General features: G+C 65.3%; 107 protein-coding genes, 4 tRNA genes and 4 pseudogenes (2 of these 115 only partly in view). 43 read left to right on the top strand and 72 right to left on the bottom strand.

Features of this window, described 5'->3' with window-relative positions:
• The 6 genes and pseudogenes from ACQP1G_RS05205 to mftA all read right to left on the bottom strand — a co-directional run.
• On the bottom strand, positions 1–3,165 hold the beginning of the coding sequence (locus ACQP1G_RS05205; protein ID WP_433198875.1) for a non-ribosomal peptide synthase/polyketide synthase. 14,661 nt of this gene lie to the left of the window's left edge; only the first 3,165 of its 17,826 coding nucleotides appear in the window; the start codon lies at positions 3,163–3,165; its stop codon lies off the left edge, out of view.
• Positions 3,166–3,647: 482 nt separating this feature from the next.
• Positions 3,648–5,024, bottom strand: coding sequence for a GAF domain-containing protein (locus ACQP1G_RS05200; RefSeq protein WP_433198873.1), 1,377 nt, complete (start codon positions 5,022–5,024; stop codon positions 3,648–3,650).
• Between the two features lie 128 nt (positions 5,025–5,152).
• Positions 5,153–6,595 carry a mycofactocin dehydrogenase MftG gene (gene mftG, locus ACQP1G_RS05195; protein ID WP_433198871.1) on the bottom strand — a complete coding sequence of 481 codons (1,443 nt, stop codon included), beginning with the start codon at positions 6,593–6,595 and terminating at the stop codon, positions 5,153–5,155.
• A gap of 42 nt (positions 6,596–6,637) precedes the next feature.
• Positions 6,638–8,038 carry a mycofactocin biosynthesis glycosyltransferase MftF gene (gene mftF, locus ACQP1G_RS05190; protein ID WP_433198869.1) on the bottom strand — a complete coding sequence of 467 codons (1,401 nt, stop codon included), beginning with the start codon at positions 8,036–8,038 and terminating at the stop codon, positions 6,638–6,640.
• A 303-nt stretch (positions 8,039–8,341) separates the two neighbouring features.
• Positions 8,342–8,485: pseudogene (locus tag ACQP1G_RS05185) on the bottom strand (mycofactocin radical SAM maturase); the annotation flags it as partial.
• Positions 8,486–8,527: 42 nt separating this feature from the next.
• Positions 8,528–8,617, bottom strand: coding sequence for a mycofactocin precursor MftA (gene mftA, locus ACQP1G_RS05180; protein ID WP_433208173.1), 90 nt, complete (start codon positions 8,615–8,617; stop codon positions 8,528–8,530).
• 397 nt (positions 8,618–9,014) lie between these two features.
• Here mftA and mftR2 point away from each other — a divergent pair, with 397 nt between their 5' ends.
• A complete protein-coding gene (mftR2, locus tag ACQP1G_RS05175) occupies positions 9,015–9,653 on the top strand; it encodes a mycofactocin system transcriptional regulator MftR2 (RefSeq protein ID WP_433198867.1) in 639 nt (212 codons plus the stop codon).
• 129 nt (positions 9,654–9,782) lie between these two features.
• Positions 9,783–10,838, top strand: coding sequence for a 2Fe-2S iron-sulfur cluster-binding protein (locus ACQP1G_RS05170; RefSeq protein ID WP_433198865.1), 1,056 nt, complete (start codon positions 9,783–9,785; stop codon positions 10,836–10,838).
• Positions 10,839–10,852: 14 nt separating this feature from the next.
• Here the strand turns inward: ACQP1G_RS05170 and ACQP1G_RS05165 are convergent, their stop codons facing one another.
• The 3 genes from ACQP1G_RS05165 to ACQP1G_RS05155 all read right to left on the bottom strand — a co-directional run bounded on the left by ACQP1G_RS05165 (position 10,853) and on the right by ACQP1G_RS05155 (position 13,646).
• A complete protein-coding gene (locus ACQP1G_RS05165) occupies positions 10,853–11,593 on the bottom strand; it encodes a DNA alkylation repair protein (RefSeq protein ID WP_433198863.1) in 741 nt (246 codons plus the stop codon).
• A gap of 9 nt (positions 11,594–11,602) precedes the next feature.
• Positions 11,603–12,364, bottom strand: a complete 762-nt coding sequence (locus tag ACQP1G_RS05160) for a glutamate racemase (protein ID WP_433198861.1) — start codon at positions 12,362–12,364, stop codon at positions 11,603–11,605.
• Positions 12,365–12,443: 79 nt separating this feature from the next.
• Positions 12,444–13,646 (bottom strand): NAD(P)/FAD-dependent oxidoreductase, encoded by a 1,203-nt coding sequence (locus tag ACQP1G_RS05155; protein WP_433198859.1) that lies wholly within the window; start codon positions 13,644–13,646, stop codon positions 12,444–12,446.
• A gap of 313 nt (positions 13,647–13,959) precedes the next feature.
• Between ACQP1G_RS05155 and ACQP1G_RS05150 the strand changes: the two genes are divergently transcribed.
• The 3 genes from ACQP1G_RS05150 to ACQP1G_RS05140 all read left to right on the top strand — a co-directional run bounded on the left by ACQP1G_RS05150 (position 13,960) and on the right by ACQP1G_RS05140 (position 16,265).
• Positions 13,960–14,316 carry an SPW repeat domain-containing protein gene (locus ACQP1G_RS05150; protein ID WP_433198857.1) on the top strand — a complete coding sequence of 119 codons (357 nt, stop codon included), beginning with the start codon at positions 13,960–13,962 and terminating at the stop codon, positions 14,314–14,316.
• Positions 14,317–14,321: 5 nt separating this feature from the next.
• Positions 14,322–14,945 (top strand): TetR/AcrR family transcriptional regulator, encoded by a 624-nt coding sequence (locus ACQP1G_RS05145; protein WP_433198855.1) that lies wholly within the window; start codon positions 14,322–14,324, stop codon positions 14,943–14,945.
• A 126-nt stretch (positions 14,946–15,071) separates the two neighbouring features.
• Entirely contained in the window at positions 15,072–16,265 is a 1,194-nt protein-coding gene (locus tag ACQP1G_RS05140; protein WP_433208170.1) for a lipase family protein, read from the top strand.
• Here the strand turns inward: ACQP1G_RS05140 and ACQP1G_RS05135 are convergent.
• The 10 genes and pseudogenes from ACQP1G_RS05135 to hppD form a co-directional block, all read right to left on the bottom strand.
• On the bottom strand, positions 16,262–17,071 hold the full coding sequence (locus ACQP1G_RS05135; protein ID WP_433198853.1) for an alpha/beta fold hydrolase: 810 nt from the start codon (positions 17,069–17,071) through the stop codon (positions 16,262–16,264). The two genes, ACQP1G_RS05140 and ACQP1G_RS05135, sit on opposite strands and share 4 nt — an antisense overlap.
• A gap of 171 nt (positions 17,072–17,242) precedes the next feature.
• Positions 17,243–17,368, bottom strand: a pseudogene (locus ACQP1G_RS05130) (hypothetical protein); the annotation flags it as partial.
• Positions 17,349–17,492 (bottom strand): annotated as a pseudogene (locus ACQP1G_RS05125) (elongation factor Tu); the annotation flags it as partial. The pseudogenes ACQP1G_RS05130 and ACQP1G_RS05125, both read right to left, overlap by 20 nt.
• Before the next feature lie 70 nt (positions 17,493–17,562).
• Entirely contained in the window at positions 17,563–18,753 is a 1,191-nt protein-coding gene (gene tuf / locus ACQP1G_RS05120) for an elongation factor Tu (RefSeq protein WP_433198851.1), read from the bottom strand.
• A gap of 151 nt (positions 18,754–18,904) precedes the next feature.
• Positions 18,905–21,007 (bottom strand): elongation factor G, encoded by a 2,103-nt coding sequence (gene fusA, locus ACQP1G_RS05115; RefSeq protein ID WP_433198849.1) that lies wholly within the window; start codon positions 21,005–21,007, stop codon positions 18,905–18,907.
• A 139-nt stretch (positions 21,008–21,146) separates the two neighbouring features.
• Entirely contained in the window at positions 21,147–21,617 is a 471-nt protein-coding gene (gene rpsG, locus ACQP1G_RS05110) for a 30S ribosomal protein S7 (RefSeq protein ID WP_040739280.1), read from the bottom strand.
• A 1-nt stretch (position 21,618) separates the two neighbouring features.
• On the bottom strand, positions 21,619–21,993 hold the full coding sequence (gene rpsL / locus ACQP1G_RS05105) for a 30S ribosomal protein S12 (protein WP_019049359.1): 375 nt from the start codon (positions 21,991–21,993) through the stop codon (positions 21,619–21,621).
• Positions 21,994–22,287: 294 nt separating this feature from the next.
• Positions 22,288–22,845 carry a DUF3558 domain-containing protein gene (locus ACQP1G_RS05100; protein WP_433198848.1) on the bottom strand — a complete coding sequence of 186 codons (558 nt, stop codon included), beginning with the start codon at positions 22,843–22,845 and terminating at the stop codon, positions 22,288–22,290.
• Positions 22,846–22,856: 11 nt separating this feature from the next.
• Positions 22,857–23,384: a DUF3558 domain-containing protein gene (locus tag ACQP1G_RS05095; protein WP_433198846.1), complete on the bottom strand. Its 528-nt coding sequence runs from the start codon at positions 23,382–23,384 to the stop codon at positions 22,857–22,859.
• A 341-nt stretch (positions 23,385–23,725) separates the two neighbouring features.
• The gene (gene hppD / locus ACQP1G_RS05090) at positions 23,726–24,934 is read right to left on the bottom strand and encodes a 4-hydroxyphenylpyruvate dioxygenase (RefSeq protein WP_433198844.1); all 1,209 of its coding nucleotides are present in this window, start codon (positions 24,932–24,934) and stop codon (positions 23,726–23,728) included.
• Between the two features lie 159 nt (positions 24,935–25,093).
• Between hppD and ACQP1G_RS05085 the strand changes: the two genes are divergently transcribed.
• Complete coding sequence (locus tag ACQP1G_RS05085) at positions 25,094–25,618, top strand: Lrp/AsnC family transcriptional regulator (protein ID WP_433198842.1); 525 nt, start codon at positions 25,094–25,096, stop codon at positions 25,616–25,618.
• A gap of 45 nt (positions 25,619–25,663) precedes the next feature.
• Positions 25,664–26,830, top strand: a complete 1,167-nt coding sequence (locus ACQP1G_RS05080) for a low temperature requirement protein A (RefSeq protein WP_433198840.1) — start codon at positions 25,664–25,666, stop codon at positions 26,828–26,830.
• Positions 26,831–26,911: 81 nt separating this feature from the next.
• Here the strand turns inward: ACQP1G_RS05080 and ACQP1G_RS05075 are convergent, their stop codons facing one another.
• Both ACQP1G_RS05075 and ACQP1G_RS05070 read right to left on the bottom strand, forming a co-directional pair.
• A complete protein-coding gene (locus ACQP1G_RS05075; RefSeq protein ID WP_433208167.1) occupies positions 26,912–28,021 on the bottom strand; it encodes a winged helix DNA-binding domain-containing protein in 1,110 nt (369 codons plus the stop codon).
• Between the two features lie 155 nt (positions 28,022–28,176).
• A complete protein-coding gene (locus ACQP1G_RS05070) occupies positions 28,177–29,151 on the bottom strand; it encodes an NADPH:quinone oxidoreductase family protein (RefSeq protein WP_433198838.1) in 975 nt (324 codons plus the stop codon).
• 147 nt (positions 29,152–29,298) lie between these two features.
• On the opposite strand from ACQP1G_RS05070, the gene ACQP1G_RS05065 reads away from it, so the two are divergent.
• Positions 29,299–29,622: a type VII secretion target gene (locus tag ACQP1G_RS05065; protein ID WP_433198836.1), complete on the top strand. Its 324-nt coding sequence runs from the start codon at positions 29,299–29,301 to the stop codon at positions 29,620–29,622.
• On the top strand, positions 29,619–30,761 hold the full coding sequence (locus ACQP1G_RS05060) for a transglycosylase SLT domain-containing protein (RefSeq protein WP_433198834.1): 1,143 nt from the start codon (positions 29,619–29,621) through the stop codon (positions 30,759–30,761). The genes ACQP1G_RS05065 and ACQP1G_RS05060 overlap by 4 nt, the downstream gene beginning before the upstream one ends.
• A 17-nt stretch (positions 30,762–30,778) precedes the next feature.
• Here ACQP1G_RS05060 and ACQP1G_RS05055 read toward each other — a convergent pair whose 3' ends face one another.
• The 4 genes from ACQP1G_RS05055 to ACQP1G_RS05040 form a co-directional block, all read right to left on the bottom strand.
• Entirely contained in the window at positions 30,779–31,993 is a 1,215-nt protein-coding gene (locus ACQP1G_RS05055; protein WP_433198832.1) for a DUF7373 family lipoprotein, read from the bottom strand.
• A complete protein-coding gene (locus tag ACQP1G_RS05050; RefSeq protein ID WP_433198830.1) occupies positions 31,990–33,942 on the bottom strand; it encodes a serine/threonine-protein kinase in 1,953 nt (650 codons plus the stop codon). Before ACQP1G_RS05050 ends, ACQP1G_RS05055 begins: the two co-directional genes overlap by 4 nt.
• Positions 33,942–35,768, bottom strand: coding sequence for a serine/threonine-protein kinase (locus tag ACQP1G_RS05045; protein ID WP_433198828.1), 1,827 nt, complete (start codon positions 35,766–35,768; stop codon positions 33,942–33,944). The genes ACQP1G_RS05050 and ACQP1G_RS05045 overlap by 1 nt, the downstream gene beginning before the upstream one ends.
• 102 nt (positions 35,769–35,870) lie before the next feature.
• Positions 35,871–36,116, bottom strand: a complete 246-nt coding sequence (locus ACQP1G_RS05040) for a hypothetical protein (protein ID WP_433198826.1) — start codon at positions 36,114–36,116, stop codon at positions 35,871–35,873.
• A 137-nt stretch (positions 36,117–36,253) separates the two neighbouring features.
• On the opposite strand from ACQP1G_RS05040, the gene ACQP1G_RS05035 reads away from it, so the two are divergent.
• Positions 36,254–37,021, top strand: coding sequence for an acyl-[acyl-carrier-protein] thioesterase (locus ACQP1G_RS05035; RefSeq protein WP_433198824.1), 768 nt, complete (start codon positions 36,254–36,256; stop codon positions 37,019–37,021).
• 43 nt (positions 37,022–37,064) lie between these two features.
• Here ACQP1G_RS05035 and ACQP1G_RS05030 read toward each other — a convergent pair whose 3' ends face one another.
• A complete protein-coding gene (locus ACQP1G_RS05030) occupies positions 37,065–38,735 on the bottom strand; it encodes an FAD-dependent oxidoreductase (protein WP_433198822.1) in 1,671 nt (556 codons plus the stop codon).
• 181 nt (positions 38,736–38,916) lie between these two features.
• On the opposite strand from ACQP1G_RS05030, the gene ACQP1G_RS05025 reads away from it, so the two are divergent.
• Positions 38,917–39,408: a SixA phosphatase family protein gene (locus ACQP1G_RS05025; protein ID WP_433198820.1), complete on the top strand. Its 492-nt coding sequence runs from the start codon at positions 38,917–38,919 to the stop codon at positions 39,406–39,408.
• A 17-nt stretch (positions 39,409–39,425) separates the two neighbouring features.
• Here the strand turns inward: ACQP1G_RS05025 and ACQP1G_RS05020 are convergent, their stop codons facing one another.
• Positions 39,426–39,629 carry a hypothetical protein gene (locus tag ACQP1G_RS05020; RefSeq protein WP_433198818.1) on the bottom strand — a complete coding sequence of 68 codons (204 nt, stop codon included), beginning with the start codon at positions 39,627–39,629 and terminating at the stop codon, positions 39,426–39,428.
• A gap of 59 nt (positions 39,630–39,688) precedes the next feature.
• On the opposite strand from ACQP1G_RS05020, the gene ACQP1G_RS05015 reads away from it, so the two are divergent.
• The gene (locus tag ACQP1G_RS05015) at positions 39,689–40,057 is read left to right on the top strand and encodes a glyoxalase superfamily protein (protein ID WP_433198816.1); all 369 of its coding nucleotides are present in this window, start codon (positions 39,689–39,691) and stop codon (positions 40,055–40,057) included.
• A 55-nt stretch (positions 40,058–40,112) separates the two neighbouring features.
• Here ACQP1G_RS05015 and ACQP1G_RS05010 read toward each other — a convergent pair whose 3' ends face one another.
• On the bottom strand, positions 40,113–40,688 hold the full coding sequence (locus tag ACQP1G_RS05010; RefSeq protein ID WP_433198814.1) for a Uma2 family endonuclease: 576 nt from the start codon (positions 40,686–40,688) through the stop codon (positions 40,113–40,115).
• 159 nt (positions 40,689–40,847) lie between these two features.
• Here ACQP1G_RS05010 and ACQP1G_RS05005 point away from each other — a divergent pair, with 159 nt between their 5' ends.
• From ACQP1G_RS05005 to ACQP1G_RS04980, 6 genes and pseudogenes are all read left to right on the top strand, one after another.
• Positions 40,848–41,318 (top strand): MerR family transcriptional regulator, encoded by a 471-nt coding sequence (locus ACQP1G_RS05005; RefSeq protein WP_433198812.1) that lies wholly within the window; start codon positions 40,848–40,850, stop codon positions 41,316–41,318.
• Positions 41,319–41,403: 85 nt separating this feature from the next.
• Positions 41,404–41,697: a putative quinol monooxygenase gene (locus tag ACQP1G_RS05000; protein WP_433198810.1), complete on the top strand. Its 294-nt coding sequence runs from the start codon at positions 41,404–41,406 to the stop codon at positions 41,695–41,697.
• Positions 41,698–41,768: 71 nt separating this feature from the next.
• Positions 41,769–42,233, top strand: a pseudogene (locus ACQP1G_RS04995) (carboxymuconolactone decarboxylase family protein); the annotation flags it as partial.
• A gap of 12 nt (positions 42,234–42,245) precedes the next feature.
• On the top strand, positions 42,246–42,557 hold the full coding sequence (locus tag ACQP1G_RS04990; RefSeq protein WP_433208164.1) for a GNAT family N-acetyltransferase: 312 nt from the start codon (positions 42,246–42,248) through the stop codon (positions 42,555–42,557).
• A complete protein-coding gene (locus ACQP1G_RS04985) occupies positions 42,554–43,543 on the top strand; it encodes a pirin family protein (RefSeq protein WP_433198808.1) in 990 nt (329 codons plus the stop codon). The genes ACQP1G_RS04990 and ACQP1G_RS04985 overlap by 4 nt, the downstream gene beginning before the upstream one ends.
• Positions 43,544–43,676: 133 nt before the next feature.
• Positions 43,677–44,321 (top strand): hypothetical protein, encoded by a 645-nt coding sequence (locus ACQP1G_RS04980; RefSeq protein WP_433198806.1) that lies wholly within the window; start codon positions 43,677–43,679, stop codon positions 44,319–44,321.
• A 36-nt stretch (positions 44,322–44,357) separates the two neighbouring features.
• Here the strand turns inward: ACQP1G_RS04980 and ACQP1G_RS04975 are convergent, their stop codons facing one another.
• On the bottom strand, positions 44,358–45,218 hold the full coding sequence (locus tag ACQP1G_RS04975) for a helix-turn-helix transcriptional regulator (protein WP_433198804.1): 861 nt from the start codon (positions 45,216–45,218) through the stop codon (positions 44,358–44,360).
• A gap of 101 nt (positions 45,219–45,319) precedes the next feature.
• On the opposite strand from ACQP1G_RS04975, the gene ACQP1G_RS04970 reads away from it, so the two are divergent.
• Positions 45,320–46,333, top strand: coding sequence for an aldo/keto reductase (locus ACQP1G_RS04970; RefSeq protein ID WP_433198802.1), 1,014 nt, complete (start codon positions 45,320–45,322; stop codon positions 46,331–46,333).
• Between the two features lie 52 nt (positions 46,334–46,385).
• On the opposite strand, the gene ACQP1G_RS04965 is transcribed toward ACQP1G_RS04970, so the two are convergent.
• The 4 genes from ACQP1G_RS04965 to ACQP1G_RS04950 form a co-directional block, all read right to left on the bottom strand.
• Entirely contained in the window at positions 46,386–46,841 is a 456-nt protein-coding gene (locus ACQP1G_RS04965; protein ID WP_433198800.1) for a PaaI family thioesterase, read from the bottom strand.
• A 111-nt stretch (positions 46,842–46,952) separates the two neighbouring features.
• Positions 46,953–47,339 carry a CD225/dispanin family protein gene (locus ACQP1G_RS04960; RefSeq protein WP_433198798.1) on the bottom strand — a complete coding sequence of 129 codons (387 nt, stop codon included), beginning with the start codon at positions 47,337–47,339 and terminating at the stop codon, positions 46,953–46,955.
• A 103-nt stretch (positions 47,340–47,442) separates the two neighbouring features.
• A complete protein-coding gene (locus ACQP1G_RS04955) occupies positions 47,443–48,495 on the bottom strand; it encodes a glycerophosphodiester phosphodiesterase family protein (protein ID WP_433198796.1) in 1,053 nt (350 codons plus the stop codon).
• A 74-nt stretch (positions 48,496–48,569) separates the two neighbouring features.
• A complete protein-coding gene (locus ACQP1G_RS04950) occupies positions 48,570–49,004 on the bottom strand; it encodes a MerR family transcriptional regulator (RefSeq protein ID WP_433198794.1) in 435 nt (144 codons plus the stop codon).
• 63 nt (positions 49,005–49,067) lie between these two features.
• On the opposite strand from ACQP1G_RS04950, the gene ACQP1G_RS04945 reads away from it, so the two are divergent.
• The 3 genes from ACQP1G_RS04945 (at position 49,068) to ACQP1G_RS04935 (ending at position 52,512) form a co-directional block, all read left to right on the top strand.
• Entirely contained in the window at positions 49,068–50,012 is a 945-nt protein-coding gene (locus ACQP1G_RS04945; RefSeq protein ID WP_433198792.1) for an NAD(P)/FAD-dependent oxidoreductase, read from the top strand.
• Between the two features lie 3 nt (positions 50,013–50,015).
• The gene (locus ACQP1G_RS04940) at positions 50,016–51,485 is read left to right on the top strand and encodes an MDR family MFS transporter (RefSeq protein ID WP_433198790.1); all 1,470 of its coding nucleotides are present in this window, start codon (positions 50,016–50,018) and stop codon (positions 51,483–51,485) included.
• A gap of 310 nt (positions 51,486–51,795) precedes the next feature.
• Positions 51,796–52,512, top strand: coding sequence for a hypothetical protein (locus ACQP1G_RS04935; RefSeq protein ID WP_433198788.1), 717 nt, complete (start codon positions 51,796–51,798; stop codon positions 52,510–52,512).
• Positions 52,513–52,549: 37 nt separating this feature from the next.
• Here ACQP1G_RS04935 and ACQP1G_RS04930 read toward each other — a convergent pair whose 3' ends face one another.
• From ACQP1G_RS04930 to rplJ, 17 genes are all read right to left on the bottom strand, one after another.
• Positions 52,550–52,834, bottom strand: a complete 285-nt coding sequence (locus ACQP1G_RS04930; RefSeq protein ID WP_433198786.1) for a hypothetical protein — start codon at positions 52,832–52,834, stop codon at positions 52,550–52,552.
• A complete protein-coding gene (locus ACQP1G_RS04925) occupies positions 52,821–53,090 on the bottom strand; it encodes a hypothetical protein (protein ID WP_433198784.1) in 270 nt (89 codons plus the stop codon). Before ACQP1G_RS04925 ends, ACQP1G_RS04930 begins: the two co-directional genes overlap by 14 nt.
• Positions 53,091–53,207: 117 nt before the next feature.
• Positions 53,208–57,161, bottom strand: coding sequence for a DNA-directed RNA polymerase subunit beta' (locus ACQP1G_RS04920; RefSeq protein ID WP_433198782.1), 3,954 nt, complete (start codon positions 57,159–57,161; stop codon positions 53,208–53,210).
• A 137-nt stretch (positions 57,162–57,298) separates the two neighbouring features.
• A complete protein-coding gene (locus tag ACQP1G_RS04915; protein ID WP_433198780.1) occupies positions 57,299–60,805 on the bottom strand; it encodes a DNA-directed RNA polymerase subunit beta in 3,507 nt (1,168 codons plus the stop codon).
• A 381-nt stretch (positions 60,806–61,186) separates the two neighbouring features.
• Positions 61,187–61,894 carry a hypothetical protein gene (locus ACQP1G_RS04910; RefSeq protein WP_433198778.1) on the bottom strand — a complete coding sequence of 236 codons (708 nt, stop codon included), beginning with the start codon at positions 61,892–61,894 and terminating at the stop codon, positions 61,187–61,189.
• An 11-nt stretch (positions 61,895–61,905) separates the two neighbouring features.
• A complete protein-coding gene (locus ACQP1G_RS04905; protein WP_433198776.1) occupies positions 61,906–62,616 on the bottom strand; it encodes a hypothetical protein in 711 nt (236 codons plus the stop codon).
• 50 nt (positions 62,617–62,666) lie between these two features.
• On the bottom strand, positions 62,667–63,908 hold the full coding sequence (locus tag ACQP1G_RS04900; RefSeq protein ID WP_433198774.1) for an MCE family protein: 1,242 nt from the start codon (positions 63,906–63,908) through the stop codon (positions 62,667–62,669).
• Positions 63,905–65,149, bottom strand: coding sequence for an MCE family protein (locus ACQP1G_RS04895; protein ID WP_433198772.1), 1,245 nt, complete (start codon positions 65,147–65,149; stop codon positions 63,905–63,907). The genes ACQP1G_RS04900 and ACQP1G_RS04895 overlap by 4 nt, the downstream gene beginning before the upstream one ends.
• Complete coding sequence (locus ACQP1G_RS04890) at positions 65,146–66,417, bottom strand: MCE family protein (protein ID WP_433198770.1); 1,272 nt, start codon at positions 66,415–66,417, stop codon at positions 65,146–65,148. The genes ACQP1G_RS04895 and ACQP1G_RS04890 overlap by 4 nt, the downstream gene beginning before the upstream one ends.
• 1 nt (position 66,418) lies before the next feature.
• Complete coding sequence (locus ACQP1G_RS04885) at positions 66,419–67,429, bottom strand: MCE family protein (protein ID WP_433198768.1); 1,011 nt, start codon at positions 67,427–67,429, stop codon at positions 66,419–66,421.
• Positions 67,429–68,496, bottom strand: a complete 1,068-nt coding sequence (locus ACQP1G_RS04880) for an MCE family protein (RefSeq protein ID WP_433208161.1) — start codon at positions 68,494–68,496, stop codon at positions 67,429–67,431. Before ACQP1G_RS04880 ends, ACQP1G_RS04885 begins: the two co-directional genes overlap by 1 nt.
• Positions 68,497–68,504: 8 nt before the next feature.
• The gene (locus ACQP1G_RS04875) at positions 68,505–69,857 is read right to left on the bottom strand and encodes an MCE family protein (RefSeq protein ID WP_433198766.1); all 1,353 of its coding nucleotides are present in this window, start codon (positions 69,855–69,857) and stop codon (positions 68,505–68,507) included.
• Between the two features lie 43 nt (positions 69,858–69,900).
• Positions 69,901–70,701, bottom strand: a complete 801-nt coding sequence (locus ACQP1G_RS04870; protein WP_433208158.1) for an MlaE family ABC transporter permease — start codon at positions 70,699–70,701, stop codon at positions 69,901–69,903.
• A 69-nt stretch (positions 70,702–70,770) separates the two neighbouring features.
• Complete coding sequence (locus ACQP1G_RS04865; protein ID WP_433208155.1) at positions 70,771–71,532, bottom strand: MlaE family ABC transporter permease; 762 nt, start codon at positions 71,530–71,532, stop codon at positions 70,771–70,773.
• 44 nt (positions 71,533–71,576) lie between these two features.
• Positions 71,577–72,653, bottom strand: coding sequence for an ABC transporter ATP-binding protein (locus ACQP1G_RS04860; protein ID WP_433198764.1), 1,077 nt, complete (start codon positions 72,651–72,653; stop codon positions 71,577–71,579).
• 262 nt (positions 72,654–72,915) lie between these two features.
• The gene (rplL, locus tag ACQP1G_RS04855) at positions 72,916–73,293 is read right to left on the bottom strand and encodes a 50S ribosomal protein L7/L12 (RefSeq protein ID WP_433198762.1); all 378 of its coding nucleotides are present in this window, start codon (positions 73,291–73,293) and stop codon (positions 72,916–72,918) included.
• Between the two features lie 67 nt (positions 73,294–73,360).
• Positions 73,361–73,900: a 50S ribosomal protein L10 gene (gene rplJ, locus ACQP1G_RS04850; protein WP_433198760.1), complete on the bottom strand. Its 540-nt coding sequence runs from the start codon at positions 73,898–73,900 to the stop codon at positions 73,361–73,363.
• A 428-nt stretch (positions 73,901–74,328) separates the two neighbouring features.
• Between rplJ and ACQP1G_RS04845 the strand changes: the two genes are divergently transcribed.
• On the top strand, positions 74,329–75,942 hold the full coding sequence (locus ACQP1G_RS04845; protein WP_433198758.1) for an MFS transporter: 1,614 nt from the start codon (positions 74,329–74,331) through the stop codon (positions 75,940–75,942).
• Positions 75,943–76,011: 69 nt separating this feature from the next.
• On the opposite strand, the gene ACQP1G_RS04840 is transcribed toward ACQP1G_RS04845, so the two are convergent.
• The 11 genes from ACQP1G_RS04840 to ACQP1G_RS04790 form a co-directional block, all read right to left on the bottom strand.
• The gene (locus tag ACQP1G_RS04840) at positions 76,012–76,545 is read right to left on the bottom strand and encodes an NADPH-dependent FMN reductase (RefSeq protein WP_433198756.1); all 534 of its coding nucleotides are present in this window, start codon (positions 76,543–76,545) and stop codon (positions 76,012–76,014) included.
• Between the two features lie 213 nt (positions 76,546–76,758).
• Positions 76,759–77,472, bottom strand: coding sequence for a 50S ribosomal protein L1 (gene rplA / locus ACQP1G_RS04835; RefSeq protein ID WP_433198754.1), 714 nt, complete (start codon positions 77,470–77,472; stop codon positions 76,759–76,761).
• A gap of 94 nt (positions 77,473–77,566) precedes the next feature.
• On the bottom strand, positions 77,567–78,001 hold the full coding sequence (gene rplK, locus ACQP1G_RS04830) for a 50S ribosomal protein L11 (protein ID WP_433198752.1): 435 nt from the start codon (positions 77,999–78,001) through the stop codon (positions 77,567–77,569).
• Between the two features lie 111 nt (positions 78,002–78,112).
• Entirely contained in the window at positions 78,113–78,892 is a 780-nt protein-coding gene (gene nusG, locus ACQP1G_RS04825; RefSeq protein ID WP_433208152.1) for a transcription termination/antitermination protein NusG, read from the bottom strand.
• Positions 78,893–78,997: 105 nt separating this feature from the next.
• A complete protein-coding gene (gene secE, locus ACQP1G_RS04820) occupies positions 78,998–79,393 on the bottom strand; it encodes a preprotein translocase subunit SecE (RefSeq protein WP_433198750.1) in 396 nt (131 codons plus the stop codon).
• A gap of 29 nt (positions 79,394–79,422) precedes the next feature.
• Positions 79,423–79,495, bottom strand: a tRNA-Trp gene (locus ACQP1G_RS04815).
• 234 nt (positions 79,496–79,729) lie between these two features.
• Positions 79,730–80,788: a fused (3R)-hydroxyacyl-ACP dehydratase subunits HadA/HadB gene (locus ACQP1G_RS04810; RefSeq protein ID WP_433208149.1), complete on the bottom strand. Its 1,059-nt coding sequence runs from the start codon at positions 80,786–80,788 to the stop codon at positions 79,730–79,732.
• A gap of 264 nt (positions 80,789–81,052) precedes the next feature.
• Positions 81,053–81,223, bottom strand: coding sequence for a 50S ribosomal protein L33 (rpmG, locus tag ACQP1G_RS04805; RefSeq protein ID WP_011211653.1), 171 nt, complete (start codon positions 81,221–81,223; stop codon positions 81,053–81,055).
• Positions 81,224–81,266: 43 nt separating this feature from the next.
• Positions 81,267–81,342, bottom strand: a tRNA-Met gene (locus tag ACQP1G_RS04800).
• Between the two features lie 91 nt (positions 81,343–81,433).
• Positions 81,434–81,506 (bottom strand) — tRNA-Thr (locus ACQP1G_RS04795).
• A gap of 133 nt (positions 81,507–81,639) precedes the next feature.
• The gene (locus ACQP1G_RS04790; RefSeq protein WP_433198748.1) at positions 81,640–82,131 is read right to left on the bottom strand and encodes a YajQ family cyclic di-GMP-binding protein; all 492 of its coding nucleotides are present in this window, start codon (positions 82,129–82,131) and stop codon (positions 81,640–81,642) included.
• A 204-nt stretch (positions 82,132–82,335) separates the two neighbouring features.
• Between ACQP1G_RS04790 and ACQP1G_RS04785 the strand changes: the two genes are divergently transcribed.
• Positions 82,336–82,418, top strand: a tRNA-Tyr gene (locus tag ACQP1G_RS04785).
• Positions 82,419–82,498: 80 nt separating this feature from the next.
• Here ACQP1G_RS04785 and ACQP1G_RS04780 read toward each other — a convergent pair.
• Positions 82,499–83,497 (bottom strand): nitroreductase/quinone reductase family protein, encoded by a 999-nt coding sequence (locus tag ACQP1G_RS04780; protein WP_433198746.1) that lies wholly within the window; start codon positions 83,495–83,497, stop codon positions 82,499–82,501.
• A 125-nt stretch (positions 83,498–83,622) separates the two neighbouring features.
• Here ACQP1G_RS04780 and ACQP1G_RS04775 point away from each other — a divergent pair, with 125 nt between their 5' ends.
• Positions 83,623–84,087, top strand: a complete 465-nt coding sequence (locus tag ACQP1G_RS04775) for a MarR family winged helix-turn-helix transcriptional regulator (protein ID WP_433198744.1) — start codon at positions 83,623–83,625, stop codon at positions 84,085–84,087.
• Positions 84,088–84,113: 26 nt separating this feature from the next.
• On the opposite strand, the gene htpX is transcribed toward ACQP1G_RS04775, so the two are convergent.
• Both htpX and ACQP1G_RS04765 read right to left on the bottom strand, forming a co-directional pair.
• Positions 84,114–84,995 carry a zinc metalloprotease HtpX gene (gene htpX / locus ACQP1G_RS04770; protein ID WP_433198742.1) on the bottom strand — a complete coding sequence of 294 codons (882 nt, stop codon included), beginning with the start codon at positions 84,993–84,995 and terminating at the stop codon, positions 84,114–84,116.
• A gap of 122 nt (positions 84,996–85,117) precedes the next feature.
• Positions 85,118–86,140, bottom strand: a complete 1,023-nt coding sequence (locus ACQP1G_RS04765; protein WP_433198740.1) for a polyprenyl synthetase family protein — start codon at positions 86,138–86,140, stop codon at positions 85,118–85,120.
• 194 nt (positions 86,141–86,334) lie between these two features.
• Between ACQP1G_RS04765 and ACQP1G_RS04760 the strand changes: the two genes are divergently transcribed.
• The 3 genes from ACQP1G_RS04760 (at position 86,335) to ACQP1G_RS04750 (ending at position 88,538) form a co-directional block, all read left to right on the top strand.
• Positions 86,335–87,615, top strand: a complete 1,281-nt coding sequence (locus ACQP1G_RS04760; RefSeq protein WP_433198738.1) for a geranylgeranyl reductase family protein — start codon at positions 86,335–86,337, stop codon at positions 87,613–87,615.
• Between the two features lies 1 nt (position 87,616).
• The gene (locus ACQP1G_RS04755; RefSeq protein WP_433198736.1) at positions 87,617–88,030 is read left to right on the top strand and encodes a helix-turn-helix transcriptional regulator; all 414 of its coding nucleotides are present in this window, start codon (positions 87,617–87,619) and stop codon (positions 88,028–88,030) included.
• Between the two features lie 73 nt (positions 88,031–88,103).
• On the top strand, positions 88,104–88,538 hold the full coding sequence (locus ACQP1G_RS04750) for a VOC family protein (RefSeq protein ID WP_433198734.1): 435 nt from the start codon (positions 88,104–88,106) through the stop codon (positions 88,536–88,538).
• A gap of 54 nt (positions 88,539–88,592) precedes the next feature.
• Here the strand turns inward: ACQP1G_RS04750 and ACQP1G_RS04745 are convergent, their stop codons facing one another.
• A complete protein-coding gene (locus ACQP1G_RS04745) occupies positions 88,593–89,099 on the bottom strand; it encodes a DUF2505 domain-containing protein (RefSeq protein ID WP_433198732.1) in 507 nt (168 codons plus the stop codon).
• Positions 89,100–89,139: 40 nt separating this feature from the next.
• On the opposite strand from ACQP1G_RS04745, the gene ACQP1G_RS04740 reads away from it, so the two are divergent.
• From ACQP1G_RS04740 to ACQP1G_RS04725, 4 genes are all read left to right on the top strand, one after another.
• Positions 89,140–89,622, top strand: a complete 483-nt coding sequence (locus tag ACQP1G_RS04740; protein WP_433198730.1) for a DUF3592 domain-containing protein — start codon at positions 89,140–89,142, stop codon at positions 89,620–89,622.
• 92 nt (positions 89,623–89,714) lie between these two features.
• Positions 89,715–90,857, top strand: a complete 1,143-nt coding sequence (locus tag ACQP1G_RS04735) for a glycosyltransferase family 4 protein (RefSeq protein WP_433208146.1) — start codon at positions 89,715–89,717, stop codon at positions 90,855–90,857.
• Between the two features lie 178 nt (positions 90,858–91,035).
• Positions 91,036–91,749 carry a demethylmenaquinone methyltransferase gene (locus ACQP1G_RS04730; protein ID WP_433198728.1) on the top strand — a complete coding sequence of 238 codons (714 nt, stop codon included), beginning with the start codon at positions 91,036–91,038 and terminating at the stop codon, positions 91,747–91,749.
• Positions 91,750–91,882: 133 nt separating this feature from the next.
• Positions 91,883–96,136, top strand: coding sequence for a molybdopterin-dependent oxidoreductase (locus ACQP1G_RS04725; protein ID WP_433198726.1), 4,254 nt, complete (start codon positions 91,883–91,885; stop codon positions 96,134–96,136).
• A gap of 4 nt (positions 96,137–96,140) precedes the next feature.
• Here the strand turns inward: ACQP1G_RS04725 and ACQP1G_RS04720 are convergent, their stop codons facing one another.
• Entirely contained in the window at positions 96,141–97,175 is a 1,035-nt protein-coding gene (locus ACQP1G_RS04720; RefSeq protein WP_433198724.1) for an aldo/keto reductase, read from the bottom strand.
• 82 nt (positions 97,176–97,257) lie between these two features.
• Here ACQP1G_RS04720 and ACQP1G_RS04715 point away from each other — a divergent pair, with 82 nt between their 5' ends.
• Positions 97,258–97,893 (top strand): TetR/AcrR family transcriptional regulator C-terminal ligand-binding domain-containing protein, encoded by a 636-nt coding sequence (locus ACQP1G_RS04715; RefSeq protein ID WP_433198722.1) that lies wholly within the window; start codon positions 97,258–97,260, stop codon positions 97,891–97,893.
• A gap of 100 nt (positions 97,894–97,993) precedes the next feature.
• On the opposite strand, the gene ACQP1G_RS04710 is transcribed toward ACQP1G_RS04715, so the two are convergent.
• Positions 97,994–98,485 (bottom strand): MarR family winged helix-turn-helix transcriptional regulator, encoded by a 492-nt coding sequence (locus tag ACQP1G_RS04710; RefSeq protein ID WP_433198720.1) that lies wholly within the window; start codon positions 98,483–98,485, stop codon positions 97,994–97,996.
• Positions 98,486–98,547: 62 nt separating this feature from the next.
• Here ACQP1G_RS04710 and ACQP1G_RS04705 point away from each other — a divergent pair, with 62 nt between their 5' ends.
• Positions 98,548–99,048: an SgcJ/EcaC family oxidoreductase gene (locus tag ACQP1G_RS04705; RefSeq protein ID WP_433198718.1), complete on the top strand. Its 501-nt coding sequence runs from the start codon at positions 98,548–98,550 to the stop codon at positions 99,046–99,048.
• Here the strand turns inward: ACQP1G_RS04705 and ACQP1G_RS04700 are convergent, their stop codons facing one another.
• Positions 99,049–99,747: a TIGR03086 family metal-binding protein gene (locus ACQP1G_RS04700; protein ID WP_433198716.1), complete on the bottom strand. Its 699-nt coding sequence runs from the start codon at positions 99,745–99,747 to the stop codon at positions 99,049–99,051.
• Between the two features lie 73 nt (positions 99,748–99,820).
• Here ACQP1G_RS04700 and ACQP1G_RS04695 point away from each other — a divergent pair, with 73 nt between their 5' ends.
• Positions 99,821–100,057 carry a hypothetical protein gene (locus ACQP1G_RS04695; RefSeq protein WP_433198714.1) on the top strand — a complete coding sequence of 79 codons (237 nt, stop codon included), beginning with the start codon at positions 99,821–99,823 and terminating at the stop codon, positions 100,055–100,057.
• A 161-nt stretch (positions 100,058–100,218) separates the two neighbouring features.
• A complete protein-coding gene (locus ACQP1G_RS04690) occupies positions 100,219–100,452 on the top strand; it encodes a hypothetical protein (RefSeq protein WP_433198712.1) in 234 nt (77 codons plus the stop codon).
• Positions 100,453–100,593: 141 nt separating this feature from the next.
• On the opposite strand, the gene menD is transcribed toward ACQP1G_RS04690, so the two are convergent.
• The 3 genes from menD to ACQP1G_RS04675 all read right to left on the bottom strand — a co-directional run bounded on the left by menD (position 100,594) and on the right by ACQP1G_RS04675 (position 103,920).
• Complete coding sequence (menD, locus tag ACQP1G_RS04685) at positions 100,594–102,231, bottom strand: 2-succinyl-5-enolpyruvyl-6-hydroxy-3-cyclohexene-1-carboxylic-acid synthase (RefSeq protein ID WP_433198710.1); 1,638 nt, start codon at positions 102,229–102,231, stop codon at positions 100,594–100,596.
• A 415-nt stretch (positions 102,232–102,646) separates the two neighbouring features.
• Entirely contained in the window at positions 102,647–103,090 is a 444-nt protein-coding gene (locus tag ACQP1G_RS04680; RefSeq protein WP_433198708.1) for a DUF6918 family protein, read from the bottom strand.
• 86 nt (positions 103,091–103,176) lie between these two features.
• On the bottom strand, positions 103,177–103,920 hold the full coding sequence (locus ACQP1G_RS04675) for a PaaI family thioesterase (protein WP_433198706.1): 744 nt from the start codon (positions 103,918–103,920) through the stop codon (positions 103,177–103,179).
• Between the two features lie 125 nt (positions 103,921–104,045).
• Between ACQP1G_RS04675 and ACQP1G_RS04670 the strand changes: the two genes are divergently transcribed.
• From ACQP1G_RS04670 to ACQP1G_RS04650, 5 genes are all read left to right on the top strand, one after another.
• Positions 104,046–104,939, top strand: a complete 894-nt coding sequence (locus ACQP1G_RS04670; RefSeq protein ID WP_433198704.1) for a 1,4-dihydroxy-2-naphthoyl-CoA synthase — start codon at positions 104,046–104,048, stop codon at positions 104,937–104,939.
• Position 104,940: 1 nt separating this feature from the next.
• Positions 104,941–105,333: a VOC family protein gene (locus tag ACQP1G_RS04665; RefSeq protein ID WP_433198702.1), complete on the top strand. Its 393-nt coding sequence runs from the start codon at positions 104,941–104,943 to the stop codon at positions 105,331–105,333.
• Positions 105,334–105,746: 413 nt separating this feature from the next.
• Complete coding sequence (menE, locus tag ACQP1G_RS04660) at positions 105,747–106,907, top strand: o-succinylbenzoate--CoA ligase (protein WP_433198700.1); 1,161 nt, start codon at positions 105,747–105,749, stop codon at positions 106,905–106,907.
• Between the two features lie 431 nt (positions 106,908–107,338).
• Entirely contained in the window at positions 107,339–108,328 is a 990-nt protein-coding gene (locus tag ACQP1G_RS04655; RefSeq protein WP_433198698.1) for an ATP-binding cassette domain-containing protein, read from the top strand.
• Complete coding sequence (locus tag ACQP1G_RS04650; RefSeq protein WP_433198696.1) at positions 108,325–109,161, top strand: ABC transporter permease; 837 nt, start codon at positions 108,325–108,327, stop codon at positions 109,159–109,161. Before ACQP1G_RS04655 ends, ACQP1G_RS04650 begins: the two co-directional genes overlap by 4 nt.
• A 48-nt stretch (positions 109,162–109,209) precedes the next feature.
• Here the strand turns inward: ACQP1G_RS04650 and ACQP1G_RS04645 are convergent, their stop codons facing one another.
• Positions 109,210–112,809 carry an AfsR/SARP family transcriptional regulator gene (locus ACQP1G_RS04645; protein ID WP_433198694.1) on the bottom strand — a complete coding sequence of 1,200 codons (3,600 nt, stop codon included), beginning with the start codon at positions 112,807–112,809 and terminating at the stop codon, positions 109,210–109,212.
• Between the two features lie 44 nt (positions 112,810–112,853).
• Here ACQP1G_RS04645 and ACQP1G_RS04640 point away from each other — a divergent pair, with 44 nt between their 5' ends.
• The gene (locus ACQP1G_RS04640) at positions 112,854–113,312 is read left to right on the top strand and encodes an SRPBCC family protein (protein ID WP_433198692.1); all 459 of its coding nucleotides are present in this window, start codon (positions 112,854–112,856) and stop codon (positions 113,310–113,312) included.
• Positions 113,313–113,357: 45 nt separating this feature from the next.
• Positions 113,358–113,787, top strand: partial view of a 1,4-dihydroxy-2-naphthoate polyprenyltransferase gene (locus ACQP1G_RS04635; protein ID WP_355179543.1) — the 5' portion only. 443 nt of this gene lie beyond the right edge of the window; only the first 430 of its 873 coding nucleotides appear in the window; it begins with the start codon at positions 113,358–113,360; its stop codon lies beyond the right edge, outside the window.

The following is a 113,787-nucleotide window of genomic DNA, read 5'->3' as shown; positions in this document are numbered from 1 at the left end:
CGCCCGCTCGATGAGTTCGGCGAGTGCGGACACCGTTGTGGCGGTGAACAATTCGCGAACCCCGAGCCGACATCCCAGATCGGCGCCCAAACGGGCCGCGACCTGGGTGGCCACCAAACTATTACCGCCGAGAGCGAAGAAGTCGTCGTCCCGCCCGACCCGATCGTGACCCAATACCTCGCCGAAGACCCGTGCGACCACAGCCTGCACCGGCGTCGCCGCCGCGGCGTATTCGGTCGAGTTCCGCTCGGGCGCGGGCAGCGCGGCACGATCCAATTTGCCCGAAGCATTGACCGGCAGCGCTTCCAGCATCACGAATGCCGCGGGCACCATGTACCCGGGCAGCGCCTGGACCGCCGCGGCCCGCAGCTGAGCGAAAGATACCGTGCCGGGCTCGGATTCCACGACATAGGCGACCAACTGCTCGCCGACCCCGACGTCATCGCGCACCACGACCACCGCGCGCACCACCGAATCGACGGCACCGAGCACGGCTTCGATCTCACCGAGCTCGATCCGCAACCCGCGCAGCTTGACCTGGAAATCGGTGCGACCCAGGTACTCCAGTTCGCCATGGGTGGTCCACCGGACCAGATCACCGGTGCGGTACATCCGTTCGGCCGGACCGAACGGGTCGGCGACGAAGCGGTCGGCGGTGAGCCCGGGTCGACCGACGTAACCCCGGGCGAGCTGTACCCCCGACAGATACAGCTCGCCCGAAGCCCCGACCGGTACCGGCTTCAGCCGCGAATCGAGCACATAGAGCCGGGTGTTGAAGACCGGTGCGCCGATCGGCACCGAGAGGGTATCGGTGTCGGTCACTTCATGGAAGGTGACATCGACCGCCGCCTCCGTTGGACCGTATAAATTGTGCAGCCGCGCACCGGTCAGCACCCGCAGCCGCTGGGCGAGCGCGGCGGGCAGCGCCTCACCGGAGGCGAAGACCATGCGCAACGAAGTGCGGTTGGTGAACTCCTGGTGAGCCAGGAACGCTTCCAACATCGATGGTACGAAGTGTGCTGTCGTCACGCCGTATTCGGCGATCACCGCGCGCAGATACCCCGGATCGCGATGACCATCGTGTTCGGCGAGTACCAGCCGCGCCCCGACCTGCAACGGCCAGAAGAACTCCCACACCGATACGTCGAAGGTGGCTGGCGTCTTCTGGAGTACGACATCCTCGGCCGAGAGCCGATACATCTGCTGCATCCACACCAGCCGATTCACGATCGCCTCATGGGTGACGGCGACGCCCTTCGGCAGTCCGGTCGACCCCGAGGTGAAGATCACGTAGGCGGGCTGCCCCGGTCGCAGCGCGCTGCCGCGCTCCCGATCCCAGATCGGAGCATCGGCATATCCCGCGAGATCCAGCCCGTCGAGGCCGATCACCGGGATCCCGGAGAGTTCGGCTGTCGCAGCGGCTTCGGCGGTCAGCACGCACGCGGGTCGGGCGGTAGCCAGAATGTGCGCGGTGCGCTCGGCCGGATGATCCGGATCGAGGGGTACATAGGCCGCCCCCGCCGCGAGAATTGCATATATCGCGACGACGAGCTCCGGCGAGCGGCGGATGTTAACCGCGATCAGCGTTTCGGGTCCGGCGCCGAGCTCGATCAGATGCCGTGCCAGCCGGTTGCTGCGGGCCGCGAGTTCCCGATATGTCAGATCCGGCGCAGCGGCGAATCGCACCGCGATGGCCTCGGGTGTCCGTCCGGCCTGCGCCTCGAACATCGACACCAGCGTCGGCGCACCGGCGAGCGCCGCGTGCACGTCGAAGGCGGTCGCATTCCAAAACCTGGTGCTGACCTCGAGTTCCAGTTCGGTCGCCACCGCAACCGCCGCCAGCGGCGTATCGACCTCGGCGGCCACCAACCGCTCCAGATACCGCAGGAACCGCGCGTGATGGCGCGCGATGTCATCGGCGGCATAGAGATTCGGATTCGCCTCGAAGTCCACGTGCACGCTGTCGCGCTCGCCGTAATAGACATTCAGGCTGAGATCCTCCACCGGCCCGGTAGAGAGCACCTGATACCGGCCGACCGTAGCGCCGAGGGTCAGCTCGCTGCCGAACAGCATGATGTTGGCCAGCGGACCGAATAGTGCGCGGCGCGCGGGCCGCCCGTCGTGCTCGGCATCGCGCCGGATGTCCTCGTGCCGATACCGCTGGTGGCGCAGTGCGCCCGCCAGCTCGACCCGGGTCGCGCGCAATAGCTCCCCCCAGGTGCCATCGACCGCGAGCCGCAGCGGCACGATATTCGACAGCATCCCCGCCGAGCGCCGCATCACTGCCGTGGTGCGCGCCGTCACCGGCAGGCTCAGCACCGCCTCGTCCCGATCGGTGAGCCGCCCGAGATATCCGGCGAAGGCCGCGAGCAGCACTCCGGCCAGCGTCGAATCCTGGCTTGCTGCAACGGTATTCATCCGGTTGACCAGCGCATCCGGCAGGACTCGACCGGCGATCAGATTGGTCGCCGAACGCGGTGCGGTGCGCCCGTCCAGGCTGGTCGCGCCGTCGAGCCCGGCCACCCGCTCGGCCCAGTGCGCCCGGTCGGTCTCGAAACGAGTGCTGTCGCGGTAGGCGAGTTCGCCCTCGACCAGCGCGGTCAGCGCACCCGGCCGCACCGTCGGCGGCTCGGTACCCAGCACTCGCGCGGTGTACAGTTCGGCCACTCGCTGGGTATTGGTCAGCGCGCCGAACCCGTCGAGCACGATGTGATGCACCCGCAGATACCAGAACGACCGACAATCGGCGACCCGCAGCACGGCACCCGCGAACAGCGGATCGGTCAGCATATCGACCGGCGCGCTCGCGTCGGCCCGCATCCATTCGTATGCCGCCGCCACCGGATCGGCATGGTCGCGCAGGTCGAGCACCTGGGTTTCAACGGAATTCGCCGGATCCACCCACTGGGTCGGCACACCGCCGGATTCGCCGAGGCGCACCAGCACTGATTCGTATTCGCGTGCCGCCTCGATCGTCACCTCTCGCAGAAGCGCGGTATCCAAGGCTTGCGGCACATCCACGTACTGGGCCACGTTGATCGGCACATCGGGATCGAGCAACTGTGCGTACCAGACCCCCAACTGCGCCGGAGCGAGCGGAAACGGTCGCAACGCGGCGTGCGCCGACCCTTCCGGTCGCGCCCCACCCAACTCCGTATCGTGCACCAGAGCCTCCTCGTTCGGCGAAAGAACAGCTGGCCGAACGCTTTTGGGCATGACGAATAAGCCACTGCGACAACGCGGTTCAGCGTTGACGCATGGCTTGGACGCCACCACAAGATGATTCGGCGAATGCGCGGGGTACGACGGCACCCACGCGAGATCGGAACAGATTGCGTGAAACGAGATCGGTGACCGATCGGTCACCGCCGCGGTGACCGATGGTCACCGCTTGCGCCTAGCTCTTGATCGCTCCTCCAACGTTGCTGCCGCGGTGCGGGCGCCGCGGCTTATGTCGGTTACATCACACGGATGTGATCCGTGCATTGCGAACACTAGGCGCTTCCCTAATAAAAAGGAACTTTTTGCACTAAAAAATTTGGTCGATCGTCCAGCGTGCTCAGCCGGGCCGACGCGACAAGGCAAAGCCGTGTCCGCGACCACATTTCGATCGCGTATGTGAGCTACGGCACTTTCGGATGTGCAGACTATGAGCCCGAACGTTGCATCCGCGTTGCATCGGCGCCGAGGCGTCGATCGAGCACCCGAATCTTGGCCTCGATCTGCGCATATAACGGCGAATCACGATCTACGGTCGCCCGGTAGGCGGCCCAGGACGCGGCATCGTCACGTCCCTCGGCGCACGCGGTCCACCGGCGCAGCACCGCGGCATCTGCGGAACTGAGCACCGCGGTACGCAGCCGGACCCGAAGTTCATCGCGAATATCAATAATTCCGGGAGCGGTCGAACGCGGCAGCACCGGACCGGCGTAGAGCCGTAATGCGGCATCGACATCACCGGAATCGAGTGCGGCCCGCAGCGCTTCGATATCGGTTGCGACATGCACCCGCAACCGATATGGGCGCGAACCGAATACGTTCGGACCGACCACCGCACGCAGCCGCGACATGGCGGCGCGAATGGTGCCGTTATCCAGATCCGTATCATCGAGCAGCAGCGCGAGATGGTCGGCGCCGAGCCCCTCGGGATGTTCGGCCAGCAGCAGCAGGATCTCAGCGTGGCGCTGCGACACCGGAACTCGGTCACCCGCGGCGGTCAGCAGCGGCTGCCCGAGCCCGAGCACATCCAGACCGAGCCGGACCACGGCGATTTCGCCCGTCGTGCTGTCGTAGGCAACGACGCGGCCCGCCGACCCGTGCTGCCCAGCACGCATGGCGCTCAGCAGCAGATCCATTTCGGCCGCAGTCGATGTCGCCTTCACCAGCGCCAGAATCTCCGGCTTGGCCACACGCACGCCCCCGGCGATCATCAGCACGCCGACCAGCCTGCCGTCGGGATCGTGTACCGGCGCTGCGGCACCGGTGATCTGGTGCATCCGATGCAGAAAGTGTTCGGGCCCATGGATCCACGCGGCCCGGCCGGTGCGCACCACGAGGCCGACGGCATTGGTTCCGATGCGACGTTCGCTCAGATCATCGCCGGCACGCAAACCGATTTCGGCGGCCGCGTCGACCTGATCGGGATTGCCGTGCACCCACAGCACCCGACCGAACTGATCGGCCACCGTGACGATCAAACCCGTTCTGGCAGTGTCCTGTACGAGCAGTTTGTCGATCAGCGGCATCAATGTAGCAATCGGGTGCGCGTCGCGGTAGCGCTGCAGATCGGCCCCGCGCAGGCCGCGCCCGTCCAGCACGTCCATCGGATCGATACCGCCGCGCACACTGCGCAGCCAGGATTCGAGCACGACGGGACGCAGCAGACCGGCAAGCTGCGACAGCTGCTCGCCACCCGCGCTAAGATATCCGTGTGCTTGTGCGGCATAGGCTTCCAGAGCGCCGAGTTGAGTGCCGGGTTCGACGCCGTGCCGTGGGGGCCGCCCACCTGCAAGATTGCTGACCATTTGCCTTTCTTTCCGCCCCAAACTGTACCGGCGCGCATTACCAGGCAAGGGCGGTTGCCTTCGTTTGTCCGCCAGGTCACATACCGATTAGACCTCGTACAAATGTGACCTACCCATCTTTCATATCCTTAGGTGAGGTATTCGCTGACGCGTTCGGCGAGCATTACCGCCGTCGCCTGCGGTCCGCGGGTCAGCGGCACCGGAACAACGGAAAGATCCACCACCGACAAGCCGGTCGTGCCGTGCACTCGGCACAGTTCGTCGACCACCGCGCGTTCATCGCCCACCGCGCCCATTCGGCAGGTCCCCGACAGATGTTGCGAGGTAGCCAGATTCGCCCGCAGCCGAACATCCGCGGGTTCCGGTACCGATTCCAGCGCGCGCGCCATCGGGATTTGGCGCAATAGCTCGAGCGCCGCGGTTACCGCCTCCCGTAATCGAATCCGATCGGCCGCCGCCGATAAGTAGCGGTAATCGATGAGCGGTGCGACGGCGGGATCGGCGGAACGCAACCGGAGCACCCCTTCTGATCGCGGACGCATGAGCGCCACGCCCAAACGATGGGTATACGGGGTAAACGATACGGCGTACGGACGGATTTCGACATCGTCGAGTTCCAGCACATATTCCAGCGGCACACCGTCGCCGGTCGTCAGCGGCGGATCACAGCGATACTCGATACCGATCTCGGGATGATCACTGAACCACGCGCCGACGGGCGCGGGCTGTAGCACCGGAATATCCAGCGCCCGCAACTGTTGCGGATCGCCGATACCGGAACGCAGCAACAGCGCGGCGGATTCGATCGCGCCCGCACACAGCACGATGCGATCGGCCGCGAGCGTACCCGCCCTGCCGTCGTGCACGAAGTCGACGCCGACGGCGCGGGTGCCGTGAAAACGGATCCGGGTCACCAGCATTGCGCCGGTAACAGTGAGGTTCGGTCGCGCGAGCGCGGGTGAGAGATACGCCGATCCGGTGTCGACCCGCCTGCCGTGCTCGATATTGCACGGTACCGGTCCGCAGCCCTGCGCCGGACCATCGCCGGGCAGCGCGTTCAGATCGGGTACCGATGGAAGGCCCAGTGCCGCACAGGCCGAGGCGAATTCGCGACTCAGCGGGGTCGGCTCGGCGGTGCGGTGCACCGGTATCGGCCCGGCCGTTCCGTGTCCCGGCCGGTCGCCGTAGTCGTGGTCGCGCTCGAGTCGACGATAGGCGGGCAGGACCGCGTCGAAGGACCAGCGTGCCGATCCGTCGAGTTCCTTGCTCCACGCCGTGAAATCGGCCGCCGTCGCGCGCACGAAGTAGCCGCCGTTGATCGCACCCGATCCACCGATCACCTTGCCGCGCACGATATTTCCGACAGTATCGGTGGCCAGGTCAACGGGATAGCGCCACACGAAAGGCGATGCTGGGCCGATCGGCATCCGCGTCGCGTCGAGCAGTTCCGCCGCGTCGATCGACACCGGACCGGCCTCGACCAGATGCACACTATGGTCCGGGTCCTCGCTCAGCCTGGCCGCCACGACGCAACCAGCCGTGCCACCACCGATGATCAACGTGTCGACCATCTACATCAGCTCATCGGGGGGTACAGCCATCACACGTTCGATTCAGCTCCGGGGCGTACTCGGCTTGAGCGACTCCAGGCTTTGTGCGCGGAATGCGCCCAGCCACAAGCCGGTTCCGTACGCGATATCGTCCATCCGCTTGTAGGCCAGGTAGCGGAACGGATCGAGCCCGCCAGCGTCGCGGTGGGTGAACCAGTCGGCCAAACCGTCCGCGACCGCCATGGTGACCGCGATGCGCCGGATCCGTCTGGACAGCAGCATCGCCACCATGGTGACCGGCCAATAGTGTCGGCACATCGCCGAGGCCAGTCGCCAGATACCTGCGAAGTAGCCGCGCGCGAGATAGATCGCCGCGACTCGCGTCGGGTTGTCCAACTCGGTGAAGACCCGGCGTAGTCGGGCCAGTGCGGTCACCATGGTGATGAGTCCGCCGAGCATTCCCCACTTCGTCATCGTCGCGAACAGCATGGTCGCGACCGCTGTCCAGAACGGCATCGACAGCGGCGTCACCATGCCCGGGTGCCGCTCGCCGAGCGGCGCGGCCCCCGTGCCATAGCAGAGCTTGCGACCGAACCAGGCGCGGAACGAGATTCGATGATCGTGCGCCACATGCGCCGCCGGCTCATACCGCAGCCGCCAACCCGCCTGCTCCAGCCGCCAGCACAGGTCGACATCCTCGGCCACCTGCATCGACTCGTCGAATCCGCATTCGGCCAGCAGCGCCCTGCGGCGGACGAGCAGCGCGGCGCTCGGCACATACGACACCAGCCCGCGCGACTGCACGGCCGATTCGCGCCGACCGAGATCGAGCGAGGAGCGGGTGTGTTCATAGCGGGCGAGCGCGTTCGACTCCGGATCGAGCGCGACGATCCGTGGCGCGACCAGCGCGACCTCCGGATCGCTGAAGTGCCCGAGCATCACCTCGAGCCAGCCGCTGCGCGGGACCACGTCGGAGTCGAGGAAGGCGACGAAGTCGGTTGTCGCGGCCCGCAATCCGGCATTCCGCGCGGCGGCCGGACCCTGTCTGCGGTCGTGGCGCAGCACCGTCACCCGGCAGCGGGTGCCGCGGTTGCGCGGGATCTGGACCGGCTGATCCGAGGCGTCGTCGACGACGATCACATTGTGCCCGCGCAGTGCCGCGAGTAGTCGGGCGAGGCCGTCGGCGTTGTTGTGCAGTGGCACGATCACGGTCACATCGTCGAGCGACGGCAGCAACCGGGGACGCGGATTACCGACGCCGGAGTCGAGCAGCCGTCTGGCAACAACGGCAGACTTCGGGCCGGTGACCTCGAGGTACCCGTCGCCGATCATCTCGGCGGCCTCCGGGGCAAGTCGCAGCAACCGGGCGGGCGAACCCCCGATCAGGATGCGTCCCCCGGAGTATGCGCGTACCCGTGGATCGATCCGCACCCCGAATCCGTCGGGTAGGCGATCATGGCGCATTCCTGGCATGCTAGGCGGAGATTCACGCATTGGCATCATCCGTCCGGAAAAAAGGACGGAATTCCGTACGAATCCGCCCGCGCGGCGGGGGATCTCCCGACACGCGTTTACGGCGGGTCGCGGGCGACTCGCCGAAGACAGCTGGCAACGAGAGGGCAATCATTAAATTGCCACTCGATAGCCATCGTCGATTGATCGCACAGCACATGACTGGCTACCGCACCGACATCATGTCAGCGGACTCTCGGAGCGGGCGCGCCCGCTCCGAAGACGAACGCTCGCCGGCGGGGCGAGTCAGCGACAGCTGGCGGCCAGGCGTGCGGCGACCTCGGGTGTGATGCGAACTCCGTTGGCGGAGAACTTCACTCCGATATGATGTGCGACGAGCTCCCAAAAGTCCGGGCGCGCAGCGGGTTCGCCGCCGCCGATATTCGCAGAGAACATCTGCGGCTGCGGGTGCGGACGCCGGGAGCATGGTCGCGCCGCCGGTCAGTAGACGCCGCACATACCGTCGATGGAGACCTCGTCGATGAGGGTCTCCTCGATCAGTGGCGTCTCATCGCTCGACCGGGACTCCACCGTCGCGATCCGTCCGGTGTCGGCGCCAGCGGTGCGTCCGATGGATCCATGCTCCGGCATGCCTACCTCCGAGATGCGACCGGTTGCCGCGGCTACGAATGCAGCCGTGCTCACACGATAACGTCATGAGCTGACAAAATGGAACACGTTTCAGTACGTGAATTGACATCGGCGCCGAATCGGGTCGCCGTAGCATCACGCGTCGCCGCAGGTCCGCCTCCACACACGCCGACCGAGCCGTGACCGCGCGCTCTAGACTGCGGGTGGCAAGCAGCTGAACAGGACGTGACGGGCGGCATCGCCCGCAGTGGTAGAGGTGGCATGGGAGTCGGACGAATGCAGATGAGCGGGGGCGGCAATACCCCGCGGTGCGAGCTCGAGGCCCGGAGGCGGCGGCTTGCGTAATCAGGTAGGGCCCGGGAACGCCGCAAACAGGACACTGTCGGAATCCGAGATCGTCGAGGCCGCCTTGCGCGTGGTCCGCGAGGACGGCGTGGAGAAGTTGTCGATGCGTCGACTCTCCCGCGAACTCGGAGTTTCGCCGATGGCGCCGTACTACTACGTCGCCGATAAACGCGAACTACTCGACCTCGTCGCCAGCGCGGCACTGACCGGAGTTCGCAAGCCGCCGGCCCATTCCGGGCCATGGCAGCACCGGCTGCGCGATCTGATCGACCAGATCGACGACAAGCTGCGCAAACATCCCGGACTCGGCGATGTGCTGATCGAGCAGATGCTCGGCAAGCAGCTCGATCTGATCGCCGCGGTGATGGAGATCCTGTTCGAGGCGGGTTTCAACGATCGCAATGTGCTCGCCGCGTACGCGACGATCCACACCTACCTGTTCGGCCGCAGACGGGTGAATCCGCGCGACCGGTCGCCGCTGTCGGAGGTCGCACTGCCGGAGTCGGTGGAGCGCGCTACCAAATACATGGCGGACCTGCGCGGGAAGTATGCCTACGACTTCGGCATGGAGGTACTGATCGACGGTCTGGAGGCCCAGCTTGTCCGTCAGCGGGATCTCGACGTACGATGAAACTGAAACACGTTCTAGTTTTGGTTGGGTTCGAGAGGACGACAGTGTGAGCGAGCGCAGCAGCGAGCGAACCATCGACACAGCACCTTCGGTGGTCGTGACGGAGCCGAGCGCTAGCGAGGCGGAATCATGACCACCGTCGAAGTTCCACACGGTTCACGTTCGGTCGTGCTGCGGGTATCCGCGGTCATCACCGAAACGGCCGACACCTGTTCGCTGGTCTTCGACGTGCCCGACGAACTGCGCGAGCGTTTCAGTTATCAGCCGGGACAGTTCCTCACCCTGCGCATCCCGAGCGACCTCACCGGCTCGGTGGCGCGCTGCTATTCACTGGCCAGCTCGCCGTACACCGACGACCTGCCCAAGGTAACCGTCAAGCGCACCGTGGGCGGCTACGGGTCCAATTGGGTCTGCGATAACGTCAAGGCGGGCGACCAGATCGAAGTACTGCCGCCCTCGGGTGTTTTCACGCCGAAGAACCTCGACGACGATCTGCTGCTGTTCGGCGCGGGCAGCGGCATCACGCCGGTGATGTCCATCCTGAAATCCGCGCTGGCGCGCGGGAACGGCCGAATTGTGCTGGTGTACGCCAATCGTGATCACGAGTCGGTGATCTTCGCCGGCGAGCTGCGTGAACTGGCCGAGAAGCATGCGCAGCGGCTCATCGTGATCCACTGGCTGGAGCATCTGCAGGGGCTGCCGACCGCCGACGGTTTGGCCACACTGGTCGCACCGTATACGAGCTACCACGCCTTCATGTGCGGGCCGAAGCCGTTCATGGACCGGGTGCACGACGCACTGGCCCGACTCGACGTACCGCGTTCGCGCACCAACGCCGAGACGTTCAATTCCCTTGCGGGAGACCCGTTCGCGGATCAGGCGCCGGTCGAGGTGACCGATGCGGAGGCTGCCGACGCGGCCACCGTCGAGGTCGAACTCGACGGCGAGGTGCACGAACTGAAGTGGCCGCGCAAACAGACCCTGGTCGACATCATGCTCTCGAAGGGTCTCGATGTGCCGTATTCCTGCCAGGAGGGCGAATGCGGTTCCTGCGCGTGCACGGTGCTCGAGGGCAAGGTCGAGATGGACAATGCCGAGATCCTCGATCCCGAGGATATCGAGAACGGTTATATCCTCGGCTGCCAGGCGCATCCGGTCACCGACCACCTGCGCATCCAATTCTGATCCGGCGCAACCGGTTACCGCTCGCGGTAATGTACGCGCAGGGCGGGATCGATGCGCTCGGTCGCGTAGCTCAGTGCGGTGCGGCCCATATCGGCGGCGTGCTTGTCGAGGAAGCCGGTCAATAGTCGCTCGTCGACACGCTTGCCGACCTCGCGCAGCATCCAGCCCAGCGCCTTCTGGATCAGGTCGCGGCGGTCGTCGAGAAGTAGTTCGCAGAGTTCGAGGGTGGTCGAGGCGTCACCCGCCTTGATGAATGCGAAGCTCGACAGCAGCGCCACCCTGCGCTCCCAGAGGGAATCCGCGCGCGCGAGTTCGAAGAGCAGGTCGCGTGGACGATCGAGCAGCCAAGGGCCGATGACGTTTTCGGCGGAGACGTCGACCAGATCCCAGTTGTTCACTCGACCCCGGCGCACCGCGGCGAGATAGAGCTCGACCATCGTCGCCTGCCCGTCGATATCGAGCGTGCGCGGTGTGCTCGCCCTGCCGAATCTGGCATTGAGGATGATCAGCGCCGCCAGCCGGTCCTCGTGCACGGCACTGTCCAGCAGCGCGTCGATCTCGTCGAGCGGAAGTGCCGCAAAGCGTTTCGCGATCGATCGCGTGACGGGCACCCGGACGCCGATGAAGACATCACCCTCGCCGTACTCACCGGGCCCGGTCTTGAAGAACCGCTGCAGATGGCTGGCATCGGCGGGGTCGGCGACCTCGGTCAGCGCCGCGTGCACCGCGGCGGCAGTAGGTAGGGCTTCGGCCATCGGTGAACCCTATCCCGGTGCTCCCAGGATCCGCCCCGATTCGAAAGCCGCGGCGCTGACCGGCAATTCCCCCGGCCTACCGCTGTTGTGCACCACCACCACACCATTGCCGGTGGTCGGCCTGCCGAGCGCATCCATCCGCCGAATCGTCTGTGCCGCGACGGCTTGTGCGCTGTCGAATAGCCGAACACCATCGGGCAGTGCGGCGACGATGGCATCGATGACCAGCGGATAGTGTGTGCAGCCGAGTACCACACCCTCGACATCGGCCGGAGTCTGCTCGGCCGCACGCGCGATCGAATCGCGGGCCGCGACCAGATCACCGCGATCGATCGAATCCGCCAGACCGTGGCAGGCGATGCCGAGCACCTTCGCCTCACCGCCGAAGCGGGCGATCAGGTCCGCCTGGTACCGGCTGGCCGTGGTCGCCGCGGTGGCCCACACCGCGACCGACTTGCAGACCGCCGCAGCGGGTTTGATCGCCGGGACGGTGCCGACAACCGGGACGCCGGGCCCGACCTCGGCGCGCACCTCATCCAAGGCGGTGACGCTGGCCGTATTGCACGGCAGCACGATCACTTCCGCCCCGAGCCGAACCGAGCTCCGCGCGGCGTCGACCACCCGGTCGGTCACCCATTGCTCGGGCTTGGGTCCCCACGGCGCGCCATCCGGGTCCAACTGGAGCAGCAGGTCGACATCCGGCCGCAGCTTGCGCAGCCAGGCGGCCGTGGGCAGCAACCCCAGCCCGGAATCGATGAGCGCGACGATCACCCGACCACCGTATTACAGCGGACGATCACGCCCTACTCGGCCGCCGTGCTGGTCGTTTCGAGCGACTTGCCAGCGATCGCTACGGCTGGGTGGCCGCGAGCAGATCCGCGATCGGCGCATTCGCGGCGATCTTCGCGCGGGCCTTCATCACCTGACCGGTCATCCCCGCGCCGACCACGCCGGTCAGATTGCCGTTCTGGGCGTAATAGGCGAGGAATTTGCGGCCGTCGTCGGCGACGATGTAGATATCGTCGTTCGCACTCGGGGTGCCGAGCGCCTGGATCTTCACGTCGTACTGATCGCTCCAGAAGTACGGCACCCGCGCCGCGGTCGGCGGTTCGGCGCCCAGCAGCGCGCAGGCCAGCAGTTTCGCCTGCTCCCCCGCATTGGTCCAATGCTCGACGCGCTTGCGCAGCCCCGTCTCGTGCAACCAGGCGGCGACATCGCCGACCACCCACACGCCCGCGACCGAGGTCCGGCCCACCTCGTCGGCGAGCACGCCGCCACCTGCCGCGGGCTCGGCGAGTGCGATATCGGAATCGGCGAGCCATTCGGTCACCGGACGCGATCCGACGCCGATGACCACCAGATCGGCGGACACCTCACTGCCGTCGGAGAGCAGGGCGCCGCGCACCCGGTCGGCATCGTCGGCGAGGAAGGTGTCCAGACCGGTACCGCAACGCAGGTCGACGCCCTCGGCCCGATGCATGCGGGCCACCAGCGCGCCGATCTGTTCGCCGAGCACCGAGGCCAGCGGCGTCGGCTGCGGTTCGACCAAAACGACCTCGACGCCGCTGGCCCGGAAGCTCGCCGCGAGTTCACAGCCGATGAATCCGGCACCGACCACCAGCGCGGTGCCCGCGCCGGTCAATTCGGCGCGCAGCGCGGTGGCATCGGCATGTCCGCGCAGTACGTGCACGCCTCGTAGGTCGGGCAGCCCGGGCAGGCGGCGCGGCCGCAGACCGGTCGCGATGATCAATTGGTCATAGTCGAGGGTGCCACCGTCGGCCAGGCGCACCCGGCGCGCGGTGGTGTCCACGCCGACCGCCTCGGTGTTCAGCCGCAGGTCGATCTGCTTCTCCTCGAAGAATTCAGCGGGCCGCAGGGTGGTGTCGTCGGTCTCGCCGCGCACGAACTGCTTGGACAGCGGCGGACGATCGTAGGGCAGCCGCGATTCCTCGCCGACGAGGATCAACTCGCCCTCGTATCCGGCGCGACGCAACTCCTCTGCGCTGCGCAGACCGCCCAGACCAGCTCCGACAATGACGATCGGCCCGTTCATGCCTGCACCTCGATGACGCTCGGCTCCGGCATGACCGGGCCAGCCCGCCGCGTCTCTGGTCGCTCGCTGCGCTCGCTCAATCCAACCTTCCCTTCGGTCGCGCCGGACAGTCGCCGGGTCGAGTTGGCATCCGTTACTGAGGGTGACACGCAGCTCACCCTAACCTTTGCTTGGTCGCAGACCACAGTAAGGGCCACCACTCCGGATCACCGACCGATCGGTGCGCAATCGTGTCCGTAGCTATATTGATCGGTCGGTCAATCAGAGTTAGATCTGAATAGGGAGAACAATTCAGAGCCTGAGGAGGCACACCATGTTCACCGAAAGTCGCGCGCAGGACTTCCTGGCCGTAGTGCTGGGCGTCTTTACCGCGCTGTCACCCCTGTGGGTGGACACGAACGACAACGGCATGTGGTCGTTGATCGTCTTGGGCGTGCTGATCGCCCTCACCGGCCTGGCGCAGATGTACCAGGCGACCCTCACGGCCGCCGACTATGCGATGGGCCTGTTCGGCGCATTGCTGTTCATCTCCCCATGGGCGATGGACTACACCGACTACCGCGGCGCATCCTGGACCGCATGGGTAGTGGGCGTGGTGACGGTAGTGGTCGCGGTGGCGGCGCTGCCGACGGTATCGGGTCGGCTGCACGATATGGCGCCGCATCACTGATGCAGATGCCGAAACCCCGGCGAGGCGGGCGGCGCCGTAGCGCGAAAGTCGACGGCGACGCCCGTCAGCTCATTCTCGATGCCGCGGAAAGGCTTTTCGCGGCGCAGGGATTCGACGCGACCGCGACCGCTGCCATCGCCGAAGGCGCCGGTGTGCCCAAGGGCCTGGTCTTCTACTACTTCCCCACCAAGGATTCGATCCTGTCCACGCTGATGGCCGAGCGGGTGCCAGCAGAGCCGATCGGCGATATCGGCACCGTGGTCGCGCCGGGCGATCCGGCGGCCAGCCTGGTCAATCTCGATGCCGCGCTGAATCTGCGTGATCACCATTCGTCGGTGCTGCGCGTCATCATGTGGCGCGAGGCCGATACCCATCCCGACGTGCGGCGCCAATTGCGCCGCCTGCGCGATCAACTGCTCGACGTCACCGCCCGGGTGCTGCAGGCCAGCGCACCCGTTCCGGTCCAGCCGGGCACGCTGCGTGCCTGCGCGGCCGCCTGGGTTTCCGCGATGTTCGCCATTGCCAGCAGTGATCGGCTGCACGCGCTCGACGGGGTGCCGTTGCCGACGGCCGATGAGATCTTCAATGTCGCCCGGGTTGTAGCGGCGGGTATGACACAGCTCGGCTGAGTTTTCTTCCGGCCGAATAACTGAAAGGCGCGCCTTAACCAAAGTAGTCCAGGACGCGTGATAGACCTTCCGCTTGTGGAGATCAATCGAACCCTCCGAGTTCTCACCGGTCTCGCGACGCGCGCATTGATTGTCGGCCTCTTCGTCGGTGCCTCGGCGACATCCCTGGGCGGTAGCGTCGCCCAGGCCGCTCCGATATATCCGATTCCGGACCCCGACCCCTTCTATGCGGCACCACCGAATCTGGCGAGTAAGAAACCCGGTGAGGTGCTCGCGACGCGGCCGATGCCACCGCTGCTGATTTTCCCGGAAACCGACGTCACGCTGATCAAATTCCGTTCGACCAATTCCGCCGGGCAGCCGATCGCGGCGACGACCACGGTGCTGACACCGCATTCGCACCGCCCCGATGGACCGGTCCTGTCCTATCAGCACATCATCAACGGCCTCGGCACGCAGTGCACGGTATCGCGCGCGCTGTACTCCTCCGATCCGCTTCTGCAGATCCGCGAGGCGGTGCTGCTCAACGCACTGCTGGTCTACGGCTGGAGCATCGCACTGCCCGACCATCTCGGCCCGACCGCCGCTTACGGCGCGGCCCGGCTCGGCGGCCGGATCACCCTGGACGGTATTCGCGCCGTGCGCCAGGTTCCCGAACTCGAAGCGGCGCACAGCAGTATCGCGATGGCGGGCTATTCCGGCGGCGGTATGGCGACCGCATTCGCCGCCGCGATGGCGCCGAGGTACGCGCCCGAACTGGAGATCGTGGGTGCCGCGATCGGCGGCGTGCCGATGAATATGGTGAAAATGGTGGAATCTGTCAACGTCAATCCACATCCGGCATTCGGACTGTTGATGGCGGCCGGTATCGGGCTGGAACGGGAGTATCCGTACCGCTTTCCGATCAGCGACTACCTGAATCAACGCGGGATGGAGGCGCGCGCAGCGATAGCCAACGCCTGCACCAACGAACTCCTTTACATCGGCGCAGGGCACAGCGCCCGCGATTACGCGAGGAATATGACCCTGGCCGATGATCGGAATGCCAGGGCGGTGGTCGAGGAGAACAGTCTGGAACTCTACGACGGCATCCCGAAAATACCGATCTTCGAATGGCATTCGCCGAGTGACCCGCTCGTTCCGGTCGACTCGATCATCAATGTCGACCGGCGGTATTGCGCGGCGGGCGTCACGTTGCAAGCCGAAGTCACCGGTTCTCCCGAACATCTCACTGCCGCCGCGCTGGGGGTACCCTTCGCGCTCTACTGGCTCGACGCCCGCCTCCGCGGCGAACCGGCGCCGAGCAACTGCGGAAACTAGTCCGCGAGGAAGGCGACGACATCGGGAATGCAGCGCTTCACGACCCCGATGTGGGTGGTATCCGGGTAGATGATCAAGCGCGAGTTCGGGATTCCGTCGGCGGTGCGCCGGAAGGTTTCCGCGCTGTAGGCGCTGTCGCTGTCGCCACCGACGACCAGGGTCGGCGCGGTGATATCGCCGAGCCGACCCGTCAGGTCGAAGGCGTCCTCGGCGCGGATGAAGGCCAGGGTGTCGGCCGGATTCCGCGGGCGCGCAAAGGGATCGGCCAACCACAGGCCCGCCGCGGCGAGGCGCTGCGCGATCGGCGATCTGAAGCCGACGGCCGCCATATGGTGCAGTGCACGCTTGCCCGCATACGCCGCCTCGCCGTAGTGCAGCTGCGCCTCGCGCGCGGCGTTTTCCAGGGTGTAGCCCGATGAGGCGATAATCAGTCGCCGTACCGCGGCGGGTTGATCGGCCGCGAGCTGTAGTGCCAGTGATCCGCCCGAGGAGACGCCGAGAACGTCGACGGGGCCGCCGAATTCGTCGTGCAATGCCCGCGCATGCTCGGCGGCGATATCGCTCATCGTCGTGCCCTCGGCCATCCCGGGCGCTCGATTCACCGCGTATACCCGGAAATGTGCCGCGAGCGGGGCCAATGTCTTGATCTCGGACTGTCGCATCCATCCGGTCGGATTGGCGTGATCGGGGGTGAACCAGCGCAGGAAGACCAGCGGCCGCCCGGATCCGAGCGCGAGATACGGCATGCCGTGCGGCAACGTCCCCTCGGTGACGTCGAGTACGGCGGCCAAAGCCGAGTTGCGCATTCCATCCTCCGATCAAGCGGTCTTTACCTCGTTGCCCGACGGTAACCGAACTCGCGCGCTCCCGCGATAACCCCGGCGGTCATGGACTGGACTACCGGGTGGACCGAACTGAAAACCCGAGCGGCGCCGCACCCTTCGATGCGGCGCCGCACTTCGGCCAGCGAGTCGTCCCGCGATGATGTCCCTCGACGCGTTGGCGGGAATCTTCGCGTACGAATCGAACACCATGGAGTAGTTCGCCCGGCCCTGGGTCTTCGACCGCAGATCGCCGATATAACCGAACATCTCCGAAGAAGGGGGTGTGGCGGCCGCCTTCGTCCGTGGACAGGATGTAGACCTGACCTTCGAATTCGGTATGGGGCGTGATGGTTCCGGGTTTCACGACCACTTGACCGCGCGCCACGTCCTCGCGCCGGACGCCGTCGGATGCCCGAAATGCCGAACGGCGCCACCCCTTTCGGAGCGACGCCGTTCGAAAGCGATTCAGTGAATCACTTGATGATCTTCGTGACGCGACCGGCGCCGACGGTGCGGCCACCCTCACGGATCGCGAAGCGCAGACCCTCGTCCATGGCGACCGGCTGGATCAGCTTGACGGACATCTCGGTGTTGTCACCGGGCATGACCATCTCGGTGCCCTCGGGCAGGGTCACAACGCCCGTCACGTCAGTCGTACGGAAGTAGAACTGCGGACGGTAGTTGTTGAAGAACGGGGTGTGGCGGCCGCCCTCGTCCTTGGACAGGATGTAGGCCTGACCCTCGAACTCGGTGTGCGGGGTGGTGGTGCCCGGCTTCACGACGACCTGGCCACGCTCGACATCTTCGCGCTTGATACCACGAACCAGCAGACCGACGTTGTCACCGGCCTGGCCCTGGTCGAGCAGCTTGCGGAACATCTCGATGCCCGTGATGGTGGTCTTGGTGACCTTCTCGCGGATGCCGACGATCTCGACTTCCTCGTTCACGTTGACGATGCCGCGCTCGACACGACCGGTGACGACGGTGCCACGACCGGTGATCGTGAAAACATCCTCGACCGGCATCAGGAACGGCTTGTCGGTCTCACGAACCGGGGTCGGGATCGAGTCGTCGACCGCGTTCATCAGCTCGACGATGGACTCGGTCCACTTCGGGTCGCCCTCGAGCGCCTTCAGACCGGAAACACGCACGACCGGCGCGTCCTCGTCGAACTCCTGGGCGGCCAGCAGTTCGCGGACCTCCATCTCGACGAGCTCGAGGATTTCCTCGTCGTCGACCATGTCCGACTTGTTCAGCGCGACCAGGATGTAAGGCACACCGACCTGACGAGCGAGCAGCACGTGCTCGCGAGTCTGCGGCATCGGGCCGTCGGTAGCGGCAACCACGAGGATCGCGCCGTCCATCTGAGCAGCACCGGTGATCATGTTCTTGATGTAGTCAGCGTGGCCCGGAGCGTCGACGTGCGCGTAGTGGCGCTTGTCCGTCTGGTACTCGACGTGGGAGATGTTGATCGTGATACCACGAGCCTTCTCTTCCGGCGCCTTGTCGATCTGATCGAACGCGAACGCCGCGTTCAGATCCGGGTACTTGTCAGCCAGCACCTTGGTGATCGCTGCAGTCAGCGTGGTCTTGCCGTGGTCGACGTGACCGATGGTGCCGATGTTGACGTGCGGCTTCGTCCGCTCGAACTTCGCCTTCGCCACTTGGTGTCCTCCTGGACTTGTTGGTGCGTGCAGTTGCAGCAGTGCGGTTTACAAATTGGGGGTCGTACTTGACTCCCGGCTAGGTGGAGCAAGTGCTTGCCGCTTGCCCCGAGGGACATGCTGCAAGTCTTGCACTTGCTCCACCGGGGTACTACTCGCCGGTCGCCTTGGCGATGATCTCCTTCGACACGTTGGCCGGAACCTCCGCGTACGAATCGAACACCATGGAGTAGTTCGCCCGGCCCTGGGTCTTCGACCGCAGATCGCCGATGTAACCGAACATCTCCGAGAGCGGAACCAGCGCCTTGACGACACGGGCACCACTGCGTTCCTCCATGGCCTGGATCTGGCCACGGCGGGAATTCAGGTCGCCGATCACATCGCCCATGTAATCCTCGGGCGTGATGACCTCGACCGCCATCAGCGGTTCGAGGATCACCGGACCGGCCTTACGGGCCGCTTCCTTCAGGGCCTGCGAGCCGGCGATCTTGAAGGCCATTTCCGACGAGTCGACGTCGTGGTAGGCGCCGTCGAGCAGCGTGACCTTCAGGTTCACCAGCGGGTAGCCCGCGAGCACACCGTACTGCATGGCATCCTGCGCGCCCGCGTCCACCGAAGGGATGTACTCGCGCGGAACGCGGCCACCGGTGACCTTGTTCTCGAACTCGTAGGTCGCGCCGTCCTCGCCGACGAACGGCTCGAGGGCGATGATGACCTTCGCGAACTGGCCGGAGCCACCCGTCTGCTTCTTGTGGGTGAACTCGAGCTTCTCGACCTTCTTGGTGATGGTCTCGCGGTAGGCCACCTGCGGCTTGCCGACGTTCGCCTCGACCTTGAACTCGCGCCGCATGCGGTCGACGAGGATGTCGAGGTGCAGCTCACCCATGCCGCCGATGACGGTCTGGCCGGTCTCCTGGTCGAGCTTGACCGAGAAGGTCGGATCCTCTTCCGAAAGACGCTGGATCGCGGTGCCCAGCTTCTCCTGGTCCGACTTGGTCTTCGGCTCGATGGAAACCTGGATGACCGGGTCCGGGAAGGTCATGGACTCGAGCACGATCTGGTTCTGCGGATCGCACAGGGTGTCACCGGTGGTGGTGTCCTTCAGGCCGATGACCGCGTAGATGTGGCCCGCGACGGCCTCGCCAACCGGGTTCTCCTTGTTGGAGTGCATCTGGAACAGCTTGCCCAGCCGCTCCTTCTTACCCTTGGTCGAGTTGATGACCTGGGCACCGGAGTCGACCTTGCCCGAGTACACGCGCACGTAGGTCAGCTTGCCGAAGAAGGGGTGCACGGCGATCTTGAACGCCAGCGCCGCGAACGGCTCGCTGGTGTTCGCGTCGCGGTGGATGATCTCCTCTTCCTTGCCCGGGACGTGGCCGTCGGTGCCACCATCGTCCAGCGGGGTCGGCAGGTAGTCGATCACGGCGTCGAGCATGGGCTGCACGCCCTTGTTCTTGAACGCCGAACCACACAGGATCGGGTAGAGCTCGGAGTTGACCGTCAGCTTGCGGATGGCGCCCTTGATCTCCGCGATCGAGAGTTCCTCGCCGCCGAAGAACTTCTCGAGCAGGGCCTCGTCGGATTCGGCGACAGTCTCCAGGAGCTCCTGGCGGTACTGCTCGGCCTTGTCCTTGAGGTCGGCCGGGATCTCTTCGATCTCGTACTTCTCGCCGAGCTTGGTCTCGCCCTTCCAGACCTTGGCGTTCATCTCGACCAGGTCGACGATGCCCTCGAAGGTGTCCTCAGCGCCGATCGGCAGCTGGATGACCAACGGCTTGGCGCCGAGGCGGTCCTTGATGGTCTGCACGGTGAAGTAGAAATCCGCACCGAGCTTGTCCATCTTGTTGACGAAGCAGATCCGAGGCACGTCGTACTTGTCGGCCTGACGCCACACCTGCTCGGACTGCGGCTCGACGCCCTCCTTGCCGTCGAACACCGCAACGGCGCCGTCGAGCACGCGCAGCGACCGCTCCACCTCGACGGTGAAGTCGACGTGCCCGGGGGTGTCGATGATGTTGATCTGGTTGTCGTTCCAGAAGCATGTGGTAGCCGCGGAGGTGATGGTGATACCACGCTCCTGCTCCTGCTCCATCCAGTCCATGGTGGCGGCGCCATCGTGGACTTCACCGATCTTGTAGGTGATACCGGTGTAGAAGAGGATGCGTTCAGTTGTGGTCGTCTTGCCCGCATCAATGTGGGCCATGATGCCGATGTTGCGGACCTTGTTCAGGTCGGTGAGCACGTCCTGTGCCACGGAAATCTTCCCCGCTCGTAGCTAGATGGGATTTTCGGGGACGACCCTGTGGTCGTCTCTATGTCAACGCCGGAAGCGGCAGGTTGGTGCCGCATTCCGGCTGTGCCTCCCGGCCCGGAAACGACGGGCCGGGCAGACGTCACCAGCGGTAGTGCGCGAAGGCCCGGTTGGACTCGGCCATCTTGTGGGTGTCCTCGCGACGCTTCACCGAAGCGCCGAGACCGTTGCTGGCATCGAGGAGCTCGTTGGCAAGACGCTCGACCATGGTCTTCTCACGGCGAGCCCGCGAGTAGTTGACCAGCCAGCGCAGTGCCAGGGTGTTGGAGCGGCCGGGGCGAACCTCGACCGGCACCTGGTAGGTGGCGCCACCGACGCGACGCGGCTTGACCTCGAGTGCGGGCTTGACGTTGTCCAGCGCGCGCTTGAGGGTGACGACCGGATCGGTGCCGGTCTTCTCGCGCGCCTGCTCCAGCGCGCCGTAGACGATGCGCTCGGCGGTGGACTTCTTACCGTCCAGCAGGATCTTGTTGACCAGCTGAGTGACCAGCGGCGACCCGTAGACCGGGTCGTTGATCAGCGGACGCTTGGGTGCGGGGCCCTTGCGTGGCATATCAGCTCTTCTCCTTCTTGGCGCCGTAACGGCTGCGGGCCTGCTTGCGGTTCTTCACACCCTGGGTGTCGAGCGAGCCACGGATGATCTTGTAGCGGACACCGGGAAGGTCCTTCACACGACCGCCACGAACGAGCACCATCGAGTGCTCCTGCAGGTTGTGCCCCTCGCCCGGGATGTAGGCCGTGACCTCGACCGCGCTGGTCAGGCGAACACGCGCGACCTTACGCAGCGCGGAGTTCGGCTTCTTCGGGGTCGTGGTGTACACGCGAGTGCACACGCCACGGCGCTGCGGGCTCCCCTTGAGGGCCGCTGTCTTGGTCTTGGAGACCTTGTCGCGACGACCCTTGCGGACCAGCTGGTTGATGGTTGGCATAGACCGGCTTTCCTTAATTAGTTAACGCGGTGTCTGGAACTTCATGTCTGTGTCATCGAGTCTTCACTCGCACGTCCGGCCACGTTTCTCGCGTCCCGAGGTCGGGCGTGTCGCACGCAAGACATAGTCCGAATTCCGGGCACGCCGGAAAGGTCGGCCGCTCTCGCTGGCCTACGTTTGCGCACGAACTTGCCCGCATGCTTCCGGGCACAGCGATCCACGATACCCGTGGCCTCGACACATGGTCAAAGTGGGTCGGTCATCACAGCCGCCGGGCCACTACCACCCGCCGGGCTACCTGGCCAGATTCAGGGTCAACTCGACCAATTTCTGGGCACCGGCGCACGGATCGGGATGTCCGCCGGGACGGTAGTTGATCCACCAGCCGATGATGCCGGTGTCGGCAGCGCCCGCACTCACCCCACATGAGTCGGGATCGTTCGGACGCGTCGTCTTCAGACCGCGCCGACCCTGCACGGTGATGTTCTCGGTGTTGTAGCCGAGCTTGTCGTTATTGGACTTCTCGCTGTTCAGCGAGCCTTCCTCGTACCAATTGAGGGTCACCATGGCCGAGCCGCCCGGCGCGTCCTCGACATCCCACATGCAGACCGCGCCGTTGAACGACGGCGAGACCACCTGCGCATTGCCCACCGCCGAACCGATCTGGTCGAGTTCGACCACCTCGCATTCACGCAGCAGTTTGTCGAAATTGGTGTTGACCGTGGTGGCACCACTACCGCCCGCGGGGTGCGCCGACCCCTTGACGGTCTGACCGCAGCCACCGACGGTCAGCGCGACCGCGCACACCGTGACCGCGACGGCCGCGACCCGAAGGCCGGGACGTGAACTCATCTGTGCTCCCCTCACTGCAACCGCTGCACGGTCAACTCGGCCAGCTTGCGCGTCCGGTCGCACGGATTGCCCTGCTCGGAGAACAGTCCGTAGGACATCGACCATTCGAAGAAGTCGTCGTCGAGCTGCACCGCGAGATCACAGACCGAACCGCTGGGGTCCAGCGCCTGGAATCCCTTGCGGCCGCCGACATCGATGGTCTCCGGATTGCGGCCGACATTGGAGACCCAGGCCTTCTCACGATCGATCGGGCTGCCCCGATACGACGCGAAAGTGACACTCGGCGAAGCGAGTCCGGCGGACTCGAAGTTGCAGCCGACCGAGTTCCGGTAGACCCGCGCAAGCTGATTCAGCCCCGCGATATCGCGGATCTCTTGTTCGGTGACATGGCCGCACTCACCGACGAACGGGCCGAGCGTGGCGACCTTCGGCGGCGGGCGCAGCGGGGCGTTCGAGGAATCGGAGTCACCGTCCGAGCCGCAGGCCGACAGCATCAATGCCAAGGCCAGACCGGTGACGATCGCCGACGGGATCCGCATGCCGTGAACTCTACTGAATATTTGGCAGCGCCTGCGGCGCTGCGGGTTCGCGGCCCCCTTGGTCTCGCGTCCGAGCCGTCGAGACTCGCGCCTGCGGCGCATCGCTTCGACGACTCGGACGCGAGACGGGCCGCGAACGGGTCGCTCGTAAGACTCACTCCGTGGTGGTCGCCGAGGTGCGGATCGTCAATACCCGGCGTGCACCGGCCCAGCCGTCGAGACTCGAGACCTCGTCATGTGCGCTTCGACGGCTCGGATGTGAGACGGGCCACGAACTCGTCGCTCGTAAGACTCACTCCGTCGGGGTTGGGAGTGCGGTGATCTGACGGACCGGAGCGCGGTCAGAGGTTGCCGCGGGCTTCTTGTTCGCGCTCTATCGCCTCGAACAGGGCCTTGAAGTTGCCCTTGCCGAAGCCGAGGGAACCGTGGCGCTCGATGAGTTCGAAGAAGACGGTCGGGCGGTCGGTGAGCGGTTTGGTGAAGATTTGCAGTAGGTAGCCGTCCTCGTCGCGGTCGACCAGGATGCCGCGGCGCTGCAGTTCCTGCACCGGGACGCGGACGTGGCCGATGCGGGCGCGCAGTTCGGGATCGGAGTAGTAGGTGTCGGGAGTTTCGAGGAATTCGACGCCCTCCCTGCGCAATACGTCGACGCATTCGAGGATGTCGCTGGTGGCCAATGCGATGTGCTGCACACCGGGGCCGCAGTAGAACTCGAGGTATTCGTCGATCTGGGAGCGCTTCTTACCCACCGCGGGCTCGTTGAGCGGGAACTTCACCCGGTGATTGCCATTGGCCACGACCTTGCTCATCAGCGCCGAATATTCGGTGGCGATATCGTCGCCGACGAATTCGGCCATATTCGTGAAACCCATGACGCGGCGGTAGAACTCGACCCACTGATCCATCATGCCCAGTTCGACATTGCCGACGACATGGTCGATGGCCTGGAACAGCCGGGTCGGAGTGCCGGGGCGCGGCTGATAGCCGGAGCCGCGGGCGACAAACCCGGGCAGATACGGCCCGTAGTACTCGGAGCGGTCGATCAGCGTGTGCCTGGTCTCGCCGTAGGTGGCCAGCGCCGCCGAGCGGACGGTGCCGAATTCGTCTGTGTCGTCATGCGGTTCGGCCAGGATCGTGGCGCCCTGCGTGCGCGCCCATTCGACGCAGCGGTCCACATCCGGAACCTCGAGCGCGATATCGACGACGCCGTCGCCGTGCCGGTCGTGGTGGGTGACCAGCGGGCTGTGCGGTGCGACCGCGCCGGTGATGACGAATCTGGCCGCGCCGCTGCGCAGCACATAGGCCTTGTGATCGCGATTGCCGGTCTCGGGGCCCGAGTAGGCCTCCAGCCGCATACCGAAGGCGGATTCCAGGAAGTGAGCGGTCTGGGTCGCGTTGCCGACCACCCAGACCAGCGCGTCCCAGCCGATGACCGGGAACGGATCGACGCTGTCGTCATGATCGACCAGTCCGACGAGCCGGCGCAGCTCACCGTCGGTGGGCAGCGGGCCGGAATGGCGCTGGGAATTCGGCAGGTGCTCGATGGTCATGATCCAAGGAAATCGCCACCCCCCTGGATAGGCAACATCACCGATTTTCGATAGACACTGTGGCGAATTCGGCTAGGAAGTCACCCCTGATGCTGGACAATTTGAATAGCACAACAGTGACCTGCACCACGCCGGTCGCGCCCCGGAACGGAGGCCGTCATGTCGCGCACGCCCGCGAAACTCGATGAACTCGATCTCGCCATCCTCACCGCGATGCACGAGTATCAGAAGGCGGGCATTCTCGAACTGTCCCGGCGCACCCGGGTCGCGCGGGCCACCGTCCAGTCCCGCATCGGACGGATGGAGGAGTCGGGCGTCATCGCGTCCTATGATCCGCAGATCGATGTCACCGCAGCGGGTTTCGATGTGCAGGCCTTCGTCACACTGGAGATCGCGCAAGGTGCGCTGGATACGGTGGCGGCCGAACTCGACGCGATTCCCGGGGTATTGGAGGCCTATGCGACCACGGGCACCGGTGATGTGCTGTGCCGGATCGGCGCGGATTCCCATGCCGGGCTGCAGGCGGTGTTGTTGAGCATCGACCGGACGAGTTCGGTCGTGCGCTCACACAGCGTGATCGTGCTGTCGACGGTCATCGCGCACCGGACGCTTCCGCTGTTGCGCACGCTGACACCGACCGGAACCACCAAAGCGCCCGCCTACCGGGACAACCCGGAGCGCTGAGCCCATCTAGGCTCGTACTCCTGTGTCACCGAGTACGAGATTTCGATGAGCGAGCCTGCCGAATCCAACACCGCAACACCCCATGCCCGCGCCACCTGGGCCGAGTTGTTCTTCGATCTGGTCCTGGTCTTCGCGGTCACCCAGACCGCGCATGTGCTCGGCCACCACACCTCGATCGCCACCCTCGGCCACGCCCTGGTCCTGCTCGCGCCACTGTGGTGGGGCTGGGTCGGCGTCACCATCCTGGTGAACACTGTCGAGGAGACCAACGCCCAACGTCTGGTGCTGTTCTGCTGTGGGCTGTTCATCTTCTTGATGGCGGTGGCGGCGCCCGCCGCACTGGACCAACCACGCGGGGCCGCAATGGTTTTCGCGGGCGCACATCTGTTGTTGCGAATCGTGCTGTTCATCGCCGTCATCCGCACCAACGGCTTCGCGACCACGATCAATCCGTTCAGCATCGGATTGATCACCGGCATAGCGATTTTCGCGAGCGCGGCGCTGCCGGAACATTCGCGTATCTGGGTCTGGACCGGGGCGCTCGTCGTGCAGTTGGGTGCACCGCTGCTGTACGGCAGGGCCGTGCGCAACCGCACGATCGGGGTTTCGCATCTGGTGGAGCGATTCGGCCTGTTCATCATTATCGCGCTGGGTGAATCGGTGGTCGACGCGGGCGCGCAGGCCGCCTCGACCGACCTCGATCCGGCGGTGGTGACCACGCTGGTACTGGCCTTCCTGGTCGGCGCCGGGCTGTGGTGGATCTACTTCCATCGCTCGGCGCGGTTGCTCGAGCACGCGCTGACGACCATGCCGGCGCCCGGGTTGATCGTGCGAGATGTGCTGAGCTATGGGCATTTAGGGCTGGTGGCCGGGCTGGTCGCGGTTGCCGTCGGGCTGGGTCATGCGGTCGCCGATCCCGGTCACACCGCGCACGGCGTCGCCGCCGCGCTGGCACCCGGCGGCGCGGCACTGTTCCTCGTCGCCTTGGTGGTGAATCGGTGGCGGATGCTCGGCAATGTGGCCACGACTCGACTCGCCGCGGCGTTGGGCTTGATCGTGGTCGCGGGGGTGTCGTCGATGCTGCCCGCCATGGCCGTGGTCGGGCTGACCGCGGCCGTGCTCGTCACGACCGATATTGCCGAGCAGATGGTGGCCGGACCCGGTCAACCGTTGCCCGCGGTGCGGGTCGGACGCCGATCGCGCACGAGGTAGCACCGGGCATGCGCGTCCACGGCACAGAGCGATGGACGATGGCGGGGTCAGCGCCTGCCCGAACGCGTGATGAAAGCCGGGTCAGGGCCGCAGATCGGCATCCACGTCGAGAATTTCGACGCTCGAATGCTTATCCGCCTCCAGGAATCCGACCAGCGCATGGGCCTCGGCGTCCACCGCCTCGCTTTCTGCGGCCGTCCACTTCCTGATCGGCGTGATGCGCAGTCGGGCGACGCCGCGCTCCAGGAAGATCTTGTAAAAGCCCGCCAAAAAACCGTCGACCAGGACCGGCGAAACAGCTGCGGCGAAAGCACGCAGGGGCGGCGCCACGCCGTCTGGCACGATTCGGGAGCGATCCTGATGCGAGAGAATCGCATTGTCGTACCAGCCGAGCAGGCGGACCGGGGCGGGCAGGTCCGGATCGGCGAGTTCGCCATCGGCGACGTCGTAGAGGGTGCGGCCGCGTTCGTCGGTGTAGGTGCGCAGACGGTCGCCGAGTTGTTCGACGGCGGCCTTCATGCCGGTCAGCTTCGACCAGGTCTGCATATCCATCGTGCTGGCAGGTCCGAAGGCGCGCAGATAGCGAAAGACCAACTCCGCCAATGGATAGCTCGGATCCAGCGGGGCGCCGAGCCAGGGTTCGACACGGGACCACACCGGCCTGCTGTTGTCCTTCCACTTGCCGCGCGGCGGGGTCTGCAGCACGGGCAATTGGTACAGCCAGGTCTGCAGCACCGCACCGGCATCGCGATCGGGGTAGATCGCGGCGGCCTCGGCGCGCAGGTCGGCCGCCGACATCGGCTCATCGCCGAGTGCCGCCTCGCCGTGCTCGCGCACCACATCCGGATCCAACCCGACCATCGCGCCGTAGTTGAAACCCTTTCGGAAGGGAATCTTTTCGAGCTCGGGCTGAATATGCGGGGCGATACGCAACGCATCCTGCGGCGTCACCATATGAATCGTGCCGCGCATCAAGGTGATCCGCACCAGCGAGCGATCCTCCAGCCCCGCAGAAACCGTCGCGGGATCGAAATCCGCAATGCGACTCCACAATCCGACGAACGGCGGCGGCGAATCCTGCGCCTGCAACCCGACCAGATGCTCACACATCTCGGACACACTCAGCGCCGACCGCTCCAGCAGCTGCTGGCGGGCGAGCAACGTCCGGTTCAGTACCCGATTAGACAGCATCTGCACAGCGATTCCATGAGGGGTGGTGGTCGGGCGACGGGTGGGCCAACTCCATGATCAGATCACCGTACCGGCGCGCACGAATTGTCGCGCCGCGCATCGAATAATCGCGGAATTCGTGCGCGGCGCACTGATTCGTACGCGGCGGCCCATGGTCAGCGCAGGGTGACGACGACCTTGCCGGTGGCGGTGCGGTTGTCGAGGGAGGCGACAGCCTCGGCGGCACGTTCCAGTGGGTAGCGGACCGGCTCGGGCGGGGTGATCTTGCCGGAGGCCAGCAGGGGCGCGACTTCTGCCCACTGCTCGGTCACGTAGCCGGGGTGGGTCATCACCCACTCGCCCCAGGCCGCACCGGTCACCTCGACGTTCTTCAGCAGTAGCCGGTTCACCTTGACAGTGGGGATCTCGCCCGCGGTGAAGCCGACCACCAGCAGCCGACCCGCCGAGGCCAGGCTACGGATGCTGTCGGTGAACCGGTCGCCGCCAACCGGATCGAGCACGATATCCACACCACGACCACCGGTGAGTTCCTTGACGGCGGCGAGCCAGCCGTCGGTCAGCACCACATCGGTCGCGCCGTTGGCGCGGGCGACCGCCGCCTTCTCCTCGGTGCTCACCACCGCGATGACCCGGCCCGCACCCAGCGCCGCCGCCATGCGCAACGTCGAGGTGCCGATGCCGCCAGCCGCGCCGTGCACGAGTACGGTCTCCCCCTCGGCCAGCCTGCCGCGATTGCGCAGGCAGAAGTGCACGGTCAGATCGTTGAACAGGATCCCGGCCCCGGCCTCCAGCGATACGTTGTCCGGCAACCGGAACACCATCTGCGTCGGCACGACCGCCACCTCGGCCATGGCATTGCCGAGCAGCGTCAGCGCGACCACCCGATCGCCCGCCTCGACCTGCGCGCCCTCCGGTGCCTCCCGCACGATCCCGGCCACTTCACCGCCGACGACGAACGGCAATTCCGGTTTCATCTGGTACAGACCCCGCGTCATCAGTACATCGGGAAACGCCACCCCGGCCGCGTGCACATCGATGACCACACTCCCGGGATATGCCGCGGGTTCGGCAATCTCCACGACCTCGATCGCTTCCGGCCCCTCCAGCTTGCTGACCTGGGCTGCGCGCATATGCCGACCTCTCTGTCCACTCGGCGATCCTCACATCATCACCGACGCCGTGACCAACCTAACCGCCCCTGTCGGCCCCCTGTCCACACCACCCGTTTTTGCTATGCTGACCGGGACCTGAGGTGGGGACGAAGGGGGAGTTCTTCCGTGGTGGACAACAGTGATCCGGGGACGTTGCGGGTCGACGCGGGCGCACTACAGACCTTCGCGAAAAGTCTTGGCGATGAGGCGAACGGCATCAAGAAGTTCAATGTCGGTGACGGCTTCACCGTCGCGCTCGGGGCGCTGCCCGGCACCCAGTTCGGATCCGCGGTGCAATCGGCTACCGATGTCGTCAACCGCAGCCTGACGCGGATCGGCGAGCGCCTCGAGAAGATCGCGTCGATCACGCACAACGCGGCAGGCGCCTTCGAAGTCGCCGAAACCGACTTCGCCAACAACCTGAAGACGATCGGGCTGCAACTGCCATGACCCTCAGCCTCGACGATGTAGCCAAGTGGGAGCCCGACCACCTCACCACCGCCGCGAACAACGCGGCCAAGATCTCGACAGATCTGGATACCGCGGTCCGCAAGGGCATCGAAGACACCGCGAAGCTGGGAACCGACAAGACGTGGTCGGGCGCCGCCGCCGCTGCGGCCAATACGCGAATGGAAACCGAAAAGACCCGCGCTTCCGCGGTGAGTCAAGCGGTGCACGATCTCCAGACCGCCTTCACTGCCGAGGTGGACAACCTGAACAGGGCCAAGCGGAATGTGCTCTCGCTGCGCGATCTGGCCACCAACCCGACCTGCCCGGCCCCGGGCGCGAAGACCGAGCCGGGCTTCCACGTCGCTGCGGACGGCACCGTCGATGCCGATGATCGAATCGCTTGGTACAAGGTGAATCTGAACGAGTCCGAAGCCAACCAACTCACCGATCAGGCCACCCTGGACGCCGCGTACTGGCAAACGAAGATCGTCAACGCGCTGGCAGACGCAGAGGCCGCGGCCGACCGAGCGAAAAACCAGGTGGGTGAGGCCGTCAAGAAACTCCAAACCGCCGACGACGGCCTCGGCGACCCGAATGCCGTTGCGTCGCAGACGCAGAACACCAGCACAACAACGACCTCGACCACGGCGCCATCGACCAACAACACGAGCAAGCCCAGCTATACGTCGAGCAGCCACAACAGCAACGGCTCCGGATCCCCTTCGAGCTCACTGTATTCCGGCAGTACCGGCTCGAGCGCACCAACCGGGGCGAAGCCGACTGGCGATGTGGCCAAGTGGATCGAAGACGCGAAGAAGGCGCTCATTGCCATGGGTTACGACCCGAAGGACATTGATGAAAACGCGATCGCGTTGATCATCGAGCACGAGTCGGCTGGCGACCCTTACGCCGAAAACCGCTGGGACAGTAACTGGGTGGCCGGGCATCCGTCCAAAGGACTTATGCAAACCATCGACAGCACTTTCAACGCCTACAAAGCGCCCGGCCACGACGATATTTGGAATCCAGTCGACAACATCATCGCTGGGGTTCGATATTCGATCAACACATACGGATCACTCGGCAATGTGCCCGGTGTCGCGGCGGTCAATTCCGGTGGCGCATACCGCGGTTACTGACGACGAGCGAACAAAATTCATCGACTGTTGGCGAGGAGGGCGTACTGGGCCGCTGCCATTTGCTGTGTCTCCCACAGTCGGCCGCCGAGAAGCAACGCCACATAACGCCGATAGGCCACGAAGCAGCGGAACTGCGCCGTTGAGGAGGCCGAAAAATCCTGAGTGCAGGACGTATTCGGAACATCGTCGGGTGGATCGACCGCCCGATGATTCACCGCTGGGTCCAACTCCACGGATTCAGTAACGAATTTGGCCGCGGCCGCGTCGTCTCGGGTCCGGAATACGATGACGCTCGGCGTCATCGCCACCCGATCCACACCGGCGCGCTGCATTACCGGGTATCGCCCGGCCTGATCCAGGATGTAATTCAGGTAGCCGCGAGCAGTGTAGACGACCTCACCTTGGCCGTCTGGTTCAGGGACCACTCCGCTTTCGTGCAACGTGCGCACGAGCAGGTTGTCCGGATCCTGGCGGAGGCTGTTGAACTTGTCCGGTGGCGACGGCGTGAAGGTATCCAGTTCTGGCAGTTCGGCATCGAGGTACTTCTGTGTCATCTCGATGAGCCGATTGAGATCGGTTGTGCGCGCATCCGCTAGCACGCTCACCACAAAGACTCCGTGCGCGGTCGTGCTGCCGAGGGTAGGAACCGATGGCCGCCAATGCGCTGCGGAGGACGCGTAACGGGGAAGTTTGACGGCGACGTTCTCCGGATTGATCCCGAAATCGACTGCATCGAGCTCCGTGGCCGCGGCTTCCGCGTCCGCCGCGTTCGAAAACCGCAGCACAGTGACAGCGAGACCTTCACGCTCCCGAGTACCGAGTGCGGCCTTTGTCAGCGGGCGTGAATCATCCGCCGATCCGGTCGAGAACCCCACGACGAGGCCATGTTTTTGCAGTACCGGAATAACGGCATCCGCCAGGTAGTAGGTCACCGACTGTGCGTCGGTGTGTGCGCGTGCCGAGGCTCCTCCCGAGTACTTTGCATCCACCACATGCGGGCTCAGCACCGCGTCGGATATCCGAGCCGCCTCGAGCCGCAAGTATCCGAGGTTGCTCAGACGCGACGCCAGTTTGGGTGATGACGTCGGCAATGTACCGACATCGAGAGTGCGCACATCGATTTCGCTGGCAACACCGGTGCCGTGCACGGTGGCCCCACAGCCACCCAGAACGGTGACAAGGACAAGGGCAGCCGCAGCCCGCAGCGCTTGGAACAACTGACCACGCTTCATCGGCTCGCCTTGGGGAGGTTCTCCAAGATGTTCTGCACTATCCGAACTGCGGAGTGACACCTGAATTCAGGATGGTCTCCGACCGTGGGGCCATCGACCAGGACCGATATTAGTTCCGCTTTGCCATCCGAGGAGGGCTGGTAAACCCCTTGCCGCACACAAGAGGTGGACCGCATCTCGGCTTCGTTCACATCAACCACGTTGCCGCCCCCGAAATCGAAGTGAATCGGCTTGGGATCGACCGACGGGAAATCACGCCAGAGATTTACTGTGACGGTGCTTGCGGAGAACCACTTGCAGGTATGCAAAAGGTCCGGGGTGCCACGAACCTGCTCGCCGATGGACGTCTTAACTGTGATCGAGTCGATGACCGCGCACGGATCATGCCGGGCGAGCGAATTATGAAAGTTCGGCAGCTGCGGCACCTTGGCGATGAGATTTCGTGCAACCTGCGCGACTCCTTCGTCAGCAAACTGGCAGAGCTTGTCGGTGGGCATCGAGCCCGAGGCGATCAGCGAATGCGTTACCTGAACAACAATTCCGAACTGTGTTTCGGCGGCAGCGGGCAACAGCGCTCGCTCGCAACTCTTTCCACCAGCAGCCGGATTTTCCAGTACCGGAACGCCGCCGATCTTCCTGCCACTGTCTCGGAATCCTTCGGTTCGTTTGATATCCACGTCGAACGACTCCCCGCCCGCATCAGCACTGCAGGTCCCCCACGAGAGCGAGATCGGCCCTCGCTCCCACTTTCCCAACGACGCGACCAACGGGTCCTTCATGGCGGCACACACATCGATCGACCGCAGCTTGGTCGTGTTGAATCCGGCGAGCGGATTAGGCACGTCAGGCGTCGGATCACCGCCGGTGAGCGTGACCGCACCGGCGACAGCCGCACCGACCAGGATCACCACGCCTACCAGGGCGGCGACCAAAACCCACCTACGTTTCGGCGGATCGGATCGGGATCCTGCCTCTAGCTGCCGCAGCTTTTCGTCGAAGCTCCGGCCCTGCGGTCCAGGAACGGTTGTGTCGTCGGCTCCGACGATCTGGGTGGCCTCCGGATCGGCGAGCAGCGCTGATAGTTCGGCGTCCTGCTCGTGAACAGCGTTGTGGATCGCGGCGGACCACGGGCGTGCTTGTGGCGGAAGCGGTCCAAGGAAGTCGAGGATCTGGGCGGGCGTCGGGCGGGCGGACGGGTCCTTGCGCAGGCACGGCTCGACCAATTGCCGCACCTCTGGCGGGAGTCTGCTCAGGTCGGGCTGAGTATGCACGATGTTGTACAGCGTGTGCGGCAGTGATGATCCGGCGAACGGGCTCTTGCTTGTGGCCGCCATTGCCAGTACCGCGCCGAAGGAGAACACATCGCTGGCGGGGGTCAGCGGCTCGGATCGTGCCTGCTCGGGTGACATGAAGGCGGGCGAGCCGATAATCGAGCCGGTGTGCGTCAGTTCCGAGCGTTCCTCAGTGGCACGGGCGATCCCGAAGTCGATGACACGGGGCCCGTCCTCGGCGAGGATCACGTTGGCGGGCTTGAGGTCTCGGTGGATGAGTCCGACACCGTGGATCGCCTGCAGGGCGGCGGCAAGGCCGACAGCGAGGGCTCGTACCTGGTCCGTCGAGAGCGGACCGAAGTCGTGCACTGCCTTGTCCAGCGGCACACCCGGCACGAAAACGGATGCGAGCCAGGGATTTTTGGAGTCGACATCGAAGTCGATGAGCGCGGCGGTGAAGGCTCCGGACACCCGCGCCGAGGTCTGTACCTCGCGACGGAAGCGCGGCAGGAAGTCCTCCTCCGTCGCCAAATGCGTGTGTACCTGTTTAATGGCAACCAGACGGCCGTCGGGGCCGATACCGAGCAGCACCCGCCCCATTCCACCGGCACCGAGTTGCCCGAGCAGCCGATACCTACCGACATGAACGGGGTCGCCGGGTTCCAAGCGGGCCACCATCAGGACTTGTCCAATCGTTCGCGAACACCAATGAGTACGGATTCGGTAGCCGCGCACGCTGAATCAGCGCCATCAGCGGCCGATGGACGGACGGTCACGGCGATCAACTCCCCGCGATCTTCGATGGTCGGGCGCACCAGATGCGAGGTCGTGCAGGTACCGTCGGCGTCGATCCGGCGGGCTGAGCGCAGGCCGCCGAGCTTGCCGCCGTTCACGTCGAAACTGCGGTACTTCGGGTCGGCATCGACCCGTCTCTCCTCGGCGACCTGCACGGTGATCATGTACGGGTTGCCTGACCAGGTACAGGTGTGAACGTCTACGGCGCTCGGTGTGACGCTCTGTCCCAAAATCGTTTGGATAGTGCCGGAGTCGACCGAGGCACACGGATCCATTCGCACAACAGACTGCTTCGGAGGATTCGTGTTCGGCGGATCGGTGATCAGCCGCGTCACCACGGCTCTCAACGCGCCTGTCGCCAAGGAACAAGCATCACCGTCGGATTCAGTGATCTTCAACTCGAGGCCGAGTTCGGGCTGCGATCGCAGCAGAGCGGCCCTACCGCAGGACTGCGCCTCGGTTGTCGTGTCGAGAATCGGTTTGCCCGCGATTGATTCGCCAGTTGGCCGGTAGCCAGGCGCGGCCGCCGATATTCCGACACCGACGGTCATGGTGGACTGCTTGCCATCGTTGGTCACGAATTTCGTTGCGCAGACCGAGGAATTCGATAGTTCCTGTTTCACGGGTTGCCCCAACCCACCGACCACTTCGGCACCGAGCAGCTTGCAGGAGTCGACCAATCGCAGTTGGTTGTCGCTTAGTTCGAGGGTTTTGTTCGCCAGTGGATCGGGGGTGGATTCGCCGCGTGTGAGATAGCGCGCCGTAGTTCCGCCCGCCGCCAGTAATGTCGCCACGGCGGCCGCAACCGCCCATCGTGCTGGGCCCCTTCGCTTTTCGGGACCGGGCACGCGCCCGTCCAAAGTCGCCCACATTTCGGCGTCGGCACGTCCCTGAACTATCTCTTGACGCACTCTGCTCGGCCACCCCGAACGGGCAGTCACCGCGTCAACCGATTCGAGCAGTTGGGCCGGGGTCGGCCGATAAGCAGGGTTCTTTTCAAGGCACGCATCAACTAGCCGCCGCAAAGCCGCAGGCACCCGGTTCGTGTCCACCCGATTATGCACCACGTTGTACAGCGTCTGTGGTGTCGATGCACCGAGGAAAAGACTATCCCCAGTCGCGGCGAGCACCAGCATCGCGCCGACCGAGAAAACATCGCTGGCGGTGGTGAGCTGGTGACCTTCCGCCTGTTCCGGTGACATGTATGCGGGTGAACCGATCAACGAGCCGGTACTCGTGAGCTGGATATCCCCCTCCAGCGCCCGGGCGATACCGAAGTCGATGACCCGCGGCCCATCCTCCGCGAGCAGCACATTGCCGGGTTTGAGATCGCGGTGCACCATGCCCGCGCGGTGGATCTCCATGAGCGCCGAGGCCAGTCCCGCCGTGAGCAAACGGAGTCCACCCAATGGCATCGGGCCGAATTGGTCGACCGCGGCGCGTAGGGATGGGCCCGGCACGAACACCGAGGCCAGCCATGGCTCGGTGGCGTCGGGGTCGGCATCCATGACTGCGGCGGTATAGGCACCAGTGACGCGCTGCGACGCCTGGACTTCCAGTCGGAAGCGGGCGCGGAATTCCGGGTTCTGCGCAAGGTGGCGGTGGATCATCTTGACCGCGACGAGTCGGCCGTCCGGCGAACGCCCGAGCAGCACTCGGCCCATCGCACCCTGCCCGATTACGGCGATCAAGCGGTGGCGACCCGCCATGGGCGGATCGTGCGGCCCCAGTGGTTTCAACCCCGCCCCTCCCCTCGGTCCTGCTCGGGATAGTACCGGCGCGATCGCCGATCGTCGCCCGCGGCGAAGCGCTCAGGCGAAGGTTTGGTTGCGTTCGGCGAGGGCGTCGCGGAGTTTGGTGATTGCGGTGGGGCCGACACCGTGTAAGGCGGCGAGGTCGCGTTCGGTCCAGGTGGTCAGGTCGGCGAGGCGGTAAATTCCGGCGGCGGCCAGGGCACGTTCGGCGGGTTTGCCGAGCTTGGCGGGTAGGTCGGAGCCGTGCGCACCCGTCACGCAGCCACTCCCCTTCGTCGAATCGCTGCGCGATGCTTCCGTCATTGCCCCATCCTGCCCGGCGGGACCGACCGGTGTGGGTAGAGGCGGCTCGACGCGAGGGTGTGACGTACGCCCCGTAAAGTCGTTTCAGAACAGCAGCGTAAAAGAACGCGGCACACCGTGCAGCGCGAGGAGCACCAGTGTCACTCGATCAGCCACTCGCCCCGCTTCCCCAGGAGGGCATGGGGTTTGCGTCGGCGTGGCCCATCCGGGCTGGCGATGTAGATCCGTACAACCGCTTGCGGTTCGACGCCGTCGCACGTTATCTGCAAGATATTGCCTGGGAGCAGCTGCAGCAGACGAATCTGCATACAACAGATCCGACCTGGATCGTCCGTCGTACGGTCATCGACGTCATCCGGCCGATCCTGTGGCCCGACGAGGTGCGGATGCTGCGGTGGTGTTCGAGCATGTCTACTCGGTGGACAAATATGCGGGTCCGGGTCACCAGCGCGAACGGCGGGTTGATCGAGACCGAGGGCTTCTGGATCAATATCAGCGAGTCCAACAATATGCCGGCGCGGATCAGCGATGAGGGCTTGAGCTACCTGGCCCAGACCACCAACGAGCACCGCCTGCGCTGGCGGCCCTATCTCACCGACGCCACACCCCCGGAATCGGATACCGATATGCCGTTCCCGGTGCGCGCCACCGATATCGACCAGTACAACCACGTCAACAACGCCTGCTACTGGCAGGCGGTGGAACAGTTCCTGGTCGAGTACCCCAAGCTCGTCGCGGGCCCGCATCGCGCGGTGATCGAGTACGTGGCGCCGGTGCTCGCTCGTCAGCACGTCACCGTGCGCAGCCGCTATGAGCCGGGCGATCGCTCGGGACGGCCGGTACTGCGGTTGTGGTTCGTGGTCGGCGGCACCACCACCACGGTCGTGCGCATCATGCCCCTATAGAAACCCGGCTCCGCTCACTGGGAACGGAGCCGGGGTCGCCGGTTCAGCCGCGCGCGGCCTTGAGCAGATCCTCGCGGGTGGTGAGCTTGACCCGCGGACGGCCCGAGGCCTTGCCCGCGGACTTCTCCGCCGTATCGATCGCCTTCCAGCCCTCGCGATCGACCAGATCGGCCTGCCGCTGCCCGAGCAGCGCCTTCAGCGCGGCCCGACCGGCCTGCGGCACACCGAGTTTGCCCGTGGTGAAGTCGGCCAACAGCTGCTCGACGGTCTCCTCGGAGTCGATGCGGTTGGACCCGATAACACCACGCGGACCGCGCTTGATCCAGCCGCTCACATAGACACCGAGCAGCGGGACGCCGTCTTCGCCGAGTACGCGGCCGTGCTCATTGGGAACGACCGCGCGGCGCTCGTCGAACGGCAGATCCTTGACCGGTTCGCCCTTGTAGCCGATGGAGCGCAGCACCAGGCCGGTGTCGAGGGTTTCGGTGCGATCGGTCGTGCGCGCCACCAACCGGCCGTTCTCGCTGACCAATTCGTTGTGCGCGAACTCCACCGACTCGACGTGATCGGTGCCCTGCAACGCCGTCGGCGAGGTCAGGTAGCGGAACACGATCCGCTTATTCGCCGGATCGCGGCGGCCCGCCGCGAATTCCTTGGCGAGGGTGTACTTGAGCTCCAGCGACGGTTCGACCTCAGGGTCGTCCAGCAGCGCCTGGCTGGCCGGGTCGAGGGCAAGGTCGGCCTCGTCGACGACGATATCGACGCCCTTCAGATGGGCGAGCGCCAGGAACTCCGGCGAGGTATAGGCCGCCTGTAGCGGACCACGCCTGCCGAGTACGACTACTTCGCGGATATTGCTGGCGCGCAGCGCATCCAGGGCATAGTCGGCGATATCGGTCTTGGCGAGTTCGGCCGGATCCACTGTCAGCACGCGGGCGACATCGAGTGCGACATTGCCGTTGCCGACGATCACCGCGCGCTCGGCGGATAGGTCGAACTTCCGGTCCGCGAAGTCGGGGTGGCCGTTGTACCAGGCGACGAACTCGGTCGCCGAATGGCTGCCCGGCAGATCCTCACCGGGCACGCCCAGGCGCCGGTCGGAGGACGCGCCAACGGCATAGATGACCGCGTGGTGGTGGGCCAGCAGTTCCTCGTGCGTGATGTGCGTACCGACCTCCACATTGAGGTAGTACTGCAGCGTCTCGCGGCGGAATGCCGACTCGAACATGCCCGAGACCGTCTTGGTGCCCGGGTGGTCGGGGGCGACACCCGCGCGCACCAGCCCCCACGGGGTGGGTAGCCGATCGAACATCTCGACCTCGACATCGCAGCGCCGCAGCAACTCGTCGGCGGCGTAGCAGGCCGCGGGCCCCGCGCCGACGATGGCGACGCGTAGCGTGCCGAGTTCCTTGGGCGGACGTGCGGGCGTGACGATCGGATCGAAGTTCGATTCGAGCGGATGCCGTTGGAAGTAGGCGGCATTGATGTCACGGAACCTGCCCAGCGACGCGGTCAGATCATCCTCGGAGAAGATGGCCTCCACCGGGCACGCGTCGACGCAGGCACCGCAGTCGATACAGGTGTCGGGATCGATGTAGAGCATTTCGGTGGTCGCGAACTCCGGCTGATCCGGGGTAGGACGAATGCAATCGACCGGGCACTCAGTGACGCAGCTGGCGTCGTTGCAACAACGCTGCGTGATTACGTAGGCCATATTGTGCAGATCCTCGAAAATGTACGTGGGTTGTAGCCACCCAAGGGGGTCAGGAGGGCGGGGGCGTCACCGTCGCGGGAGCCTGCGGAGGGTGCCCCACGGGGCCCCGCGTTGTGATGCCGCTTTCAGTTTGCCTCGAGTGTGTTCGAGGCCTCTCTTCCGGAGGCCTTACGGTATCTGCATGGTGCGGACTCTGATCCTCATGCGACACGGTAAATCGGCCTATCCCGACGGTATCTCCGATCACGAGCGCCCGCTCGCGCCACGCGGTCGGCGTGAGGCCGGCCTGGCCGGACAGTGGTTGCGCGATACCCAGCCATCGATCGACGCGGTGCGGTGCTCGACCGCGACGCGCACGCGCGAGACACTGGCCGCAACCGGCGTAACCGCGCCGGTGGTCTATGAGTCGAGCATCTATGAGGCGTCACCGCGCACACTCATCGAGCTGGTCCAGCTCAGCGATGACGATGTCGCGACACTACTGGTGATCGGGCACGCGCCCGGAATGCCGTGGACGGCATGGGAGTTGGCGAACAATCGGGATTCCGATCCAGCGATCGAACTCAGCAGGAAGTTCCCCACCTCGGCGCTCGCGGTGCTCGAGTTCGACCGGCCGTGGGCACAAGTGGATGAGGGCACCGGGGAACTGGTGCACTTCCACATCCCGCGCTGATCGCGGGCTGGTCGGCGTCAGTGCAGTAATCTGCCGCCGACAACCACGACGACGCCGAGAACGACGAGCAGTACGAATGCGGCGAATCCGCCGAGCAGCCACCACACGACGCCGAGCGCCAGTACGAACGGCGCCACCGCGATAGCGGTGATCACCGGGCTTTCCTTGACCGTGGCCCAAGCCGAGCGAGCCCTGATCCGGTCGATGTCCTTACCTGGCATGTCACCAGGGTAGGTGCGAAAACCAGTTCTCGCCGTCGACCCGGTGGGATGCTCAGCGGATGGATTGGAAAATCGAACTCGTCGCGATTCCGGTCACCGACGTGGACCGCGCCAAGGACTTCTACACCAAGATCGGCTTCAACGCCGATCACGACCACCGGGTCAATGAGAGTTTGCGCTTCGTACAGCTGACCCCACCCGGCTCCGGATGTTCCATCTGCATCGGCGAGGGCATTACCGATGCCGCACCGGGCAGCGTCGAAGGCATGCAGGTGGTCGTCGCGAGCGCCGAGGACGCGTATCGGCAGCTGGTCGCGGCAGGTGTGGAGGCGTCGCCGGTGAAGGACCTCGGCTGGGGCCTGTTCACCTTCTTCGCCGATCCGGACGGCAACAAGTGGGCCGTGCAGGAGCTGCCCAAGCGCATCTGAGTCCGCGGCGACCCGTTGGTCATCGTCGCGCATCGGATGCGCGACGATGACAGCGCTAACCCAGCTGATCCAGCCGAATCGTCAGCGGCCACGGCGAGTTGGTCGTGAACTCGCCCGTCACCTCACCGTTGTCGACATAACCGAGTTCGTCGGTGAGCACGAACGGGAGCAGACTCAATGGCGTGGTCGGATCGATGATCCAGTAGTGCGGGATTCCGGCCTCCGCATACTCGCTGCGTTTGGTGACATAGTCGGTGCGCCGAGAACCAGGAGAGACGATCTCGACCACAACGTGGACGGCGGACGCGCGCAACACTCCCCCCTCGACCTCGACCCGCTGGTACTCGGCGCGGTCGACAACCGCCAGATCAGGCCGACGGACTGTGGCCGGTCCCTCCACAGCGACCAATTGCACGTCGACATCGACGTCCGGGACGGCAACAAGCTGATCCGGCAACTGTTCATCCACCTGGCTGAAAAGTCGGGCCCCCAGCCTCATATGGTGTGGTTTCCGCGACGGCGACATCATCAGAATTCCCTCCTGCAGTTCCCACCGCGTCTGATCGTCCTCGCCGCGTGCCTCGTACTCGGCGATGGTCAACAGTCGCCATGGCTCAGGAAGTGCCGTCACCCTCGCTCCTCAGCTCGCCCCACCTTGGTCGGCTCCAGTGTCCGACGCAAGGTACCGGCTCGGCGGCAAGCAAAACTGAAGTTCGGCAGAATGGAGGCTTGCCTGGAGTGCACTCCAGGTTATTAACGTCGTCAGTGTTCAGCGAGAAGGGCGAGTGCAGTGGGTGGAGTCGCGAGTCAGGTCGTCAGCAGCAGTGGCCAGCAGGCCGTCGATCGCGAGAAACCGCAGTATTCGATCGGTGAGGCGGCCGATCGGTCCGGACTGAGCCGGGACACGCTGCGTTGGTATGAGCGGATCGGGCTGATGAACTACATCGGGCGCGATCACGCCGGGAAGCGCCGGTTCAGCAATCGCGATCTGGAGTGGTTGGCGTTGATCGGCAGGCTGCGCACCACCGGCATGTCGGTCGCGGACATGGTCCGCTACGCCGAACTGGTGCGAGAGGGGGAATCCACCATTCCCGAACGACTGCAGATGTTCCGCGATACCCGCGCCGAGGTGCTCGCCAAGATCGACGAACTTCGTCAGACCGTCGCCGTGCTGGATTACAAGATCGACTTGTACGAAGGCAAGACCTCCACCGTCAAACCGGCCGCACTGACCGCACCATGCGAAGGGATCAAGATATGACCGCAGCAGCGCGTAGCGATTCCATGGGATGGTGGCCGGGAATGACCCCTGTAGCAGCCCCCACACAACAGATCAGGAGTCATCGGTGTCCACACTGACACTCAATGTCCGGTTCACTGCCAAGCCCGGTCGTGAGACCGAGTTGCGCGAGACGCTGGAGGATATGGTCGCGCCGACGCTCGCCGAAGCAGGTTGTCTGGCCTACGAGGTGTACCTGCACCCGAGCGATCCCAGCCGCGTTGTGCTGCTAGAGGAGTGGGTCGACGAGGCGGCGCTGGCGGCGCATTTCGAGACCCCGCACCTGAAGGAATGCGCCGAGGCTTTGGCGGAGATCCTGATCGAGCCGCTGCAGGTCCGGCGCTTCAACGAAGTCGCCTGAGTCACCCAGTGCAGCACGGCGATCCGGACCGCAGTCCGGGCACATCGCCGAGCTGCTCTACTATCCGGACCATGGAGTCTCCAGGCAGACGCGTGTTCATGGATAAGCAGACCCCGGAAGCGTTTCGAGCACTGAACACCGTGGCCAGCGCGGTCCGTGCGGCGGGCGCCGAGGCCGGCCTGGACCGCAAGCTCATCGAATTGATCAACCTGCGCGTCTCGCAGATCAACGGCTGCGGCTATTGCCTCGACGTGCACCATCGCGCGGCCATCGCGGCCGGCGCCACCGAGCGCGAACTCGCCGTACTGTCCGCCTGGGACCGCACCGAGCTGTACACGCCGCAGGAACGGGCCGCGCTGGCGCTGGCCGAACTCACCACCACGCTGCCGGATGAGGCCACGATGGACCGTGAGTACGCTCGGGCCCGGGAGCATCTATCCGATGATCAGGTCTCGGTGATCCTCTGGGTCGCCACCACGATCGGCGCGTTCAACCGGGTCTCGATCCTGAGCAAACACCCGGTACGCCCACGGAAGGAGAAGCCGGATATGACCGAATCGACGCCCGAGAGCAAGGTCGTCCGCAACGACGAGCAGAACCGCTACGAGGTGTTCTACGGCGGCGAACTGGCCGGGTTCAGCGAGTACGAGGAACGCGATGACGAGACGGTGTTCATCCACACCGAGATCGATGGCGCGTTCTCCGGTAAGGGCCTCGGCAGCATCCTGGCCAAGAACGCCGTCGAGGATGTGATCGCCCGCGACCGGGTGATCCGGCCGCTGTGCCCGTTCATCAAGGCCTACCTCGAGAAGCATCCGCAGTACGACGCGCATGTGGTCGGCAAGGGCGTCACGCGGTGAGTGATCTCGACGCGCATCCGGAGGAGGCGGTCTGCGAGGCGTCGCCGGGTCCGGGACCGGTCGCGGAATTCTATCCGGCGCGCGAGGTCCCACTCGGTGGTGTGCGCGGCGTTTTCGTGGAACGCGTACTGCCGCAACGTGATCTGCCGACCGTCGGCGCCTGGTGCTTTCTCGATCATTTCGGCTCACCGACGGTCACCAAGACGGGCGCGTCGCCGGATATCGACCCGCATCCACATATCGGACTGCAGACGGTGACCTGGCCGTTCGATGGACGGATCCGCCATCGCGACTCGGTCGGTTCCGATGTGGAGATCGAACCGGGTCAGCTGAATCTGATGACCTCCGGCCGCGGTATCGCGCATTCCGAGTACGGCGTCGCCGGTGCGCATGCCGGGCACGGATTGCAGTTGTGGATCGCATTGCCCGGCGACAGTCTCGGCGTCGAGCCGCACTTCGAGCAGCATCGCGAGCTGCCGGTCTACCAGGCGCTCGGTATTCGGGCGATCGTGTTGATCGGCACATTCGGCGGACTCACCTCGCCCGCCAAGGCCTACACGCCGATCGTCGGCGCGGATGTGCGGATCGAGCCGGGTACCGACACCACCATCGCCCTGGATCCCGATTTCGAGCACGCACTCATGGTGATCGAGGGAGACATAACCGCCGCTGGCACCGAAATCGCCGCTGGCCCACTGCTCTACCTGGGTACCGGACGCGACGAGCTGCGACTCGGCAGTGCCGAGGGCGCCCATTTCGCGCTGATCGGCGGCGAGCCGTTCGGCGAGGAACTGGTGATGTGGTGGAACTTCGTCGGCCGCAGCCACGAGGATATCGTCGCGGCCCGAAACGATTGGGAGAAGCACAATCTCGCCCGTTTCGCCGATATCGCGGGCCACACCCCGGACCAGCGTATCCCGGCCCCGCCATTGCCCGGCCTGCATCTGAAGCCACGCAAACGCCGAATCGGCCAGGCCAGAACCTGAATCCGAAGCGCCACCCGCGCGAGGTCCGGCGAAATTAGGCGCGCGACCCCCTTCTGATGACGATCAGGGGACGGTATCTTCGTCGGCAACCAAACCGGACATTCCGCACGGTTGGCGCGACGAGAAGAGCACGATGAGGATCTCCACTATTACCGCGACGGCGCTGTTGGCTCTCGCGGCCACCACGATGGGCACCAGCGTCGTGCACGCAGAACCTGTACCGCCCGCACCGAATTCGACCGCCGACGTACCGCTCGATCTGCAGGGCGTTTTCCAGCAGATCGGCTATCACGCCGCAGCAACCGAGAACCGCCATGCCGTGGTGACAACCATTTCCGAGGGTCGCTGGGATCTGGTCCGGGACAATAAGGTCATCTCGCTGACCGATCACAATGGACAGGTCGTTGCCGCGCTGCCGACCGCGCTGAAGATCGGCGGGCAGCGGATCGACCTGGTGCCGGTCATCGATGAGGCGGGCACGCGGCTGTCGCTCACCCCGATCAGCACGATCGAAGAGCCGGTGCGGGATGTGAGCACCCAGGAGCGCTTCTTCGGTCAGATCGAGAAGTCCATGCCGCAGGTGCTGACCGGGGCCGCCATCGGTGCGGCCATCGGCTTCGTTCTCGGTTTCCCGCTCGGTCTTTTTGTCGTCGACTTCGTCACCGTTCCGATCACGACGGTGGTCGGTGGCGTTATCGGCGCGTTCGCGGGTCTGTCGGCCGGGGGCGGTGAGCCCGCGATCCAAGCCGCGATGGACTACTTCGACCTCAATCCCTGAGTGCCGTAATCGACTACAGCGCCGTAGTCGGGTGATTCACCCGCGGATGTCATCGTGCGCGGGCAGCAACTTCTGCGTTCCGATGACCCGCAACAGATCCAGCTTCTCCGCCGCATCGGTACCCGGACGGGGCAGGTAGACGAGTAATCGCTGCGCCTCGTTCGGGGTGAGCAGAGTTTCGCAGATCGTGTCGATCAAACCGACCTCGGGATGCAGGATCCGTTTGGTGTCGGAGATCCGCACCGCCACTTCGTGTTCGTTCCAGAGCTGCTCGAATTCCGCACTCGTGGTACGCAATCGGCTCACGAACTCGGCGACATCCGCGTCGCCGGACCGACGGGCGGCGGTAGCGCGCAGGTCAGCGACATGTTTGCGGCCCAGCCGATCCCAGTCCTGCTCCGGGAAGATCGCCCGCGACGGTGGGTCGGTGAACCAGCGCCAGGCATAGAACCGATCCCAGCCACGACGATTCGCATGGTCACCGACGAGCAGCGTGTGCATCCGGTTCTGCACCAAAACCTCACCGAGATCGGTGATAACGGTGGCCGCGGTGTCGTCCAGCTTCGCCAGCACATGCATGATCCCAGGACCGACGTGCTTGTCGGCGAGTTCGCGCCCGGGCGGCGCGTGGTCGCACAAATGGTAGAGGTGGTCACGTTCGTCGTTGCCGAAGCGCAGTGCCCGCGCCAGCGAGGCGAGCACCTGTGTGGACGGCCGCGGGCCACGGGACTGCTCCAAACGGGTGTAGTAGTCGGTCGACATGCCCGCGAGCAGGGCAACCTCGTCCCGACGCAGGCCGGGTGTGCGGCGGCGGACCCCCGGCGGCAACCCAACGTCCGCGGGCGTCAGCTGTTCACGGCGCCGGCGCAGGAAATCTGCCAGTTCGGATCGGTCCATATCACCACTGTCCCGCAATAGGCCGCGACCAGCCAGGGATCGGCAATCCCCCGATAAGCGATCTCTGCCGCAACCCTGGATAGGGGTGCAGGCTTGATCCCATGACGACATCGAAGATCACCACCGACACCGAGCTCGGCAACACCGGCCCGGCAGTGAGCCGCATCGGACTCGGCGCAATGGGCATGTCCGGCATGTACGGCGCCGCCGACGACACCGAATCGATCGCGACCATCCACGCGGCACTGGACTCCGGCGCCAACCTCATCGACACCGGCGACTTCTATGGCGCGGGTCATAACGAGATGCTGATCGGCAAGGCCATCGCCGAACGTCCCCGCGAGGATGTCGTGCTCAGTGTGAAGTTCGGCGCGCTGCGCGGACCGGGCGGCACCTGGGGCGGCACCGACAGCCGCCCCGTCGCCCTGCGCAACTTCCTCACCTACAGCCTGCAGCGCCTCGGCGTCGACTACATCGACATCTACCGGCCCGCGCGCTTGGACCCGAACGTCCCGATCGAGGAGACCATCGGCGCGATGGCCGAACTCGTCGAGGCGGGCTACATCCGGCACATCGGGCTGTCCGAGGTCGGCGTGGATACCATCCGCCGGGCCGCGGCCGTGCACCCGATCGCGGATCTGCAGATCGAATATTCGCTGATCTCGCGCGGTATCGAGGCCGAAATCCTGCCCGTGGTACGGGAACTCGGCATCGGGATCACGGCGTACGGTGTGCTGTCGCGCGGCCTGCTGAGCGACTCCGTCCGTCGCGGCGCGAGCTTCGCACCCACCGACTTCCGTGCACACAGCCCACGCTTCCAGGGCGAAAATCTCGACCAGAACCTCACATTGGTCGATGCCCTCGCGAAAATCGCAGAGGCGAAGGACATTTCGATCGCACAGTTGGCCATTGCCTGGGCGCTGACCCGGGGCGCGGATATCGTGCCGATCCTCGGGGCGCGCACCCGCGAGCGCTGGTCGGAATCCCTTGGCGCACTGGATATCGAGCTCAGCGCCGAGGAACTGGCCAGCATCGAGGCCGCGGTGCCCGTGGATCAGATCGCGGGTGAGCGCTACGCGGCCGCGCAGATGGCGCTGCTGGACAGCGAGCACTGACCTGGCCGGGGAGGGCGCGCTCGGCCGCCCGCCAACCATCACCGAGCGCGGGTCACTTTCTCCTGGGTCGGATGATCGCGGTGAAAGCCGATGTGGCAACGGATTTTCCGGTGCTATCGGTAATGTCCACCGGCACTGCCAACTCGACATCGACCCGCGCCGCGATATCGGAGCGCACCTGCTCGAGCGTTTCAGCAGATAACTCGGATGTCGCGAGGTACGGGCCCGCCTCGCCCCTGGCCCGCGCCAGATACTCGATCCGGCCGTCGCGAGCCACGATGAACGTCTCCCCCATCAGATCGACGATGCCAGAGACCGAAGCGCCCATCGCCGCCGTCTCGGCCAGTCCGAACAGCACCGCGGCGTGCAAGTCGCCGTTGTGGTTGAGATGTTCGGGCTTCGGCGCGATGGTGACGACATTGCGGCCCGCGCTGAACTCGACCCCTTCGATCCCGGTGTACTGGATAAACCCCAGCTTCTGAAACCCGGCCATCACCAGATCGCCCATGGCTGCGCTGTCCATCGCATCTCCCACTGAAACTGAAACGTGTTCTATTTTCATACCTCGGCGATGAGCGGTTGTCCACCATCGTTCGTCGGGGCGGCGGAGGGAAACAGGTCAGTACGACGACGAACTGGTGAGCGTGACAACGAGGTAGCCGACGGCGAGCACCGCGCAGAGCACATTGGCGACGGTGGCGGCGATCGCCCAAACCCTCGCTTTCTTGGACGCATCGAACGCACCCGCGATATCCCCGCTGTGCCACTTCGAATGCACCTGGGCACCGAAGGCAATCGACACAATGCCGAGTACGGAACCCACCATGCAGGTCAGGGTTCCGAGGATGGTGGCTACGATCGCCCAGCCCAGATGAGCAGGCGGCTGCGCCAGCGAGTTCTGCGCATATCCGTACCCCGGTGGCGGATAGCCGTACCCCGGCTGCGGGCCGTAGCCCGGCTGGTTGGTCGGGTAGCCGTAGCCGCCGGACTGTTCCCCATCGGTCATGGCAGTGATCCCGTCTCGAAGTCAGCGGCTGGACCCGGCATTTCCGGCCGGACCGGAGGCGTTACCAGCGTACGAACCGGGCCCGCGCCCCGCACCATGTGGGCTAACGGTGATAGGACCGCGGCAGCCGATAGCCGCGTTCGGCGAGGACGGCGCGCAGTACGTCCGGGCGGTTGGTGATCAGTCCATCCACGCCGAGATCCATCAGCGCCGTCATGGTGGCGCGATCGTCCACCGTCCACGGCACCACAGTCGAACCGCGGTCGTGGGCGGCGCGGACCAGTTCGGCGGTCGTGAACGCCGCGTAGCCGGGGTCATCGACGGTGCCGTCCTGCGGGCTGCCGTGTACCGGCGATAGGACATTCGCCCCGAAAGACGCCGCGGCCGCCACGTACTTCTCCGGCAGCGTGCCCGCGAAGTCATCGATATCAATACCACCCAACCACGGCGACGCCCCCGGCTGACCCGCCTGCAGAAATTGCTGCCCATTCGTCAGTGCGACGATCGGCAACTCCGGCGCCACCTGCCGCATCCGCATCAGCGCGCCCCAGTCGAAACTCTGGATAGTCACCCGGTCTTCGATATGCGCCTGATGCACCTGCGCCGCGACCACTTGGACGAACTGCTCCCGCGGTGCGGTTTGCTCCGGGGCACCCGCCTCCACCTTCGTTTCGATATTCAGCCTCACGTCATCGGCCCGATACGCCCGCACCAGATCGAATACCTCCGACAGCAACGGCATTCGCGCCCCGGGCGCTGTTCGCTGATCCGGAAATGCGGCCAATCGTTTCGAGCCGCAATCGATTGTGCGCACCTGAGCCAAGGTCAGGTCTCGAATGAACTGCGTACCAGGCACATACGGGAACCGCGGATCACCGGGAAACGCGGGCGCGGTGTCGACACATTTATCGGGACTCGGATCCCGATCATGGGTGACCACCGCAAACCCATCCGCCGTGATCTGCACATCCAATTCCAAGGTGGCGACCCCGAGTTCCAACGCATTCGCGAATGCGACCAAGGTGTTCTCCACAACCAGCGCGGCACCACCCCGATGCGCCTGCAGATCGAAACCTCGCCCCGGTCCATCCGCCGATGCCGCACCGACAGCGGCCACCAACAACCCGGCCAGGCTCGCCGCCCACCACCGTCGCATATCCTCATGGTGACAACGCACCCCACCACCCCGCAACCGGATCAACGGGAAACAGCTGATCACGGGGTCAGGATTCAGCCGCTGGATGCGCTATCCGCACCGATCAGTTCGGCGACCAGCCGGTGGAACGTCGGGCACTGTGTGAAATCCGCTGCGTCACACTCCATTGCGTGCTCGATCATGCGTTGCGACGCCCGTGCTTCGGCGATGCGACGGTCGAGTTCCGCGTGCTGGCGCTCGAGTACCGTCCGGCGTGCGGCGCGATCCGGCGCGTCGAGCATTTCGCGCAACTGCTCCAGGCTCAGTCCCGCGGCCTTACCGCGCATGATCATCGCGACCCGGACGACATGATCCTGGGTGTATCTACGCCTGCCGTTCACCCGCGCGGCCGGATGCAGCAGACCCATCGTCTCCCAGTGTCGTAGCACGTGAGTCGCGAGGTCGAAGCGCGCCGCCACCTCCCCGATGGAAAGCTCGGCCGATCGGTCGATCTCGGGCCTTGACTTCATGTTGACATTAACATGCAGAGTGGTCCGTGATGTCAAGGCGATGTCATCACGAGGAGGACCCAAGTGTTCGAGGTAATCGTTGTCGGCGGTGGTCCGGCAGGACTATCGGCCGCACTGACTCTGGGCCGTGCGCATCGACGCGCTCTGGTGCTGGACTCCGGCCGAGGACGTAACGCACCGGCCGCCGCAGTCCATAATTTCTTCACCCGAGATGGTGTGCCGCCCAACGAGATTCGGGCGATCGCGCGCGAACAGCTGAGGGCGTATCCGACCGTCGAGGTGCGCGAGGGCGAAGCGACGGGGGTCGCCGCATGCGCGACTGGTTTTACCGTGCGGCTCGCTGACGGCACCGACGCCGAGGCGAAGCGCTTGCTGCTGGCCAGCGGTTTGGTCGACCAACTGCCGGATATCACCGGAATCGCCGCCCTGTGGGGACGCAGCGTATTCCACTGCCCGTACTGCCACGGATTCGAGAGCAGCGGGCGGCCGATCGCGGTGATCGGCGGCGAACCCGACCGGATCCGACTCGCCTTGCATTTGAGTCGGTTCAGTAGAGATGTCGTGCTCGCCACCAACGGCCCGGCCGATATCCCGCCGACCACCGCGGCGGCGCTGGCGGCGGCCGGAATCGCGATCCGCTGCGAACCCATCACCCGACTGGAGGCGACGGGCACGACGCTCGACGCGCTCGTCTTCGAGGACGGACCCGAATTGGCTCGCGAGGTCGCCTTCGTCAAAAGCATCTGGTCCCAGCGCTCTCCGCTACCCGACCTGCTCGGCTGCGCCACCTTCGCGGACGCCACCGTCGAAATCACCGAGTTCCACCAGACGAGCGTGCCCGGCGTCTACGCGGCAGGCGATATGGCGCGGCGCGCGACGGTGCCGGTCCCCTTCGCGGCCGTCATCGCCGCCGCGGCAACCGGAACCGTCGCCGCCGGGGTCATCGATCAAGACCTGCTGAGCGCGGACTTCGGTCTGCCGAACCCGTTCGCAGCGAAGGCGTGGTGACCGATGTCGACGACTACTGTCGCCCCGCGGACCAGCCATATCCCGCTCGCCGCAACAGGTCTCGGACTCGGCATGCTGCTTTCGGTACTCGACCAGACCATCGTCGGCATCGCAATACCCGATATCGCAACCGATCTCGGCACCGTCGGCTCGCTGAGCTGGATCGTGACCTGTTATGTGCTCGCATCCACCGCGACGAGCGCCCTGTACGGGCGACTCAGCGACCGATTCGGTCGACGAGACGTATTCCTCACCGCAGTAGGCATTTTCACGATCGCATCCGCGCTGTGCGGTATCGCCGATTCGCTCGCCGAGCTCGTCCTATACCGCACACTGCAGGGCATCGGAGCCGGTGCACTGTTCACGATCCCGACCATCGCGGTCGCCGAACTGTTCCCGATCGCCCTGCGCAGCCGAGTGCAGGGCGCGGTCGGCGCGATCTTCGCGATAGCCGCCGTCAGCGGCCCACTACTCGGCGGGCTGATCACCGATACCTTGGGCTGGCGGTGGATCTTCTACGTCAATGTGCCGCTCGGCATCCTGTCGATGGCGCTGGTCGGGACAGCGCTGCGTCTGCCCCGTAGCAGATCTACCGCGCGGCTGGATCTCGTCGGATCAGTGCTGCTCGTCGGCACCGTTATCGGCGTATTGGTGATCACCGAATGGTCCAGCGGTTCCCATCCCGCCGGGTTCATCCTCGGCCTCGCCGCCGCTGTAGTGGTACTGATCGGCGGATTCATCTGGTGGGAACGACGTTTCAGCGATCCGGTGCTCCCGCTCCACCTGTTCACCCACCGCGGCACCGGGACAGTCCTCGCCTCGACCCTGGTACTCGGCGCGCTGATGTACGCGTCGATCGTCTACCTGCCAACCTATCTGCGCGCCGCGTTCGACATGAGCGCGACAGCAGCGGGTTTGGCGCTCAACCCCTATGTCGTCGCATTCGTCGCAGCCTCCTTCCTCTCCGGCGCCTTCGCCGGTAGGACCGGAAAATACCGCTGGCTCCTGACCATCGGAGCCGCGGTGATATGCATAGGTTTCCTCATGCTCGGCCTGCTCGACGCGGAGTCCAGCTATCCCGTCGTCGCGCTGGATCTCATCATGCTCGGCATCGGCGTGGGCACCATCTTGCAACTCCTGGTAACCGTCGCCCAGAACACCGCTGCTACACCAGATCTCGCCGCGGTCACCGCGGCCGCCCTATCCATGCGCGGCCTCGGCATGTCACTCGGCCTCGCGATCTTCGGCAGGATCCTCAGCCACCAGCTCCCCGCAAACCCCGCACCACCGACAACCGCCGATGCCATCCCCCACGCCCTCCTCTGGACCCTCCCCCTGGCCGTGCTCCTACTCACCCTCACATTCCTCATCCCCACCCCGGCCGACGATTCCGAGCCTCGACACCGGAAGAGGAAACCAGGGCATCCAACAGGTCCAGTTGATCAGTTTCGCCGGATCGAAGAACTGCGGTAACTGTTCGCGCTGAGAACATCTGGCCCGCCCACGCACCGGTCATCGGCGGGCGATCAGCGGCCAGTTGGCGGTGAGCGATGAGCTTTCTATGGAGCTCGCCGCGCCGTCAGTGCATGCCACGGTGCGCCTGCGTCAAGGGCCATGCCAGAGCAGCAGGACGGTTTCGCGCATCGCTATCGGCACCAGAGGGCCGAGGCCGTCCGCGCGGAAATGCCCGGTATTGGGAATGCCGTCGCTGTCACCGCGGCTTGCACCGGGCTGAGCTTTCCTAGGCTGATAGCGCAGGATATTTCGGCTACCGTCGATACAGGTGTCCAAGGTGGTGATCGGGGGTGCTGAAGGGATGTTCGATCCCGGTGCCGAGATCGATCGGCTGATCGCTGAGCAGATCGGGTGGTCGTGGTTCGACGATCATGTGCTCTACACATGCGGCGTCGTCGACTTCCTGATGAAGAAGCAGTTGGCGCATATCCGGCCGCAGGCGACCAGGGTTCGCCTCGAAGCCGATGAGCGGTGCTTGGCCGAGGGCCCCGCTGCCTGGTCGGTCTGGCAGGCTGTCGGCGACGGCAGTTGGACCCGTAGGACGATCTACGCCGCCGGATCACTCTCATTCGTCGCCGCCGCCCACATCGGCAATGCGCTCGCGAATCAATCTCGTCGTCGGCGCGCGGAATACGGACTTCAGCCACGCTGGGTACCGGCACGCCCCGGCCTGGCCATGGTGTCGCAGCGCCGGGTGTTCTTCCACAACCCCGGCCACTCCTTCTCGATCTACTGGTCCGGTCTGGATATGGTCGACCTGATCGGACCCGATCGGTTGGAGTTCCGTTACCGCGACCGACACGGCACCCCACAGGCACTCCGAGCCCAAAGCCCTTGGGCAATCCTGATGTTCGCCCTAGCAGCACACACCCAGTTCCCCAACCACCCCCTCCTGCTAAGCGGCAACTGGCTCCCATCCGGCTTCGAAGACAAATGCCACATAGCAGGCAAAACCTGCCCCCACGTCCGCTTCCCCTCCCACTAGCCGCCCACTCGAGTTCCTGGGAGAGCAGATCAGCCAGTCAGATTGCGTCGATCAGGACGACCTGCACGATGATCTGGATCAGCAGCGGCCCTGTCTCGATCAGGTTGTAGAAGACGGTCACCCCACCGATGTCCCACTCGTAGGCATCGGGAATCTCGTCACCATCGGCGCGGAACGGGATAGCACCCCTTGCGAGGGGTAGCGGATCGTCCAGCAGGTCGAGTAACGCCAAGCGCAATCGAACTCGAAGTTTCTCGGGCAGTTCGTGAATCTGCTGCTCGGCCCGCGGCCCGACCTCGATGAGAACCCTACGGGCGGTCAAAGACGTCGTCCCGCTGAAGTTCCTCACGAGTCAACGTACGAAATGCGGCGGGGTCGGCCGCAAACTGGGCCATGCCCTCGCGGATCTGCGCCGCGGCCGCTGTCCGGCGCTGCGCCGCACGCAGTCGACGCAACTCCTCACGTTCGGCTTTGAGCTGCTGATATTCGCTCAGACTCACGATTACCTCGACTACACCGTCAGGACCGGTGATCACACGATGCGGATCACCGGCTGGTAGCGGGCTCGCGGGCGGCATTGGACCATGATAGCCACCTTTTCGACAACCCTGATCACACCTGAAGGCAGGCACAACGCAAAACGGCCCCCGCTCCGAAAGGGAGCGGGGGCCGAATGCTGTTACGGCACTACCGGATTACCGGTAGTCGCTGAAACCGTAATCGTCGAGCGGGACCGCGGCACCGGTGGTGGCGCCGAAGCTGTCCGGCGAGTAGTAGGTGTCGTCGTAGGACGGCACCGCGTACGCCGCGGCACGAGCCTCTTCGGTCGGCTGGACCTGGATGTTGCGGTAACGGTTGATGCCGGTACCGGCCGGGATCAGCTTGCCGATGATCACGTTTTCCTTGAGGCCGATGAGCTTGTCCGAGCGGCAGTTGATGGCCGCGTCGGTCAGGACTCGAGTGGTCTCCTGGAAGGATGCCGCCGACAGCCACGAATCGGTCGCCAGCGACGCCTTCGTGATACCCATCAGCACCGGGCGACCCGCCGCGGGCTCGTTGCCCTCGGCGACGACGCGACGGTTGGAGTTCTCGAACTCGGAACGCTCGGTGAGCGAGCCGGGCAGGAACTCCGTGGCACCCGAGTCGATGATCGTCACGCGACGAAGCATCTGACGAACAATGACCTCGATGTGCTTGTCGTGGATCGACACACCCTGCGAGCGGTAGACCTCCTGGACCTCGTGGACCAGGTGGATCTGCACCTGACGGGGGCCCATGACACGCAGCACCTCGTGCGGATCCGCCGCGCCTTCCAGCAACTGCTGGCCGACCTCGACGTGGTCACCGTCGGAGAGCAGACGTTCGGAGCCGTCGTCGTGCTTGAAGACACGCAGACGCTGACGCTTCGAGAGCTTGTCGTAGACAACCTCTTCGGCACCGTCATCCGGGATGATGGTGATCTTGTAGAAGCGATCGTCGTCCTCGAGCCGAATCCGGCCGGAGACCTCCGCGATCGGCGCCTTGCCCTTCGGCACACGAGCCTCGAAGAGCTCCTGCACACGAGGCAGACCGCCGGTGATGTCATCACCCGCGACACCACCCTGGTGGAAGGTACGCATGGTCAGCTGGGTACCGGGCTCACCGATGGACTGCGCGGCGACGATACCGACGGCCTCGCCGATATCGACCAGCTTGCCGGTCGCCATGGAGCGGCCGTAGCAGGTCGCGCACACGCCGGTGCCGGTGGTGCAGGTCAGCACGGAGCGGACCTTCACCTCGGTGATACCGGCGTCGAGCAGCGCCTCGATGGCCGGGTCGCCGAGGTCGGCGCCCTTCCCGATCACGACATTGCCCTTGGCGTCCACCGCGTCCGATGCCAGTGTGCGGGCGTACGCGGAGGTTTCCACGTGCGCATCCCTGATCAGCGATCCGGCCGCCTGCTTGTCGGCGATCGTCACGATGATGCCACGCTCGGTGGCGCAGTCGTGCTCGCGCACGATCACGTCCTGCGAGACGTCCACCAGACGACGGGTCAGGTAACCCGAGTCGGCGGTACGAAGCGCGGTGTCGGCCAGACCCTTGCGGGCACCGTGGGTGTTGATGAAGTACTCGAGCACGGTCAGGCCCTCACGGAAGGAGGACTTGATCGGGCGCGGGATGAACTCACCCTTCGGGTTCGTCACCAGACCCTTCATGCCGGCGAGGGTACGAGTCTGCGTGAAGTTACCCGTGGCGCCCGACTCGACGATCGTGATGATCGGGTTGTCCGGCGGGTAGTGCGCACGCAGCGCCGTACCGACCTCTTCGGTCGCTTCCTGCCAGATCTTGACCAGTGCGTTGTTGCGTTCCTGATGATCCAGGGCGCCGCGCTGGTACTTCCTCTCGATCTGATCGGCGAGCACCTCGTAGCGCTCCATGATCTCGGTCTTCTCCGGCGGCACGAGCACGTCGGACATCGAGACCGTAACCCCGGATCGGGTGGCCCAGAAGAAGCCCGCGTCCTTCAGCTTGTCGACGGTCTGCGCGACCACGATCATCGGGTAGCGCTCGGCCAGATCGTTGATGATCGTCGCCTGACGCTTCTTCGGCATCTGCTCGTTGATGAACGCGTAGTCCGCCGGGAGCAGCTCGTTGAACAGCACGCGACCAAGGGTGGTCTCGGCAATCCACGCGTCGCCGCGGTTCCAGCCCTCCGGGAACAGCTCCGCCTCGATGTTCTTCGGCGGGCGCTGGTGGATGAGGCGCACCTTGATCAGCGAACGCACGGTGAGCTCACCGCGGTCCACCGCCATCTGTGCCTCGGCGGGCGAGGAGTACACGCCCTGCTCCGGTGCGTCCTTGGTGGCCGCCTGGTACTCGCCCTTCGCGCCCTCTTCCAGGCGGGTCAGGTAGTACAGACCGGTCACCATGTCCAGACGCGGCATGGCCAGCGGACGACCCGAGGCGGGCGACAGGATGTTGTTCGAGGACAGCATCAGGATGCGGGCCTCGGCCTGCGCCTCCGCGGACAGCGGAAGGTGCACGGCCATCTGGTCACCGTCGAAGTCGGCGTTGAACGCCTCACAGACGAGCGGGTGCAGCTGGATCGCCTTACCCTCGACGAGCTGCGGCTCGAAGGCCTGGATGCCGAGGCGGTGCAGGGTGGGCGCACGGTTCAGCAACACCGGGTGCTCGGCGATGACCTCTTCGAGGACATCCCACACCTGGGGACGCTGACGTTCGACCATCCGCTTGGCGGACTTGATGTTCTGCGCGTGGTTCAGGTCGACCAGACGCTTCATCACGAACGGCTTGAACAGCTCCAGCGCCATCAGCTTGGGCAGACCACACTGATGCAGCTTCAGCTGCGGACCGACGACGATGACCGAACGGCCCGAGTAGTCGACGCGCTTACCGAGCAGGTTCTGACGGAAACGCCCCTGCTTGCCCTTGAGCAGATCGCTCAGCGACTTCAGCGGGCGGTTACCCGGTCCGGTGACCGGACGACCACGACGGCCGTTGTCGAACAGCGCGTCCACGGACTCCTGCAGCATCCGCTTCTCATTGTTGACGATGATCTCGGGCGCACCCAGATCGATCAGTCGCTTGAGGCGGTTGTTGCGGTTGATCACGCGCCGGTACAGATCGTTCAGGTCGGAGGTGGCGAAACGGCCACCGTCGAGCTGAACCATCGGACGCAGCTCCGGCGGGATCACCGGAACAGCGTTGAGCACCATGCCCATCGGCGAGTTGCCGTTGGTCTGGAAGGCCGCGACGACCTTGAGCCGCTTGAGCGCGCGGAGCTTCTTCTGGCCCTTACCGCTGCGGATCGTCTCCCGCAGGTTCTCGGCCTCGGCGGCGATGTCGAAGTTCTCCATCAGCTTCTGGATGGACTCCGCACCCATAGCGCCGGTGAAGTACTCGCCGTAGCGGTCGATCAGCTCGCGGTAGAGGACCTCGTCCACGATGAGCTGCTTGACCGACAGCTTCGTGAAGGTGGTCCAGATCTCCTCGAGCCGGTCCAGTTCGCGCTGGGCCCGGTCGCGGAGCTGACGCATCTCGCGCTCGCCGCCGTCCTTGACCTTGCGGCGCACATCGGACTTGGCACCCTCGGCCTCGAGCTCGGCCAGATCGGCCTCGAGCTTCTGGGCGCGGGCCTCCAGGTCGGCGTCGCGCTGATCGGCGACGGCCTTCTTCTCGACCTCCATCTCAGCCTCGAGCGTGGAGAGCTCGTTGTGACGCAGCTCCTCGTCGACGCCGACGATGACGTAGGCGGCGAAGTAGATGATCTTTTCCAGATCCTTCGGCGCCAGGTCCAGCAGGTACCCGAGGCGCGAAGGCACGCCCTTGAAGTACCAGATGTGGGTAACCGGAGCGGCCAGCTCGATATGGCCCATCCGCTCACGGCGCACCTTGGCGCGAGTCACCTCGACGCCACAGCGCTCACAGATGATGCCCTTGAAGCGGACGCGCTTGTACTTACCGCAGTAGCACTCCCAGTCCCGGGTGGGACCGAAGATCTTCTCGCAGAACAGGCCGTCCTTCTCCGGCTTGAGCGTGCGGTAGTTGATGGTCTCCGGCTTCTTGACCTCACCGAAGGACCACTGCCGAATGTCCTCGGCGGTGGCAAGGCCGATCCGGAGTTCATCGAAGAAGTTGACGTCTAGCACGTAACTTCCTTTCCCCTATTCGGGTCGAATTCGAGCAAAAGTTCACTAGTTGGTGGAACGCGGAGCCGAATGCCGTTCTGGTCCATTCGAGCGACCTGCAAGCAATCGCTACGGGGGAACGACATTCGGCCTACCGCCTAGTTCGCCAGATCGTCGACGGTGGCGGCTTCGTTCCTGGACAGGTTGATGCCCAGGTTCGCGGCCGCGCGCTCCAGATCCTCGTCGTCGCCATCGCGCATCTCGATCGCCGCGCCGTCCGAAGACAGCACCTCGACGTTGAGGCACAGTGACTGGAGTTCCTTGAGGAGCACCTTGAACGATTCCGGAATGCCCGGCTCCGGAATGTTCTCGCCCTTGACGATCGCCTCGTAGACCTTCACGCGGCCGACCACGTCGTCGGACTTGATGGTGAGCAGTTCCTGCAGCGTGTAGGCGGCGCCGTAGGCCTGCATGGCCCAGCACTCCATTTCACCGAAGCGCTGACCACCGAACTGCGCCTTACCACCGAGCGGCTGCTGGGTGATCATCGAGTACGGACCGGTCGAGCGGGCGTGGATCTTGTCGTCGACCAAGTGGTGCAGCTTCAGGATGTACATGTAGCCGACCGCGACCGGGTACGGGAAGGGCTCACCGGAACGGCCGTCGAACAGGGTCGACTTGCCGTTGTCGTCGACCATGCGCTCACCGTCGCGGTTCGGCAGGGTCGAGGACAGCAGACCGGTCAGTTCCTCTTCGCGGGCACCGTCGAATACCGGAGTGGCGATATTGGAATCGGCTGGCGCGGCCAGCATTTCCTCTGGCAGTGCCTTGGCCCAGTCCGGACGGGAGCCGTCCGCACCGGCGCCGACATCCCAGCCCGCCTTGCCGATCCACCCGAGGTGGGTCTCCAGGATCTGGCCGATGTTCATACGACGCGGCACACCGTGGGTGTTCAGGATGATGTCCACCGGGGTGCCATCGGGCATGAACGGCATGTCCTCGGTCGCGAGGATCTTGCCGATAACACCCTTGTTGCCGTGGCGGCCGGCGAGCTTATCGCCGTCCTGGATCTTGCGCTTCTGCGCCACGTACACCCGGACCAGCTCGTTGACGCCCGGAGGCAGATCGTCGTCATCCTCGCGCGAGAACACGCGGATACCGATGACCTTGCCGGACTCACCGTGCGGCACCTTCAGTGAGGTGTCGCGCACTTCGCGCGCCTTCTCGCCGAAGATCGCGCGCAGCAGCCGCTCCTCGGGGGTCAGCTCGGTCTCACCCTTCGGGGTCACCTTGCCGACCAGGATGTCGCCGTCGCGGACCTCCGCACCGATGCGCACGATGCCGCGCTCGTCCAGGTCCGCGAGGACCTCGTCGGAGACGTTCGGGATATCCCGGGTGATCTCCTCGGCACCGAGCTTGGTGTCGCGGGCGTCGATCTCGTGCTCTTCGATGTGGATCGAGGTCAGCACATCCTCTTCCACGAGGCGCTGCGACAGGATGATCGCGTCCTCGTAGTTGTGGCCCTCCCACGGCATGATCGCCACGAGCAGGTTCTTGCCCAGTGCCATCTCACCGTTCTCGGTGCACGGACCATCGGCCAGCACCTGGCCGGTCTCGACCCGCTGACCCTCGTCCACGATCGGCCGCTGGTTCGCACAGGTGCCCTGGTTCGAGCGAGCGAACTTGCGCATCCGGTAACTCTTGCGAGTGCCGTCGTCGGCCATCACGGTGACGTAATCGGCCGAGACCTCTTCCACCACACCGGACTTCTCGTTCACCACGACGTCACCGGCGTCGATGGCGGCGCGCAGCTCCATACCGGTACCCACGATCGGGGACTCGGAACGGATCAGCGGCACGGCCTGACGCTGCATGTTCGCACCCATGAGGGCACGGTTGGCGTCGTCGTGCTCGAGGAACGGAATCATCGCGGTCGCGACCGAAACCATCTGGCGCGGCGAAACGTCCATGTAGTCGACCTCGTCGGCGGGGACGAGTTCGTTCTCGTCATTGCCGCGGCGGCAGAGCACGCGCTCCTCGAGGAAGCGGCCCTCGACGTCGACCGGCGAATTGGCCTGCGCACGAACGTGGCGGTCCTCTTCGTCGGCGGTGAGGTACTTGACCTCATCGGTGACCTTACCGTCGACCACCTTGCGGTACGGCGTCTCGATGAAGCCGAATGGGTTGACCCGCGCGTACACCGACAGCGAACCGATCAGGCCGATGTTCGGGCCTTCCGGGGTCTCGATCGGGCACATGCGGCCGTAGTGCGAGGTGTGCACGTCGCGGACTTCCAGACCGGCGCGCTCACGGGACAGACCACCCGGGCCCAGCGCCGAGAGGCGACGCTTGTGGGTCAGACCCGACAGCGGGTTGTTCTGGTCCATGAACTGCGACAGCTGCGAGGTTCCGAAGAACTCCTTGATCGCGGCCACGACGGGACGGATGTTGATCAGGGTCTGCGGCGTGATCGCCTCGACGTCCTGAGTCGTCATCCGCTCACGAACCACGCGCTCCATGCGCGACAGGCCGACCCGGATCTGGTTCTGGATCAGCTCGCCGACGGTGCGCAGGCGACGGTTGCCGAAGTGGTCGATGTCGTCGACCTCGACCGGCACCTCTTCGCCGCCGGGCGCGGTCATCCCACGATCACCGGCGTGCAGGCGCACCAGGTACTCGATCGTGCTGACGATGTCTTCCTTGGTGAGCACCGATGCGGTGATCGGCTCGCCGAGGTGGATGCCCAGCTTCTTGTTGATCTTGTAGCGACCGACGCGCGCCAGGTCGTAGCGCTTCTCCTTGAAGAACAGGTTCTCCAGCAGGGTCTGCGCGGACTCCTTGGTCGGCGGCTCGCCCGGACGCAGCTTGCGGTAGATGTCCAGCAGCGCCTCGTCCTGACCGGCGGTGTTGTCCTTCTCCAGGGTCGACATCATGATCTCGGAGAAGCCGAAACGCTCGACGATCTCCTCGTTCGTCCAACCCAGCGCCTTGAGCAGCACGGTGACCGGCTGACGGCGCTTGCGGTCGATACGCACACCGACGGTGTCGCGCTTATCGATATCGAACTCCAGCCACGCGCCACGCGACGGAATGACCCGCACACTGTGCAGATCCTTTTCCGTGGCCTTGTCGACGCTGTGATCGAAGTACACACCCGGCGAACGCACCAGCTGCGAAACGACGACGCGCTCGGTGCCGTTGATGATGAACGTGCCCTTATCGGTCATCATCGGGAAATCACCCATGAAGACCGTCTGGCTCTTGATCTCACCGGTGTTGTTGTTGATGAACTCCGCGGTGACGAACAGCGGCGCCGCGTAGGTCATGTCCTTGTCTTTGCACTCGTCGATGGAGGCCTTGACCTCCTCGAAACGAGGATCCGAGAAAGACAGGGACATCGACCCGGAGAAGTCCTCGATCGGCGACAGCTCCTCGAGCACCTCCTCGAGTCCGCCTGTTAGGCCGCCGTCGCCGCGCAAAGCGGCCTTTTCACGCCATGAAGGCGAACCGATCAACCATGCAAATGAGTCCGTCTGTAGATCGAGAAGTCCGGGCACCTCCAAGGGTTCACGGATCTTCGCGAAAGACACCCGCAACGGGGCTCCGGGGATTCCGGCAACTGCCTTGGTCTGGGTGGAGACTGCCAAGATGCGTCCTTCCAGCACCTCACGCGCGTCGCGTGGTGGTCCGCGACCGTCGCTTGTCTGCTACGAATTCCGCTGGTTACAACCCGAACGAAACCCGAACAGGCAACAACAGAAGTAACACCAGAAGGGTGGAACTTACGTGTGCAAATCGAGGTATGGACAGGAGGCAGCCAGCGCAACGTCCAACCGTACACCCATACGCAAGGTGGTGTCAAAGTACCACCCGAACCAGCCGCCATGTGGCGGCGCGCCGTGACCGTTATGGCCGTCTGCCGTGTCCGAATCGCTGGCTGCGTCGGGTAGCCACGGGGCGCTTGAAGCCACTGTGACAGCTGCCGCTGTTGTGAATAGCGTGACGTGTCCGGCGAAACTCGTCAAGTGGCAGGGGAGGCAACAGAACTACTGGTCGACGATGGCCGAGGCCAGCCACTTGCCGTTCACCTTCTGCATTTTCAGCACGATCGGACCGGACGCGCTCTGCTGCGCGGCGCCGTTCTTGTTCGCGCTGACCACGAAGTTCACCAGCAGTTCGGCCCGATCCTTGGTGAGCAAGGTCACCCCGATCGGGTCGGCGAGTGCATCGGCGCTGGTCTGCGCCTGTTTCAGGGCCGCGAGATTGGTATCGGCGTATTTGTCGAAGTCGGTCAGCATCTGGCCGGTGACGACCGCGTGCACCGCATCCTTGTAACCGTCGAGTTTGTTCACGTCGTAGGCGTAGATGGTCTTCAGCGCGTGCGAGGCGGCCGCGGTCACCTCCTCGGTGGCCTTGCTGTCGATGTAGGCCTCGTTCGAATCGTCGATACCCGGACGGAAGGCAGCGACCGTAGCGAATGCGCCGAGCAGCACCGCCGCGACGAGCAGGGCCGCGGCCAACGCCCAACCCCCCGTCGGGCGCAGCCGCCGTGACCAGGGTCGCGACGGTGCGGGCTGCGGAGCAGGACGTACCGGTTCGGTGGTACCCGCCACCTTGCTGCGGCGCTTCGCGGTCGACTCGTCGCTCGTGCGTGTACCGCGGCGGGTGGTGGCGGATCCGGTGGTGGCCGCAGTGCGGCCAACGGTGGGACGGTTACGGGGAGTGACCCGATTGACTGGTCGACGAGATGTCATGACGGGTTCTCCTACGATCCGGGCTTGGGCGGCGTCGCGCCCGCGGAGGGGGTCGCACCGGGCTGCCCGGCAGTCGGTTGATTCACGGGGATGGGCTGACTCAACGGACTGGCCTTCTCGGCCTTCCAGACGTCGCCCTGTTCGACCAGGTCCAGCGCCCAGGTCTGACGGTAGGCGTACGGCGCGACATCCGGGGCGGTCCTGGTGGTCTGCAATACGATCACCGCCGACGCGTGGTCCCGCTCGGAGTTCAGCGTGGTCAGCGACGACCCGACGACCTTGGACTCCAGCCTGGTCTTGGCCTCCTTGGCCTGCGAGCGGAATTGCTCCTGGGTCTTAGTGGCATCGTCGAGCAGCGATCCGGTCATCGACGACTGGATCAGCTTGATCGAACCGTCGACATCATTGGGATCCAGCGACATCAGGTTGATCGCCGCCTGCCTGGCATCGGCGAGGGCGGTATCGCGCGCATCGGCGCGCGGACCGTCGGTGAAGAACGCCGCACGCACCCAGCCGGTGCCGAACCAGGCCGCGGCGATCAACGCGACGACCAGCGCGGCGGCCGCGGCCATGGTGACCGCGAGTCGACCGGCGGGAGCGTCGGCGGACGCCACCGTGGGGCTCGTGGAAATCGATGCCGTCGCGTCATGCGCCGCGGCATCAGCTTCCGCGGAATCGGTGCCGGCACCAGCCGGCGTTTCCTTGGACATGTCGATGCTCACAGCGAGACACCCTAACTTCGGTTACTGCGGCGCAGCCGCATAGGTCCTGTTCACCGCTTGGGCGTGACCCCCAACAGGGTGGCCATCTGCACGGCGATCGGGTTCAGGTTCAACTTCTCCGGATCGGTCTTGGGGGTCGAATCCCACGGCTGGGTGATGCTCGGATCGGCCAGATCGGCGCGCATCCCGCCGCGGACCGCCGTCGGATTACCAAACGGCACAGTGCATTTCGCATCCTTGTTGAACGGGAATTCGTCGCGGGTGTCGTCGAAGTCCGGATTCTCCCGCTTCATCTGCTCGAGGATGCGCTGGGTGCCCTCGTAGCCCTGGGTACAGGCGGGCGGGTTGTTCACCTCGAGCACCAGGCCGAAGTGGCTGGTGCCGTCACCGGGTGCGGTAGACGAGGCACCGATGGACAGCGCCGGAATCATCTGCAGCAGCGGACGCAGCGCGTAGAACTTCGGCGAGATCCCCAGCATCAGCTGACGCAGGTTGGCCAGATCCTCGGTGAGGGCGCCGCCGCTCTCGTTCAGCAGTGCCGTGATCTGCTCGCCCGCGTCGGTGCCGGTGCCGATCAGCCGCCGGATATCCGGATCGCTGGAGCGCAGCTGCGCGGTGAGCTCGTCGAGCCCCTGGCTGAACTGACGGATGTAGCCGGACTGTTCCGCCTGGGTGCCGAGCGCGATCCGGCCATCGCGGATCAGCTGAATCGTCTGCGGCAATGTGTCACTGAACGTCGCGGTGAACTTGTTCAGCGAATCGACGAAGACCTTCAGATCGTCGCCCTTGCCGTCGAAGGCCTTGCCGAGTTCGGTGACGGTGGTGTTCAGTGCGGTGAGATCGACCGACCGGGTGAAGGTGTCCACGCTCTGTACCAGTTGCTCCACCGAGACCGGCAGCGCAGCCGAGGTGATCACCGAACCGTCGCGCAGATACGGGCCGTGGTCGACATCGGGCTGCAGGTCGACGTACTGCTCACCGATTGCCGACCGGTTGGCGATGACGGCGCGAGCCGATTCCGGGACCTTCGGCGCGCTCGTATCGAGGACGAGATCGATCGCCACACCGGTGTCGGTGAGCTCGAGATCGCCGACCCGGCCGACCGGGACGCCGCGGTAGGTCACCTCGGCGCCCTTGTAGAGGCCGCCGGTCTGTTTGGCGTCGACCTTCACGTGGTACTCGCCGATGCCGAGCATGTGATCGAGGCGAACGTATTTGGCGCCGACGAAAACCACGCCGACCACTGCGATCACGGCGAACGCGATCAGCTGATAGCGCACCAGACGGGTCATCGGTGACCACCTCCGATCTGGTCCAGAATCGCCCCGAGCGGATTGGCCGGCAGCGGCGGCAGATCAGTCGGGAAACGAGGCATATTGGGCGGCAGCGGCAGTAGCGAAACCGTTGGCCAACCCGGGCGCGGGCCGTTGCCGCCGTAGTACGGGTTGGTCGGATTCACCGGCACCTCCGGGCCGTACGGTGGCGGAATGTACACCGGATCGCCCTTGCCGACGCCGAGATTGCTCAGCGTGACACCGATCTGCTGGTCGACCGATAGCCAGGTGTTCACCTGACCACCGAACGTGCCCTCCAGCGTGGAGTCCGGGAACGGATAGGTCGGCACCAGCGGCAGTGCGGTGATCAGATCCGGCGCGGCCTTGCCGAGTTCCTGCAGCGTCGGGCGCAGCGAGGTCAGATCCTTGATCAGATCGTCCTTGGAGTGGTTCAGCACATCGAATCCGGCCTGACCCACCCGATCCAGCTGCTGGAGCAGCGAAATCAGTTGCGGCCGTTGCTCGTCCAGGATCTTGATGCCCCGCGGCAACTCATCGATGATCTTGTTGATCTGATCGGTCTGGGTGCTCACCCGGTTGCTCAGCGTGGCGAGTCCGTCGATGGCCCTCGTGATGTCGTCGACCTGCTCGTTCAGGCCCCCGACCAGCTTATTGGCCTGATCGAGCAGCGAGCGCACGCGATCCTCGCGGCCGCCGAGGGTCTTGTTCAGCTCGGTGACAATGGGCTGCAACTGCGCGACGCCACCGCCATTGAGCAGCAATGACAATGCGCCGAGCACCTGCTCGATCTCGGTCGCATGCCTGGTGTGGTCGGCCGAGATGACCGAACCGTTGCTCAGCTTCTTGGTATCGGGTTGTTCGGTGGGCTTGGACAGCTCGATGAACTTCTCACCGAGCAGATTCGACTGCCGCACCTCGGCCCGCGCGTTAGCGGGCAGATCGACCGAGGAATTCACCACGGCGCGCACGCTGGCGGTCCAGCCGTCCGGTGCGAGCGCGATCTTCTCGACCCGGCCCACCGCCACGCCCTCGACCTTGACCGCGGACTGCGGCACCAGATCGAGCACATCGTCGAAGCGGATATCGATGGTCATCGGGTGGCCACCGACATCGGCGCCGCCGGGCAGCGGAACCGCGTAGATGCCGTCGGAGGCACACGAGGTCACCAGGACCGCGCTCATGCCGACCACCAGCGCGGCGCCGAGAGTACGTGCCACGGAACGGACTCGCTTGTTCATCGCTGGCCACCTCCCTGCGAGGGCGGAAGTTGATCGGACGGGGTGCCCGGGACGGTGCCCGGCACCGGGGCGCGCTGTTCGTTCTCATTGCTGAGGATGCCGAACGGCAGGTTCAGCGTCGGTGTCTGCACGCCCGCGGTGATCTGATCGGTGATCTGCTTGCAGTGATCCAGGATCGGGCGCATCTGCTTGCCGATGGCCTCGAACTTCGGATCGCCCGGCATCAACTTGCTCAGGTCGAGCATCTTGCACACCACACCGAACGGATCCTGCAGATCGGTGAGGTTGGCGCGCATATCGAGGGTGCCGGATTCCGCGTTGTGGATATTGATCAGATTGCTCAGTGCCAGCGGCAGCACCGGCAGTGCCGCGGCCAGATCATCGCGCTGCTTGGCCAGCGTCGCGGTGAGCGTGGTCAGCCCCTGGGCGTTCTGCTGGACCAGATCGCGGTTCTCGTCGATGAATCGGGCGACATCACCGAGTGCGACCGAGAGCAGATTGAGCGCGGCGCCGAGATCGTGGCGTTCCCCGGCGAGGAATGTCGACAGATCCGCGAGCTGGGCATTGAATTGCCGCACCTGCTGGTCGTTCTGGGCCAGCATGGTGACGAAGGTCTGCAGATTCTTGACCGTATCGAAGATATCGCCGCGGGCATCACCCAGATACCGCGTCGCACGCGAGAGCTGAGTGAGGGTGTTGGCCAACGCCTCTCCGTTGCCCGCCAGATTCGCCGCCGAGGTGCGCACCAGCTCGTTCACCGCGCCATTGGCATTGGCGCCGTTGGGGCCCAACGCATCCGAGAGTTCGGTAATGCTCTTGTACAGCTGGTCGACCTCGACCGGAGTGACCGTACGTTCGCGCGGAATGGTCGCGTCGCGCGCCATTTTCGGGCCGCCGGTATAGACCGGTGTCAGCTGGATGTAGCGATCGGAAACGATCGATGGCGTGATCTGCGCGGCCTTGGCGTCGGCGGGGACGTCGTAGCTGCGGTCGACACTCATCACGACCTTGACCTGATTACCTTGCGGCTCAACGGAATCCACATGCCCGACCGGCACGCCGAGGATCCGCACATCCGAACCCTGGTAGATGCCGACAGAGCGGTCGAAGTATGCGGTGATCTTGGTCGTGGTCATCCGGTCGAAGAGCCACCAGAGGGCCCCGGCCACGACCAGCGCCGCGATCAGGCCGATCGCGATGGCCACCTTGGTGCCACGACCCGAGGACCGCAGCGCGGTCAACGGTTCCTTACGAGGCCAGTCCACCATGTCAGTTACCTCCCATGGTGCGGACCGGCGGGCGGTTGCCCGGAATTTCCGGCAGACCCGGCGGGACCAGGTTCACGATCACCGCGTCGAACCAGCGGCCGGTGCCGAGCACGTTGGCGTAGAGGCCGTAGAACGGGGCCGCGAGTTCGAGCGTCTTGGAAATGTTCTGCTGATTGTCGTTCAGTAGGTCGATGGCGGCCTTGAGGTTGGTCAGTGCCGTTCCCATCTGCGCCTCGTTATCGGCGACCAGTGCACTCAGCTCCGACGACACCGTCTTGGCGCCGGTGAGCAGCTGCGCGATCGACTGCTGCCGAATGTTCAACTCGGCCAGCAGCTGTCCGCCATTGGCGAGCAGGCGCTCCAGCTGCTGATTGCGGTCCGCGAGCACCCCGGTGGTCTGCCTGGCCGCCGCGAACAACTTCTTCAGCTCTTCATCGCGCTTGGCGAGCGTCTCCGAGAGCCGGGCCACGCCGTCGATGGAGTTGCGGATCTCCGGCGGCGTCGTTTCGAACGCCTCCGAGAGCACTCGCATGCTGGTGGCCAGCTGCGCTGTGTCGATCTGGTCGATGTTCTTTGCCGCATCGCTGAACGCGTCCACCACATCGTAGGGAGATACCGTGCGCGACAGCGGAATCGCCTTGCTCGGATTCGCGGGCTCGGAACCCTTCGGATCCAACGCCAGGTACTTCTGCCCGAGCACGGTCTTGATCTGGATGGAGGCGGTCGTCTCATTGCCGATCCAGGCATCGTGGGTGCGGAAGTCGACGAGCACCTTGCTGCCGTCGAGCCGAACATCCGATACCGCACCGACTTTCACGCCCGCGATGCGAACCTCATTGCCCTTCTTGAGGCCAGCGGCCTCGGAGAACTCCGCGGTGTATTTGGTGCCGGCGCCGATAATCGGCAACCGGTCCAGGAAGAACGCGGAGATCGTCACGAGCAACACCATGGCCAGGCCGAGCACACCCATGAACACGGGGCTGCGCTTGCCGAGCAAGATCCGGTCGTCCATCAGTGACCACCCTTCCCCTGGCAGCGCGGTGCGGCGTTGGTGTAGAGCGGCTGGTTGACCGTCGGCAGCCCGGCCGGGAGGTTGAGCTGCGGCGCGTCCACCGCGCCCGGCCCGACCACAATGTCGATACCGCACAGGTAGAACTGGAACCAGGAGCCGTAACTGCCGGCGCGGCCCAGCTTCTCCATCTTGATCGGCAGGTTGGTCAGCGCCGCGTTCACCTCGTCCTTGCGCTCATCTATGGTGCTGGTCAGCTGGCTGAGTCCGGCGATCGAGCCCTGCAGCGTCGGGCGGGTCGGCACGAGCAGATCCGCCGTGGCCGAGGCCAGATTGGCGAGCGAGGTGACCGAGCTGCCGATGGTGTCACGCTCGGCGGCCAGCCCACTGACCAGCGCCTCGGTATTGACGATCAGCTGATCGAACTGGCCCTCGCGCTCATTGACCGCATTGAGCACGGCCGTCAAATTCTTCACGAGATCCCCGATGACGGCGTCCTTATCGGCGATTTTATTGGTCAGATTCGCGGTGGTCGCCACCAGATCGTGGATGGTGCCCTGCTCGCCCTGGAAGACCTGGATGATCTCGTAGGAAAGCTTGTTCACGTCATCGGCGGTGAGTGTCTGGAACAGCGGCCGGAAGCCGTTGAACAGCGTGGTCAGGTTCAGCGCCGGCTTGGTGTGCTCGAGCCCGATGGTCGCGCCCTTGTTGAGCTTGCGCCCCTGCTCCCCCGCGCCCTGTTCGAGCGCGATATACCGCTGGCCGACCAGGTTTCGGTAGCGGATGGTCGCCGTCGTCGAGGCGGGCAGCCAATTGCGGTCGTTCAGTTCGAAACCGACCTCGGCCTGACGCTTGTCCACGATCGAGACGCTGGTGACCTTGCCGACCCGCACACCGGCGATGCGCACCTCGTCACCGGGATTGAGTGAGGTGACATCGGTGAAGCGTGCCTTGAACGCGGTGCCGCCGCCGGTGTAATTGGCGATCGAGAGCCCGAGGACCGTGGTCGCGAAAAGCGTGACGATGACGAAGATGATCAGCTTGGTCAGCGGCGATCCGAGGCCGCGCATCTTTTCCTTCATCGCACGCTCACCTCACTGCCACGGAATGCGGGTGCACCGATCTTGGTGACCCAACTGGGCACCTGCTCGGGCGAAACACCGTTCGCCGCACCGTAGATCGCGCCGAGGGTCCGCTGTTCGGTCGCCGAACCCGCCGTGGTCGGCACATTCGCGGCCGGGTACGTGCCGAACTGCGGCACCGGCAGCTTGCCGCTGACCTGGTCACCCGGATTGCGGCTCGGCACGGCGTAAGAGCCGTCGTTGCTCGGTCCGCCGGTGTACTGACCCGGATCGGTGAACACCGGGTACTCCGGCACGCACCACGGTCCGCGGGTATCCAGCCAGCGCGGCTCGTCTTGGTTGGGCAGGTACTTGCCGCGGGTATTGGTCAGCTCCACCGACACCCGCGAGCCGGGCCGCGAGGTGCCCATGCCCATGATCTGGTCGATGCGCGGCTTCATCTTGGCGAAGTTCGCCATCGCACAGGCGTAGGTCGGCGAGTACGTGGCCAGCAGCTCCAGCGCGGGGCGGGAGTCGGCGGCCAGGTCGATGATGTTGTCGCGGTTGGCGACCAGGAAGTCCGCGGTGGTGGCGGCGGTCGGGTTCAGCGTCGCCAGCAGGGTGTCGATCTGCGGGCGGCGCTGCACGATGGTCGCATTGGTGGTGCGCAGATTGTTCAACGCGTCGACCAGTTGCGGCAGCGCGTCGGAGTAGGTAGCGGCCACATCGGCGAAGCTCACCAGGTCCTGTTTGATATCGGGCATCACACCGTTGAGTTCGCGGAAGATGTTGTCCAGCTTGTCCACCGACTCACCGAGCGCGAGCCCCTGACCCGACAGTGCCTGCGACAGCGCACCGAGGGTGGAGCCGAGGTCCTGCGGCGGAATCGCCTGCAGCAGTGGCATCACATCGTCGAGCAGTTTGCTGATCTCGATGGCATTGCCGCTGGTGTCCTGATGCAGGGTGACCCCAGCGGTCAGGTGCTGCTTACTGGGCTCGTCGGGGATGATGAGGTCCACGTACCGCTCACCGAAGAGGGTCTTCGGCAGCAGCCGCGCCGTCGCATCGACCGGAATCTGGCCGGCCTTGCTCGGATCGATCGCCAGGTCGAGGGTCACTTGACCGCCCTCGGACCGACTGGACCTGACCTCACCGACGTTGACGCCGCGCACCTTCACATCGGCATTGCGGGTCAGCGCATTGCCGACACTGTCGGTGATGAGGTCGACCCGGACGGTGTCGACGAACGCCTTGTTATAGATCGCGACCGTCGTCACCAGGAATAGTGCGCAGACCACGAAAAATACGATACCGAGCAGCCGGACGCGCAATTTCTCGGTCGAGCGCCACATCTGCACGCTATTACTCATGACGGCACCTCACTGCAGCTTGCCGTTGCGATGATCCGCGCCCTCATCCCGCGACCCGCACAGTCGTGGTCGTACCCCAAATGGCAAGGCTGAGGAAGAAGTCGAGCACATTGACGAGCACGATCGCCGCGCGCACCGCGCGCCCGACCGCGACGCCGACACCGGCCGGTCCGCCGGTGGCGTTGAAGCCGTAATAGCAATGCACCATGATGATCACGAATGCGAAGACCAGCACTTTGACGAATGAATATAAGACGTCTTCTGGTGGCAGGAACAATCCGAAATAGTGGTCATAGGAGCCACTGGATTGTCCGTTGAACCAGATGCTGATCATCCGCGATGCCAGGAACGTGCCGAGCAGGCCGACGATGTAGAGCGGGATGACCGCGAGGAAGCCCGCGATCACTCGGGTGGTGACGAGGAACGGCACACCCGGCACCGCCATCACCTCGAGCGCGTCGATCTCCTCGGAGATCCGCATCGCGCCGAGCTGGGCGGTGAAACCACAACCGACCGTTGCCGATAGCGCGAGCGCGGCGACCAGCGGCGCGATCTCGCGGGTATTGATATAGGCGGTGAGGAAGCCGGTCAGCACCGAGCTTCCGAGCGAGTCCAAGGCCTTGAAGCCCTGCAGGCCGACGACAACACCGACCGAACCGGACATGAAAACGATGACGCCGATGGTGCCGCCGATGACGGCCAGTGCGCCGCTACCGAAGGTCACCTCGGCGAGCAGCCGCATGACCTCCTTGCGGTAGTGCACGGCGGTGCGCGGAATCCAGGCGATGGCCTTGGAATAGAACGACATCTGATCGCCGGCGCGATCGATGACGTTCACCGGCATGCGCGCGATCTCACGGGCCCGGCGGGCGGATTTGGCCAGGACCGGGGGACGATACGAAGTAGCCACGGGTCAGGCGCCCTTGGCGGGGACGACTTGCAAGTACACCAGCGTCAGGATCAAGTTCACGAAGAACAGCACCATGAATGTGATAACCACGGATTGGTTCACCGCGTCACCGACTCCTTTCGGGCCCCCTTTGGGATGTAAGCCCTTGTACGCGGCGATCACGCCTGCGAGCAGACCGAATATCAAGGCCTTGATTTCGCCGATCCACAGGTCCGGCAGCTGGGCCAGTGCGGAGAACGAAGCGAGGTAGGCGCCGGGCGTGCCACCTTGCAGCCCGACATTGAAGAAATAGCCACCGGCGATGCCGACCACCGACACGAGGCCGTTGAGCAGCAGGGCGACCAACATCATGCCGAGTACGCGCGGCACAACGAGTTTCTGCACCGGATCGACGCCGAGTACCTCGAGTGCGTCGATCTCCTCACGGATGGTGCGCGAGCCGAGGTCCGCGGCGACCGCCGATCCGGCCGCGCCCGCGATGATCAACGCGGTGACAACAGGGGCGGCCTGCTGGACGGTAGCCAGCACGCTGGTTGCGCCGGTAAAGGATTCGGCGCCTAGTTGTTTGATCAAGGAGCCGGTCTGCAGCGCGACAACCGCACCGAACGGGATGGCAACCAGTGCGCTGGGCAAGATCGAGACACTCGCGATGAACCACGACTGCTCGATGAATTCGCGCAACTGGAAAGGCCGCTTGAACGTCTTGCGCATAACGTCGATGAGCAGCGCAAAGATGTTGCCGGCCTGGCCAAACCCCGACTCCATGGGAGTCCGCAATCGCGCCAGGGTGGAATTCACGATCGCAGATGTTACCCGTTAGTTGTGTTGTGGCGCACGGTAGTGTCGAACGAGCCACCCTGGTATCCACCCTGGTCGCTGTTCTGGTACGCCATCACCTGCGTATCGTCGCTCTGATCAAGTGACTCGCGGATAGCCACCTGGGCAGCATGCGGCAGGGTGTGCATGATTTCGCGGACCCGCGCCTGGCGGCGAAGTGCGGCCTGACGTACCGGCATACCGGGCGTCGCCCGCATCTGCGGGATGATGCCCTCGACCTCTTCGGCACCGCCGTGGTGGTGCCCGGCGTCCACGAGCGCCTGCTCGCGCGCCATCTGGGCCTCGTCCTTCTCCTCGGACATACCGATCGGGCCGATCATGCGGCCGTTGAGGAACTGCTTGACCACCGGCTCCTCGGAGGTGAGCAGCACCTCGCGCGGGCCGAACATGACCAGCGAACGGCGGAACAGCATGCCGATGTTGTCGGGCACCGTACGGGCCAAGTTGATGTTGTGGGTGACGATCAGGATCGTCGCGTCGATCTGCGCGTTGATATCGATCAGCAGCTGCGACAGGTACGAGGTACGCACCGGGTCCAGACCGGAGTCGGGCTCGTCGACGAGGATGATCTGCGGGTCGAGGACCAGTGCGCGAGCCAGACCGGCACGCTTGCGCATACCACCGGAGATCTCACCGGGGAGCTTGCCCTCCGCACCGAGCAGACCGGTCAGCTCGAGCTTTTCCATGACGATCTTCTTGATATCCGACTCGGACTTCTTCGTATGTTCACGAAGCGGGAACGCCACATTGTCGAACAGGTTCATCGACCCGAACAGCGCACCGTCCTGGAACAGCACACCGAAAAGCTTGCGGATCTCGTAGAGCTCCTTATTGGAGCAAGTGGTGATATCGGTGCCGTCGATATAGATCGAACCGCGCTCCGGACGCAGCAGACCGATCAGCGACTTCAAAAAGACGGACTTACCGGTACCCGAGGGGCCGAGCAGCGCGCTGACTTCCCCCGAGGGCAGCGTCAGAGTGACATCCTGCCAAATTCGCTGTGAACCGAAGGATTTGGTAACACCCTCGGTCCTGACCTCGACGCCCACGCCAACCTCCACAATTTCTCAGCGAGCAGCCCACCGGCGAACCGCGCTATTGGGTATCACGGTGTGTCGCGTCACAGTGGGTGCGGTCACTGTATCCCATGAGCTCGGCGCGGCACACCCCAACCTGACCGAAGAGTAACCCCTAATTACTCTCACTATTCGCATTACCGTCACAAAGCAAACGGGCGGCCCCACTTGGGGACCGCCCGTTCGACGACTCGGCCGTAGCGACCACTGCGGGTCGCTCGGCGCAGTCGGTGAATTACTTGACCGAGACCTTGGCGCCGGCCTCTTCCAGCTTCGCCTTGGCAGCCTCGGCGGCATCCTTGGCGACCTTCTCCAGGATCGGCTTCGGGGCGCCCTCGACCAGGTCCTTGGCTTCCTTCAGGCCCAGGCCGGAGACGATCTCACGGACCACCTTGATGACCTGGATCTTCTTCTCGCCCGCACCCTCGAGGATGACGTCGAACTCGTCCTGCTCCTCGGCAGCCTCGGCCGGAGCGGCACCGGCGACGGCGGCGACGGCGACCGGCGCAGCCGCGGTGACCTCGAACTTCTCCTCGAACTTCTTGACGAAGTCCGACAGCTCGAGCAGGGTCATGTTGCCGAAGGTCTCGAGCAGTTCGTCAACGTTGGCCATTGTTGTTTCCTTTCGGTAGTTGGTTGTCTATGAGGGCGAGCCGCACGCGAGTCACCCGCACGGGGTATTACTCGGCGGCTGCGGCGCCTTCTTCGGCCTGCTTCTTCTCCTGCAGAGCGGCAGCCAGGCGGGCCACCTGCGATGCGGGAGCGTTGAACAGACCGGCAGCCTTCGCCAGGTTGCCCTTCATGGCGCCTGCCAGCTTGGCCAGCAGCACCTCGCGGGACTCCAGGTCGGCGATCTTCTCGACCTCGGCAACGGACAGCGCGGCGCCGTCCATGTACCCGCCCTTGATGATGAGCGCCTTGTTGTCCTTGGCGAAGGTCTTGATGGCCTTCGCTGCGTCGACCGGCTCGCCCGTGATGAAGGCGATGGCGGTCGGTCCGACGAACAAGTCGTCCAGGCCAACGACGCCCGCCTCGGCGGCCGCACGCTTGACCAGGGTGTTCTTGGCGACGGAGTAGGTAGCGCCTTCGCCGAGCGCGCGACGCAGATCGGTGAGCTTACCGACCGACAGACCACGGTATTCCGTGATGACGGTGGCCGTCGAGCTCTTGAACTGCTCCGTGATCTCTTCGACCGCGGTGACCTTCTCGGGTTTTGCCATACTTCGCCTCCTCTCTGGATGTCGGTTCGTATTCGAACTGCCGAGTACCAGGGGCCAGCGATAAAGCAAACGCCCCGAACGCAGAGCGTTCCGGGGCGCAATAGGTGATCGACCCGGCATGCGCCGGATCAATTCCCAGCCTCGGTCCTCCCTGCGTGGGCCGCCGACTTGATGCCGGACCTTCGACCACGCCCCAACGGGCGCAGCGACCAACGGTCTTCGGTAGAACGGATTGGGTAGTCATCGAACTCGTCGATTACTTCCGTCCACAGTAGCCGAACCCACCCCCATCTGCCAAAACGGGCCCGAGCGCGATGCTTTCGCATCCGAATTGTTGTGGCACGGCTCACATTTGGGCGTGGAATGTGTCTCAAATCGCGGCTAACAAGTGTTACTTAGAGTGACAGTTACTGCTTCACTACTGAACTATGGCAACCTCCATAGTCGATCCACCGGTGCTGCTGGAACGGCGCAGCCAGCGCTACATCGCCCTGGCCGTCATCTGCCTCGCCGAACTGCTGGTCGTCCTCGACAACACCATCGTGAACGTCGCCCTACCCTCGATCGGAGTCGAGCTGGCCACCGGCGTCAGCGGCCTGCAATGGGTCGTCGACGCGTACACCCTGACCTTCGCCGGACTGTTGCTCGCCTTCGGCAATCTCGGCGACCGTCACGGCCGCCGCCGAGTGATGATGATCGGCCTGGTCGGCGTCGCCGCCATGTCGGTCGGCGGCGCGCTCTCGGAGTCCATGAGCAGCGTCATCGCCGCCCGCGCCGCGATGGGCGTCTTCGCCGCGGCCGTCTTCCCCGCGACGCTGGCGCTGATCATCAATATCTTCACCGATAAACGCGAGCGCGCACTGGCCATCGCCGCTTGGACCGCGATGGCCGGATTCGCCATCGCGATCGGCCCGATCTCCGGAGGTTGGCTGCTGGAACACTTTTCCTGGCATTCGGTCTTCTGGATCAATGTGCCGGTGGCGCTGGTCGCGTTGGCCGCCACCCTGATCTGGGTGCCCGAATCGCGGTCCTCCCAAGTGGGGCGGCTCGACCTGCCGGGCATCGCGCTCTCGATCGCGGGCATCACACTGCTGGTGTGGGCCATCATCGAGGCCCCGCGCTATGGCTGGCTGTCGACCACCACGCTGGGCGTGGCCGCTCTCGGAGTCGCGCTGCTCGCCGCGTTCATCACCTGGGAATTGCGTACCAGTGCACCGATTCTCGATATACGGCTTTTCCGGAATCGCCGATTCTCCATGCCCGCCTTGTCGATCGCGGTCGGGTACTTCTCGATGTTCGGGTTCCTGTTCCTTATTACTCAGTACTTCCAGGGTGTCCGCGAATACACGCCGCTCGAATTCGGTATTGCCTCACTACCATTCGCGTTCTCCGTCGCTATCGGCGCACCGATCGCGACGCTGCTCGCCACGCGGGTGGGGACCACTCCGGTAATCGTATTCGGGCTATTGCTCACCGGATCGGGGCTGTATCTGGGCGGTCAGGTGACTGTCGACAGCAGTTACGTCATGGATGTGTTGCCGTCGATGGTGTCGATGGCGTTGGGCCTGGCCATCGTGCAGGGACCGGCCACCGAATCCATCATGTCGTCGCTGCCGCTCAACGAGGCGGGCGCGGGGTCGGCGGTCAACGACACCACGCGAGAGATCGGTGGCACGCTCGGCGTCGCGGTCCTCGGCTCGATCGTGGCCTCCTACTACACGACTCGGGTTTCACCGCTGATCGACCGGGTGCCCGCAGGGATGATGAACGCGCACGAGCGCAGTCTGGTGAAGGCCAGTCCGCTCAGCGTGCTGGAGATCCGGAAACGGGAGCTGGCGCCGTTCTTCGATGCCCAGCGCGAAAACCTCATCACCGCCATGAAAACGGCGGCTTTGCAGGGTTCCCACGCCGCATCCCTGGTAGCCGCGAGCGCCGTCGTCGTATGCGCCATCGTCGTAGCCATCTTCCTGCCCTGGGGTGTCCAGCAGGGCGACTCAGTCCTCCTCGGCTGGCGCAAATCCGCAGCGCCCCAGGAAAACTAACCGTCGAGGCGAGTCGAATGGTGGCTCGGACCCGGTCCGAAAGCCACCGGTCGACTCGCCTCGGCGAGGTCAGGCGGGGGTGGTCTGTTGGACCAGGCGGGTGAGGGCTGTCAGTGCGCCGGTGCGGAAGTCGGGGGTGGTGACCAGGCCGTTGGTGTCCACGGCGTCGCGGGATACGGGGAGACGGGCGCAGGTGGCGGGATCGACGAGGGCACCGACGTAGCCCAGCACCGTGGTCAGGGTGGCGGCCGCGCCTTCGCCGCGGCCTTGGGCGGCGACATTGAGGAAGGCCGTTGGCTTTTCGTAGAGGTCGGCGGCGCCGACGGTCCAATCGAGCAGGTTCTTGAAGCTGCCCGGGAGGGTGCCCGCGTATTCCGGGGTGCAGAGCAGGACCGCGTCGGCGCGCGAAATATGTTCGTGCAGTGCGGCAACCGCCGGATGGCCGGTTCCGTCATCGTCCGGGCTGAATGCCGGAAGTTCGGCGAGGCCCTCGTACCAGAAAGTTTCGACACCCGCCGGCGCGATCGCCGCGACGGTGCGCAGTGCGGCGGTATTGGTCGAAGCACTACGCGTGCTTCCGGAGATGAGCAGTACAGCGGTCACCTCATGGCCAACCGTCGCCGCGGGTGAATTAGTCCGGTTCGCGGTGCGCCCGCTGCACCGCGAGCGCCGAGCGCCGCCACCCCACGGGAATCGGCCGAATACGCACAAAGGGCGGGAACGCGATTCGCGTTCCCGCCCCTGCGGTAATGCTCAGCTTCCTGCGATAACGCTCAGCTTCCGAAGAGCTGGGCTACCGAAGAGCCAGGGTGCTACTTACGCATCCTCTTCGAGGAAGTTGCGGGTGCGGTTCGGGTCCACCGGGATGCCCGGTCCGGTGTTCGTCGAGACCGTCACCTTCTTGACGTAGCGGCCCTTGGCGGTCGACGGCTTGACACGCAGGATCTCCTCCAGCGCGGCACCGTAGTTCTCCACCAGCTTGGCATCGTCGAAGGACGCCTTGCCGATGACGAAGTGCAGGTTGGCCTGCTTGTCGACGCGGAAGTTGATCTTGCCGCCCTTGATGTCGTTGACGGCCTTGGTCACATCGTTGGTGACCGTGCCCGTCTTCGGGTTCGGCATCAGGCCGCGCGGGCCGAGGACGCGCGCGATCCGGCCGACCTTGGCCATCTGGTCCGGGGTGGCGATCGCTGCGTCGAAGTCCAGCCAGCCGCCCTGGATCCGCTCGATCAGATCCTCGGCGCCGACGGCGTCCGCACCGGCGGCCTCGGCCTCGGCGGCCTTCTCACCGGCCGCGAACACGATGACGCGGGCGGTCTTACCGGTGCCGTGCGGCAGGTTGACCGTGCCGCGGACCATCTGGTCGGCCTTGCGGGGATCCACGCCGAGACGGACGGCGACCTCGACGGTCGCGTCGGTCTTGGTGGTTGCGGTCTCCTTCGCCAGGCGCGCGGCGGCCAGCGGGGAGTAGAGCTGATTGCGATCGACCTTCTCGGCCGCGGCGAGATACGCCTTGCTTCGTTTTGCCATTTTGTCTGTGTCCTTATCGGTGTTCAGATGTGGTTGCCGGGCCTGGCAGGCCCTCCCACGTGGATCCCGGCGACTGGTCCGGGATTACGGGAACTCAGCCCTCGACGGTGATACCCATCGAGCGAGCGGTGCCCGCGATGATCTTGGCCGCCTGGTCGATGTCCTTGGCGTTCAGATCTTCCTGCTTGGTCTTGGCGATCTCCCGGACCTGGTCCATGGTGATCTTCGCGACCTTGGTCTTGTGCGGCTCGGCCGAACCCTTCTGCACACCGGCGGCCTTGAGCAGCAGCCGAGCAGCGGGCGGGGTCTTCAGCTTGAAGTCGAAGGACCGGTCCTCGTACACCGAGATCTCGACCGGAATGACGTTGCCACGCTGCGACTCGGTCGCGGCGTTGTACGCCTTGCAGAACTCCATGATGTTGACGCCGTGCTGACCGAGCGCGGGGCCGACCGGAGGGGCCGGGTTCGCCTGGCCGGCCTGGATCTGAAGCTTGATGATCCCGGCGAGCTTCTTCTTCTTGGGGGGCATCTTTCTTTCCTAGGTGTCTGTTTTCCTTGCTCTTTGCAAGTCCAAGGTGAATCAACCCGTGGTCCGGGCCGATCCATTCCGTCGTCCCGTCGCCGGGGCGGCAGAGTTGGTCTAGATCTTCGCGACCTGGGTGAACGCCAGCTCGACCGGCGTCTCGCGACCGAAGATCGACACGAGCACCTTGAGCTTCTGCTGCTCGGCGTTGACCTCGGAGATGCTGGCGGGCAGCGTCGCGAACGGGCCGTCCATCACGGTCACCGACTCGCCGACCTCGAAGTCGACCTCGATGACCGGCTTGGGTGCGATATCGGTGGCGGACGAGGCCGCGGCGGCGGCCTCGGCGGCGGGCTTCTTCTGCTGCTGCGCGGCCGGGACCAGGAACTTCACCACGTCATCGATGGAAAGCGGTGACGGGCGCGAGGTGGCGCCGACGAAACCGGTGACGCCGGGCGTGTTGCGCACCGCGCCCCACGACTCGTCGTTGAGTTCCATCCGGACCAGGATGTAGCCGGGCAGCACCTTGCGGTTGACGTGCTTGCGCTGGCCGTTCTTGATCTCGGTGACCTCTTCGGTCGGCACCTCGACCTGGAAGATGTAGTCCTCGAGGTCCAGGTTCTGCACGCGGGTCTCGAGGTTGGCTTTCACCTTGTTCTCGTAACCGGCGTACGAGTGGATCACGTACCAATCGCCGGGGGCGCGACGCAGCGCGGCCTTCATCTCGGCGACAGGATCGGCGGGTTCGGCATCGACAGGAGCAGCCTCGACAGCTTCGGCGTCAGCGGCGTCGGATTCGTCGACCACAGCTTCCTCGACGGCCACGGACTCCTCGACGGTCTCCACCGCGTCGTCGACCGGGAACTCGTCGGTTGTGTCGTTCTCCGGGGTGCTCACTGGGGCACTCGCTTCCTGTGTCGTCACGTACATCCTTTGCGTACCGGGCCGGGCGCGCTGTAACGCGCCAACCCGGGATCGGCTACCGGCGTCGGCGGCGATCAGCTAGCCGAACAGCCAGTTGACACCTTTGATGAACGCCAGATCCAACCCGCTGATGAACGCGACCATGAAGATCACGAACACCAGAACAACGCTCGTATAGGTGACCATCTGCTTCCGGTTGGGCCAGATCACCTTGCGCAGTTCCGCGACTACTTCGCGCAGGAACTTGATCAAACGCTTGAACGGGTTACCCGTCTTCTTGCGCTCGGCCCGATCGGTCTTCTTGGATGCCTTGGCCAACGAGGGCCGGTCGATCGTGGCGACCGAACCCGTATCGGCTTGCGACGCATTGCGAGTCCGCCGCACGGACCGCTTGCCGCTCGGCCGAGCCACCGCGGCGGTGTCGTCGTCCTCGGCCGCGTGCGCGCCGTGGCGGCTATCCCGCTCGTCGACCACGTCGATCCTTTCGTCGCTGGCATCCAGGGCAGGGGCGACAGGACTTGAACCTGCAACCTGCGGTTTTGGAGACCGCTGCTCTGCCAGTTGAGCTACGCCCCTTCGGTTGGACGATCACAGCTGTCCAACCACTGTTCGGTGTTCAGTTGTCGTTCTTGCTATCTGGTGTCACACAACACGCGCGCCACTCAGGCAGTTGCCGGCCCCGTTGGTGAATCCTTGCGGACCCACTTGGAACCAGCCCTTGCAGAGCAGCGCGCAGCGGCTGGTGAACCCCAGAAATCTGAGTGTACGTTACCGCCTGCGGCATTTGCCAATCAGGGTCGATCGACCAGGTCAGGCCAATTGCACCGTTGCAGTCGCCCGTCCGAAGATCTTCTTGCCCGCCGCCTTCGCCACGATGGCGACGACCGCGGTCCGAGTCTCCGGATCCACCGACTTCACCTTACCCGTGTACTCGACCTCGGCGGGCTCCTCGGAGCCGACGTAGACCGGGCTGGTGAAGCGCACGTTGTACTCCTTGACCGCGCCGGGATCGCCGAGCCAGGAGGTGACGAAACCGCCGCCGAGGCCCATGGTGAGCATGCCGTGCGCGACAACGTTGTCCAGGCCGACCAGTTTGACGACCTCGTCGCTCCAGTGGATCGGATTCGCGTCACCGGACACACCCGCGTAGTTCACCAGGTCGCCGCGCGTCAACCGGACGGTGCGCGGCGGCAGCTCGTCGCCGACGGTGACGTCGGCGAAGTTGATCGCATGCTTGCGCGGCGTGATCGCGGGCGCTGCGGTCACCGGCACCTCGGGCACGCCCGAGGTGCGCGGGTGGTGGGCGGGAGCGTCCTCGCCGATACCGTGCATGAGCACATTGCGGACCGCGCCCTGCAGGTTCGGGTCGATATCGCCGCCGCTGCGCCCGATCAACGTGGTGTAGGTGGTGAGCACCACCTCGTCGTTCTGCGCGGTGACGATGTTCTTGGTGACGATGATGTCGCCGCCGAAGGCCTGCCGGAACGAGTGCAGGTAGACATCGCAGATCAGCCGGTCGCCGACCTTGATCGGCCGATGGAATTCCAGGATCTGATCGGTCTGCATGATCTGGCTCAGGTCATAACCTGTGACGATCTGCTCGAAGAGCTTGCGTTGGGCCAGAATTCCGACCAGGGAGATAAAGGTCAGTGGGGCGAGCAGGTTGTCGTGGCCGTACTCCTGCGCGGCATCCTCATCCCAGTGCAGCGGGTGATAGTCCTGTACGGCGCGGGCATATTCACGCACCTTCTCACGGCCGACCTCGTAGTAGTCGTCGACGCGGTAGTGATGACCGACCATCGCCGCGGCATGGGCCGCGGGGTCGAGTTCTTCGTCCATTGCGACCGCTTCGTCTGTACCGGTGTTGATTGTCACGGGAGGACTGTACCTATCTGACCCCGCAGCCGGAGTCGACGAGCGTTCACGACGGCGCCTCGCTAACGCTCGGCTCTGTCGTGCCCGCATTGGCGGCTGTGTCTATTACTCACTCGCTACGCTCCCTCGTGCGCCGCGGTCGGCACCGTGAAACACGTCAGGGCCGGACATGATGTCCGGCCCTCGCAAGTGTCACGACCCGAGAATCCGGGACGAAACCCGGAAGCCAATCAACGCGGCAGCGACACGCGTAGTGGACTAGCGGGATTCGCGGTGCGCCCGGTGCGTGCCACAGTTCGGGCAGAACTTCTTCAGCTCCAGCCGATCCGGGTCATTGCGCCGGTTCTTCTTGGTGATGTAGTTGCGGTGCTTGCACTGCTCGCAGGCCAAGGTGATCTTTGGCCGGACATCGGTGGACTTCGCGGCCACGATATTCCTTCTTTCGGGTCAACCAGATGGACTGATCGGTCTTTGGTAGCGATGGCCGGACTTGAACCGGCGACACAACGATTATGAGTCGTTTGCTCTACCGACTGAGCTACACCGCCACGGGGTCGCATTGCCTTGGTGATGCCGCGCCCGGCCCCACGAAGTGGGGGTTGTAGCGATGCCGAGTCGGTCACCACCGGCAATCCGGCGAGCCCCCTAACGGAATCGAACCGTTGACCTTTTCCTTACCATGGAAACGCTCTACCGACTGAGCTAAGGGGGCATGACTAGCTCCGCACCGTGATCTTCGATGTCGACCCCGGCGCGGCGAAGTCTTGAACGAGGTTACACACTCACCGGTCGCAGTTCCAAACCGGGTGGTCAGAGCGGGTTTGCGACCACCCGTCGAGTGGCAGCTAGCGGTAATTGACGAACTGCAGTGCGATGCCGAAGTCCTCACCCTTCAGCAAAGAGATCACCGCCTGCAGGTCGTCGCGCTTCTTGCTGGAGACGCGTAGTTCGTCCCCTTGGATCTGCGCCTTGACACCCTTGGGGCCCTCGTCGCGGATCTTTTTGGAGATCTTCTTCGCATGTTCGGCGTCGATACCCTGCACCAGGGTGCCGGTGATTTTGTAGGTCTTACCCGAGGCCGCCGGGTCGGCGGCGTCGAATGCCTTGAGCGAAATATCGCGGCGGATCAGCTTTTCCTTGAACACATCCAGCGCCGCCTTGACCCGCTCCTCGGCCTCGGCGGTCAGTACGATCTTGTCCTCACCGGACCATTCGATGGTCGCGCCGGTGCCACGGAAGTCGTAGCGGGTGTTCAGCTCCTTCTCCGCCTGATGCAGCGCGTTGTCGACCTCCTGACGGTCGACCTTGCTGACAACATCGAAAGACGAATCGGCCACACTTCGCTCCTGTCCTGGCGGTCCAACGGGTCTCGGCGACCCCTTTCGAGCGACCTGCGAGCAGTCGCTGAGACCGGGTGATCCGGTCACCGTCAGTTCTACCCCGGAGCGCGACCGTAGTCCCGTCGCATGGCCGATGGCCAGCCGGTTTGCATTATGGGTGCGGGTTCGTTGTAAGCTGCTCTGCGCGCCGAGAAGCGCGACGGCAGGTTGCCCGAGCGGCCAATGGGAGCAGACTGTAAATCTGTCGGTGAAAGCCTACGTAGGTTCGAATCCTACACCTGCCACCGAAAGCCCCCGTCGATCATGATGATCGGCGGGGGTTTCTCTTTTCCGCTGAACGAGTTCAATTCATGAATGGCCGGGACTACCGCTGCCGAAGGGCGGCCGGGTCGGTCGCATTCAGGGTCGCCACCAGTTCGTCCTCTTCATAGCGGAAATGGGTTTCCAATTCATTTGCGAGCCGATCGAATTCGGCACGCTGACGGCGAGGATCAGCACTGTCGAGCAGTTGCTGTAGTTCGGCCAGCGCCGCGGCGACCACACCGTGCTCACGCTGCAGCCGCTCGACCACCGGAACCAGCTCCGGATGCTGTCGGGCCAGTGCCGGAAAGACTCCGTCCTCGTTGGTGTGATGTTCGTGCAGCGCACCGCAGAATGCGATGCAGTGACTACGCAGATCGGTTGGCAGACTGGGGATTTCACTCATGTCCTGAATTTGATCGAGTTGCGCGCGGACCGTCGCCAGATCGCGACGCAGTTGTTCGTGCACAGTGCGCAGGTGATCGCCGATGGCAGCCGTGCGCCGCACCGGCTGTTCGGGCGCCGCACCGCCGGAGCCGATGATCGCGGCGGAGACGCCCGCGACCGCGGTCGCCGCGACAGCCGCCCCGGCGATGACGCCGCGGCGGCCGATCGAGGGTGGCCGTTGCCGGTGCAGCGCGATCACCGGTATGACCCGCGAGGTCCCCGCTTGATATGCGGCGAATGCCGGATCGCGTTCGGCCTGCTCGGTGTAGCACCGATCGCGCTCTGCACCCGCGAGCACGGCGGCGGTCGCCCGAAATGCCTCGACGCCGTCCGCTTCGCCGATCTCCACGGTCACCACCGGGTGCTTGCGCACGTTGTAGAACCACGCCGGGTGGGTATCGGAGCCGCCGTTCGAACCGAAAACCAGCAGGCGATCGCCGTCTCGGCGATAGCAGACCGGCGTGGTGTGCTCGCGGCCGCTTTTCGCCCCAACCGTGGTCAGCAGGACGAGCGGCACCCCCTCGAACATCCCGCCGACCCGACCCGCGCTCGCGCGGAACTCCTCGATGATCGCCGCGTTGAAATCCGATGCCGAACTCGGCCGTGAATCGGTCATGTCGTATGTCCTTCCGGATCGCCGGGCGGACCGGCGACCGCTGGTACTAGCCTTGCCAGAGATATTAGATTTTGCTTTGCAAGCAAAATTACTTTGCATGCAAAGGTTATTTGGAGGTGTGCGGGATGTCAACGGGCGTACGTGGCATCGAGGTGGAAGAGGGCATTCGGAGCCTGCTGTTGCTCATGCCCCGGGTGGTGGGACGAGCCAAGAAGATGCGCGTTCCCGAAGAGCTGCAAGCGTTTTCGCTGGCGCCGCGGCATCTGTCATTGCTGGCGAATCTGGTGTTCGAGGGGCCGATGACGGTGAACGATCTGGCGGCGCGACTGGAGGTGGCACCGACGACCGTCAGCCTGATGGTGGGCGATCTGAGTCGTCAGGGCGTGCTGGAGCGGCGCTCGGATGAGGCCGACCGGCGTCGGACCATCGTGGGGATCGCGGCGGCCCACGAGAAGTCGGTCAACGCGTGGCTCGGCGGCAGTGCACGGGCTTGGCGCAAGGTGCTCGAACCGTTGGATGCCGAGCAGCGGCAGATGTTCGTGGCGACACTGCGGGCCTATGAACAGGAACTAGCGGCTGAACACGACTGAGCGCCGGGGAGACCGGCGCTCGGGGATCAGTAGGTGCGGGGGCCGCCCGCCATTTCCTCGAGGCGGGCGATGCGCTCGGCCATCGGGGGGTGCGTGGAGAACAAGCGGGCTGCGCGCTCACCGGCACGGAAGGGGTTGGCGATCATCAGGTGCGATTGGGCCGTCAGCTGCGGCTCAGGGGGCAGCGGGGCGGCCTGTACGCCACGCTCCAGCTTGCGCAGTGCCGAGGCGAGGGCGAGCGGGTCGCCGGTCAGCTCTGCACCGGACTGGTCGGCTTGGTATTCGCGGGAGCGGGAGACAGCCAATTTGACCAGGGTCGCCGCGATCGGACCCAGCAGCGTCACCAGGATGACGCCGAGGATATTGGGGCCATCGCCGTTGCGATTGCCGCCGAACACCGAGGCGAAGAAGGCCAGGTTGGCCAGGCCGGAGATGACCGCGGCCAGTGCGCCCGCTATCGAGGAGACGAGGATGTCGCGGTTGTAGACGTGCGATAGCTCGTGGCCGAGTACCGCGCGCAACTCGCGCTCGTCGAGGATCTGCAGGATGCCGCTGGTACAACAGACGGCGGCATGGCGAGGACTGCGGCCGGTCGCGAACGCATTGGGCGCGTTCGTCGGGCTGATGTAGAGCCGCGGCATCGGCTGACGCGCGGTGGTCGCGAGTTCGCGCACGATGCGATAGATGACCGGGGCCTCCAGCTCGCTGACCGGTTGCGCGTGCATGGCCTTCAACGCGATCTTGTCGCTGTTGAAATAGGCGTAGGCGTTCATGCCCACCGCGAGCAGAATCGCCAGGAAGAGAATGGTCGGGCTGCGGAACACCGCTCCGGCGAACACGATCAAGGCCGAGAGGCCGACCATGAGCCCGAACGTCTTCAGCCCATTCGCATACCCGTGCGTGTGCATAGGTCTCCTTGCCCACTCCCCCGTTCGTTGAGTGTCCTACGGCAGATCAACGATAGAGATCGTGGGCAAAGTTCCTGGTGTGATCGAGTCCGGCGTGGCGGCGTCCGGCCGGGCCGAAATCACTAGCCGACGCGTTCGATGGTGTAGCGGACCAGGCGCTCCAGGGCGTCGTTGGCCGGACCCGATGGCAGTGCGGAGAGTTCGGCGTGCGCGATATCGGCGTAACCCTGCAGCTTCTCCTTGGCCAGCACCATGCCGCGGGAGTGGGCGAGCAGGGCGAGCGCCTCTTCGACCTCGGCGTCGGTCTGCAGCGGCTGAGCGAGCAGCTTGCGCAGGCGATCGCCCTCGGCGCCCTCATCGCGCAGCGCGTACAACACCGGCAGGGTGTGCACGCCCTCGCGCAGATCGGTGCCCGGCGTCTTACCGGACTGTTCCGCGGCCGAGGAGATATCGATGATGTCGTCGGAGATCTGGAAGGCGGTACCGACCGCGTCGCCGAGCCGTGCCAACCGTTCGACATGCTCGGTGTCGGCGCCGGAGAAGGTGCCGCCGAAACGTCCGGCGGCGGCGATCAGTGAGCCGGTCTTCTCCCAGACCACACGCAGGTAGTGCTCCACCGGATCCTGGGAATCGCGGGCGCCCATGGTTTCCCGCATCTGGCCGGTGACCAGTTCGGCAAAGGTCTCGGCGATGATCCGCACCGCATCGGGACCCAGAGTCGACGTGAGCCGTGACGCGTGCGCGAAGAGATAGTCGCCCGCGAGGATGGCGATGCTGTTGCCCCAGCGCGAATTCACGCTCGGTGCGCCGCGGCGCATCGGGGCCTCGTCCATCACATCGTCGTGGTAGAGGGTCGCCAGATGCACCAGTTCGACGACGGTGCCCGCGGTGATCAGGGCGGGATCGGTCGGGCGCGGGCCGAGCTGCCCGGTGAGGATGGTGAACAGCGGGCGGAATCGCTTACCTCCGGCCTTGGCCAGATGCAGTGCCGCCTCCTGCAGGAACAGCTCGCCGTCGGACAGTTCATCGATCAGCAGTTTCTCGACGTCGATGAGCCCGTTGCGCACGGTCGCCGCAAGCTCGGTGTCACCGAGATCGACTCCGGCAACCACCGTGCTCTCCTCACTCACAGCCGATGTGCTCATCTCTTCTCCCAGCGATGCGTCCAACCCCACGGTAGAGAACCTAGCGTGTCCCCGCCGCGCGGCCCATGAACACCGTCACTATGCGGTGTATCAGACACTTTCGCATATTCTTTTCCGAGCTCATCGATCGCATGGTGTGCGGCACAGACGGGCAGCGTCGACATCAACCGAACCCTCCTGCGAGTATTGACCGCATGGGTTCACCGGATGTCACACCCGCGGACGGGGACGGGGCGACGCACAGCGCGATTCCCACGCAGACCGAAGTGCTCGTGGTCGGCGCCGGACCGGCCGGTTCGGCTGCCGCCGCATGGGCAGCGCGGGCTGGCCGCGATGTCGTGCTCACCGATTCCGCCGTCTTCCCACGTGACAAGACCTGCGGCGATGGACTCACCCCGCGCGCGACCGCCGAATTGGAGAACCTCGGACTCGGCGATTGGCTGCGCGCACACACCGTGAACCACGGCCTGCGGATGACCGGCTTCGGCCGCGAGGCCTTGCTGCCGTGGCCGGGCGGTTCCTTCCCAACCTATGGAAGTGCCGTTCCCCGAACCGAACTCGACGACAAGCTGCGTGAGACAGCGGTGAAGTCCGGGGCCAGGATGCTGGACGGCACAAAGGTGATCGATGTCATCCGCGCGGGTGAGCGCGTCATCGGTGTGACCGTGCGGACGGCGGATGGCACCCATTCGATCGGCTGCAAGACACTCGTCGTCGCCGACGGCGTCCGCTCTCCGATCGGCAAACTGCTGGGGCGTACCTGGCATCGGCAGTACGCCTATGGCACCGCGGCCCGCGCCTACATCACATCGGCGCGCAGCGACGATCAGTGGATCACCTCGCATCTGGAGCTACGCAATGCCGACGGCGAACTGGTGCCCGGCTACGGCTGGGTGTTCCCGCTGGGCAATGGCGAGGTGAATATCGGTGTGGGATCGCTGGCCACCGCGAAGCGGCCTTCGCATATCGCACTGAAACCACTGCTGGAGCACTACACCTCGCTGCGTCGCGAGGAGTGGCAGTTCGAGGGGTCGCTGCGGGCGGTCGCATCGGCGCTGCTGCCGATGGGTGGCGCGGTGTCGAATGTCGCGGGACGCAACTGGGTACTGATAGGCGACGCCGCGGGCTGTGTGAATCCACTCAACGGTGAGGGCATCGATTACGGCTTGGAGGGCGGTCATATGCTCGCCGGGCTGCTGGACGAACCGGATCTCACGACGGTGTGGCCGGAGCTGTTGCGGGCACGCTACGGGCGCACGTTCTCGGTGGCGCGGCGGATCGCCGGATTGGCGACCCATCCGCGGATGGTGCCACTGGGCGGGCCGCCGGTGATGCGGTCGAAATATTTGCAGCGCACCGCGGTTCGGGTGATGGGCAATCTGGTCACCGACGAGGATCTGGATCTGACCGCACGCGCGTGGCGCGCCGCGGGCCGGGCGTCCTACCGTTTCGACGAACTCGCTCCGTTCAGCTGAGATGACCGGATTGCCCGCGCTCTATCTGCTGCCGCATCTGCGGCGGGCGCGGGACTTTGCCGATCGCAGCTATGCCGAGCCGTTGAACCTCGATGAATTGGCCGCTGCCGCAGGGGTTTCGAAGTATCACTTTCTGCGCGCATTCGCGGCGGTCTACGGGGTGACGCCCGCGGCGTATCTGGCGCAGCGGCGGATCGAGCGGGCGCAGGATTATCTGCGGGCCACCAACCTCACCGTGACCGAGGTCTGCATGCTGGTCGGGTACAGCAGTCTCGGGTCGTTCAGCAGTAAGTTCCGGCAGTTGGTCGGGGTCACGCCGTCGGAGTATCAGGCCAAATTCGCCGATGGAGCACCGCGCATTCCGGGCTGCTATGTGTTCATGCACGGGCTGTCGGACCGCAAACCGCCGAGTTGAATCGCCACTGTTGAGCACAGGTCAGCAATTTCGGAGAAGCGGCGGGATCAGCGCGTTTTCTAGCCTTTAGAGCATGACAATTACGAATGTTTCCCTGGTCACCGTGTACGTCACCGACCAGGACGCGTCGAAGCAGTGGTACATCGATAAGCTCGGATTCGTCGAGACCAGCGATGTGACCATGGGCGACAACGGATTCCGCTGGGTCAGCGTCGCACATCCCGACCATCGCGAACTCGAGGTCACCTTGATGATTCCGGGACCGCCGCTCGATGAGAACCTGGCCGACGCCATCCGCCGGGCACTGGCCAACGGCACCCACGGCGCGCTCGGGTTGAAGACCGATAACTGTCAGAAGACCTTCGAGGAGCTGACCGCCAAGGGCGTGGAATTCATCCAGCCGCCCGCCGAACGCCCCTACGGCACGGAGGCGATCATCCGCGACAACTCCGGCAACTGGCTGGTGCTGGTGGAGTCCAAGGAATTCAGTCCGCAGGACTTCGCCTGACGAACGGCGCTGACCCGCCCCGGCTTTTGCCGGGGCGGCGGGCAGACGGACGAGTCAGGCGCTGGCCTGCGTGGCGAACCACTGCTCGATATGTTTGCGCTCGCTCCTGAGCACCCGATGGTGCAGTTGTTCGGCGAGCGGTTCGATGGCGCCGCCGACCAGCGGGACCTTCACCTGCACAGTGCCGACGACCTCGATTTCCGACCCTTCGGCGGTCGGGCGCAGTTCGTAGGTACCCGACATCTGGGAGGCGATGCCGCCGGTGGCGCCCTCGAAGGTGCCCTTGGCGATCTCGCCGTCCAGTGCCCGCCAGTTGTCGGTGCGCGAGAGCACCAGATCGCTCTTGAGCACCTTGCTCACGATGCCGGGAATCTTGTCATCGCTTGCCGTTTCCGTCATATGGATGCGGATGGTGTCCGCGCCATCCGGATGCGATAGGTCGAGGGTGGCGGTCGCGGCAGCGGCGAACCGGGACCGCCAGAGTTCGTCGTTGGTGAGTGCCCGGTGAAGGTCTTCGACCGGTACGGCGTAGGGCACGGTGAAGCTGAATTTTCGGGACATGGGCGCACAGGCTAGCGGAGGCGGCAAGTAGCCTGTTGTGGTGTCGGAAACCAGCCAGTCCGAAAGGCGGTCGAACCGCCTGCGGCGGGCCAGGATCGGTGTCCTGACAGCGGCGATGGTGATCAGCGCGCTGGTCGGGCTCCTGGTGCTCGCCGCCTGGCGCAATGACTATCTGATCAGCTCCGACAAGGGTGTGACCTCCGCCGAGGTGCTCTCGGCCGGGCGGCTGCGCTCGGCGGTCACCTATGTGACGCCCGACGGGAAGACGCACAATCCGAAGGTCGGCGTGCTGTATCCGACCAATCTCACCGTGGGCGAGCGGATCAATGTGGAGTACAACCGCAGTGATCCGGATCTGGTGCGGGTGGCCGGGCGTGATGCGCGGGTCGCGATTCAGCCCGCGCTGTCGGTGATCGTGGTGGTGTGGGGTGTGGCGCTGCCTACGATGTGGATTCTGGTCCGCACGCGACGCCGCACGCCAGGACCCGTGGACGGAGCCCGCGCCGCCGCGGGCGCTACCTGAGTCGACCGGCACCCCCGATAGTTCGCCGGATCTTTGCGTACCGGTCATGTCGACGTGACGGCGTGGCGCGGTGCACGGGTCAACCTGACATGGTGCGCGTAGCCATCGTTTCGGAGTCGTTCCTGCCGAATATGAACGGCGTCGTCAATTCCGTACTCCGGGTGCTGGACCACCTGGATCAACACGGTCACGAGGCGTTGGTGATCGCGCCGGATACACCGCGCGGGCAGTCCGCCGCCCCGGACTTCTACGGTCGGTTCCCGGTGTATCGGGTGCCCGCTGTGATGGTGCCAAAGGTCAGTTCCTTGCCGGTCGGCCTGCCGCAACCCGGAATCACCGCCGTGATCGACGACTTCGACGCCGATGTGGTGCATCTGGCCTCGCCGTTCCTGCTCGGCGCGGGTGGACTCGGCGCCGCGACGCGCTTGGACCTGCCGTCGGTGGCGATCTATCAGACCGATGTCGCCGGATTCGCGAAGAGTTATGGGCTCGGGCTGGCCAGTCGGGCGGCGTGGGCATGGACGCGGCGGATCCATGAGGGCGCGACCCGGACGTTGGCGCCCTCGCGCGCGGCCGCCGAGGATCTGGCGCGGCACGGTATTCCGCGGGTGCACCGGTGGGGGCGCGGGGTCGATATCGCCCGGTTCACACCGTCGGCGAAACGGCCGGAGCTGCGGGCGTCCTGGTTGCGCGGGCGGGACAGGCTGCTCGTCGGGTTTGTCGGTCGGCTGGCTCCGGAGAAACATGTGGAGCGACTCGCGGTGCTGGCGAGCGATCCGCAGATCCAACTGGTGATCGTCGGGGACGGGCCGGAACGGGCCCGGTTGGCGCGGATGATGCCCACCGCGGTATTCACCGGTGAACTCGGCGGTGCGGAGTTGGCGCAGGCCTACGCAAGTCTGGACGTGATGGTGCACGCGGGCGAGCACGAGACGTTCTGTCAGGGTGTGCAGGAGGCACTGGCCGCGGGGGTTCCGGTGATCGGACCCGATGCGGGTGGACCGCGCGATCTGATCGCGCACTGCCGCAACGGCTACCTCCTACCCGTGGATCGCTTCTGCGAACTACTCCCCAGCGCGGTTGGGGCGCTTCGTGATCCGGTACTCAGGGCAAGGTTCGCCGGTGCCGCGCGCAAGTCGGTGCTGCACCGGACCTGGCCCGCCATCTGCACGGAGTTGATGGGTCACTACGCCGACGTCACCGGTATTCGGATCCAATTGCCGCACACTGCTTGACGGGTGCGGATTCGCGACGCCGCCCTGTGAGTTTCGCGACCTCCAAGTCCCCAATTCTCGCCAGGTGGCGCGTGTGACCACGGCGAAAACAGGCATCGACAGCGGCGGCTCTGATTGTCTGGGCCAGTTCGGCGCGGGAGTCTCGCAGGGCAGCTGGTACGCGCGGTAGGTTCGGGGTGTGGCGAAAACAGAGCAGCGGGAATCGGTTCGGGCCTCGTTGGACAAGCAGCCGCACGAGGTCGCGTCGATGTTCGACGGCGTCGCGCGGCGATACGACCTGACCAACGCCGTCATCTCGATGGGGCAGGACAGATATTGGCGCTGGGCGGTGCGCAAGGCGCTGGCGCCCCGACCGGGTGAGCGGGTGCTCGATCTCGCAGCGGGTACCGGTATTTCGACGCTCGACCTGGCGAAATCCGGCGCTTGGTGTTTGGCGGCCGACTTCTCGCAGGGCATGCTCGCCGCTGGCAAGTTCCGCGATGTGCCGATGGTGGCGGCCGATGCGACCGCACTGCCCTTCGCCGACAATTCGTTCGACGGGGTGACCATCTCCTACGGACTGCGCAATATTTCCGAGAGCGAACAGGCGTTGCGCGAGATGCTGCGGGTCACCAAGCCGGGCGGGCGGTTGGTGGTCTGCGAGTTCTCCACGCCGGTGGTGCCGGGTTTCCGCACCGTCTATATGGAGTACCTGATGAAGGCGCTGCCGAAGGTCGCGCGGGCGGTCAGCAGCAATCCGGATGCCTACGTCTATCTCGCCGAATCCATCCGCGCCTGGCCGAATCAGCGGCAGTTGGCGCTGCGGATCGCGGACGCGGGCTGGTCGTCGGTGAAGTGGCGGAATCTGACGGGCGGCATCGTCGCGCTGCACCGCGGCTACAAAATGGGCTAACAGCCTGGTCATGGCATATTTTTGTGGTGCACGCCACACCTCACCGGCGAATTCTCATGCGGTGAGGCTATTTGTCACCTCCCGATAACGTTGGGTAAATCCGGCGCAATCGGCGATCAGCATGATCGGTGGCATGACCGATGCAGGCTCCGACCGCACGAGCACCGTCAGCACGGCGTGCTCATATTGCGGTGTCGGCTGCGGCATCACCGTCGAGACGCGGGTGGGCGCGGATGGTGCGCCGGTCATCGCCAAGGTGCGCGGTGACAAGCTGCATCCGGCAAATGCGGGCAGGCTGTGCACCAAGGGCGCCACGCATCTGGAGTTGATGCGGACACCGGGGCGGATGGAGACCGCGTACCGGCGGCCCGAGCGCGGCCAAGTGCCGGTGCCGTTACCCGTCGATGAGGCGGTGCACGAGGCGGCGACCCGGCTGCGGGCGATCCTGGACGAACACGGACCGGACGCGATCGCGTTGTACGTCTCCGGGCAGATGTCGCTGGAGGCGCAGTACCTGGCGACCAAACTGGCCAAGGGCTATCTGCGGACCAAGCACATCGAGGCCAATTCCCGGCTGTGCATGGCCAGCGCCGGGACCGGGTACAAGCAGTCGCTCGGCGCGGACGGGCCGCCCGGATCCTATGACGACTTCGAGCACGCCGATCTGTTCTTCGTGATCGGCGCGAATATGGCCGACTGCCATCCGATTCTGTATCTGCGCATGGCCGACCGGGTCAAGGAAGGCGCGAAGCTGATCGTGGTGGATCCGCGGCGCACCGATACCGCGGCGCGGGCCGACCTGTTCCTGCAGATCGCACCGGGCACCGATCTCGCCCTCTTGAACGGGCTGCTGTACCTGCTCGTCGAAAACGGCGATATAGACGCGGATTTCATCGCCGAACACACCGAGGGGTGGGCGGCGATGCCCGAATTCCTCGCCGACTACGCACCGGACAAGGTCGCCGAGATCACCGGATTGGCCGAGGACGATATCCGCACGGCCGCCCGCTGGATCGGCGAAGCGGGCGAATGGATGTCGCTGTGGACCATGGGACTCAACCAGTCCACCCACGGCACCTGGAACACCAACGCGATCTGCAATCTGCACCTGGCCACCGGCGCCATCTGCCGTCCGGGCAGTGGACCGTTCTCGCTGACCGGTCAGCCGAATGCCATGGGCGGACGCGAAATGGGCTATATGGGTCCGGGTTTGCCCGGACAGCGCAGCCTGCTCGCTCCCGCCGACCGCACCTTCGTCGAGACCGCATGGGGTATCGAACCCGGTACGCTGCGCAGCGAGGCCGGCCCCGGCACCATCGAAATGTTCCGTGAATTGTCCGATGGTCGAATCAAGGCGGCCTGGATCATCTGCACCAATCCCGTTGCCACCGTCGCCAATCGGAAGACGGTCATCGGCGGTCTGGAGGCAGCCGAGCTGGTGATCGTGCAGGACGCCTACACCGAGACGGCCACCAACGCCTATGCGGACCTGCTGCTGCCCGCCACGCTGTGGGCCGAAGCCGATGCGGTGATGGTGAATTCGGAGCGCAACGTCACGCTGCTGCAGAGCTCGGTCGATCCGATCGGCGATGCCCGCCCGGACTGGCTGCTGATCGCGCAGGTAGCCACGGCAATGGGTTTCGAGGGGTTCGAATTCTCCTCCACTGCGCAGATTTTCGACGAGATCAAGCAGTTCGCCAATCCGGCCACCGGCTACGACCTGCGTGGCATGAGCTACGAGCGGTTGCGCGAAGGCCCGATGCAGTGGCCGTGCGCCGAACCCGACCGCGCGCGCAATCCGATCCGCTATCTCAATGATGGTGTCAGCCAGGAGCTTTTCGTCGACGACACCAGACATCAGCCCCGGCTGGCGTTCGCGACGCCCAGCCGTCGCGCGGTGTTCTGGCCGCGCCCGCATATGGCGCCGGAAGAAATGCCCGACGACGATTACCCGTTCGTGCTGAACACCGGTCGACTGCAGCATCAGTGGCACACCATGACCAAGACGGGCAAGATCGACAAGCTGACCAAGTTGACCGGGCGGCCCTTCGTCGAGGTGCATCCCGCCGATGCGCAGCGGCTCGGGGTCAAGGTAGGCGAACAGCTCGAAATCGCGTCGCGGCGTGGACGAGCGGTGCTACCGGTGCAGATCAGCGACCGGGTGCGGCCGGGTGATTGCTTCGCGCCGTTCCATTGGAATGACGAGCAGGGCGAGTATCTGACGATCAACGCCGTGACCAACGACGCGGTGGATCCGGCCTCGATGCAGCCCGAGTACAAGGCGTGCGCGGTGTCGTTGCGGCGGGTCGCGGCAGTGCCGCAGCCGGAAGCACCCGCCGGGGTGGACGGCTCGGTGCGGGTCAGCGCACCAGCCGCGCCGGGAACAGCTGCGGCGGTCAATGGCTCGGCGGGCGCGCATCCCCTGGCGGTCATGCTCGGGCTCGATGTCGGCACGGCTCCGACGCTCAGTGAGACCGAGCGAATCTATCTCGCCGGATATCTCTCGGCGCTGCAATCCATTCCAGTGACCGGACAGCCGGTGCTGCCGGAGTCCGCGCCGCTCACCCGACACAGCCGGTTGTGGATCGATGGGCTGCTGGCGGGCATGTACTCGCGCGATACCGCACCGCTGCCCGTATCCTCGCCCGCCGACGAGATTCCCGATGAGCTACCGACCCGCCCCATCACCGTGCTGTGGGCGTCACAGACCGGCACTGCCGAGGACTTCGCGGCGACGGCGGCCACGCGCCTGGCCGAATGCGGTTACGCCCCGCGACTGCTCGATATGGACTCGTGTGAACTCGACGAGCTCACCGGCGATGTGCTCGTGATCAGCAGCACCTTCGGCGACGGCGGCCCGCCGGATAACGGCACCGACTTCTGGGAACGCCTGACCGATAGCGTGATCAGGTTGACCGGCATGCGGTACGCGGTCTTCGCGCTCGGCGACTCCTCCTATGACGACTTCTGCGGCCACGGTCGCAAACTGGATGCCGAACTGACCGAACGCGGGGCCACCCGACTGCTGGCGCGCGTCGACAGCGAACCCGATTACGAGGAATCGGCGGCGCGCTGGCTCGACGAGGTGCTCGCCGCACTCGACCGCGGTCGGGACAGCGATGCATCCGTAGCGAGTTCGTCCGGGCCGGATGGAGCTCGGATGCCAGCGCGGACCACCGGCGGTGCCGCCACGATGGTTCTGACCCGCAGCGCTCCGCCCCTTGGCCGGACCAACAGCTCTGCCCCGGCGCTGTTCACCCGCAACGCACCGGTGACCGCACCGCTGGTGCGCAACGAACCGCTGTCGCATACCGGATCGCCGAAGGAAGTGCGCCAGTTCGGATTCGACCTGCACGGGTTGGAAGCGCCCTACGAGGTCGGCGATTCGCTCGGTGTGTGGCCCGCGAATTGCGAGTCGATGGTGTCCGAATGGCTCGGGGCCACCGGGTTGGACGGCCGCCGGATCATCGAGGTCGATGACCAGGAATTGCTGCTGGACCAAGCGCTGCGGACCCGCTACGACATCACCAAGGTCAGCCACGATCTGCTCACCTTCATCGCCGAACGTAATCCGAACAACCGGCTGGCGAAACTGCTGCGTCGCGATAATCGCAACGAACTCGACAACTACCTGTGGGACCGGCAGGCCGTCGATGTACTGCGCGACTTCCCGGTGCGTGCCGATCTCGTCGAATGGCTCGGCACGCTGAAAAAGCTACAGCCGCGCCAGTATTCGATTTCCTCCAGCCCGCTGGTCAGCCCCGATGAAGTGCAGCTCACGGTCGGTGTCGTCCGCTACGGCGATCCGGCGGCGACCGGATCGGCCGCGCGGCGCGGCGGGGTGTGCTCGACCTTCCTCGCCGATCGCGCCGACGCCGATGCGGCAGCCGTGCCGATCTTCCTGCAGCGCGCACCACATTTCCGGCCGCCGCTGGACCCGACGGCACCGATGATCATGGTCGGTCCCGGCACCGGCATCGCGCCATTCCGCGGCTTCCTCCAGGAGCGCCGTGCCCTCGGCTGCACCGGTCGCAACTGGCTGTTCTTCGGCGATCAGCATGCCGCCCAGAACTTCTACTACCGCGCCGAATTGGAAGATATGTTCCGCTCCGGCTTCCTCACCCGCCTCGATCTGGCCTTCTCCCGCGACCAGCGCGAGCGAATCTACGTACAGCACCGGATGATCGAGCACGGCGCGGAGCTGTGGTCCTGGCTGCGCGACGGCGCGCACTTCTATGTATGTGGCGACGCCGCGCGGATGGCCAAGGATGTCGACGACACGCTGCTCGCCATCGCCAGGATCCACGGCAAGCTCGACGAAGACGGTGCGCTGGCGTTCAAGAAGCAGTTGGTCGCCGAGAAGCGCTACGTCCGCGACGTCTATTGATCCGTTACACCGCGGGCGGATTCAGCCGGGCGAAGTCGGGGAGCCGGTAGTAGGGGTAGTACGGGTATGGCGGGGTGACGGCGCTGGCCTTGTCGAGGCGGGCGATCTGGTCGGCGTCGAGTTCCCAGCCGATCGCGCCGAGATTCTGGCGCAGCTGTTCCTCGTTGCGTGCACCGACGATGACAGTCGACACCGTTGGCCGGCGCAGTAGCCAGTTGAGGGCGATCTGTGGGACGGTCTTTCCGGTCTCCGCGGCGAGTTCGTCCAGGACGTCGACCACGTCGTAGAGCTTCTCGTCGTCGACCGGCGGGCCCGCCGCGGCCGTCTGGTGCAGGCGGCTGCCCGCCGGAAGCGGCTGGCCGCGACGGATTTTCCCGGTCAGACGGCCCCAGCCGAGCGGGCTCCACACCACCGCGCCGACGCCCTGATCCCGGCCGAGCGACATCAGCTCCCATTCGTAATCGCGGCCGACGAGTGAGTAGTAGACCTGATGGGCGATGTAGCGGGTCAGGCCGTGCCGGTCCGCCGCGGCAAGGGATTTCATCAGCTGCCAGCCCGCGAAGTTGGACGCACCGAGGTAGCGGATCTTGCCCGCGCGCACCAGATCGTCCAGTGCCGCAAGGACTTCCTCGACCGGAGTGTGCGCATCGAAGGCGTGCAACTGGAACAGATCGATGTAGTCGGTGCCGAGCCTGCGCAGCGAACCCTCGACGGCCTTGATGAGCCGAGAACGTCCGGAGCCCGCGTCGAATGGCCCCGGCCCGGTCGGCAGGCTCGCCTTGGTGGACAGCAGCAGCTGATCGCGCCTGCCCTTGATGGCCGCGCCGAGCACTTCCTCGGAGGCGCCGTCGGAATAGACGTCGGCCGTATCGAACATGGTGACGCCCGCGTCCAGGCTGATGTCGACCAGGCGCCGGGCCTGCTCCGCATCGGTATCGCCCCATGCGCTGAATAGTTCACCCCGCCCGCCGAAGGTGCCCGCGCCGAAGCTCAGGGCCGGGACGAGCAGACCCGATGCACCCAGCCGCCGGTACTCCATGATGACTCCTAAAGGGTCTATAGTTCCGTTAACATGGGAAACCGTACACCCGTCGCGCCGTAAATGAAACTGGAGTCCCGTTATGGAGGCTGAAGATGCCACCCCCGGCTCGATCCGCCCAGGTGGGCGCACCGCCCGCGTTCGCGAGGCCGTGCTGCTGGCCGCGGGCGACCTACTCGCCGAGCGCGGTTTCGCGCACTTGGATCTGACCGAGGTCGCGGCGCGCGCGGACGTCGGCAAGACCACGGCATACCGACGCTGGCGCAATTCCACCGGACTGGTCGCCGACCTACTCGTCGATATGGCCGAACAGTCACTGCCACACGCCGACACCGGCTCACTGCTCGGCGATCTCACCGCCAACGCCCGCCTGGTCGCCAAAACCCTCACCGACCCCCGCCAAGGAAAGCTGTTCCAGGCCGTCATCGCCGCCGCCACCTGCGACGAGACGGCCGCCGCCGCCCTGCGCCGCTTCTACGACATCCGCCTCACCGAATGGTCGCCCTGCATCGACGCCGCCATCGCGCGAGGCGAAATTCCGGAGAACACCGACGCCCGCGCGGTACTTTCCGCCGTCTCGGCCCCGCTCTACTACCGCCTCCTCGCCAGCGGCGACCCTATCGATGACGAATCCGCCAGCACCGCCGCTGCGGCCGCCGCCCGAGCGGCCGCCGCAGGCATCTTCACGAAAGCGCCGAGCATGCACAAGCACTCATGAAGCCAGCGCCGGGCGCCGTCCCGGCCTGCGCAACAGGTAACTTTCGCGCAGGCCGCACGACCAGCTCCACCCAATGCTCGCGTGGCAATCGACGAATCGGCTATCGCGAATGCGATTTCGGGGTGGAGGCGGCGTTCCGGGCGGCTACCTGACGGTCGGTTTGGGCTCGATGGACTTCCAATGCGGTGCCCAGGAAGTCGAGGATTACCGCGAGCTGGTCGGGGTCGTAGCGGGCCAGGGCTTTTGCGCCCGCTCGGCCGACGGGACCGAAGATTTCACCCGCCATCACCCGTGCGCCTTCGGTGGCCTCGACCAGGACGCGGCGGCGGTTGGCCGGATCCTGGGTGCGGGTGACGAATCCGGCGCGGACGAGCCGGTCGATGACAGTGGTGGTGGCGGCAGGGCTCAGTTTGAGCTGCACGCTCAGCTCCCCGGCCGCGAGCGGGCCACGCCCCAGGACGACGTCGAGGCAGCGGGTATCGGTGCGGTTCAGACCGAGCCGGGCGGCGACGGCCTCATCGAAGGCGTCGAAGCTCTCCTGCAGTAGCCGCAACCGCATCCCGATTTCGCCGATGATTTCATCTTTCGGCATTCGAAGCTTTCTGTTATCGTATATTTCGTTAATCGAAACGATAGCACAGAAAGACCAGCGCCATGAACGACATCCTCGATCGCACCGGTACCGACGACGCGCAGCTCCGCACGGTTTTCCAGCAAGTCATGCAGACCTGGACCGATAACGACGCCGAAGCGTTCGGCGCATTGTTCACCGACGACTCCGATTACGTGTCCTATGACGGCACCCGGGCGATCGGCCGCAAGGAACACCAGGGCAACCACGACAAGCTCTTTCGCGGTGTGCTCGCCGGTTCGGCCCTCGTCGGTGAATTGGAATCCATCCGGTACGTGACGCCGGACGTGGCGATTCTGCACGGCACCGCATCGGTGCTGATGCCCTGGCGGTCGCAGCTGCCGAAGCGGCGACTGTCGCGCCAGACCGTGGTGCTGGTGCGGATGCCCGAGGGCTGGCGGATCACCGCGATTCACAACGGCCGCGTGCGCCCGGTCATGGTTCCGGAGCCGGATTCGTTCCCCGCCAAGATGTCTCAGCTGATGGGCCGTATCGCATGCAAACTCGGTCTCGGCCGCCGGTGATCAGCGCGTCCAGGCCGGATCACGACCGGTGAGTCCGATGACCCGATCCAGTTCCTGCGCACTGTTGGACACCGGCACGACCGGGCCGAACATGCCCGGCGTGCCTTCGGCCGGTGTCTCGCTGAGGAATTCGAGCAGGACCATCAGATGGGCCGGGTCGGCGATCGGTCGCTGACCGGTTGCTCGGGCGAGATCCCAACTGTGCACGACGGTTTCGTTCAGTGCGATCATGGCCATCATCGCCGCCGGTGCGCATACGCCGCCCGCCTCGGTCTCGCCATCCCAGGCCGCCGGATCCCGCCAGGCCTCGACCAGCGACTTCAGTTGGGCCGGGATCCGCGTACGCCAGTCATCGGGCAGCGCAGTCTCCGGGCCGACGGCGGGCGGGGCCGAACGGCCGACCGCCTCCTTGGTCGCGGCCTGCCGGAATGCCTCGGTGAGTCCGACGACATGGGCGAGCAGATCGCGCACATTGGTGTCGTCGCAGGGTGTGGGTGCGATGAGCTGTTCATCGGAAATTCCGCCGACCACCGCCACCAAGGCGGTCGCGGCCGGTTCGAGATCGAAATTCGGGTGCATCGGGGCCTCCTGGGCAGCGGACATCACGCACTGATAGAGACGGACCGAGCCGACGGAATTCATCGGTGTGCCGCGATCCTGCCCGCCGCCGACCATATCCGCGTCGATCCAGCGCGTCACGTGACCATCCGGCCGCGCCCATCGCAACCAAGTCGTAGCGGCGAAAAGCGCTGGAAAAGCGGAGAATTGGTAGATGAAGGGTGATCGGGTGGAGATCGTCGTCGACTTCGGCGACGGGTCTCGCAGTTATGAAGTGGCCGCAACGCGCGCGGGCCGGAAGGTCGAGATTCGCATCGCGCGTGGCGTGGTCGAAGTCAGCGAAGTGACACGAACCGGCGTCGCGGTTCGCACGGCACGGTTCATGGCCGGGCGCACATTGGCGTTGGTCGAGCATCCCGCGAACGGGTCGGGTCCGGTCGATGGCGAATGAGCGACACGGGTAGCAGGTGGGTTGCCGTGCGGCCCGACTAGGAGCATTCTCGACAGTGTTGGACTGTTGTCCGCCTGCGCTGTGATTCCCGCAGCACCTGGTAATCGCTCGGCAGAGCATCGGGTACCCAGCCGAAAAGCATGCGCGGAGAGGAATGAACGATGACCGATCCAAGCACGTCCCGCACTCTGGACGAGGTGCCGGAAGCCGACTTTGTCGAGCAACACCTCCCCGCCTACCCCGAGGACGCCGACGACGCTGCGGACACCAGCACCGAAAGCGATCTTGCGGCGGCGGTCGACCGGGACGCTTTCAGCGCCGATCCGGCCGATGTCGTCGAGCAGTCGATAGCTGTGCCGCTCGACGACGATCGTGAATCGGGCCCCGCGTACTGACGTCGATCTCGGTTCGACTTCGTCGGCGACCGCGAACTGCCGCCTCAGAATCGGTGTGAGCGAGCAACTTTCCGCCGAACGCGGCAATACCTGCCACATCCGGGGCGAAGGCACACGCTCAGAGTCGACCTCGCGCCGAGTTCACGGCGCGATCTTGGCCCGCACGGTCGCATGCAACTCACGCAAACTGGAACGTTCGGTCGCGACCTCGAGCACTCGCAAACCGTGTGCGTTCCCCGCCAGCTCGACCGCCAACTGCTCCGGATCGACCTGCTTGTGCGGGATCCGATAGGCGGCGCACAGCGCGGCCAGGTCCATCCCGTGCGGGGTGCCGAAAACGCGCTCGAAAACACCGGCGTACTGCGGGTCACCCTGTTCGAGAAGTTCGAAGATGCCGCCGCCGTCATCGTTGGCGACCACGATGGTCAGATCGACGGGGCGGGGTTCGCCGCGGCCGATGAGCAGGCCGGAGGCGTCGTGCAGGAAGGTGAGGTCACCGATCAGCGCGATGGTGCGGCCGGTGTGATGCAGTGCCGCACCGACAGCCGTGGAGACGGTGCCGTCGATGCCTGCAACGCCGCGGTTGGACAGCACGCGAACGCCCGGGCGCGGATGTGAGACCAGGGCCGCGTCGCGCACCGGATTGGATGCACCCAGTAGCAACTGGTCACCCTCGCGCAGTGCGTCCATCACCACGGCGGCGACGTGCAGGCCGGTTGGCTTCGGATGTTTGGCAAGTTCCGCGCGGACCACCTGATCGGCCTTCGCGTTCAATTCCCGGCAGTACGCCAGCCATTCGGCGCGCGGCGCACCCGAGGTGATCGCCCGGGTTCCGGTGCCGACCACATTGCCGGAGACATCGGGCCAGCGCGGGCCGGTGGTGAGCGCGTAGACGGTGATGGCCGGATCGGCGAGCACCTTCGAGACCTGACGATGCAGCGTCGGCCGCCCCGTGATGATCGCCTGGCGCGGCTTCAGCAGCGGCAATACCAGCGGATGCAGGGCGGGGCCGTGCATGGGGGCGGTGGGTTCGGCGACTGTCGGCAGCGCGGCCAGTTCCGGACGCAATCCGGCGCCGTGGCCGGAGATGACCACCGTATCGGGTGTGAGGTCCAGGTCCAGGGGAACATCGAGCGTCGCGTATTGGGTGGACGTCCACGCCTCGCCACCGGCGCGCCCCTGCGGTGCCCATTCACCCGGCGCATGGTCCGGGACCAACGGCTCGCGCAGCGGAATATCGAAGTGCACCGGCCCGGCGTTGCCGGAGCGGGTGCCGCGGGCCGCGGCCAGCACCCGGCAGACGGCCGAACGCCACTGACTGTTCTGCTGGCTGTAGGGCGCACCGTCCGCGGATTCCTCTTCGGCGAGTCCGAGGCTGATCGATGCACGCACCTGGCTGCCGAACAGGCCGAACTGCTCCACGGTCTGATTGGCGCCGGAGCCGAGCATTTCGTAGGGCCGGTTGGCGCTGAGCACCACCAGCGGCATCCGGGCGTAGTTCGCCTCCAGCACCGCGGGACCGAGATTGGCGACAGCGGTCCCCGAGGTCATGACGACCGGCACCGGCAGTCGGCTGGCAACCGCAAGCCCGATGGCCAGGAAGCCCGCGGTGCGTTCGTCGATGCGCATATGCAGTCGGAGCTTGCCCGCGGCATCGGCCGCCTGGAGGGCGAATGCCAGCGGCGCGTTTCTGGACCCAGGACATAGAACAACGTCTCGCACACCCCCGCGCGCGAGTTCGTCAACGACCACCTGCGCCTGCGCTGTAGACGGATTCACGCCTCCAGCCTCTCAGACAGTTGCTCCGACGTCTTCGTCACCCTGCTCACAATGGCACCTCGCTAGCGCTCGGCACCATTGCGCCCAGCGGGCGCTGTGCCGATGGTTAGCTCGCTGCGCTCCCGCACACATATGTGTTCGGCTGGGAAATTTGCCGCCCGCGCCCACCACCGGACGCGGGCGGCCGCAATGCGCCGCAGATCGTACTTCCGCCTCGCCGAAGCGGATTGATATGCGGCGCAAACATCACCGCCCTATCGACCACGTTGGAGCGAGTCTTACGAACTACCCGTTCGCGGCCGGTCTCGCGTCCGAGTCGTCGAAGCGCATGCGCCGAAGGCGCGAGTCTCGACAGCTCGGACGCGAGATACCAGGGGGCCGCGAACCTGCCGCGCCGCAGGCGCGGCAATCGAACTCAAGCGTGGCGCTGGACGAGGTCGCCCAAACGAGGAAGGGCTTCGATGACGTTCCGCTTGGCCGAGGAACGCATCGACGAGTAGACCTTCTTCAGCGCCGGACGGGTCGAGGCGTCGGCACGCGCGTCGGTCACCGCGAGCAATGCCTCGGCGACCTCATCGGATTTGGCGACCAGCAGGTCGGCGAAGTTGCCGGAACCCGCCGCCGTGTATTCCTGCCAGAACGGTTCCAGCTGCGATACGAGCTTGGGCGCCAATGACTCCAGCGCATCGGGCACGATGCTCGGGCTGATCTTCTTGACCGCCGCGTATCCGCCCTTGACTGCCAGGCCTGACGCACCACCCTTGTCCGACACCTCGGCGTCCAGAACCTCCTTGGCATCGGCAAGGAAGGCCGTGCGCTTAGCGTCGTCGAGCAGGGATTCAGACAGTGCTGCAACCACTTTCAGGTTCCTCCGGGATCGATGTCGATGAACGAGCGCACGTCACTATACGCACTGGTGCGCGTCGTCACACGGCGCTCGTCCAGCTACGGCTGCCACGGAAGCAATTGGACCATCAATCCTTCACAATCTGCGAGGACATTGCCCTGCTCATCGGCCAATTCCGCGGTAATGAAGGTCTTGCGCCCTTCGGTGCGGTCGACGCGACCGCGCACGGTCAGCGACGTCTCCAGCGGAGTGATCTTGCGGTAGTTCACATGAAGGTAGGCGGTGCGGCTGATCGGGCGTCCCGCGTAGTGCACGATCATGCCGAGCAGGTCGTCGAAGAGCAGCGGGAGCACACCGCCGTGTGCCGCGCCGTTGCCACCGAGGTGGTAGCGACGGAACTCACCGGTCATCACGATGCCGTCGGGTCCGGCCTCGACCACCTGCCACGGCAGCAGCAAAAGACTGCCGCGCCCGGGCAATTCGACGGCGCGGCCCGCCGGCCCCTGGAGTTCGGGTGCGCGGTAGGGCTCGAGCAATTCGACGAGCTGTCGCGCCTGCGCGAGCGCTTCGCCGAAGACCTCGTCCGGAGCATCCACGCAGACGGCCAGATCCTGCAGCGTGCGCATGGCCTCGACGAACGGCCCGAAGTTGGCCCCGACCTGCACGCGGGAGACCTTGGGGAAGCCACCGTGCTTCTCGTACCGGGATTCGTCCACCGCACTGATGTCGATGCGCGGTCCCGAGCGCCCGACCCCGCGCTCTGCAACCCGCTCTACTGCCTCATGCCCTCCCGCTGCCCGACCGCCGCCCCTCATCGAATCGCTACGCGATGCTGCATCCATCCCTGCACGGTATCGCTTTGTTTTACACCGTCAAGTCGTACCGCCGGGTAATGCCGTCGACGCCGCCGAAGTTCGCATGGAAGTCGCTGGCACCCGAATTATCGACGGGAGCAATAATCACTGGGGTGACGTTCAATCCGAAGCTGTGGCGGCCCGTTCCAGGGTTCGAGAACCTGACCGACATCACCTATCACCGGCATATCGAACAGGGCACCGTCCGGGTGGCCTTCGATCGGCCGGAGGTGCGCAATGCGTTCCGTCCCCATACCGTCGACGAGCTCTACCGCGCGCTCGATCACGCCAGGATGACCCCGGACGTCGGCGCGGTCCTGCTCACCGGCAACGGACCGAGCCCCAAGGATGGCGGCTGGGCCTTCTGCTCCGGCGGCGATCAGCGCATCCGCGGCCGCAGTGGCTACCAGTACGCCGACGGCGATACCGCGGACACTGTGGACCAGGCGCGCGCTGGCCGCCTGCACATCCTCGAAGTGCAACGGTTGATCCGGTTCATGCCGAAGGTGGTCATCGCGCTGGTCAACGGCTGGGCCGCGGGCGGCGGACACAGCCTGCACGTGGTCTGCGATCTGACCCTCGCCAGCCGCGAGCACGCCAGGTTCAAGCAGACCGACGCCGATGTCGGCAGCTTCGACGGCGGTTACGGCAGCGCCTATCTCGCGAAAATGGTGGGCCAGAAATTCGCGCGGGAAATCTTCTTCCTCGGCCGTCCGTACACCGCCGAGGAAATGCATCAGATGGGCGCGGTGAACAAGGTCGTCGACCACGCCGAACTGGAGGATGTCGCACTGGAGTGGGCCGCCGATATCAACGGCAAATCCCCGCAGGCCCAGCGCATGCTGAAGTACGCGTTCAACCTGCTCGACGACGGATTGGTCGGCCAGCAGCTGTTCGCGGGCGAGGCCACCCGGATGGCGTATATGACCGACGAAGCGGTCGAGGGTCGCGACGCCTTCCTGGAAAAGCGCAAGCCGGACTGGACCCCCTACCCCTGGTACTTCTGAGATGGACATCCTCAGCAGCCGAGTCATCCTGCGGCCCGCCGACTACCGGGTGACGCTCGCCTTCTATCGCGACGGACTCGGGTTGGCGATCGCGCGGGAGTATCCGGGCGGCACGGTTTTCTTCGCTGGACAGTCGCTGGTCGAAGTGGCCGCACACGGTGGATCGGGCAATTCCACGGCGTTCGAGGGCGCGCTCTGGCTGCAGGTACGCGACATTTCGGACGCGGCGGCCGAGCTCGCCCGCAAGGGCATTCCCGTCGACCGCGCGCCGGTGCGGGAGCCATGGGGACTGATCGAAATGTGGGTGCACGATCCGGACGGCGTGCCGATCGTTGTGGTCGAAGTGCCTGCCGAGCATCCGATCCGACGGGATTCGCGCTGGTCACCAGAGTGATCGCGACGGCGGCGGCGACGCGGGCGGCCCCGCCCGAGTTGCCAATGCCGACCCCGGCGAGGACGATAGCGCTCGGATGGCCGCCCGACCGCCGACGTCCGGGTGACCGCCACTGAGTACCGTCCTCCGAGTGAATCGCAGTCTCGATGTCCGACGTACCCGAGTTCCCCTCCCCTGACGCGGCCGAAGTCCCTCCCCACCACCTCAGCAAACCGACCCCTGCCGCATGCGGTGATGTTGACATGACACGATCAAGGTCGTGAGGGAGCGCAGCGAGCGAACCATGAACACAGCGCGCCTGCGCACGACGGAGCCGAGCAGCAGCGAGGTGCGGTCGTGAGAGAGCGAAGCGAACGAACCATGGGCACAACGCCACTGCACATGACGGAGCCGAGCGCGAGCGAGGTGCGGTCATGAGTAAGACCCTGCGGACACTGCCGATGCCGACTGGATCGGGGTTGGGCGATGTGCTGCCGCATTTGCGAGAAGTGTTGGAAGGGAACGGTCCCGCGTGGTTGCCGATACCCACCAGCGACCGTCGGGAAGCCCGGCGACTGAGCGATGCGCTATCCCCGGGCGAGCCGATCGATGACGAGGTGGCGCTCGTGGTGACCACCTCCGGCACCACCGGTGTTCCAAAGGGTGCCATGCTCAGCGCCGCGGCACTGCGCGCCAGCGGGACCGCCACGCACGATCGCCTGGGTGGTCCCGGTACCTGGCTGCTGGCCCTGCCGACCCACCACATCGCTGGAATTCAGGTGCTGCTGCGCAGCATCCTGGCCGGTACCGAACCCGCCGTGCTCGACGTTTCCGGCGGTTTCCTGCCCGAGGCGCTCGCGGGCGCCATCTCGGGGATGCGCGGTGAGCGCCGCTACTCCGCACTGGTCCCGACCCAGCTCATCAAGGCCCTGGACGCACCCGTCGCGGCCGCCGCGCTGGCCCAGTTGGACGGCGTGCTGGTCGGCGGTGCGGCCACCCCGGCTCCGGTCTATGAACGCGCGCAAGCGGCCGGTATCAATGTCGTTCGCACCTATGGCATGAGCGAAACCTGCGGTGGTTGCGTGTACGACGGAATTCCGCTCGACGGCACCGGGATTCGCATCGAGGACGGTCGCGTCCTGCTCGGCGGCGCGATGATCGCCAACGGCTACCGCGGCCAGCCCGACCATCCGGCCTTCGCCGAACCCGGCTGGTTCCGCACCGAGGACGCCGGCACCTATGCGAACGGCGTGCTCAGCATCAGTGGCCGGCTCGACGAGGCGATCACCACCGGTGGGCTGCTCGTCATCCCACAGGTGGTGGAGGCCGTGCTGATCACGCATCCCGGAATCAGCGAATGCGTGGTGCTCGGTCTGCCGGACGAACGGCTCGGTCAGCGAGTCGCAGTCGCGGTGGTCCCCGCCCCCGGAGCCGCCCCGACCCTCGAGGAACTACGCGACCACGTCGTGCGCGAACTGGACTCCATCGCCGCACCGCGCGAGCTGGCGATCCTCGACGAGCTTCCGCTGCGCGGACCAGGCAAGCCCGACCGCGCCAAACTCCGCGAACACTTACTCGCGGAGTCGACGCACTAACTCGGCTGCCCTCCGGCAACGTCTGGGCGGGTACTCATCACCGATGACACCCGAATGGAAGGACACGGAGTAGTCGCGCTGACCGAGCGTGGGCGGCAAGGCGGCAGACACCGCGGCGCTCTACCCATCTCATCCAACCGCTCGACCTACCTGATCTGACCGCCCTGCCCGCACCCACGGCGGTGATGCACGAGCGGCGGTGTCAGAACAGAGTGTCGCGGCCTCGTAACGGCCGGTAGCCGGTGGGGCCGAGCTGCGCGAGCTCGCCGTCGATATCGATCGCGCCGAAGAAGTTGTGTTCTCGCCGCTGTGCGCCGAGGCACCGAACCGGCACAAGGTCCGGGAATGCGGGACGGCCGCAAGTAGATGCAAGAGTTCGGTGACATCGTGGTGCAAGGGCCGTGCAAGACACCGGCCGCAAAGTCTTGTGCATGACATCTTTCACACCCAATTCAGCGCTCGCCGTAGAGGCGGACGGCCTGGTCAAGGTGTTCGGGGAGCAGCGCGCCGTCGACGGTGTGAGCCTGGCGGTTCCGCAGGGCTCGGTCTACGGCGTGCTCGGACCGAATGGCGCGGGCAAGACCACGACCATCCGCATGTTGGCCACCCTGCTGCGCCCCGACGGCGGCAGCGCCCGCATCTTCGGCCGTGACGTCGTCGCCGAACCGACGGCCGTGCGATCCCTGGTCGGCGTCACCGGGCAATACGCCTCGGTCGACGAGGATCTCTCCGCCACCGAAAACCTGATCATCTTCTCCCGCCTGCTCGGTCTGAGCCGGGTCGACGCCAGGCGCAAATCGGTCGAACTGCTCGAGGAATTCGACCTCACCGAGGCGGCGACCAAGCCGCTGAAGAACTTCTCCGGCGGTATGCGGCGCCGTCTCGATCTGGCCGCCAGCCTGATCGCGACACCGCCGCTGCTGTTCCTGGACGAGCCGACAACCGGCCTCGATCCGCGCACCCGCGCCCAGATGTGGGAGACCATCCGCCGTTTGGTCCGCGAGGGCGCGACGGTGCTGCTCACCACGCAGTACCTGGACGAGGCCGATCAGCTCGCCGACCGGATCGCGGTCATCGACCACGGCAAGGTGATCGCCGACGGCACCGCGGACCAGCTCAAGGCCTCGGTCGGCGGCTCCTCGTTGCACCTGACCCTGGTCGATCGGGCCCAACTCGACGAGGCCCGCCGCATCGTCGGCGACTTCCTCGGCGTCGATGCCCAGATCACCCCGGAGGCCGGACGGCTCACCGCCCCGCTCAAGGATGCAGGCATGGCCGCTGATCTGCTGATTCGCCTGCGCGAGTGGGAGATCGCGATCGACGAGATCACCGTCAGCAAGCCCAGCCTCGACGAGGTGTTCCTCACCATCACCGGCCACCCGGCCGAAGACGACAACGATTCCGAACGGAGCGCGGCATGACGACCATCACCGCACCAACCCCGGCGCGCCACGCCGCGCCGACCACGATCCCGGAGGCCAGCAACAAGATCAGCCTCCGGCGGACCGTGGAGACCTCGTTCACGATGGCCTACCGCGGCATTCTGAAGATCAAGCACAATCCGGAGCAGCTGTTCGATGTGACGATTCAGCCGATCCTGTTCACCGCGCTGTTCGCCTACATCTTCGGCGGCGCGATCTCGCACAATGTGCACGACTACCTGCCGATCCTGATTCCCGGCATCCTCGTGCAGACGGTGGTCCTCACCTCCGTCGTCACCGGCACCCAGCTGCGCGAGGATATGGACAAGGGCGTCTTCGACCGGTTCAAATCCCTACCCATTTCCCGTGTTTCGGCACTAGCGGGCGCATTGATCGCCGATATGGTGCGCTACAGTCTCGCGACCGTGCTCACCGTGGTCGTCGGTCTGTGCCTCGGCTACCGCCCCGGCGGCGGATTCGTCGGGGTCGTGGTCGCCGGTCTGGTGGTGATCTTCTGCTCGTTCGCGGTGAGCTGGATCTGGGCGCTGGTCGGCGTCACGGGTAAGAGCGCCGCTGGCGTGCAGGGCATTTCGATGATGATCATGTTCCCGCTGACCTTCATGTCCGGTGCGTTCGCACAGGTCAGCACCATGCCGGGCTGGCTGCAGGGGATCAACCACGCGAACCCGATCTACTACATGGTCAACGCCGCGCGAGAGTTGATGAACGGCAATGTCTACACCAGTGATCTGGTCTGGTCGCTGGTCGGCTCCCTCGTCGTGATCATGATCTTCGCGCCGCTCGCGGTCCGGGCTTACATGCGCCGGGCGTGAGAACGCAGGTTTGACGGCTACCCGAAAGTCGCGGTGGGTGACGACAAGTCACCCACCGCGACTTTCGTTGTCATAGGACAATTCCTGCAGGAGTTCGAGAATCCGCGCCGCACCTTGCCGTCGACGCATCCCGGCGGCCCGGGTCAGTGCTTCGTCGAAGCGCTTTTCCCCCACCGTTGTTCGGTGCAAAGCCACGTGCCGCCGCAATTCGGCGGACGGATTATCCTGTCGCGCCACCATTTTGCAGGCCAGTGAGACCAATTCCAGGCCGATCTCCGAATCGCGTTGGACCGCGAGATAAAACGTTCCGACCGCGTTGCCGACCGCACCGATCTGTGGCAGGTCGTAGAACTGCCCGAGTCGGCCCGTCGCGAGCCGAACCAGCGTACGCGCGATATCGGCCGCCGCCGCCGCCCGGCCGTGCAGCACATACGCGTCCACGGCCGCGCTTGCGGTCATCAGAATGCCCGGACCGGGCATCGGTTCGTCATCGGGCCAGCCGTACAGGTCCAGTGCCCGACGATAATGGCGCAGTCCGGCGTCGATTTCGCCCTCGGCCAGTTCGAGTTCCGCCATTCCGATGACAACCGGTGCCAGGCGGGGGTTGCGTCGGATGTGCGGATCGTCGACCGCGGTACCGTGCGCCGGATCACCATCCGCAGCGCCGAGCGCGAAGCCCAACTCCCGCCGCGCTTCGGCGAGGCGACCCGTACCGATCAGCGAAACCGCAAGATAGCTGCGTATCTCGACGGCTTCTTCGTGGGCACGCAACTCCCGCAACAGCTCAGCTGCCCGGCGGTAGTAGTCCACCGCATCGGCATAGTGCGCGGTCTGTCCGGCAAGCTGCCCGAGGTGCTGGGTAACCATCGCCGTGCCCCAGATATCGGTGCCCTCGATCAGCCGCAAGGCCGCCTTCGCGTCCCGGGTAGAGCCGTAGACATGGCCGGAGTTTTCCCGGACATTCGCGCGCATGAACACCGCCGCGGCGCGCACCACGGGGTCGGATGACCGGGCACCGTCGGCGAACAGCCTGGGCGCGTCCGAACCCGACGCGTCCCCGCAGGCCATGACGCCGAGAAAGCGCGCTCCACTATTGAGATCGACTGCGGTGCGCAGCAATCGACGGATCCGCGCCCGCGCGGTCGCCACCTGACGCAGACCGCCGCCCAGGTACGCCATGTGCATACCGATCTGCAGATGCGCGAGCATCTGCAGATCGGCGACCGTACCGCGCACCGGGCCGGGTTCGGGCGCCAGGCCGAGTATCCGGCGCGCCCAACCGCTCAGCTCCATATGCGCACCACGCATTACCCATAGCGTGCCGACGATCGGGAAGATCCGGTACACCGTGCGCGCGTCCCTGCGCTCCAACGCATATCGCAGCACCGTGACGAGGTTGTCGAGTTCCGCACCGACCGAGAGCACGGTGGCCACCTGCTCGTCGGAGAGATAACGGCGCACCGTGGCGATCGAATAATCACGGGCCCAGCGCGACATCCGATCCATCACCACGGGACGCTCGTCGACCGCACCCGAAATGCCGGCCGCCGCATCGGATCCGGTCAGTGCGAGCTGTTCCTCACCGAATTCTCGGACCGTTTCCAGCATGCGGTAGCGGGTGCCGATCAGGCTCTCGTCGTCATCCAGGACGGTCAGCAGGGACTGGCTGACCAGTCCGTCCACGGCAGTGGCCACATCGTCGACATCCGGGCCGCCCGCCACCACTTCGGCGGCATCGAGGGTGAACCCGGCCGGAAAACGACACAGCCGGCGCAAGGCGATCTGTTGTGACTCTTCGAGCAGATTCCAGCTCCACGCGATCACCGCGTGCAAGGTGCGATGGCGTTCCGGCGACGAGCGATCTCCGCTGCGCAGCAAGGCGAATCGGTGTTCCAGGCGCGTTTCGATTTCCTCGACGCTCATGGTCCGCACGCGGGCGGCCGCGAGTTCGATGGCCAGCGGCAGGCCGTCCAGTGTGCCGCACAGCCGGGCCACCACGGCGGGATCCAGACGCACTGTCGGCCGCACCGCACGCGCTCTGGCCATGAACAGCTCGGTGGCGGGTGATCCGGCCGCGTCGATTGCCAAGGGCGCCAGCGGATAGACCGTTTCCGCGGTGATCGCCAGTGGCGCTCGGCTGGTGGTAAGGACACTGAGCTGGTCGCAGCTACCGACCAGATCGGCTACCACTTCGGCGACCGCGTCGATCAGATGCTCACAGTTGTCCAAGATCAATAACGTCGAGCGGGCGGCGAGCGCATCGCGCAATCGCCGACCGGCATCGCTGTAGCCGGTGGAGCGCCGCCATGCCGTCTCCCGGACAATCTCACCGAGGCCGAGCGCTGTGCTGATCGCCGCCTCGACATCGGCACGCGGATCGGCGTCGGCGGCTGTATCGGCCCGCACCGACGCCAACTCCACCAGCACCACGGATTCGCTGCGCGCGACCCGCGCGCCCAATTCGTTGGCCACCCTGGTCTTTCCGGTGCCGCCGGGGCCGAGGACGGTCGTCACCCGGGAGCGGTGCAGCAGTTGCTCGAGTGCATCCAGATCGGCGGCACGTCCGAGCAGAGCGTTGGGGGCCGCGCGCAAACCGATCGCGGAGAGGACACTCGACGATGCGGCAGCGGCCGAACCCGAAACTCGTCCAATCGAATCCAGCGCCACCGAATGCCGCCCAGTGGAATTCCGCGCGGCAGAATCCCCTGCCGTGACTGCTACCGTCGGATCACCCGATGTGACCGAATTCATAGCGGGCGCCGGATTCGGCACGACCCCACCATGATCGGTCCGCAATGCGAAGCCGGGCACCGGATCACCGCGCAGAATCGCAGTATTCAGCTCCACCAACGCCGGGCCCGGATCCGCGCCGAGTTCTTCGACCAGTCGCCCGCGGATCGATGCGAAGACATCGAGGGCTTCATTCGGCCGACCGGCCGCGGCGAGCAACCGCATCAAGGTGGCGTGTGCGGCCTCGTCGAGCGGCTTCGAGGCCGCACTTCGGCGTGTGATCGCCACCGCGCCGTCGAGATCACCGCTGGCGACCCGGGCGGCGACCTCGATCGCTGCCAGCTCGGACCACCGGTGCGCGGCCGCGGTGCGCAGTTCGTCGGCGAGGTCGCCCGGGGATAAGTCGGCACCGGGCTCGCCGCGCCAGAGCGATCTGGCCTGGGCCAGTACCGCGAGACATCCGGCGTGGTCACCGTTGGCTTGTTTGGCGCGGGCCGCGCGCACCAGGTCGTCCACGAGGGTCAAATCGACTTGATCGGCGGTCAGCGTGAGGCGGTAGCCCGCCGGACCGATCTCCAGCGCCGCATCCGGTAGCGCCGCGCGCAGCCGCGACACCTGGGTGTGCAGCGCGTTCATCGGCGCCCGCGGCGGCTGCTCACCCCACACCTCATCGATCAGCGCTTGGGCGCTGCGGCTGCGGCCGGGGCGCAGGGCAAGCGCCGCGAGCAGCAGCCGCGACCGCGCCCCTGGTAGCGCCATGAGCGCACCGTCTCGGCGTAGCGCGATTTCGCCCAGCAGGGCCACTACGACCGATTCGCCTGCGGGCGTCGTGAGGGTTTGACTGCGGCCGTCCGGGCCGCTCTGGTCGAGAAACATTCCGTCGTTATCGTATGCGAGCCCACCCAGCCAGGCTGACATGGTTTTCTCCCTGTTCCGAGCGGTGCGTCACTTACGCTGAACTCATGGCTGAGTTCGAAATCGTCCGCCAGGCCGTGATCACGGCCGAGCCCGCGCGCATTCATGGGCTGATCGATAACTTCCACGAGTGGACCAAGTGGTCGCCCTGGGAGGATGTCGATCCGCAGCTGCAGCGCAAGTACTCCGGGCCGGACACCGGAGTCGGCGCGCAATACGCCTGGGACGGCAACCGCAAGGCCGGTCGCGGCAGTATGGAGATCACCTCCAGCGACGATCGGGAGATCGGCATCCGACTCGCCTTCGAGAAGCCGTTCAAGGCCACCAATAAGACGACCTTCGAGCTGAACCCCGTCGAGGGCGGCACCGAGGTGGTCTGGCGGATGACGGGGCAGCACCAGGGCCTGATGGGGCTGATCGGGAAGGTCTTCCCGATCGACAACATGATCGGGAAGGACTTCGAGAAGGGCCTCGACCGGTTGAAGGCGGCCGCCGAGGCCAACTGAGCCGCCCGAGCAGCCGGCACCGCCGCCGCGCACTAGGCTGCGGACATGGCTACTGCAGCGCAATGGATCGAGGGCGCACGGCCCCGTACCCTGCCGAACGCGATCGCCCCTGTCCTTGCCGGCACCGGCGCGGCCGCGTCCATCGATGGCGCGGTGTGGTGGAAAGCCGTTCTCGCGCTGCTGGTCTCGCTGGCCCTGATCATCGGGGTGAATTACGCCAACGACTACTCCGACGGCATCCGCGGCACCGATGACGTGCGCGTCGGTCCGCTGCGGCTGGTCGGGCAGAAGCTCGCCTCCCCCGCCGCGGTCAAGAATGCGGCGATCATCAGCCTGGCCATCGGTGCGGTCTTCGGACTGGTACTGGTCATCGCGACTGCGTGGTGGTTGCTGCTCGTCGGGGCGGCCTGCCTGGCCGGGGCCTGGTACTACACCGGTGGCAGCAAGCCGTACGGCTATAGCGGTTTCGGTGAGT

It is taken from the genome of Nocardia sp. CA-107356 (assembly GCF_050946365.1).
Classification (GTDB): Bacteria; Actinomycetota; Actinomycetes; order Mycobacteriales; family Mycobacteriaceae; genus Nocardia.
This window is presented reverse-complemented; position numbering and strand designations above follow the sequence as displayed.

Coding starts and splice junctions, on each gene's coding strand:
- ACQP1G_RS05200 (WP_433198873.1), bottom strand. CDS start 5,024: ATGGTCAGCAATCTTGCAGGTGGGCGGCCCCCACGGCACGGCGTCGAA.
- mftG (WP_433198871.1), bottom strand. CDS start 6,595: ATGGTCGACACGTTGATCATCGGTGGTGGCACGGCTGGTTGCGTCGTG.
- mftF (WP_433198869.1), bottom strand. CDS start 8,038: ATGCGCCATGATCGCCTACCCGACGGATTCGGGGTGCGGATCGATCCA.
- ACQP1G_RS05170 (WP_433198865.1), top strand. CDS start 9,783: ATGACCACCGTCGAAGTTCCACACGGTTCACGTTCGGTCGTGCTGCGG.
- ACQP1G_RS05165 (WP_433198863.1), bottom strand. CDS start 11,593: ATGGCCGAAGCCCTACCTACTGCCGCCGCGGTGCACGCGGCGCTGACC.
- ACQP1G_RS05155 (WP_433198859.1), bottom strand. CDS start 13,646: ATGAACGGGCCGATCGTCATTGTCGGAGCTGGTCTGGGCGGTCTGCGC.
- ACQP1G_RS05150 (WP_433198857.1), top strand. CDS start 13,960: ATGTTCACCGAAAGTCGCGCGCAGGACTTCCTGGCCGTAGTGCTGGGC.
- ACQP1G_RS05145 (WP_433198855.1), top strand. CDS start 14,322: ATGCCGAAACCCCGGCGAGGCGGGCGGCGCCGTAGCGCGAAAGTCGAC.
- ACQP1G_RS05135 (WP_433198853.1), bottom strand. CDS start 17,071: ATGCGCAACTCGGCTTTGGCCGCCGTACTCGACGTCACCGAGGGGACG.
- rpsG (WP_040739280.1), bottom strand. CDS start 21,617: ATGCCACGCAAGGGCCCCGCACCCAAGCGTCCGCTGATCAACGACCCG.
- rpsL (WP_019049359.1), bottom strand. CDS start 21,993: ATGCCAACCATCAACCAGCTGGTCCGCAAGGGTCGTCGCGACAAGGTC.
- ACQP1G_RS05100 (WP_433198848.1), bottom strand. CDS start 22,845: ATGAGTTCACGTCCCGGCCTTCGGGTCGCGGCCGTCGCGGTCACGGTG.
- ACQP1G_RS05095 (WP_433198846.1), bottom strand. CDS start 23,384: ATGCGGATCCCGTCGGCGATCGTCACCGGTCTGGCCTTGGCATTGATG.
- hppD (WP_433198844.1), bottom strand. CDS start 24,934: ATGACCATCGAGCACCTGCCGAATTCCCAGCGCCATTCCGGCCCGCTG.
- ACQP1G_RS05085 (WP_433198842.1), top strand. CDS start 25,094: ATGTCGCGCACGCCCGCGAAACTCGATGAACTCGATCTCGCCATCCTC.
- ACQP1G_RS05080 (WP_433198840.1), top strand. CDS start 25,664: ATGAGCGAGCCTGCCGAATCCAACACCGCAACACCCCATGCCCGCGCC.
- ACQP1G_RS05075 (WP_433208167.1), bottom strand. CDS start 28,021: ATGCTGTCTAATCGGGTACTGAACCGGACGTTGCTCGCCCGCCAGCAG.
- ACQP1G_RS05070 (WP_433198838.1), bottom strand. CDS start 29,151: ATGCGCGCAGCCCAGGTCAGCAAGCTGGAGGGGCCGGAAGCGATCGAG.
- ACQP1G_RS05060 (WP_433198834.1), top strand. CDS start 29,619: ATGACCCTCAGCCTCGACGATGTAGCCAAGTGGGAGCCCGACCACCTC.
- ACQP1G_RS05055 (WP_433198832.1), bottom strand. CDS start 31,993: ATGAAGCGTGGTCAGTTGTTCCAAGCGCTGCGGGCTGCGGCTGCCCTT.
- ACQP1G_RS05050 (WP_433198830.1), bottom strand. CDS start 33,942: ATGGTGGCCCGCTTGGAACCCGGCGACCCCGTTCATGTCGGTAGGTAT.
- ACQP1G_RS05045 (WP_433198828.1), bottom strand. CDS start 35,768: ATGGCGGGTCGCCACCGCTTGATCGCCGTAATCGGGCAGGGTGCGATG.
- ACQP1G_RS05040 (WP_433198826.1), bottom strand. CDS start 36,116: ATGACGGAAGCATCGCGCAGCGATTCGACGAAGGGGAGTGGCTGCGTG.
- ACQP1G_RS05030 (WP_433198822.1), bottom strand. CDS start 38,735: ATGGCCTACGTAATCACGCAGCGTTGTTGCAACGACGCCAGCTGCGTC.
- ACQP1G_RS05025 (WP_433198820.1), top strand. CDS start 38,917: ATGGTGCGGACTCTGATCCTCATGCGACACGGTAAATCGGCCTATCCC.
- ACQP1G_RS05020 (WP_433198818.1), bottom strand. CDS start 39,629: ATGCCAGGTAAGGACATCGACCGGATCAGGGCTCGCTCGGCTTGGGCC.
- ACQP1G_RS05015 (WP_433198816.1), top strand. CDS start 39,689: ATGGATTGGAAAATCGAACTCGTCGCGATTCCGGTCACCGACGTGGAC.
- ACQP1G_RS04990 (WP_433208164.1), top strand. CDS start 42,246: ATGACCGAATCGACGCCCGAGAGCAAGGTCGTCCGCAACGACGAGCAG.
- ACQP1G_RS04980 (WP_433198806.1), top strand. CDS start 43,677: ATGAGGATCTCCACTATTACCGCGACGGCGCTGTTGGCTCTCGCGGCC.
- ACQP1G_RS04975 (WP_433198804.1), bottom strand. CDS start 45,218: ATGGACCGATCCGAACTGGCAGATTTCCTGCGCCGGCGCCGTGAACAG.
- ACQP1G_RS04970 (WP_433198802.1), top strand. CDS start 45,320: ATGACGACATCGAAGATCACCACCGACACCGAGCTCGGCAACACCGGC.
- ACQP1G_RS04965 (WP_433198800.1), bottom strand. CDS start 46,841: ATGGGCGATCTGGTGATGGCCGGGTTTCAGAAGCTGGGGTTTATCCAG.
- ACQP1G_RS04960 (WP_433198798.1), bottom strand. CDS start 47,339: ATGACCGATGGGGAACAGTCCGGCGGCTACGGCTACCCGACCAACCAG.
- ACQP1G_RS04955 (WP_433198796.1), bottom strand. CDS start 48,495: ATGCGACGGTGGTGGGCGGCGAGCCTGGCCGGGTTGTTGGTGGCCGCT.
- ACQP1G_RS04950 (WP_433198794.1), bottom strand. CDS start 49,004: ATGAAGTCAAGGCCCGAGATCGACCGATCGGCCGAGCTTTCCATCGGG.
- ACQP1G_RS04940 (WP_433198790.1), top strand. CDS start 50,016: ATGTCGACGACTACTGTCGCCCCGCGGACCAGCCATATCCCGCTCGCC.
- ACQP1G_RS04925 (WP_433198784.1), bottom strand. CDS start 53,090: ATGCCGCCCGCGAGCCCGCTACCAGCCGGTGATCCGCATCGTGTGATC.
- ACQP1G_RS04910 (WP_433198778.1), bottom strand. CDS start 61,894: ATGACATCTCGTCGACCAGTCAATCGGGTCACTCCCCGTAACCGTCCC.
- ACQP1G_RS04900 (WP_433198774.1), bottom strand. CDS start 63,908: ATGACCCGTCTGGTGCGCTATCAGCTGATCGCGTTCGCCGTGATCGCA.
- ACQP1G_RS04895 (WP_433198772.1), bottom strand. CDS start 65,149: ATGAACAAGCGAGTCCGTTCCGTGGCACGTACTCTCGGCGCCGCGCTG.
- ACQP1G_RS04890 (WP_433198770.1), bottom strand. CDS start 66,417: ATGGTGGACTGGCCTCGTAAGGAACCGTTGACCGCGCTGCGGTCCTCG.
- ACQP1G_RS04885 (WP_433198768.1), bottom strand. CDS start 67,429: ATGGACGACCGGATCTTGCTCGGCAAGCGCAGCCCCGTGTTCATGGGT.
- ACQP1G_RS04880 (WP_433208161.1), bottom strand. CDS start 68,496: ATGCGCGGCCTCGGATCGCCGCTGACCAAGCTGATCATCTTCGTCATC.
- ACQP1G_RS04875 (WP_433198766.1), bottom strand. CDS start 69,857: ATGAGTAATAGCGTGCAGATGTGGCGCTCGACCGAGAAATTGCGCGTC.
- ACQP1G_RS04870 (WP_433208158.1), bottom strand. CDS start 70,701: ATGCCGGTGAACGTCATCGATCGCGCCGGCGATCAGATGTCGTTCTAT.
- ACQP1G_RS04865 (WP_433208155.1), bottom strand. CDS start 71,532: ATGGAGTCGGGGTTTGGCCAGGCCGGCAACATCTTTGCGCTGCTCATC.
- rplL (WP_433198762.1), bottom strand. CDS start 73,293: ATGGCCAACGTTGACGAACTGCTCGAGACCTTCGGCAACATGACCCTG.
- rplJ (WP_433198760.1), bottom strand. CDS start 73,900: ATGGCAAAACCCGAGAAGGTCACCGCGGTCGAAGAGATCACGGAGCAG.
- ACQP1G_RS04845 (WP_433198758.1), top strand. CDS start 74,329: ATGGCAACCTCCATAGTCGATCCACCGGTGCTGCTGGAACGGCGCAGC.
- rplA (WP_433198754.1), bottom strand. CDS start 77,472: ATGGCAAAACGAAGCAAGGCGTATCTCGCCGCGGCCGAGAAGGTCGAT.
- rplK (WP_433198752.1), bottom strand. CDS start 78,001: ATGCCCCCCAAGAAGAAGAAGCTCGCCGGGATCATCAAGCTTCAGATC.
- ACQP1G_RS04780 (WP_433198746.1), bottom strand. CDS start 83,497: ATGACCGATTCACGGCCGAGTTCGGCATCGGATTTCAACGCGGCGATC.
- ACQP1G_RS04775 (WP_433198744.1), top strand. CDS start 83,623: ATGTCAACGGGCGTACGTGGCATCGAGGTGGAAGAGGGCATTCGGAGC.
- htpX (WP_433198742.1), bottom strand. CDS start 84,995: ATGCACACGCACGGGTATGCGAATGGGCTGAAGACGTTCGGGCTCATG.
- ACQP1G_RS04765 (WP_433198740.1), bottom strand. CDS start 86,140: ATGAGCACATCGGCTGTGAGTGAGGAGAGCACGGTGGTTGCCGGAGTC.
- ACQP1G_RS04760 (WP_433198738.1), top strand. CDS start 86,335: ATGGGTTCACCGGATGTCACACCCGCGGACGGGGACGGGGCGACGCAC.
- ACQP1G_RS04755 (WP_433198736.1), top strand. CDS start 87,617: ATGACCGGATTGCCCGCGCTCTATCTGCTGCCGCATCTGCGGCGGGCG.
- ACQP1G_RS04750 (WP_433198734.1), top strand. CDS start 88,104: ATGACAATTACGAATGTTTCCCTGGTCACCGTGTACGTCACCGACCAG.
- ACQP1G_RS04745 (WP_433198732.1), bottom strand. CDS start 89,099: ATGTCCCGAAAATTCAGCTTCACCGTGCCCTACGCCGTACCGGTCGAA.
- ACQP1G_RS04725 (WP_433198726.1), top strand. CDS start 91,883: ATGACCGATGCAGGCTCCGACCGCACGAGCACCGTCAGCACGGCGTGC.
- ACQP1G_RS04720 (WP_433198724.1), bottom strand. CDS start 97,175: ATGGAGTACCGGCGGCTGGGTGCATCGGGTCTGCTCGTCCCGGCCCTG.
- ACQP1G_RS04715 (WP_433198722.1), top strand. CDS start 97,258: ATGGAGGCTGAAGATGCCACCCCCGGCTCGATCCGCCCAGGTGGGCGC.
- ACQP1G_RS04710 (WP_433198720.1), bottom strand. CDS start 98,485: ATGCCGAAAGATGAAATCATCGGCGAAATCGGGATGCGGTTGCGGCTA.
- ACQP1G_RS04705 (WP_433198718.1), top strand. CDS start 98,548: ATGAACGACATCCTCGATCGCACCGGTACCGACGACGCGCAGCTCCGC.
- ACQP1G_RS04695 (WP_433198714.1), top strand. CDS start 99,821: ATGAAGGGTGATCGGGTGGAGATCGTCGTCGACTTCGGCGACGGGTCT.
- ACQP1G_RS04690 (WP_433198712.1), top strand. CDS start 100,219: ATGACCGATCCAAGCACGTCCCGCACTCTGGACGAGGTGCCGGAAGCC.
- ACQP1G_RS04675 (WP_433198706.1), bottom strand. CDS start 103,920: ATGGATGCAGCATCGCGTAGCGATTCGATGAGGGGCGGCGGTCGGGCA.
- ACQP1G_RS04665 (WP_433198702.1), top strand. CDS start 104,941: ATGGACATCCTCAGCAGCCGAGTCATCCTGCGGCCCGCCGACTACCGG.
- menE (WP_433198700.1), top strand. CDS start 105,747: ATGAGTAAGACCCTGCGGACACTGCCGATGCCGACTGGATCGGGGTTG.
- ACQP1G_RS04655 (WP_433198698.1), top strand. CDS start 107,339: ATGACATCTTTCACACCCAATTCAGCGCTCGCCGTAGAGGCGGACGGC.
- ACQP1G_RS04650 (WP_433198696.1), top strand. CDS start 108,325: ATGACGACCATCACCGCACCAACCCCGGCGCGCCACGCCGCGCCGACC.
- ACQP1G_RS04645 (WP_433198694.1), bottom strand. CDS start 112,809: ATGTCAGCCTGGCTGGGTGGGCTCGCATACGATAACGACGGAATGTTT.
- ACQP1G_RS04640 (WP_433198692.1), top strand. CDS start 112,854: ATGGCTGAGTTCGAAATCGTCCGCCAGGCCGTGATCACGGCCGAGCCC.